The organism is Pseudomonas paraversuta (assembly GCF_904067025.1).
Lineage (GTDB): Bacteria > Pseudomonadota > Gammaproteobacteria > Pseudomonadales > Pseudomonadaceae > Aquipseudomonas > Aquipseudomonas paraversuta.
Genome location: NZ_CAJFDA010000001.1, coordinates 2,281,379 through 2,396,721 on the forward strand (window position 1 = coordinate 2,281,379; position 115,343 = coordinate 2,396,721).

Below are 115,343 nucleotides of genomic sequence, written 5' to 3' on the forward strand. Positions count from 1 at the left end.
GCTGGGCATGACCGAGGCCGCGCCATCCTGCACCTTTACCACCGGGCCGTTGTCCATGGCCGGTTACATAGGCCTGCCGGCGCCGGGTTGCGAGGTGCGTCTGGTGCCTGCGGACGGCAAACTGGAAGGGCGCTTCCGTGGCCCGCACATCATGCCCGGTTACTGGCGCTCACCGCAGCAGACCGCCGAGGTGTTCGATGATCAGGGCTATTACTGTTCCGGTGATGCACTCAAACTCGCCGACCCCCGCGATCCGCAATTGGGGCTGATGTTTGACGGGCGCATCGCCGAAGATTTCAAACTGTCCTCCGGGGTCTTTGTCAGTGTCGGGCCTCTGCGCAGTCGCGCTGTGCTCGAAGGTTCGCCCTATGTCCAGGACTTGGTAGTGACCGCGCCGGATCGTGAATGCCTGGGGGCGCTGGTATTCCCGAGAATGTATGAATGCCGACAGCTGTCGGGGCTTTCGGCCAGTGCCAGCGACACCGAGGTGCTGGCCAGCGCGCCAGTGCGCGAATGGTTCGCCGACTGGTTGCAGCGACTCAATCGCGAAGCCAGCGGCAATGCCAGTCGCCTTGAATGGATCGCATTGCTCGACGAACCGGCGTCCATCGACCGCGGTGAAATTACGGACAAAGGTTCGATCAATCAGCGAGCGGTGTTGCAGTGGCGTGCCGATCAGGTCGAGGCCCTGTATCGCGGGCTCGATCCGGCGATTCTACGCGCGGGGGCCAGGCTGTGAGCGCTGGCGGCCAGTACTCGGTTTTCACTGACGCTGCCATCATCGATGCGCTGCGCACACCCTGGGTCGACTTCAATGGTGCGCTGGCCGAGGTGTCGCCAATCGACCTGGGAATCAAGGTCGGGCGCGAAGTGTTGGCCCGCGCAGGGGTCGATCCGCAAGGGGTGGACAGCGTACTGGCGGGCTCCATGGCCCAGGCCAGTTTCGATGCTTACCTGCTGCCACGGCATATCGGCCTCTACAGCGGCGTGCCTCAATCGGTACCGGCATTGGGGGTGCAGCGCATCTGCGCCACCGGTTTCGAACTTCTGCACCAGGCTGCCAGGCAGTTGGATGACGGCGTGCAACTGGCGCTGTGCGTAGCGGCCGAATCCATGTCGCGCAATCCGATTGCGGCGTACACCCATCGTGGCGGTTTTCGCCTCGGTGCCAGCGTGCAGTTCAAGGATTTTCTCTGGGAAGCACTGTTTGATCCGGCCCCCGGGCTGGACATGATCGCCACGGCCGACAATCTGGCGCGGCGCTATGGCCTGAGCCGTGAAACTGTGGATGCTTATGCCTGCGACAGCCATCGGCGGGCGCTGGCGGCGCAGCAAACGGGCTGGCTGGCGCCGGAGATCGTGGCCGTAGGTCATCAGACTTTCGACCTGGACGGTTACCAGCCGCGCGGCATCACCCTGCCACGTGGGGTCGATACTGTGAGTGAAGACAGCCATCCACGGCCTGCTGAGCTGGCGGCCTTGGCCCGACTGCGTGCGGTGCACCAAGGCGGGGTGCAGACCGCCGGCAACAGCTGTGCGGTGGTCGATGGCGCGGCGGCGGCGCTGGTCGCCCGCACTTCGGCCTGCCGGGATACGCCATTGGCCCTGCTGCGGGCCAGCGCCGTGGTCGGGGTGGCGCCTGAGTTCATGGGTATAGGTCCGGCACCGGCGATCCGCCTGCTGTTGCAACGCAGCGGCCTGGAGCTGAATCAAATTGGCCGTTACGAAATCAACGAAGCCCAGGCTGCCCAAGTGCTGGCCGTGGCACAGGAATTGGAACTGGACCATTCGCGTCTCAACGTTCAGGGCGGTTCGCTGGCTCTGGGTCACCCGCTGGCTGCCAGTGGTTTGCGCCTGGTGCTGACCTTGGCCCGTCAGCTGCGCGAGCACAACCTGCGCTACGGGATTGCAGCGGCCTGTGTCGGCGGCGGGCAGGGCATGGCCTTGTTGATCGAGAACCCGGGCTGGTGCGCCTGAGGTTTTAGCGACCCGCCCGCAGCGGCGGGTGTGACTTGTTTTCTACCGGATGAGGTTTGCCATGTGGAGCTATCAGGCGCCCTTGCGCGATATGCAATTTGTTCTTGAACACTGGCTGCAGGCGCCCGAGGCCTGGCGTCGCAGCCCGGTGTTCGAGGCGCTGGATTTACCGCTGGCCGTACAGGTACTCAAAGAAGCCGGGCGCTTCAGCAGTGGCGTATTGGCGCCGTTGAACAGCCGTGGCGATCGCCAGGGTTGCCACTTGAGCGAAGGCCGGGTCACCACCCCGGACGGATTTTGCGACGCGTATCGGGCCTATGTTGACGGTGGTTGGCCGGCCTTGGCTTGCGCCGAAGCGCTGGGCGGGCAGGGTTTGCCGCAAGTGCTCGACGCGGCGCTGCAAGAGATGCTTTACGCCAGTAACCACGCTTGGGCCATGTACACCGGCATCGCCCACGGCGCCTATCTGTGTTTGAAAACCCACGGTGCCCCGTGGTTGCAGGAGCGCTATCTTCGCGCAATCATCAGCGGCGAAAGCTTGCCCACCATGTGCCTGACCGAGCCCCAGGCGGGGAGTGATGTCGGCCTGCTACGCTGTCGCGCAGAGCCTCGGGGCGACGGGAGTTACCGGCTTGATGGCAACAAGTTGTTTATCTCGGGCGGCGAGCATGACCTCACCAGCAACATCCTGCATCTGGTGCTGGCTCGCGTACCGGGAGCACCAGCCGGCAGCCACGGAATTTCGTTGTTCCTGGTGCCGAAGTTGCTGGATGGTGGCCAGGCCAACGGCGTGATCTGCGATGGCATCGAGCACAAGATGGGGATCAAGGGCAGCGCTACTTGTTCACTGGTGTTCGATGCCGCCCAGGGTTGGTTGATTGGTGAGGTCAATCGCGGGCTGAAGGCGATGTTCGTGATGATGAATTCGGCACGTCTGCATGTTGGCCTGCAAGGCCTGGGGCACTGCGAAGCGGCTTGGCAGAACGCCCGCAGCTATGGCGCCGAACGCCAGCAGATGCGCGCACCGTCAAGGCCGGCCGGGGTGGTGGCGCAGGCTGTCGACCCGATCAATTACCATCCGGCAATACGTCGCATCCTGCTTGAATTGCGCGCCACCAGCGAAGGCCTGCGCGCTATCGGTTATTGGGTCGCGCATCTGTTGGACCAGGCAGAACATGAGCCTGAGCCAAGGGCGCGGCAACAAGCCGGACAACTGGCGCAGTTGCTGACGCCGATCATCAAGGCGTTTTTCACCGAGCAGGGGTTTCGCCAGGCCAGCAACGCCTTGCAGGTGTTTGGCGGGTACGGCTACATCGCCGAATTTGCCATCGAACAAACCCTGCGCGACAGTCGCATCGCCATGATCTATGAAGGCAGTAACGAGATACAGGCCAACGACCTGCTCCTGCGTAAGGTGCTGGGGGATCAGGGTCAGGCTTTTGAGCTGTTGTTGGCGCAGTTGCGCGAAGAGTCCAGGCTTGGCGCCGATATACCGGAGTGCGCAGACTTTGCTGAACAGCTGGCGAGCCTGTGCAGCACCCTTGAAGTGCTGGTTGGCGAGGTGCGTGAGCTGTCACTCGAGGATGCAGAGTACCCGTATCGAGCTGCCGGGGACTTCCTCCAGCTTTGCGGCCTGATCCTGCTTGCGCTGGCCTGGGGCCGGGCGGCACGGGTCTCGCGACAACTTGCCGAAGATGACCCGCTCCGCGCCGCCAAGCTGGAAACCGCCGGGTTCTTTTTCAGCTACCTGTTGCCCCAGGCCGAGCAGCGTGTGGCCGCAGTGCGTGGGGCGCGGGCAGCGTTGGCGTTTATCTGAGGTTCAGTCAAAGTCGCGGATGACAAAGTCCTCGCCGGTGCGAGGACGGTGAAGGGGCCGCCTGGTCGGCCCCGGTCATTCACTGTTGGTTGGACACGCCGTAGAAGCTGCTGAGTCCGAAGGGGCTGATCAGGAAGTCCTTCACACTGGTGCGCATCGGCTGGTAGACCGTGGAGTGGGCGATCGGGGTGATAGGCACCTGTGATTTCAGGAGATGCTGTGCTTCTTTGTACAGCGCGGTGCGCTTTTCCACATCGGAGGTGGCCTCGGCGGCCTTCACCAGTTTTTCGTAGTCCTCATTGCACCACTTGGAGAAGTTGTTGCCGTTGACCGAGTTGCAGCTGTACAGGGTGCCCAGCCAGTTGTCCGGGTCACCGTTGTCGCCAGTAAAGCCGATCAGCATGACGTCGTGCTCGCCGGCGTGGGCGCGCTTGATGTACTCGCCCCATTCGTAGCTGACGATGTTGGCCTTGATGCCAATTCTGGCCCAGTCGGCCTGCAGCATTTCGGCCATCAGCTTGGCGTTGGGGTTGTAGGGGCGTTGCACCGGCATGGCCCAGAGGGTGATTTCTGTGCCTTCTTTCACACCTGCCGCCTGCAGCAGCTCCCTGGCTTTCTGCGGGTTGTGGGCGACGTCCTTGATGGTCTCGTCGTAGGACCACTGGGTCGGCGGCAGCCCGTTGACGGCCAGTTGGCCGGCACCCTGGTAAACAGCGTCGATGATGGCTTGCTTGTTTACCGCCATGTCCAGCGCCTGGCGTACTTCGAGTTTGTCGAACGGCTTGCGGGTGAAGTTGTAGGCGATATAGCCAAGGTTGAAGCCTGGTTGACTGGGCATCTGCAGGTTCTGGTCTTGCTGCAGCGGCTTGATATCGGCCGGGCGCGGGTAGGCAGTGATCTGGCATTCGTTCTTTTTCAGTTTTTGCATGCGCACCGAGGGGTCGGTGGTGATGGCGAAGATCAGATTGTCGATCTTCACGTCTTCAGGCTTCCAGTAATTCTGGTTGCCCTTGTAGCGAATCTGCGCGTCTTTCTGGTACTTGCTGAACACGAACGGGCCAGTGCCGATCGGCTTTTGGTTGATGTCCTTGGCCTTGCCTTGCTTGAGCAACTGGTCGGCGTATTCGGCCGACTGGATCGAGGCGAAACTCATGGCCATGTTCTGAATGAAGGCTGCGTTCACAGTACTGAGGGTGAACTTGACGGTATGGTCGTCGACTTTTTCGACCCCGGTGATGTTTTCGTTCATCCCCATGTCCGTGAAGTAGGGGAATTCGGTGGGGTAGGCCTTGCGGAACGGCATGTCCTTGTCGAGCATGCGGTTGAAGGTGAACAGCACGTCGTCGGCGTTGAAGTCGCGGGTCGGCTTGAAGTAGTCGGTGGTGTGGAACTTGACCCCGTCCCGCAGGTGGAAGGTGTAGGTCAGGCCATCGGGAGAAACGTCCCAGCGGGTTGCCAGGCCGGGGACGACCTTGGTGCCGCCACGCTCGAACTGCGCCAGCCGGTTGAAGACGGTTTCGGCTGAGGCGTCGAAGTCGGTCCCCGTGGTGTATTGGCCCGGGTCGAAGCCGGCCGGGCTGCCTTCGGAGCAGAACACCAGGTTGCTGGCGGCATGGGTCAAGCCGCAGCCGAGGATCAGGCCGGCGGCGATCATGGTCTTGAGCGTGGTCTTTTTGCGCATGCGAACCTCATTGTTGTTATTTTGAGGGCGGCAGATCAGGTAGCCCGTTTCTGGGGGATGCACCTGATCCTGCGGCTTTACGGGCTGTGAGCTGCCCGTCATTTTTGAACAGGCAGCCGAAGGCAGGTGTCCTGGCTCGGGCGGTAGCGCTGAAGGGGGGAGGGATACTCGCGCCGACAGCGGCCGAGAAAAAATTTAAGTCAATCTAAAATTAATTTCAACTTAAATTAAGTGTTACTTACTTTTTGTAAGTGTGCCCGATCAGGCTGCGGGGTGATCGTCGAGTAACCCGCCCATGGTGGTGACGACCAGAACTTCGGCAACATCGTCGCCCGCATTGGCAATGGAATGCGGCCTGGTGGAGTCGAAATGTATCGACCCGCCCGGGCCAAGCGGGTATTTGTGGCCATCTATGGCGTAGACGATTTGCCCGCAGAGCACATAGGTAAACTCTGCGCCTTCGTGGCAAATGAGCTCGGACTGGTAGCCCACTGCCATAGTCATCTTCATCGCGTTGATCAGGTTGCCGGGGAAGTTGCTGGACAGGCGCTCGTAGACCAGCGGCTGGCTACCGATGCTATAGCGTACGCGCTGGCCCTGGTGGGAGTCGGGCTGGGGCTGGGCGGGCTGGTCGAACAGGGTGTTGAGCGCAACGCCCAGGGATTTTGCGATTCGCGCCAGCGAGGAGATGGACACGCCAGTGAGGTTACGCTCCGCCTGGGACAAGAAGCTGGCTGTCAGGCCTGACTCAGTGGCCACTTGTTTCAGGGTCTTGTTGGCGGCGCGGCGGTAGCGGCGCAGCCGTTCACCGATCTGTTCTACGGTCATTGGCGTGGCTCGTATTTTGAAAGGCGCCAGTATAACGGGCGGGGCACTGGAAAAACGTTTTTCGCCTTACTGGAATTAAGCACCACTAAAAATATGGATTGACGGTTTTTTAAGTCAGGCTTAAATTTCGCCCACTGCAGCATAATTCGGGAGAACGAGATGACAGTGGGTGTAGGTGGCAAAACTCCGGAACAGGCGCTGGCCGGCCTGGCGCAGATGACCGAGGGCATGAAGCCTGTCGGCCTCGACGAATACCAGTCGCGCATTGCCAAGGCCCAGGGCCTGATGCGAGAGCAGGGTATCGCCGCCCTCTACCTGAACGCTGGCAGTAACCTGTACTACTTCACCGGGGTGAAGTGGAGCCCGAGCGAACGCATGGTCGGTGCCGTGCTGCCCGCCAACGGAGCGCTGGCCTATATCGCTCCGGCATTCGAGGAGGGCACCATTCGCGACTTCCGCGAGGTGGACGGGTTTATTCATGGCTGGCAGGAGCACGAGAGTCCCTACCGCCTGCTGCTCGATATGCTCGCTGCAATGGGGGTCGCCGCCGATGCAGTGGTGGGCCTGTGCCCGTCCCTGGCATTTTTCATGTTCGATGGCATCCGCCGCCTCGGATCGGACTTAAAGTTCGTCGACGCTTCTTGCGTGACGAACCTGTGTCGCTATCACAAGTCCGCTACCGAGCTGGCGCTGATGCAGCGTGCCAAAGACATGACCCTGGAAGTGCAAAAGGCTGCCGCCAGCATCCTGCGCGCAGGCATCAGTACCACCGAGGTTGCCGAGTTTATCCGTGAGGCGCACCGCAAGGTGGGCGCACCGGGTTCGACCTTCTGCATCGTGCTGTTCGGCGAGGCCAGTGCCTTTCCCCACGGCGTAAAGCACGCGCAGGTGCTCAAGGACGGCGACATGGTGCTGATCGACACGGGTTGCCTGCTCCACGGCTATCAGTCGGATATCACTCGCAGTTACGTGTTCGGCACCCCGAGCGACCGCCAGCGCGCCCTGTGGAACCTGGAAAAAACCGCCCAGCTGGCCGCCTTCGACGCTGCGCGCCTGGGTGAACCCTGCCAGGTGGTGGATGCCGCCGCGCGTCTCGCCCTGGAAGCCGCCGGTCTCGGCCCGGACTACCAGTTACCCGGCTTGCCGCACCGCACCGGACATGGCATCGGCCTGGACATTCACGAAGGGCCTTACCTGGTGCGTGGTGACCTGACGCCGCTGGCCGAGGGCATGTGCTTCTCCAATGAGCCAATGATTTGCATCCCGGGCGAGTTCGGCATTCGCCTGGAAGATCATTTCTACATGACAGCCACTGGCCCGCGCTGGTTTACCCGGCCGAGCCATTCTGTAGACGACCCGTTCGGGCTTCAGGCCTGAGGGCAGGCCTGGCACCGGGGGGGCTTTGGTTGGAAATGGGCGCTGTCATGAAGCGTGTCTGGCAAACCAGCCAGGCCCCCCTGAATCCCGACAACAAGGAGTAGCGGGCATGCAAAAGCAATTTACCCTTCGGGCTGCACAACCTGGAGATGGCCACGCTATTTTCCATGTCACCTGGCAGTCGATAGCCGAGCTGTCGAACGGACTCTATACCCCGGAGCAACTCAATGGCTGGATGGGCGAAAGAACCCCGGAATTTTATGAGCAACTGATAAAACAAGGGCGGATGGTCGTGGCCCTGCAACTGGGAAGGATCGTTGGCTTTGTCGATTCAGAGCCAGGAGAGGTGACGCGGCTATTCCTGCTTCGCGAGGCATCCAGCCAGGGGCTTGGTGAGCATTTGCTCAAGACAGGTATTGATAATGCACGTGGGCCTGGCATCCGCTTTATAAAGGTGGAGTCGACCTTGAATGCGCAAGGCTTCTACAAAAAGCATGGCTTTGTGACACAAAAGCACGGTGTTTTCAGTCACGGTGTGGGTGGGCAACCCATAGAAATCATTCACATGGAGCTTGAATTGCAGGGCAATCAGTAGCAATTAAAAGATCTGGCGACCTCCCCAGAAAGCAAGCATGTCTGGCCAGCGGAAGGTAGCGAGGAGGCCGGGCATGCGACATGCCCGGCTACAAACCTGAACGCAGCCCGGTCGCTTTTTTCCGGTTCAAGGCTGCAAGGAAGTGCGCCGGTTTCTCTCCGGCAATATCAATTCACCCCCTCAAGCAATCTTGATCACTACCTTGCCGAAAGCGCCCCTCGCCAAGTGTTCGTACGCCTGGCGTGCCTCTTCAAAGGGGTAGACCTTATCGATGACTGGCCGGATTTGGTTTTCGTTGAGGAAGGCGTTCATACGGTCGAAGGACGAGCGCGGGGCGACTGCGATGCCGCGTATGGTGGTCTGCCGGAAAATCAACGGCATCAGGCCAAGCTCGGTGGTCTGCCCTGTAAGGAAGCCGATTTGTGCGATCTTGCCTGCGGCCTTGGTCGCTGCGATGGACTGATTCAAGCCATTGCCGCCGGCAACGTCCAGGAGCAGATCGACCCCCTTGCCGTCGGTGAGCTTGAGCACTTGCTCATGCCATTGCGGGTGGGTCCTGTAGTTCACCCCGCTGACTGCACCCAGTTGCATGGCAGCCTGCAGATTGGCGTCATTGCTCGACGTGACAATCACTTTGGCACCCAGCGCAGCAGCCAGTTGAACGGCGAAGATCGACACGCCGCCAGTACCCTGCACGAGTACGGTTTCTCCGGGTTTGATCTGGCCGTAGTCCACCAGTGAATACCAGGCAGTAAGCGCGGCGATAGGCAGTGTCGAGGCTTCTTCGTCCGACATGTTATCGGGTGCGCGCACAGCGCTATCCTCGTGAATGATCATGTACTCGGCCAGCCCCCCAGGCAGGGGCGAGCCAAAGCAGTAATCGGGTTCGTCCGAAGCAGGGGCGCCATCAATCCAGCGTGAATACAAATGCGAGTTTACCCGGTCGCCAAGTTTGAATCGGCTGACACCTTCACCAACAGCGACTACGGTTCCTGCTGCATCGCTCACGGGAATCAGCGATTTGGGCACTTTATGTGGTTCGTAAATGCCGTCGACGATGGCTTTGTCGCGGAAGTTGAGGGAAACGGCGCCAACCTTGACCAGCAACTCTCCGGCCTTGGGTTCCGGCGTGGGGGTGTCACCAAGGACTAAATTGTCGAGACCAAAATCATTCAGAAGCCAGGCTTTCATTTTGTTTCTCCTTAAAGGGCACCAGTCAGATCTGGTGGAGTGCGGCCATTGTTACCCCTGAGTCAGTGGCAATAAATGCTTCAGCCAGGACAAGACTGTTGTCTCTAACGGCAACAATGGCCTAGGGTTGATACCTTAAGCAGCAACAAAATCTAAGCGAGGGTGTATGGAACTGCTGCAATCAATGCAAGTTTTTGTGCGTGTTGCCGAGCTTGGAAGCTTCACCAAAGCCGCTGATGCCACACAATTGGGACGCCCTCAGGTCACCCGGGCCATACAGGAGCTGGAAGCATCTCTTGGCGTGAGACTTTTTCAGCGCACAACCCGACAAGTGCGACTGACGACAGAGGGGGAGCAGTTTTACGAACGGGTCATGGATATTCTCGGGCGCCTCGCTCAGGCAACGTCGATGTTCGATGTTGCCGGGGCATCCCTTCGAGGAAAACTGCGGGTTGATATTCCATCGGCGCTTTCCCAGCCTGCATTCATCACAAGTCTGAGAGAGTTCAGCAACAGTCATCCGCAAATCGAAATGGCATTGGGGGTTACCGACCGTACCGTGGATTTGGTCGCCGAAGGGGTGGATTGCGCGCTCAGGATCGGAGAGTTGCCGGACTCCAGTCTGGTGGCCCGGCGTATCGGCATGGCAACCATGGTGACGTGCGCGGCGCCTGGATATATCCAGGAGTTCGGCGCGCCGGATACTCTGCAGGAGCTGGATTCTCACCGTTGCATCAGTTTTCTGTCCGGTCAGAACCAGCGACCGCTCCCCTGGCAGTTCTCCAATGGCGGCATCGACAGGGGCTACGTCAGCCACCGTGGCATCGTCGTCAATGAGTCCAGCACCTATGTGCAATGTGGTGTGGCCGGTTTTGGCATTCTTCAGGCGCCGGGGATCGCGCTGGAGCGGTATCTGGCTGATGGTTCTTTGGTGGAAGTACTCGAGAACTATCGGCCAAGACCGCGCCCGGTGTCCGTGTTGTACCCCAGCAGAACGTACCTTGCCCCGCAGGTGCATGCATTTGTCGACTGGGTGAGCCAGAGGTTTGCGCTGCTTTATCCTTTATGGCTTGAGCAAAAGACCAGCGGGGCTTAGGCGCGCAAAGGGCAGCTATTGGTCAGCAAAGCAGTCATGCAGCAGCGCCCTGGCTTTCAATGGTTAACGCAGGGCATAGACATAAGCACTCACTTGAGCACCATTATCCAGAGTCACGCTGGTCAGGACACGTTGATATTCGGCGCCTTCAAAATCGTCCAGTGCCGGCCAGTGGCGGGCGAAATTTTCAGAGCAGAAGAGATGGCCATGAATATCATCGCCATCCTCGGCAATAACCAGACCAGGGAATCCCAGGTCTGCTCCCCAGCCTGCCTGTACCAAGCGTCCCTTGAGCGAGGCGGACTCCCATACGCCGCCAATGTTTGACATCACGTGCTCATTCGGCCTTCCTGGCCCCAAGGTCCCATAGACGAATAGACGCTCCATATGTGTTCCCCGCTCAATCAAAAGGGCGGAATCCTGACTTATGGGCAGGGGACAAATCAATCAGAAACTCAGCGGCTCGAGAATATCTGCGCCAATCTGTCAAATCGTCTGGACACTGGTGATGTATAGGCGCTGGCAAACTTGTTTCAGACAGGCTGAAAGTGAAATGACAAAAGATACGCCACGTTACATTTTGATTACAGGCGCGGCTGGTAGCGGCACCACGACCCTGGCAGATGCTTTGGCAAAGGAACTGAATACGACCCACCTGGAAGCGGATGATTTTTTGTGGCTGCCCGGTAATCCGCCCTATCAGCAGTTGGCAGACAAGACGCAACGAGCAGAGCGCTTGTTACAACAAATGCACTGCCATGGCCGTGCAGTCGTTGCGGGATCAGTCATGGGTTGGGGTCAACCCCTTGAGAGCGAATTTGATCTTGTGGTGTTCCTTTATGTTCCAGTTGAACTCAGATTAGAGAGGCTGAAACGTCGCGAGGTAAAGCGCTTCGGTGAGGCGAAGCCGGAGTTTCTGGCCTGGGCAGCTCAGTATGATCAAGGAAGTGTTCCGGGGCGTAGCCTGGCCAGGCATCGGCAATGGCTGTCCGGGCTTGCCTGTACTGTGTTGAAGCTTGAGGGGGACATATCGGTTACAGATCGGCTACGACATATACGGGATGCAATCAACGGATTGAACCCTGCACCGTCAATCATATGAATCCAGCGCTACGACCCTCTGAGCCACCAGGATTGCCCGGGGTTTGCCAACAGGGTTGCAGTACCGCTCGGGCGGGCGACATTTGGAACTGGGCTTTTGCTCTTTCGATATCCGGTTAGTGAAGGCACAATGCGCATCCTTTTTTGGCTGGCCTTGCTGGAGTCGCCTCGAAATGATCAAAACGCCGTACTACCTGATCGATAAACAGAAACTGCTCAAGAACATGCAGAAGATCGCCTATGTGCGCGAGCAGTCCGGGGCCAAGGCCCTGCTGGCACTCAAGTGCTTTGCCACCTGGTCGGTGTTCGACTTGATGCAGCAATACATGGACGGCACCACATCGTCGTCGCTGTACGAGTTGAAGCTCGGTCGCCAGAAGTTCGAAGGCGAAGCCCACGCCTATAGCGTGGCCTGGGCCGATGATGAAATTGAAGAGATGCTCGCCAACTGCGACAAGATCATCTTCAACTCCATTGGTCAGCTGCAGCGTTTTGCCGAGCGCTCCGAAGGCAAGATCCGCGGCCTGCGGGTCAACCCGCAAGTCAGCAGCTCCGACTACCTGCTGGCCGATCCGGCGCGCCCGTTCAGCCGCCTGGGTGAATGGGACCCGGTGAAGATCGAAGGCGTCATCGATCAGATTTCCGGTTTCATGTTCCACAACAACTGCGAGAACGGTGACTTTGAGCTGTTCGACCAGATGCTGTGCACCATCGAAGAACGCTTCGGCGAGCTGCTGCACAAGGTCACGTGGGTCAGCCTCGGTGGCGGCATTCACTTTACCGGTGAAGGCTATGCCCTGGACGCGTTCTGCGCCCGCCTCAAAGCGTTCTCGCACAAGTATGGCGTGCAGGTTTACCTGGAGCCGGGCGAAGCCGCTATCACCAACAGCGCCTCGCTGGAAGTCACAGTGCTCGACACCCTTTACAACGGCAAGCACCTGGCCGTGGTAGACAGCTCCATCGAAGCCCACCTGCTGGACCTGCTGATCTATCGCCTCAACGCCAAGCTGGCGCCAAGCGACGGCGAACACACCTACATGGTGTGTGGAAAATCCTGCCTGGCCGGGGACATTTTTGGCGAATACCAATTTGATCGTCCGTTGACCATCGGCGATCGGCTGTCGTTCATCGACACCGCGGGCTACACCATGGTCAAGAAAAACTGGTTCAACGGCCTGAAAATGCCGTCCATCGTAGTGAAACAACTCGACGGTACAGTCGAAGTGGTTCGTGAATTTGGTTACGAAGACTACCTGTCCAGCCTTTCGTAAGCTGGCGGATAAAGGAGAGATAAAGCAATTGAAAAAGAACGTTCTTATCATTGGTGCAGGAGGTGTCGCCAAGGTGGTGGCCCACAAATGCGCGCAGCACAACGACGAACTCGGTCGGATTGCTATCGCGTCGCGCAACATCTCCAAATGCCAGGCCATCATCGATAGCGTCAAGGCCAAGGGCAGCCTCAAACTGCCTGCCGAAATCAAGGCTTTCACGCTAAACGCCCTGGACGTGGAAGCGACCAAGGCTCTTATTCTCGAAACCGAATCGCAGATCGTGATCAACGTCGGTTCCGCGTTTCTCAACATGTCGGTGCTGCGTGCCTGCATCGATACCGGCGTGGCTTACCTGGACACCGCCATCCATGAAGAGCCGGGCAAAGTCTGCGAGACGCCGCCCTGGTATGGCAACTACGAGTGGAACCATCTCGAGGAATGCAAAGAGAAAAACATCACCGCCATCCTCGGTGTAGGTTTCGATCCGGGCGTGGTCAACGCCTATGCAGCACTGGCCAAGCAACAGTATTTCGACCGCATTGATTCAATCGATATTCTTGATGTCAATGCCGGTTCACATGGCAAGTATTTCGCTACCAATTTCGACCCTGAAATCAACTTCCGTGAATTTACCGGACAGGTGTGGAGCTGGCAGAACAGCCAGTGGACAAGCAACACCATGTTCGAAGTCAAGCGCACCGACGACCTGCCGGTTGTCGGAGAGCAGAACCTGTACCTGACCGGCCATGACGAAGTTCATTCCCTGTCGAAGAATCTTGACGTGCCCAACGTAAGGTTCTGGATGAGCTTTGGCGAACACTACATCAACGTGTTCACCGTGCTGAAAAACCTCGGCCTGCTCTCCGAGCAGCCGGTCAAGACCGCCGAGGGCCTGGAAGTGGTGCCGTTGAAGCTGGTCAAGGCCGTACTGCCTGACCCGAGCTCGCTGGCTCCCGGATACACCGGCAAGACCTGCATCGGTGATCTGGTCAAGGGTACCAAGGATGGTCAGGCGCGCGAGGTGTTCATCTACAACGTCGCCGATCATGAAGACGCCTACGCAGAAACTGACAGCCAGGGCATCTCCTATACGGCTGGCGTGCCGCCCGTGGCCGCGGCGCTTCTGGTCGCCCGTGGCGAGTGGGACGTGCAGCGCATGGTCAACGTCGAAGAACTGCCGGCCGAGCCGTTCCTCAACGCGCTGGACGTGATGGGTCTGCCGACCCGGATCAAGGACGAGAATGGTGATCGTCCCTGGAATCGCAATGCCTGAGACACCTGAATAACAGGTGATCCTCACGCCCGCGTTCCACGATACGCAAAACGCCGCTTTTCAAGCGGCGTTTTGATTGGTGCAGTTTGCCGGATCCCGCTGGCACCCATGGGTGTGATGAGCGGCGGCACCCCCCCTCCGAGAAGTTGACCTTCTGTTCTGTAACTGGCTTCTGGCGCCCCGGCTCGAACAGGCTGGAGCCCTTTGTCAGCCGCCGCCTGCAGTGAGATGAAATTGATACCGAAGCAGGACAGACATGCCCGGCTTGGCGGGATACCGACCGGGCTCGAGCATGATCCAGTGCTGATCAGGATGGGGCGGGGGAATTTGCCGGGGGGTGTATGGATCAGCTTTCAGAGGTGGTGACGTCGTCCTGGGCGGACTCTGCAGCCAGCTTTAAACGGTCAGCTTTACAAATGTATTTGCTCTTGTTTTGCGGGGCCAGTTTGGCACTGGCCTTTTTTGCGTGGGCCTTGAGCAACTGCTTGATCTTTTTACGACGGTTCATGCTTTTCTACTCAGCTTGTACATTCCTCAATGATATCAGTTTAAAACACCGGGCCCGATGGCGGTGCCACGTTTAGTACCACCGGCTCGGCTCCTTGCAGGGGCTCAACCCGTCATTGGGTGGAACTCGATGCCCGGGTCAAACCGGGTCTGTAGTGAAAGCCCAGTCCTTAAATAATCGAGAGTCCTGTGAAACGCTCAGTAGAGAGAAGTGCATCAACCTCACCAATAAAGCCCTGCAGGATGTAGTGAACACGCAAAAAGGTCATTAGCGGCAGCGGCGGGGGGGTGATCCTGCCCCGCCTGTTTGCTGTCCAGGGTTGCGTGCCCCCTCAGTGCAGCGTGCGCCGATTTTCACCAATCCGGATCCTGTCCAGAGCCCGGTTCAGGGCATCCAGCGCATCGAGCAGGGCTTTGGCCTCGGCTTCTCTGCCATCCCCCCACAGACGCTCGGCCATTTTGTTGAGGGCCTGGATCGATTTTTCTATATCTGCCGCGGTGACTGTCTGTGCGGGCGGTTTGTCTGACATGGGTGGTTCCTGTTGGTGCTGACCGCTACGACTTTAACGCGCAATATCGGCTGTGCGGCGGTTTGCTTCGGCTCAATGATCGATCAGGCCGGGTTGGCGCAGTTATTTGCTGCGCAGACGCCTGAAAAGCTTCACCAGATACCAGGCGTGGCAAGAATCAGCACCAGAATGGCTGCGAGCGGCAATGCCTCAAGCCAGAGCGATGCCAGCAGCTTCGACTCCAGCAACCACCCTGCCGCGCTATAGGGATTGGTCTGGGCGTACGCCGAAAGCAGTGCAATCACTGATGTGATCAGTGCGAACCCAATGGCGGTACGAACCTGCTCTCTATTCATGTTGTTCGATTCTCTTGGCGGCGTTGACTAAAGCGCGCGATGCTATCAACAACAAGACCGAACCGGACAGAGGAATATTGCCATGCGCCATGTTGTCAAAATCGTCTCTTTCACACTTCTGACTCTGGCCAGCAGCCAGTTGCTGGCCGAGCAGGCCGATACCGCGCCCGGGTTCTGGACCACGCCGACCATTGTGGGTTACGGCAAGATCCACCCGCTGGCAGATGCTGCCTACCAGCCCGACAAGACCGCCACCTACAAGGTGGTTTTTGCCCTGACCAAGGGGCCTAAAACCCCCGCAGACGTCAACCCGGCACTGGACCACGTAGCCCGCACCGTCAATCTCTATGTGGCAGCGGGTGTGCCCCTGACGCAATTGAAATTTGTTGCCGTTGCCTCCGGTGACGCAACGGCGCTCGCGCTCGACGACGCGGCCTATCGCTCCCGATTCAATACGGCCAACCCCAACTTGCCCCTGATCGCAGCTCTGCGGCACGCCGGAGTAGATGTGGCTGTGTGTGGTCAGGCGGTGGCCGAACACCACTTTGCCTACAGCGAAGTCGACAAATCGGTCACCACTGCGCTCTCTGCGCTGACCACCATTACGACCCTGGAGCACCAGGGATACAGCCTGATGCCCATGTGATACCGGATCAGCCCCGCCGGGGGGAGCTTGCGCCGACAGTTTGATTGCAGCGTTGGCCAGGCATAAAAAAACCTCGCTTCCTGTGCACAGGAGGCGAGGTTTTTATGGCGCTGGCTTAAACCGCTGTCAGCGATTTCGGACGACGTACATCAGGTTGTTTCCAGGACTCGGCCGAGGCTTCGTCGATGGCTTGCTGAATCGCCTTTTTGCGGTGTTCTTCGGCGCGGCGGCTGAAGAACCACACTAGGAAGGTCACCAGCGACACCGCCAGCAGAATCAGGCTGGCCACGGCGTTGATCTCGGGTTTGACCCCCAGACGTACCGCCGAGAACACTTCCATCGGCAAGGTGGTGGAACCCGGCCCGGACACGAAACTGGCCAGTACCAGGTCATCCAGGGACAGGGCGAACGACATCATGGCGCCCGCCGCCAGTGACGGCGCGATCATCGGGATGGTGATCAAAAAGAACACTTTCCACGGCTTGGCGCCCAGGTCCATGGCCGCCTCTTCGATCGACAGGTCCAGCTCGCGCAAGCGCGACGACACCACCACGGCCACATAGGCCGAACAGAACGTGGTGTGGGCGATCCAGATGGTGACGATCCCGCGTTCCTGGGGCCAGCCGATCATTTGCGCCATGGCCACGAACAGCAGCAACAGCGACAGACCGGTGATTACCTCAGGCATCACCAGCGGTGCAGTTACCAGGCCGCCGAACAGCGTGCGGCCCTTGAAGTGGCTGATGCGGGTCAGCACGAATGCTGCCAGGGTCCCCAGCGCCACCGCTGCAATCGCCGTGTACAGAGCGATTTCCAGCGAGCGCATCACCGAGCCCATCAGTTGCGTGTTGTCCAGCAGGCCCGCGTACCACTTCAACGACCAGCCGCCCCACACCGTCACCAGCTTGGAAGCGTTGAACGAGTAGATCACCAGAATCAGCATCGGCAGGTAGATGAACAACAAGCCTGCGACCAGCATAAAGCTGGAAAAACGTAAGCGATTCATATCTTGCCCTCCAGTTCTTTAGCCTGGCTGCGGTTGAACAGGATGATTGGCACGATCAGGATCGCCAGCATTACCACGGCAAGCGCAGAGGCTACCGGCCAGTCACGGTTGTTGAAGAACTCTTGCCACAGCACTTTACCTATCATCAGGGTTTCCGGGCCGCCCAGCAGCTCCGGGATCACGAACTCGCCCACCACCGGGATAAACACCAGCATGCAGCCGGCGATGATGCCGTTCTTGGACAGCGGAACGGTGATTTTCCAGAAGCTGTTGAAGGTGCTCGAGCCCAGGTCGGACGCGGCTTCCAGCAGGCTGTGGTCGTGTTTCACCAGGTTGGCGTACAGCGGCAGGATCATGAACGGCAGGTACGAATAGACGATGCCGATATACACCGCGATGTTGGTGTTGAGGATCTGTAGCGGTTCGCTGATCCAGCCCATCGACATCAGGAAACCATTGAGCAGGCCGTTGTTGCTGAGAATGCCCATCCACGCGTAAACGCGGATCAGGATCGCAGTCCAGGTCGGCATCATGATCAGCAGCACCAGCACGGTCTGCATCTCTTTGCGCGCATTGGCAATGGCATAGGCCATCGGATAGCCGATCAGCAGGCACAACGCGGTGCTGAAGAAAGCCATCTTCAACGAGCCCAGGTAAGCGGCGATATACAGCTCGTCGTCACCCAGCATTGCGAAATTGCCCAGGTTCAGCAGCAGCTGAATCTTTTGGTCAACGTAGCTGTAGATCTCGGTGTACGGCGGAATCGCCACGTCGGCTTCGGCAAAGCTGATCTTCAGGACGATAAAGAACGGCAGCATGAAAAACAGGAACAGCCACAGGAATGGAATCCCGATGACCATTTGGCGGCCACCGGGGGTTATTCGTTGCAGACGGCGTTTGAATTTTCGAAGGTTCATGAGCGCAGTACCACGCCGCTGTCGTCTTCCCACCAGACGTAAACTTCGTCGTCCCAGGTCGGTCGTGCACCACGGCGCTCGGCGTTGGCCATGAACGACTGCACGATCTTGCCGCCGGGCAGTTCGACGTAGAACACCGAATGGCCACCCAGGTAGGCAATGTCATGCACCTTGCCCCGCGACCAGTTGTACTCGAAGACCGGCTTGACTGTGGTAACCAGCATTTTTTCCGGGCGAATAGCGTAGGTGGTCGACTTGTCTTCCAGTGACGTAGTGACCCCGTGGCCGACGTAGATATTACGCTCCAGTTCCGGGCAGTGAATGATCGCGAAACCTTCTTCGTCTTCGATCACATCGCCGTCAAAGGCGTTCACGTTACCGATGAACTCACACACCATGCGGCTGACCGGTGCTTCATAGATATCCACCGGGCTGCCGATCTGGGCGATCCAGCCCAGGTGCATGATTGCGATGCGCTGGGCCATGGTCATGGCCTCTTCCTGATCGTGGGTCACCATGACGCAGGTCACGCCGACGCGCTCGATGATCTCCACCAGCTCGAGCTGCATTTGCGAACGCAGTTTTTTGTCCAGTGCGCCCATCGGCTCATCGAGCAGCAGCAGCTTCGGACGCTTGGCCAGCGAACGGGCCAGGGCCACACGCTGACGCTGACCGCCGGACAATTGATGGGGCTTGCGCCTGGCGTACGGGGTCATGTGCACCAGCTTGAGCATTTCTTCAACCCGGGCGTCGATTTCGCTGGCAGGCAAACGGTCCTGCTTGAGGCCGAAGGCAATGTTCTGGGCCACGGTCATGTGCGGAAACAGGGCGTAGGACTGGAACATCATGTTGATCGGCCGCTCGTAGGGCGGCATGTCGGTGATGTCGACCCCGTCGAGATAAATCCGTCCTTCAGTCGGTCGCTCGAAGCCGGCCAGCATGCGCAGCAGGGTCGACTTGCCGGAACCGGAACCGCCGAGAAGGGCAAAGATTTCGCCCTGATGGATCTCCAGGGACACATCGTCCACGGCAATCGTCTCGTCGAATTTTTTCGTGACCCGATCGAATTTTACCAGCACCTTTTTCGGTGTCTGCTGGCCTTCAAGAACCTTCCTGTAAAGGCTGGAGGCGTTTGCCATGTGAAACTCCCAACAGATTTCAGTCGTCAGGCCAGAAGGGCCCGACATAAGAGTTGATTGCAAGACAGCTGTGGACGGGCTGTCGGTAGTACTTGTTGTTATTGCGGTTTGTTGTTGTGGTGAAGGACGGGCGTGCCAAGACACGCCCTCCTGATTCACGGGGGCAGTTCAGGGTTCAAACAGGTATCGGACTTGTCAGTCAGCGGCGCTCACGAAGCGCTGCACGTTGTCGGCATGCATCGCCAAACGCCTGGAAAATACTCAAGTAGACAGGGTTGTTCATGACCTGCCATTCCGGGTGCCATTGCACGCCGACGGCAAACGCCTCGCTGTGCTCGACAGAAATCGCCTCGATCAAGCCGTCCGGTGCAATGGCTTCGGCGCGCAGACCCGGGGCCAGGCGGTCGATGCCCTGGGCGTGGATCGAGTTGACCTCAAACACCGTGGGCAGATCCAGCGCCTGGAATACACCACCCGGTTGCACGTGAACGGCATGGGCCGGGGCGTACTGCACGGACAGATCCGGGTGATCCGCTTCGCGGTGGTCGAGGGCACCGGGGAGCTCATGCACCTTCTGATGCAGGCTGCCACCAAACGCCACGTTCATTTCCTGAAAGCCTCGGCAAATGCCGAGCACCGGAATTCCCGCCGCAATGGCTGCTTGCAATAGAGGGAGGGTGGTGGCATCGCGCGCCGGATCGTGCTCCGTGCCGGGTGCACTGGCGGGGCCTTTATAGTGGACTGGTTGTACGTTCGACGGTGAGCCGGTGAGCAGCAGGCCGTCCAGACGGGCCAGCAGTTCATCTGTTTCTGTCAGTTCGGCCAGGCTGGGAATGATCACCGGGAGCCCTTGCGCCGCGACACTTACCGCCCGCAGGTACTTGTCGCCGCTGACGTGGTAGGGGTGCAGGCCAATCTGTTTGACGCACGCTGTAACGCCGATCAATGGCTTGATTGCCATTTTTATCACCTCGAAGTTTGACACTTGAAGAGCTTTTTCGGAGCTTAGCCTTGTTGATTTTAATTAACAACTTCTATGTAAAAAATTCTAAACACGCAGCTTCGGATCGTCATAATTCGCCGCTATACCAAAGCTCCGCTGGCACAATATGAGCTAATTTTTGCCTGAAAAATAACGATGAAGGCCCGGGTGTTCGCTATTGACTTCACTTTGCCTTTCGGATTGACTGGGTTTCAGAAACGGCTGTGAACATAATAATTAACATAATAGGTGCCTCATGTCGGTCCCCCTGCGTGCCATTCAGCTCAATGAAGCGAACGCATTCCTTAAGAAATATCCTGAGGTTTTGTACGTCGACCTTCTCATTGCGGATATGAACGGCGTGGTGCGCGGCAAGCGCATCGAACGCACCAGTCTGCACAAGGTCTACGAAAAAGGCATAAACCTGCCGGCATCATTGTTTGCACTGGACATCAATGGTTCTACGGTGGAAAGCACCGGCCTGGGCCTGGACATCGGTGATTCGGACCGCATCTGCTACCCCATCCCCGATACGCTGTGCATCGAGCCCTGGCAGAAGCGCCCGACGGCCCAGCTGTTAATGACCATGCACGAACTTGAAGGCCAGCCGTTCTTCGCTGACCCGAGGGAAGTGTTGCGTCAGGTGGTCAGCAAGTTCGATGACATGGGCCTGACCATTTGCGCGGCCTTTGAACTCGAGTTCTACCTGATCGATCAGGACAACGTAAACGGTCGTCCGCAGTCCCCGCGTTCGCCGGTGTCCGGCAAGCGCCCGATGTCGACCCAGGTGTACCTGATTGATGACCTCGACGAATACGTCGACTGCCTGCAGGACATTCTGGAAGGTGCAAAAGAGCAGGGCATCCCGGCTGATGCGATCGTCAAGGAAAGCGCCCCGGCGCAGTTCGAAGTCAACCTGCATCACGTCAACGACCCGATCAAGGCGTGCGACTACGCGGTGTTGCTCAAGCGTCTGGTGAAGAACATTGCCTACGACCATGAGATGGACACCACCTTCATGGCCAAGCCGTACCCGGGCCAGGCGGGCAATGGTCTGCACGTGCACATTTCGATTCTCGACAAGCAGGGCAATAACATCTTTGCCAGCGAGGATCCCGAGCAGAACGCCGCACTGCGTCACGCGATCGGCGGTGTGCTCGAGACCCTGCCGGCGCAGATGGCCTTTCTCTGCCCGAACGTCAACTCGTACCGCCGTTTCGGTGCCCAGTTCTATGTGCCTAACTCACCGAGCTGGGGCATCGACAACCGCACCGTAGCGGTTCGCGTCCCCACAGGCTCTGCCGATTCGGTACGCATCGAACACCGGGTTGCCGGCGCCGATGCCAACCCGTACTTGCTGATGGCTTCGGTACTGGCCGGCATTCACCACGGTCTGACCAACGAAATCGAACCGGGCCCACCGGTGGAAGGCAACAGCTACGAGCAAAATGAACAGAGCTTACCGAACAACTTGCGCGATGCCCTGCGCGAGCTGGATGACAGCGAAGTCATGGCCAAATATATCGATCCCATGTACATCGACGTCTTCGTCGCCTGCAAGGAAAGCGAGCTGGCCGAGTTCGAGAACTCCATCTCGGACCTGGAGTACAACTGGTACTTGCACACCGTCTGATTGGCCAACGGCTGTCATTCACAGATAGAACAATTGCGCAGTTGGTGGGGGACGCAGAGCCTGCGTCCCCCACGAATGCGTGCCGCCGGCGTCCGGACCTGCTGGTACGCCGGCGGTGCCCATCGGAGAATTTCATGCAACAAACCCATGTAAACAGCTATTACGCCGCGACCCGAAACCACAGGGCCGAATTCCCGGTGCTCGAGGAATCGGTGGAGTGCGATGTCTGTGTGATCGGCGCCGGCTACACCGGCCTGTCCTCGGCCCTGTTCCTTGCCGAAGCGGGCTACAGCGTGACCGTACTTGAAGCGGCCCGGGTCGGTTTCGGTGCCAGCGGTCGCAACGGCGGTCAGTTGGTCAACTCCTATAGCCGGGACGTCGATGTCATCGAGGCCCGTTACGGCGATAAGACGGCCCGGGTGCTGGGCAGCATGATGTTCGAAGGCGCCGATATCATTCGTCAGCGCATCGACCAGTACGACATCCAGTGTGATTACCGTCCGGGCGGAATTTTTGCCGCGCTGAACAGCAAGCAGCTCAAAGCCCTGGCCGAGCAGAAAAGCAGCTGGGAGGGTTATGGCAACCAGAAACTGACAATGCTCGACGCAGCGGACATCAAGCGCGAAGTAGGCTGTGCCAACTACGTTGGTGGTCTGCTGGACATGCAGGGCGGGCACATCCATCCGCTGAATCTGGCGCTTGGTGAAGCCATGGCGTTCATTGGTCTGGGCGGTAAAATTTACGAACAGTCGGCTGCCGTGGACATCACTTACGGCGAGCCGATCACAGTGCGCACCGCCAAGGGCGTAGTGCGGGCCAAGTACCTGCTGATCGCCGGTAACGCCTATCTGCCGCAGAACCTCGACAATCGCGTGACCGCCAAGAGCATGCCTTGCGGGTCGCAAATTGCCGTGACCGAACCGCTGCCCGAAGAGGTTGCCCGCAGCCTGATCACCAACAACTACTGCGTTGAAGACTGCAACTACCTGCTGGATTACTACCGCCTGACAGCCGACAATCGTTTGCTGTATGGCGGCGGCGTGGTCTATGGCGCCCGCGAACCGGACGACATCGAAAAACTGATCAAGCCGAAAATCCTCAAGACCTTCCCGCAATTGAAGAACGTCAAAATCGACTATCGCTGGACCGGCAACTTCCTGCTGACCATGTCACGCATGCCGCAATTCGGTCGTATCGAGAAAAACGCCTACTACATGCAGGGTTACAGCGGCCACGGGGTGACCTGCTCGCACCTGGCCGGCAAATTGATCTCGGAAATGATCCGTGGCGATGCCGAGCGTTTCGACGCTTTTGCCTCCTTGCCGCACATGCCGATGATTGGCGGCCGTACCTTCCAGGCGCCGCTTACAGCCATGGGCGCGGCGTACTACGCGATGCGCGACCGTTTCGGTATCTGATAACACCTGGCAAGCGGGCTGATCCCGGGCAAGTCCGCTCCCGGAGGTCTTATATTTAGCGGTCATTTGGCGAACCTGCTGAGCAACACCCGCAAACGTGATTTAATAGCCGCCTTTCACGTTTGTGGTACAGGGGTACGGTGCGATCTACGCCATCCGTCGCCCCCCCATTACCCTTAAGTAGTTCACACATAAGGCTGTCATGGACACGGGCTCACGACTCAAACTAGTACGCGAAAGCTACAAAATGTCCCAGCGCGAGCTGGCCCGACGTAGCGGCGTCACCAATGCCACCATCTCCCTGATCGAGCAGAATCGCGTCAGTCCTTCAGTCAGCTCTCTGAAGAAACTGCTGGAAGGCATCCCCATGTCTTTGGCCGACTTCTTCACCTTCGACCAGCCGCCCCGTGCTCACCAGTACGTGTTCCGGGCCAATGAACAGCCGGATCTGGGCCGTGACGGCTTGCGCCTGTTGCTGATTGGCGCTTCGGTTCCGGGCCGGCAGATGCGTTTGTTGCGCGAGCAATATGCGCCGGGCGCAAGCTCGGGTGAAGAAGCGATTGTGCACGCCGAAGGGGAGGAGTGCGGGCTGGTCACGCGGGGAGTGGTTGAGCTCACCGTAGATGGAATGAGCAGCATCTTGAATGCCGGGGACGGCTATTACTTCCCGACCACGCTGCCCCATCGCTTCAGAAATATCGGGGCGGACGAGGCGGAAATCATCAGTGCCAACACCCCCGCCAACTTCTGATCTGAAAGCCCCCCGCAAATCCCCTGTGGGCACTGTGTTTTGTGGGAGCTGGCTTGCCAGCGATTGAACACAGATACCCAGTCGCCCTCATCGCTGGCAAGCCAGGCTCCCACAGATTTGCTATGTGCTGAAAAGTTGCCACCCCCCTGTGGGAGCTGGCTTGCCAGCGATTGAACACAGATACCCGGTCGCCCTCATCGCTGGCAAGCCAGGCTCCTACAGATTTGCTGTGTGTTGAAAAGCTGCCACTCCCCCTGTGGGAGCTGGCTTGCCAGCGATTGAACACAGACACCCGGTCGCCCGCATCGCTGGCAAGCCAGGCTCCTACAGATTTGCTGTGATCTGAAAAGTTGCCATTCCCCCTGTGGCAGCTGGTTTGCCAGCGATTAAACAGAGACACCCAGTCGCCCTCATCGCTGGCAAGCCAGGCTCCTACAGATTTGCTGTGTGCTGAAAAGTTGCCACTCCCCCTGTGGGAGCTGGCTTGCCAGCGATTGAACACAGACACCCGGCCCCCCGCATCGCTGGCAAGCCAGCTCCTACAGATTTGTTGTGATCTGAAAAGTTGCCGCTCCCGCTGTGGGAGCTGTGTGCTGAACAGTGGTGTGCACTGCCACTCCCCCTGTGGGAGCTGGCTTGCCAGCGATAGCCTTTGGCCGCCACCCCCGAGCCGCGGCACCGGCAAGCAAATGTCGGCAGCGGGTCGAACTGGGCAATGATTTATCCCATATAAAGGGACGCATCATCATATATTGAACTGTTGTCGCGACTGGTTTATCGTCTGGCCATAACCAAGGGATCAGGCGGCTGTCGGGTTCCTAAAATAAATACAACAAGAGGTTTTCCCCATGACAGGTCCTTCGCTGGACAGTTGTCTGCATGCCAGCACCATGAAGAAGCTCAACCTGAAGCTGATTCCCTTCCTGATGTTGTTGTACATGGTGGCTTACATTGATAAGTCGAACATTTCGGTGGCGGCGTTAACCATGAACGCCGACCTCGGGCTCAGCGTGCGCATGTACGGCATCGGCGTGGGTCTGTTCTTCCTCACCTACATTCTGTTCGAAGTGCCCAGCAGCATCATCCTGACCCGGGTCGGTGCTCGGCGCTGGATTGCGCGGATCATGATCACCTGGGGCATCATCGCCGCCGGCATGAGCCTGATCCAGAGCGCCAACCAGCTCTACGTGATGCGCCTGTTGCTGGGTGCAGCCGAAGCCGGTTTCACCCCCGGCATCATCTACTACCTGTCACAGTGGTATCCGCGCAGTGACCGCGCCCGGGCCATGTCATGGTTCTACATCGGCGCGGCGCTGGCGTCGGTGATCGGCTTGCCGCTGTCGGGTGCCTTCCTGCACCTGGACGGTCTGCTGGGCATCAACGGCTGGCGCTGGCTGTTCTTTCTCCAGGGCATTCCTGCAGTGGCGCTGGGCATCGTGGTCCTGCGCTACATGCCAGATTCTCCCGCCACTACCAACTGGCTGGACAGTGCGCAAAAAGCCTGGCTCAGCCGCACCATCGAGGCCGAACAGGCGACCACGGTCATCTCGCACAAGGATGCCTGGCATGTGGCGTTTCGCAGTCGCCAGGTGTGGTTGCTGAGTCTGTTCTGGTTGCTTCAGGCTTTCGGCACTATCGGGGTGACGCTGTTTTTGCCGCTGATCGTGCAGTCGGTATCAAAGCAAGGTTCGTTTGTGGTCAGCCTGCTGTCGGCGATGCCGTTTTTCCTGGCCTGTGTATTCATGTACGCCAACGGCCGCCATTCCGACCGCACCGGTGAGCGGGGCTGGCACCTGGGCGGGCCACTGTTGCTGGCCGGGGGCATGCTGGGGTTGGCGGTGTTTACCGGCAATCAGTGGCTGGCCTACGTGATGCTGGTGGTGGCGGTCGGCCTGAACTGGGCGGCGACCCCGGTGTTCTGGGCCACCACTACCGAGTACCTGTCCGGGCCAGCGGCCGCTGTTTCGATTGCCTTGATCAACTCCATTGCTAACATCGCCGGGCTTGGTCTGCCACCGGTCATGGGCTGGATCAAGGACACCACCCTCAGCTATGACTACGCCTTGTTGATGGTCGCCGTCGCCTTGCTGGCCGGTGGCGTGCTGGGGCTGTACCTGGGGGGGCAACGCAAGCGCCAGGTCGTACGTGATGCTATACGGGAGGGCCGCGAAAATGTTCACAGTGCTTAAAGTGGCGCGTCTGCCGGACATGCTCAGCGAACGTTTACATGCCCGATATGAGGTGCTGGAATGCAGCGAGAGCGGTGCCGGACTCGATGCACTGAAGGCGCGGGGAATCCGTGCCATGGTCGCCAATGGTGAGTCGCGGGTGGGGGCCGAACTGATCGGGCGCCTGCCTGATCTGCAAGTGATAGTGGTGTTCGGTGTCGGTTACGACGGTATCGATGTCGCGTTCGCCCGGGCCCGGGGCATTGTGGTGACCCACACCCCGGACGTGCTGACCGAGGACGTTGCCGATTTCGCCATTACCTTGATGCTCGGCACCGCCAGGCGCATTGCCAGGGCCGATCAGTTCGTGCGGTCCGGGCAATGGCAGCAAGGTCCGTTCGGCTTTACCCGCAAGGTCAGCGGCGCGCGTCTGGGCATCGTCGGGCTGGGGCGCATCGGTATGGCGATTGCCCGGCGCGCGGCGGCGTTTAACATGCGCATCAGCTACCACGGGCGGCGTCCGCTGGCGGTTGAGTATCCTTACTATTCATCGCTGACCGAGCTGGCTGCAGCTGTGGATTTTCTGGTGATTGCCGTGGGCGGCGGGGAATCGACCCGGCACCTGGTGGATGCCACGGTGCTCGCGGCGCTGGGCAGTGAAGGCATCCTCATCAACGTGGGGCGTGGCAGCGTGGTTGATGAGGCCGCGCTCGCCAGCGCACTGGCCGAGGGTCGTCTTTTGGGGGCCGGGCTGGATGTGTTCGAGGATGAACCACGGCCCCATCCCGGCTTGTTGGGGCTGGACAATGTGCTGTTGGCGCCGCATATGGCCAGTGCCACCTGGGATACCCGCAGGGCGATGTCCGACCTGACCCTGGCCAATCTGGCTGCGCATTTTTCCGGTGCTGACTACCCGTCACCCATCCCGCAGTGAATGGCCATTTTACTGCGCGGATCTGTTGCGCCCGGGGTTCCGGCCCCGGCCTCATGCAGGGAAATCCTTGAGGTCTCCGGCAACGCCAGGCCACCGAGCAATGCCAGCAGTGCAACGGCTATCAGGTAGAAGGCTGGCGACAGGTTGCTGCCGGTGGTGCTGATCAGCCATGTCGCCACCAGCGGTGCGGTACCGCCGAAGAGGGTGTAGGCCATGTTGTAGGTAATGGCCGAGGCGGTGTAGCGAGTGCGGGTCGGAAAGGTTTCCGAGAGCAGGGCGGCGGTTACTACCCCGCACAGCACCGCGCCTACCGCCAGCAGCATGACACCGACGATGGACGCTGCGAAGCCGCCGGAACTGGCCATCAGGAACGATGGATAGACCACGACCATCAGCAGTGCACAGGCCGTCATCACCGTAACCCTGCGCCCGACGCGGTCTGAATACAGTCCTGCCAGCGGGCAGATCGCGGCGGCAAACAGCAAGGCAATCAGCGAAACCAGCAACGCCGTTGCCCGACTCAGGCCCCCGGCTACTTGCAGGTAGGTCGCGAAGTAGGTGGTGAACATATAGAAGGACAACGCCGTCAGCGACACAAAGGCGCCCAGGCAGCAGATGGCCGCGCCATGGTTGCGCAGGGTTTCCTTGAGCGGGGAGTGGGCCACCGCATGTTCCTCGGCCACCGCCTGGAATGCCGGGGTTTCATCCAGCTTCAGACGCATGTAAAGCCCCACCAGACCCAGTGGTGCCGCAATCAGGAACGGCAGGCGCCAGCCCCAATCGGCCATGGCCTGTGCCGATAGCGACGCCTCGAGGGCATAGGCCACCACGGCCGCCGCAGCGAAGGCGCAGAAGGTCGATACCGGCAGGAAGCTGCCATACCAGGCCCTTTTATCATCAGGAGCGTGTTCCATGAGGTAGGCGCAGGCACCGGCGTATTCACCCCCGGCGCTAAAGCCCTGGGCGCAACGGATCAGGGTCAACAGGATCGGCGCCATCACGCCAATGGCGGCATAGACAGGCAGCACCCCGATCAGTGTGGTGGCACCCGCCATCAACAGAATGGTCATCGCCAGGGTTCTTTTGCGACCGATGCGGTCACCCAGCATGCCGAAGAAAATGCCGCCAAGGGGACGGAACGCAAAGGCTACGGCGAATACGGCGAAGGTCTTGAGCAGCGCGGCACTGGCATCACCGCTGGGGAAAAACTGCTGGGCGATGGTGGTGGCCAGAAAGCCATAAACCGCGAAGTCGAACCATTCGACGAAGTTCCCGATGGCCGCGGCGGCAATGACTTTTCTCAGGGTTTTGGGGCTGACCTGCCCGGTGATGGCACTCGTCATGCTGAACCTCGACATTTCATCAGAATGCTTTCGATTATCGAGGCAGTCAGTGAAAGGGTTCGCTTCAAAAGTGTCATCGGCGTAGTCAGCACCGACGTCCTGCCTCTCAGCCGCCTTTGGTGGAGACGATACTCGCCACCAGGCGGGGCTTGCAGTTCAGATAAGCCGACGATTGCAGCCAATGCTGATCGGGGTACCAGGCAAACATGAACTGACCGTCCTTGAGTTTGTCTACCACCTGGCGCGCCACTTGCGGGCGTACGGCAGGGCAGCCCTGACTGCGGCCGATGCGGCCCTGGGTCTGGCTCCACAACGGGTTCACATAGCTGGCAGGGTGAATCACGATGGCCCGCTCACGGGCACTGTCATTGATACCCGGCTCCAGGCCGTCCATGCGCAGCGAGTAACCGTTGGCACCCTGGTAGCTTTCCTGGGTGCGGAACAGGCCAAGGCTGGATTGATGGCTGCCTTCATTATTGGAGAATTGAGTGGCGAAGTTTTCCCCGGATTTTTGCCCGTGGGCCACCAGGTCACGCAGCACCAGGGTCTTCTTGCGCAAGTCGAAGATCCACAGGCGGCGGGCCGTGGAAGGTTGCGAATAGTCGATGACGGCAAGGTTTTGTGCGGGGCTGGCGCCACTGCTGACGGCGCATTGCATGGCACTGAGGGCACTTTTAAGTACCTGGGGATTGAGTTCCGGAGCGGCCTGGGCGAGGCTGTTGTAAAGCCCTTGTGATGAAGTATTGGCGGCGAACGCTGGGCTGCACAAGGCTCCCAGGGTCGCGGCGACCAGAAAAAGTCGTCGCAAAGAAATCAGCATAGATTAAGAGTTTCCACTGTTGAATTGGCTCCTGACACTCCATCGAGTTAATGGCGATCCTTTATTTACTGCTAGCCTTCAGGGTTGCCGTGACGGCTGTTACGGTGACCGCCAACGTGACGGCCATGGATTGGAGTAAAGCAGTTGATCAAAAAACAGGCATTTTACTTGAGCATTGCCTTGCTCGCGTCGCCATTGGTCGCATGGGCCGACATGCCCCCCGACCAGCCTGACAACCCCCTGCAGCAGACCCTGCTACAACTGCCTCAGGCCTGTCCGACCCTGGCGTCCGGCCTGACGCCTCAGACCCAGGCACTTTTACAGGCCTTTTATGAAGGCCAGAACTACCAGCCGGTATGGGCACAAGAGGGGCGTCTGGCCGCTCTGCAGGCCGCCTTGCCACAGCTGGCCGACGACGGGCTCGACCCGCTCAATTACCCCTTGCCCGAGGGCCAGGACCTGTGTGCCGACATCGACACCAGCCGTCAATATCTGCAAGCCCTGCACGATTTGCATTTTGGTCGCCTGACGCAAAGCCGCTTTGAACCGGTCTGGCACGCCAACGCTGTAGAGGTAGATCCCCAGGCCGAACTGCTGGCAATCGCCGGGCCCGGGGTGCAGAACGTGGCAGCTGCTTTTGCCCAGGCCCGTCCCGCCCTTGAGCAATATCAAGACTTGCGCCGGGTCTATGCCCGGGAGCGCCAGCAGCCGCTGCCCCAGTGGCAGCCGATCGCGGATGGCCCCTTGCTGCGCCCCGGCATGCAGGATGCGCGGGTACCGGCACTGGCCAGGCGTCTGGCCAGCGAGGGTTACCTGAGCGGCGAGCCGCAGATCGTCAACAACACCTACTCCAATGAGCTGGCCTCGGCGGTCAAGAGCTTCCAGCTCGATCACTCGCTACAGGCCGATGGCGTTGTCGGGCCGGGCACCGTGAAAGAGTTGAACGTCAGTCCGGCAACCCGCCGCGAGCAACTGCGGATCAATCTGGAGCGTTTTCGCTGGATGGCCCGGGACTTCGAACCCACCAGCCTGCTGGTCAATGTTCCGGCTGCACAGTTGACCGTCTTCCAGAACGGCCAGCCGGTATGGCAGACCCGCACCCAGGTCGGGCGGGCCGACCGGCAGACGCCGTTGCTCAAGTCCCGGGTGACGCGCCTGACCCTGAACCCGACCTGGACCATCCCGCCGACCATCTTCAAGGAAGACAAACTGCCGCAGATTCGCCGCGATCCGTCTTTCCTCAGCAAGCATGACCTGCAGGTACTCGACAGCAGCGGGCAGCCGCTGGCGGTACAGAGCATCGACTGGGACCGTCCGGGCAACATCCTGCTGCGTCAGGGTGCCGGGCCGCGCAACCCGCTGGGGCGTATCGTCATCCGTTTCCCCAACCCGTTTGCCGTGTACCTGCACGACACCCCCAGCCAGGCCCTGTTCAGTAAAGGCCCCCGTGCCTTCAGTTCAGGCTGCGTGCGGGTCGAGTCGGTGTTCCAGTTGCGCGACCTGCTGGTGACCCCGGCGGAGAAAGCCCGCACCGAGGAATTGCTGGCCTCCGGGCGCACCACCGAGTTCAGGCTGTCCAACCCGGTGCCTATCCTCATGACGTACTGGACCGCCCATGCCGACAAGAACGGCAAGGTGGTGTACTCACCGGACATTTATAATCGTGACCCGGCATTGATATCGGCCCTGGCCGCCAAGCGCTGATGTCCGTTTCAACCTTGAACTGACCTGCGAGACCTGCAATGACTCAATCCCGTTTTACCGACCTGGTGGGCATTGCCCATCCGATCATCCAGGCTCCGATGCTGGGGGCGGGGGCAGCAATGATGATTGGCGTGGCCAGGGCCGGAGGGCTGGGCTCCCTGGCCTGTGCCACCCTGACCCTGGAGGGGGTACGCGCCGAAGTGGCGGCCTTTCGTGAAGCCTGCGATCAACCGTTCAATCTGAACTTCTTCTGCCATCCGGCCCCGGAACCCGACGAGGCCCGGGCCCGGCAGTGGAAGTCGTTGTTCAAGGATTATTACCGCGAACTGGGAGTGGACTACGACGCGCCGACCCCGGTGTCGAGCCGTGCGCCTTTTGATGAGGCCGCCTGCGCCCTGGTTGAAGAGCTGCGTGCACCGGTGGTCAGCTTTCACTTCGGCCTGCCGGCTCCGCACCTGTTGGCCCGGGTCAAAGCCTGCGGGGCGAAGATTTTAAGTTCCGCCACCACCGTTGAAGAAGCGCAGTGGCTGGAGCGCAACGGCTGTGACGCGATCATTGCCATGGGCTACGAAGCCGGTGGCCACCGCGCGATGTTTTTGAGCAATGAGCTGGCGACCCAGATCGGTACCTTTGCCCTGGTGCCGCAAATTGTCGATGCGGTATCCGTGCCGGTGATTGCCGCAGGTGGCGTGGCCGATGCCCGGGGTATCGCCGCGGCTTTTGCCCTGGGTGCCAGTGCCGTGCAAATCGGCACGGCCTACCTGTTCTGCCAGCAGGCCAAACTTGCCGAGCCCCATTACCGCGCCTTGCGCGAAGCCGCCCCCGGCAACACCGCCCTGACCAACCTGTTCACCGGTCGACCGGCCCGCGGCATCCTCAATCGGGTGATGCGAGAGCTGGGGCCGATGAACCCCCAGGCCCCGGAGTTCCCGTTGGCGGGCGGCGTACTGCTACCGCTCAAGGCCAAAACCGAGCCTGCCGGTTCCGGGGATTTCATCAACCTGTGGGCGGGTCAGGCCTTCGCACTGAGTCCGGGACGCAGCGCCCAATTGTCGTCCGAGGAACTGACCCGCAAGTTGGTCGCTGACTACGCCGCGCGTTCCACATGCAAATAGCGGGTCTGCGCGGCGTGGGTGGAGGTGCGAATTAAAAGTATGATCGCACCGACCACCGGCAGGCTCACCAGTAGCAAGCCGTAGCGCAACGATTCAATGCCAAAACGTGGCAGCAGGGCATCGCTGAACAAACCGGCGAGCAAAGGCCCGACCCCGACCCCCAGCAGTGTCGAAATAATGGTTTGCAAGGCCATCGCCGTGCCCCGGCGATTGGCCGGCACCAGTTGCGTGACCAGGTTGTAGGACGGCGCCACCCACCACACCACAAAAAAACTGTACAGCGCGCACCACAGCATGGCGCTGGGGATCGGCACGCCTGCAACCTGGGTCCAGACCGTGTCGGGCCACAACAAATAGGCGAACAGTGCGCTGATCGCGGCCACGTGCCCGATCACCGGAATACCCACTTGCCAGTGCGGATTGCGCGGCGTCAGGTGGTCGCTCAACCAGCCGCTGAACAACGCCCCGATACCGGCAAAGCCGCCACAAATAAACCCGGCCAGGAGTCCGGCGTGCTGCAACGACAAGCCATGGGAGCGCACCAGAAAACTGGTGTTCCACATGCCGATGGCATAGGAGCTGAGGGTGGTCAGGCCCCCGGCCATGATCAGGCAGCGGTAAGCGGGCAGGGCCCAGAGTGCGCGGGCTTCGCGGCTCAGGCTTTGCAGGGGATGCGCGGCATGGGCGCTGGCCAGATCCCAACGGCCACGGGCCGGGTCCTTGACCACGAAGGCCAGCACCAGGGAAAACAGCAGCGCCGGCATGCCAATTACGATAAACGCCATGCGCCAGCCATACTGCTCGACCACCCAGGCGCCGAGGCTCAAGCCGATCACCGCCGAGAAGGTCGGTGCAGCGGTGAAGCAACTGATGGCAAACGAACGGCGCTGGGGCGGGTACAAATCGGCAATGATCGACATCGACGCCGAGGTGGTGGGCGACTCGCTCACCGCAACCGCCATGCGCGCCAGGGCCAGCATCCAGAAACTCACGGCCAGGCCGCAGACCATGGTCGCCACGGCCCACAGCAGGCACGCCATGGCCAGCAGGCGGGTGCGCGACATGCGATCGGCCAGACGCCCGGCAGGCAAGCCGAGCAGGGCGTAGACCCCGGCAAATGCCAGCCCGGAAATCAGCCCCATGGCCGTGTCACTGACGCCGAACTCGAGCTTGATCGGTTCAATCATGACCGCCAGGATCTGCCGGCCGACAAAGTTGTCGGCAAACACCGCAGCCAGCAACAACAGCAAAGCATGGCTGCGCCAGCCGACGTTAGGGTTGGACATAATCGGTTTTCCTGTCAGATAAAAACGCCAAAGGCGCTGACCCGCATTGCGTCAGCGCCTTTGCCAAACCCCTGCCTCAGCCCCGGCGGCGAGCCAGGGTCATGGCGGTATCTTCGATCATGTCTTCCTGGCCGCCGACCATGCCGCGTCGGCCCATCTCCACCAGAATTTCCCGTGCCGGTACGCCGTACTTCTTCTCGGCGCGCTTGGCGAACAGCAGGAACGAGCCATACACACCGGCATAGCCCATGGTCAGGGCGTCGCGATCGCTGCGGATCGGGAAGTCCATGATCGGCACGACCAGGTCTTCAGCCACGTCCTGGATGCCAAACACGCTGACTCCGGTTTCAATGCCCATGCGGTCACAGACCGCCACCAGGATTTCCATCGGCGTATTGCCCGCGCCGGCGCCCAGACCTGCGGCGGCCGCATCGATCCGGGTAGCCCCGGCTTCGATTGCAGCGATGGAGTTGGAGACCCCCATCGACAGGTTGTGATGGCCGTGAAAACCGATCTCGGTGTCCGGGTGCAGCGCGGCCCGCATGGCCGCTACCCGGGCCTTGATGTCATGGGGCAGCATGTAGCCTGCGGAGTCGGTGAGGTAGATGCAGTTGGCCCCGAAGCTCTCCATCAGCTTGCCTTGCTTGACCAGCCCTTCGGGGCTGTTCATGTGCGCCATCATCAGAAAGCCCACGGTGTCCATGCCCAGCTTGCGGGCATAGGAAATGTGCTGTTCGGAGACGTCTGCCTCGGTGCAATGGGTGGCGACCCGGATCGTGTTGACCCCTAGCTCGTAGGCCATTTGCAGGTGATCCACGGTTCCGATACCCGGCAACAGCAAGGCTGAAACCTTGGCCTGCTTCATCATCGGGATTACCGCTGACAGGTATTGCTCGTCGGTATGCGCCGGAAAACCGTAGTTCACCGAACTGCCGCCCAGGCCATCGCCGTGGGTCACCTCGATCAAAGGCACACCGGCAGCATCCAGGCCGCAGGCGATGTCTTTCATTTGTTGCAGGGAGATCTGGTGACGCTTGGGGTGCATGCCGTCGCGCAGGCACATGTCATGCACGGTGATTTTTTTGCCGCGAAGATCCATGGATAGCTCCTTAAGCGAGGGCAGGTTGAGGGGCGGTGGCCTTGAGTTGCAGCTCGCCGTTGAGCATTTGCTCGGCAAACATCTCGGCCGTACGCGCCGCCGCAGCGGTCATGATGTCGAGGTTGCCGGCGTACTTGGGCAGGTAGTCACCGAGGCCTTCGACCTCCATGAAGATCGAGACCCGATTGCCGTCAAATACCGGGCCGTTCACCAGTTTGTAGCCCGGTACGTACTTCTGTACCTGCTGGATCATGTCGGTAATTGCCAGGGTAATCGCCGTCTTGTCCGGCGCGGTTTCGGTCAGGCAATGCACGGTGTCGCGCATGATCAGCGGTGGCTCGGCAGGGTTGACGATAATGATCGCCTTGCCTTTTTTCGCGCCGCCGACCTGCTCGATGGCACTGGCGGTGGTGCGGGTGAATTCGTCGATGTTCTTGCGCGTGCCCGGGCCGACCGATTTGGACGCCGCCGTGGCCACGATCTCGGCATACGCCACGGGCTGCACGCTGGATACTGCAGCCACCAGCGGAATCGTCGCCTGGCCACCGCAAGTGACCATGTTGACGTTCATCACGCCGCGTTTGAGATTGGCTTGCAGATTGACCGGTGGCACGCAATACGGGCCGATGGCCGCAGGCGTCAGGTCGATCATCAGCACCCCCAGTTCATTGAGCTTGCGGCTGTTTTCGGCATGCACGTAAGCGGAAGTGGCATCGAAGGCAATCTGGATATTGTCCGCCAGGACGTGGGGCAACAGGCCGTCGACGCCGTCACTGGTGGTCTTGAGACCTAACTCGCGGGCGCGGGTCAGGCCTTCGGAGGTGGCATCGATACCGACCATCCACACAGGCTCCAGCACCTCGCTGCGCAGCAGTTTGTACAGCAGGTCGGTGCCAATGTTGCCCGGCCCGATCAGGGCACACTTGATTTTATTGCTCATGGTAAGCCTCTCGAACTGGGTTTAAGACACAAAGCGCAGGCGTGCAGAACCCAGGCCGCTGAGGGTCAGGCTGACCTCGTCGCCGGGCAGCACCGGTACCAGCGGCGCCAGGGCCCCGGACAGAATGATTTCGCCTTTGCGAAACGGAATATCGAATTTGCCCAGGGTGTTGGCCAGCCAGGCCACTGCCGCGCAGGGGTGACCCTGCACCGCCGAACCGAAGCCGTTGCCGGCCGGCTGGCCGTTTTTCAGCAGGTGCAGTTCGACCTTGGCCAGGTCCAGATCACGGGGATCGATTCGCTGCTCGCCCAGGGCAAACACGCCACATGAGGCGTTGTCGGCCACGGTGTCCTGAATGCGGATTTTCCAGTCGGCGATGCGCGAATCGACAATCTCGAAACACGGCACCACCCATTGGCTGGCCGCCATCACGTCCTCGGCGGTAATGCCGGGCCCGTGCAGATCCTCGCCGAGAATAAAGGCGATTTCACCTTCGGCCCGGGGCTGCACCAGCAGATTGGCGCTGAAGCTGACATCGCTGTTATCGGCGACCTGCATACGGTTGGTCAAAAAGCCGAAGTCGGGCTGATGCACATCGAGCATGTCCTGCACGGCACGGCTGGTGACCCCGATCTTCTTGCCGATCACCTGTTCACCGAGGGCTTCGCGTCGTTGCAGGAAGCGCAATGAAATCTGATAGGCCGTTTCCAGCGTCAGGTCCGGGTAACGCTGGGTCAGCGGCTGCAGGCTGCGGCGTTCGAGCAGCGCGTGAAACAGTTCATCGCCCAGGGCTTCAATCAACTTCGGGTCCATAAACACTCTCTCTAAAATCCGGAATATATGAGTCGCTGTGGGAGCTGGCTTGCCAGCGATGGATTGCGCGCGCTCTGACTGCAAAACCCAATCGTGTGCAGCGCTGGCAAGCCAGCTCCCACAGGTTCATGGGTACAGCGTCAGCCCGGCCAGACGCTGGACTCGGCACCGCCGTCCACTTCCAGAATCTTGCCGGTCACCCAGCGCGACGCCGGGGTGGCCAGGTACAGTGCGGCGGCACCAATATCTTCCACCTCGCCCAGACTTTGCAGCGGCGTGGCCTTGATCATGACGTCGCGCATGGCCACCGGCAGGACGCGGTTCAGGGCGTCGGTCAGGATCGGTCCGGGGGCAATCCCGTTGACCCGCACCAGCGGCGCGAAATCCTGGGCCAGCAGACGGGTCATGTGGCTCAGAGCGGCTTTGGCCGTGCCGTAGGCGCTGAACTGGGTTTGCGCGTAGCGCGCCGCCCCCGAGGTGATATTGATAATGTTGCCCGCGCCTGCAGCGCGCATATGGGGCACGCAGAGCTGGCACAGGTGATAAGCCGAGGACACGTTAAAGCGCATGATTTCTTCAAAACGCTCGACGCTCAGGGTCAGCGGATCGTTCGGACCGGCGCCGCCAGCGTTATTCACCAGGTGGGTGATGCTGCCCATGTGTTCACGCGCCTGGGTCACCAGGGCGCTGCGCTGCTCGCTGTCATTCACGTCACAGCTCAGGGCCAGGGCCCGGCGTCCTAAAAGGCGGACCTCTTGGGCAACCGCTTCAACGTCGCCCAGGGTGCGTGCCGCCAGCACCACATCGGCGCCGGCTTCGGCGTAGGCCAGGGCAATGGCCCGGCCAATGCCGCGGCCGCCGCCGGTAATCACCGCCACACTGCCGGTCAGGTCAAATCGCGAAATAATGCTCATACATAATCCTTTATTAACGGGGAGCCCACAGGTCAGGCAGTCCCGGGTCGCTGACACTGATCAGTCGCTTGAGCAGCACCTTGAGCGCCTGGGCATCGCCGGGGCCTAGTTTGGCCGAGACGTTCTCCTCAACCGCCTTGGCCAGGGCCAGCTGTTGCAAAGAGGCTTCACGGCCGGTGGCGGTCAGGACGTAGCGCGGTTCATGGTTGCTGCCCTCCAGTGCCACCAGATTCTGTTTTTCCAGGAAGCGCATGCTGGCCAGCGTGACCACGTGCCCGGTGTAGCTGACGAAGGTGTTGATCTCGTTCAGGGTCAGGTTGTCGCGAATGCACAGCACGGAGAGGATGAAAAACGCATGTTCGTCCAGTTGCTGGTTGCTCAACAGGCGATGCAGGGCGTCCAGCAGCTGGTAGTGGGCGCGCCCCAGCAGATACCCCAGCAAATCCTCGGTGTAGCTGCATTCCGGAGGTGGCGGGGTGGTTGCCAGGCGCAGCTCGCTACGGGGCTTGCGGGTTGCCAGTGCGTACTGGCCGCTCTGGAACGCCAGCGGCGCGCGGTCGCTGTGATCAAAGGCGAGCACCTCACCGACAAAAATCACATGGTCGCCGCCTTCATATTGAAAGGCTGTACGGCACTGAAAGCGAGCAGTGCAATCCTGTAGCAGCGGGGCTTCGCTGATACCGCTGTCGAGTTCGATTTCGGCGAACTTGTTTTCGCCCTGCATGGCAAAGCGCCCGGACAGAGGTTCCTGTTCGGTCGACAGCACGTGCACGTTCCAGTGTTTGCCCGAGCTGAATACCGGCAGGCTGCGGGCGGACTTGGCCAGGCTCCACAGCACCAGCGGCGGATTGAGCGACACCGAGTTGAAGCTGTTGGCGGTGATCCCGATAGGTGACCCGTCTTCAGCCTGGGTGGTGATGATGGTCACCCCGGTGGTGAAGGTACCGAGTGCGGTACGGAATGCCTGGGGATCGAAACTGCTTTGCATTGCCATGACGAACCTCATGGATTGAATTTTCGTGCTTGCAGTATTCCCCTCGCAGTGGGGCCCTACATCGTCTTAATGGACTAACGAATACAGCCGATTATCGTCCGATCGGACGAGGCGTGGAGGGTCGTAATTGTCTAGCGTCGGCGCATTAAAACGATGCCAAGAGGACTGATCCATGACATGCAGCAGTACGGCCCCAGAACAGCTGTCCAGCCTGTTGGCAGCGCAAAAAAAAGCCTTTATCGAGGCCGGTCCGGTCAGCGTTGAACAGCGTAAGCAACGGATCCAGCGGGTGATAGAGCTGCTGGTGCGTTATCAGCAGCCGTTGGTTGAAGCCATGGATGCGGATTTTGGTGGCCGGCCCCAGGGTTTTTCGTTGATGAATGATGTGCTGGGTTCACTGGCATCGCTCAAATATGCCCGCGACCATGTTGCGCACTGGGTGCAGGACGAGCCGCGCGAGGTATTCGCCCCCTATGACCAGTTGGGCGCCAAGGCCTGGGTGATGCATCAGCCCAAGGGCTCGATCGGGATCATGGGCACCTGGAACGCGCCGCTGTTCACCTTGCTCAGTCCGCTGGCCTGCGTGCTGGCCGCGGGTAACCGGGCCATTCTCAAACCCTCGGAAGTGGTACCGCGCACAGCCGAGGTGCTGGCCCGGGCCTTCGGTGAATTGTTCGATACGCTGGAAGTCGCGGTGGTGCTCGGTGATGCAGACCTGGCCCAGGCGTTTACTTCGCAGCCGTTTGACCATCTGGTATTTACCGGCAGCACTGCCGTGGCGCGCTCGGTGATGCGCAATGCGGCCGAAAATCTGGTGCCGCTGACCCTTGAACTCGGGGGCAAATCGCCGGTGATCATTTCCCGCAGCGCCGATCTGGCCAAGGCTGCATTCAGCATTGCCGTGGCCAAAGCCAACAACGGCGGGCAGATTTGTATCAATCCGGACGTGGTGTACGTGCCCCGAGAGCAATTGGGAGACTTTATCGGCGCCCTTGGTGCGGCTTACAACGAGCTGTTGCCGACCGTGGCCGACAATCCGGATGTGGTGGCCGTGGTCAACGCCCGGCACTTGCAGCGCATAGAAAGCTACGTGCAGGACGCCCGACAGCGGGGCGCCCGGGTGGAGAGCTTCCCGCGGGAGCTGGAGGCTGATCCCCAGGCGCGGCGTCGCCCCCTGCAAGTGGTGATCGATCCGCCCCGTGACAGCCTGATCATGCAGGAAGAAATCTTTGGGCCGGCGCTGGTGGTGCTGCCCTACGATGAGATCGACTGGGCGCTGGCGGACATCAATTCACGGGATCGGCCATTGGCCCTGTATTACTTTGGCCAGAGCGAAGAAGAGCGGCGTCATGTACTGCAGCGCACTATCTCGGGCGGCGTGACCATCAACGACGTGATGATGCACGCGGCCATGCACGACGCGCCGTTTGGTGGCATTGGTGCCTCCGGCATGGGGCATTACCACGGCCGTGAAGGCTTCCTCGAGTTCAGCCACATGCGCACCGTATTCAAGGCTGCGGCCCATGATCCGCGCCGCGAGTGGGGCATGTTGCCGCCCTATGGCGAACACTTCCAGGCGACCATGCAGTCGATGGTCACCCCTGACTGATTCCACCCAGAAATAAATCAACCCTGCAGGAGCGTGCTTGCTCGCGATGCCGGCAACCCGGCGGTTCAGACCGGTCGGGGTGTCGCAATCGCGGGCAATCCAGTGTCGAGCGGTTGCTCCTGCCCATAACAACAAGATGTGATCCGGAGAGATATTTTGCCAATCCCTGCTGCTACCCCAGAAGACACCCAGACCCCGGCCGGCTGGCAACGCCGCCACGTACTCAAGGCCGGTGTCCTGGCCGCAGGCGCCGGTCTGCTCGGCCGCTATGCCGGTGCGGCGGGTTCGAGCGCCGTATCATCCAACGAATATCTGGCGATGGACGCCACCGACATGGCCCGGGCCGTGCAAAAGGGTGAACTCACTCCCGAGCACCTGCTGGCTGCGGCCATGGCCCGTTGTGATGCGGTCAATCCCAAGGTCAATGCGGTCAACATGCGTCACGACGAGTACGCCCGGGCGCTGCTCCAGACCCGTCGCGCCGCAGGGGCACCTGCCACCGGCGCGCTGGCTGGCGTGCCCATCCTGATCAAGGACCTCAACACCTACCTTGAAGGTACCCGCACCACCAATGGTTGCCGTCTGTTCAAGGATGCACCGCCGGCGCCACAAACCAGCACCCTGATTGCCCGCTATCAGGCGGCTGGCGCTGTACCCTTCGGCAAAACCGCGTGCCCGGAGTTTGGTCTTACCACCACCACCGAATCCCTGCTCTGGGGGCAAACCCGCAACCCGTGGAACCTGGGCAGAAGTGCAGGGGGCTCCTCCGGTGGTGCGGCTTCGGCAGTGGCGGCCGGCATTGTGCCGGTGGCCCATGCCACTGACGGCGGCGGCTCGATCCGTATTCCGGCCTCCTATTGCGGTGTGGTTGGCCTCAAGCCCACCCGTTACCGTACCCCCAGCGGCCCGGGCAAATATGAAGGCTGGTTCGGTGCCAGCGTCGGCAACGTGGTATCGCGCAATATCCGCGATATGGCATTGTTTCTGGATGTCGGTCAGGGTCATGAGCCAGGCAGCCCGTACTGGGCAAAGCCGCTGGTACGCCCGTATATCGAAGAGCTGCGCACCGCCCCCGGGCGTTTGCGCATCGGCCTGGTACGGGATTCACTGACCGGTTCGCCACTGGACCCTGCAGTTGCAAAGGTGCTGGACGATACGGCCAGACGCCTGAGCGCGATGGGGCACAACGTTGAAGAGTTGCGTTTGAATATCGACCCGCGCCAGTTGTTCGGAGCCCACGGATCGGTGATCGGCGACGCCTTGCTGACCCTGGTTCACGACCGCGAACAGGCGATGGGCCGGCCGGCCACTGCCGATGACTTTGAACGCATCACCCAGGTGGTGCTGGACAATGGCAAGAAAGTCACGGGCGAGGGCCTGTACCGGGCCCGGCAGTCGTTTGAAAGCATTGGTGGCTACATGGAGCAGCAGTTCGACACCTACGACGTGATCCTGTCGCCGGTCACCGCCAACGTCACCCCGGAACTGGGCCTGCTCAGCCTCAACCAGCCCTGGGAAAGCTACGCCCACAACGCCATGGGCAGCGCGGCGTTTACCGTACTGGCCAACGTCAGCGGGCAGCCGGCGATCTCGTTGCCGGTGGGCATGAGCGACAACGGCTTGCCGATCGGCATGATGTTTACCGGGCCATTGGGCGGCGAAGACGTGCTGTTGCGTCTGAGCGCACAAATCGAGCAGGACCGGCCGTGGGCGAAATTGCCCACTGTTTGATAACCCATTGCAGTGTCTGTAGTCGCTGACAAGCAGCGCGAGGCTGCGATCGGTAACCCCGGCTGGCAGGGTCCGCCATCGCTGCGCAATCGATCGCAGCCTCGCGCAGTTCTTCAACCCCTGCGGGGGTTGGTGGCGTAACGCCTAGTCCGCTTTGACGATGATCAGCAGCGCGCCAGGCCGGATTATTCGTCATACAGCGCCCGCGCATTCGCGCAGCGAGAGACTGACGGAGAACAGACGGATGGATCAGATACGAGAGAAAAGTCCGATAGAGCTTGAGCTGCTGGAACGCGCGCGCAATCTGATACCTGCGCTAAAAAGCCGTTCAGCCCAGGCGGACAAGGATTGCAAACTGCCCGACGATACCGTTCGCGACATGCAGGAGGCCGGCTTGTTTCGTGCCCTGCAGCCGAAGATGTGGGGCGGTCATGAAGTGGATCTGCGCACCTTCTTTGAAATTCAGATGATCCTGGCCGAGGGCTGCATGTCCACTGCCTGGGTCTTTGGTGTGGTCGGTGTTCACCCGTGGCAACTGGCGCGTTACCCGGTAGAAGCACAACGCGATGTCTGGGGCGAAGACAGCTCCACGCTGGTGGCTTCGACCTATATGCCTGTGGCCAAAGTGACTCCGGTCAAGGGCGGATACCGGGTCAGCGGGCGCTGGGGTTTCTCCAGTGGCAGCCAGCATGCGCAATGGTGCCTGCTGGGCGGCATCGTGCCGCAAGATGAAACCGGCCCGACCGAACACGGCACCTTCCTGATCCCTGCTTCTGACTATCGGATCGAACAGAACTGGGACGTACTGGGCCTGCGCGGCAGCGGCAGTCACGACATCATCGTTGAAGATGCCTTTGTCCCTGCACACCGGGTGCAACGCACCAACAACTACAGCATCGAAGCCACCCCGGGACGGCTGGTCAACACCAACCCGATGTACTCCATCCCGTTTGCCCAGGTATTTGCCCGCGCGGTATCCACCTCGGCGCTGGGTGCATTGCAAGGGGCGATCAACGAGTTCCGGACCAACGCCGCTGCGCATATCGGCAAGCATGGCGCCAAAACCGCCGAAGACCCGGCAGCCCAGGCGGCAGTCGCCGAGGCCACCATCACCGTTGATTCGCTCAAGCTGGTGCTGATGCGCAATTACGCACACCTCATGGCGCTGGCTGCTGCAGGCGAGTATCCGGACGTTGAAACCCGCCTGTTGTATCGCTACCAGTCATCCCATGTGACCAATGTCTGCGCCGACCGGGTCAGCGACCTGCTGCGTTGCATGGCAGCCTCGGGTTTGTACAACACCAACCCGGTGGCCCGTTATTTCCGCGACCTGCATCAGGCGCGCGGGCATATCGCCAACAACGAGGCGGCCTATCGCCGCAGCTATGGCGTGGTGCAATTGGGTTTACCCAACTCGGACCCTTTTGTTTGATCGAGTAATGACTTTCTGACCTCAGCGGATGGCATAACAATAATGACGGCTCAAGTTCAGTCTCAGTCCAGCTATGACGTAATCGTGGTCGGCTCCGGTGCGGGGGCGATGACCTCGGCCCTGTTTGCTGCCGATCAGGGCCTTTCAGTTCTGATTGTCGAGAAGAGCGACAAATACGGCGGTACTTCGGCAATTTCCGGCGGCGGTATCTGGATTCCGAACAACCATTACTTCGCTGCCATCGGCGGGCGGGACAGCGCTGAGCTGTCAATGCAATACCTCAAGGCCGCTACCGGCGAACACGGCGATCCGGTGCGCCTGCAGGCGTATCTGGATAACGCTGCGCCGATGATCAAAAAGCTCACCGCCAATAGCCGGGTGCGCTATGCCGTGGCCGACAAATATCCGGATTATTACCCGCAACTGCCCGGCGCCTTGCCGGGCGGGCGGACCCTTGACCCCGAGCTGTTCGACACCAGTTTGCTCGAAGAAGAACTGCCCAACCTGCGCAAGCCTTCGCCCTCGACTCTGCTGATGGGGCGTATTGCCTGGACTGCCCGCGATGCACACAAGGCCATGGCCCGCAGCTTCGGTTGGCAATGGCTGATCTTCAGGCTGATGGCCCGCTACAAGATGGACTTCAAGTGGCGGCGCAAGAGCAAGTACGACCGTCGTGCGGCACTGGGCAGTTCCCTGGTGGCGTCCCTGCGCCGCTCGCTGATGGATCGCAATGTGCCGTTGTGGCTCAACACCGATTTCCAGGACGTGCTGCTGGACGGTGATCGCGTTTGCGGGATCAAGGTCGCCACGGGGGGCAAGATTCTCGAACTCAAGGCCCGGCGCGGAGTGATCTTTGGCTCGGGTGGTTTCGAGCAGAATCAGACCCTGCGGGAAAAATTCCTGCCGCAACCCACCAAGGCCGGCTGGAGTGCCACGCCACCGGGCAACAACACCGGTGCCGCACTGGAAGCGGGGCTCAATATCGGCGCGGCCACGGCGTTGATGGACTGGGCGTGGTGGGCGCCGACCATTGCCGTGCCCGGTGAAGAAAAACCCCGCGGCGTGTTTGCCGAGCGTGCGTTTCCGGGGGCCATTGTGGTCAACAGCCTGGGCCATCGCTTTGTGAACGAAGCTGCGCCGTATCTTGAATTCGTTGATGCCATGTACAAGGACAACCAGAAAACCGGCGGCCGCACGGTGCCGTCATGGGTGATCTTTGATGGCCATTTCCGTTTCCATTACGCCATGGGCCCGCTGATGCCGGCCCAGGTGATGCCAGACAGCCGTCTGCGCAAAGAATGGCTCAATACCCTGTACTGGAAGGCCGACAGCCTTGAGCAACTGGCCTTGCAGATTGGCGTTGATGGTGCCGGCTTGACCAGCACCGTAAACAAGGTCAATGAATACGCAAAAACCGGTGTCGACCTTGACTTCGAACGCGGCGCCAATGTGTTTGACCGTTACTACGGTGACAGCAATATCAAGCCCAATCCGTGCCTGGCGCCGCTGCGCAAAGGTCCGTATTACGCCATGCGCCTGGATGCCGGAGACATTGGCACCAAGGGCGGATTGCTGACCAACCGCTACGCCCAGGTGGTACGTGAAGACGGCCAGCCCATCAGCGGCCTGTATGCCATTGGTAACTGCTCCGCTTCGGTCATGGGTACCAGCTACCCCGGTGCCGGCGGCACCCTTGGCCCGGCCATGACCTTTGGCTATATCGCCGCCAACCATATTGCCAGCAGCAACGTACCGGTGGCGGCGGGCGCCATCGCCGAGGCGCTGTCATGAGCCGGCCCCGTTCCGGCAGCAATACCAAAATCCTGGCCCCGTTACAGGCCGACCGCCTGGATGGCCGGGGCTGGGACTACAGCTGCGATGTCCTGGTTATCGGTTGGGGCGCCGCCGGTGCCTGTGCTGCGCTGGAAGCGCGCAGCCAGGGGGCTGAAGTGATTATTGCCGACCGTTTTACCGGCGGCGGTGCCAGCGCCAAAAGCGGCGGGGTGGTGTATGCCGGTGGCGGTACCCGCCAACAGCAGGACGCCGGGTTCAGCGATACCCCGCAAGCGATGTTTGACTACCTCAAGCACGAAACCCGGGGCGTGATCAGCGACGACACCCTGCGCAAGTTTTGCGATGACAGTGCCGACAACCTGCGCTGGCTCGAAAGCCATGGCGCACGCTATGCCCACAGCCTGCCACCGGGTGGCAAAACCTCATATCCGGCCGATGGCTATTTTCTGTATTACTCCGGCAACGAACTGGTGCCGTCCCATAGTGGCGAGCACCCCGCGGCACCCCGCGGGCATCGCACCGTTGGCAAGGGGCAATGCGGTGCCGTGCTCTATGGCCATTTGCAAGCCGCCTGCCTGCGCGCCGGGGTACAACCCTTGTTGCAATCGGCGGCGCGCCGCCTGGTGGTGGATGACAACGGGCGCGTGCTGGGTGCCGAGCTTTGGCGTTTGCCCGAGGGCACCCGCGAAGCCCGTGTACATGCGCGTCTGGCAGCCCGCGCCGAGCGCTGGCAAAACTTTGCCCCCGGTTATTGCGATCGCCTGCGGCAAAAGATCAGCCGCCTTGAACGTGACCATGGGCAACCTGTGCTGGTCCGGGCTCGGCGCGGAGTGATTCTGAGCACCGGCGGTTTTATCTTCAATCGCGATTTGATCCGTGAACATGCCCCCAAATTCCGCCGTAATTTCAAGGTCGGTGCCACCGGTTGCGATGGTAGCGGCCTGCGCCTCGGACAGTCAGTGGGGGGCAAAAGCGAACGCCTGAGCCGGGTATCGGCCTGGCGCTTTATCAACCCGCCGTTTTGCTGGCCCAAGGGGATTGTGGTCAACGCCCAGGGGCAGCGTTTCTGCAATGAGGAAGTTTATGGCGCCACCCTGGGCCAGCCGTTGTGCGAAGAGCAGGGCGGTCAGGCATGGCTGGTGCTGGATGCGCGCTTGCGCAAGCAGGCGATCCGCCAGGCCCTGTTCGGTGGTTACTGGTGGTTTCAGAGCCTGCCGGCACTGGCCCTGATGCTGCTGCGGGTGCGCAAGGGCGATAACCCTGACCGGCTGGCCCAGGTCTGCGGCATGCAGTCCGGTGAATTGAGCAGCTCGCTGCGGGGGTATAACGCCGCTGCCCGGGGCGAAGTGGCGGACCCCTTCGGCAAGTCTGAAGGCAGTCGCCAGGTGCTGGATAAAGGACCCTTCTACGCCTGCAATATCAGCGTCGACAACCCGGTATTTCCGCTGGGGGCCTTGACCCTGGGCGGGCTTAAAGTCGATGAAAACACGGGCGCGGTGCTGGATGACAACAGCCAGCCGATTACCGGGTTGTACAGCGCCGGGCGTACCGCAATAGGCGTGGCCTCACACCTGTATATCAGTGGCCTGTCCCTTGCCGACTGCGTGTTTTCGGGACGCCGGGCAGGGCGGGCCAGCACCGCTGGCAGTGATCTCGAACGCGATGAACCGGTGGCGGGCCAGCGGGCGTCCACCGGCACTTCTATCCAACAAGGACTGCAGCATGAGCACACGAGTTGAAGGCAAGGTTGCCCTGATCACTGGCGGCGCCAGTGGCGTGGGCAGGGCCAGCGCGCTGCTCCTGGCCCGCGAAGGCGCGCGCGTGGTGATCAGTGATATCGATGTGGCGTCAGGCCTGGCCCTGGCTGAAGAAATCGGCCCCCAGGCGCTGTTCATCGAGCACGATGCGGCCTGTGAAGCGCAGTGGACGCGGGTCATCGAAACCATTGGCCAGCGCCATGGCCAGCTGGACATCCTGTTCAACAATGCCGGAATCCTGCTCAAGGGCGACATTGAAAACACCAGCCTGAGCGACTGGCAGCGGGTGCAGCGGATCAACTCCGACAGCGTATTTCTGGGGTGTCGTGCCGCCATTGGCCTGATGAAACAGGGGGTCGGCGGTTCGATCATCAATATGTCCTCCATCGCCGGTGTGGCCGGGCGTGATGACTACGCCGCCTATAGCGCCTCCAAAGGTGCCGTAGCAGCGCTGTCGCGCACCGTGGCGGTGATGTGCCGGCGTCGCAAATATCGCATCCGCTGCAACTCCCTGCACCCGGACGGCATTCTCACCCCCATGACCACGGCCACCCTGCCGGCGGGCCTGGACCCCTGGAGCCTGACCATCGATGCCGACCCCATGGGACGCATGTGCCTGCCTGAAGATGTCGCTGCCAGTGTGCTGTTTCTTGCCAGCGACGAGTCACGTGCAATCAACGGTATCGAACTGCGGATCGACAGTGGCCAGTTTGTAATGAGTATTTGATATGAATTCACCTGCCTATATTTCTCTGCGCGTGGCACAAATCGTCACTGAAACCGCGGACTCCAGATCGCTGGTGTTTGAGGTGCCCCAGGACTTGCGCGAGCAGTTTGCCTATAAGAGCGGCCAGTTTCTGACCCTGCGGGTGCCGTTTGAAGGCGGCTGGTTGCCGCGTTGCTATTCGTTGTCGAGCACGCCGCTGGTGGATGAACCGCTGCGGGTCACGATCAAGCAGGTGCGTGACGGTCGCGCTTCCAACTGGTTATGCCAGCAGTTGCGCGAAGGCGACCAACTGCAGGTGCTGGTTCCGGCCGGGGTCTTTGTGCCGCGCCATTTCGATGATGATTTCCTGTTGTTTGGCGGCGGTAGCGGGGTAACCCCGGTGCTGTCGATTTTGCGTTCGGCGTTGATCGCCGGCAGCGGTCGGGTCCTGCTGATCTATGCCAACCGCGACGAGGCCTCGGTGATTTTTGCCGACGAACTCAAGGCCCTGGCCAGCGCCTACCCGCAGCGCCTGCAGGTGATCCACTGGCTGGACTCGGTACAAGGGATTCCTTCGGTTGCGCAACTGGCGCAAATGGCCAGGCCGTTTGTGCATGCCCAGGCCTTTATCTGTGGTCCGGGGCCGTTCATGGATGCCGCTGTCAGTGCTTTGCATGACATTGGTATGGAACATGGGCGCATCCACGTCGAACGTTTTGTTTCGTTGCCGCAAGAGGGCAGCATCGCAGCCCCGGCCCCGGTCAACACTGATGTAATCGGCAGCCAGCTCTCGGTGCGCCTGGATGGCGAGGAGTTCGAAGTGCCCTGCGCCGAAGGCGAAACGGTGCTCAATGCCATGCTGCGCGCCGGGTTGAAACCCCCCAGTTCCTGTCTGGTGGGGTCCTGCGCCACCTGCATGTGCACCGTGGAGCGGGGCAGTGTCGAGATGCTGCGCAACGATGCCCTTGACCAACAGGAACTCAATGACGGCTGGGTCCTGGCATGCCAGTCCGTGCCCAACAGCGAACACCTGCGGGTGTGCTTCCCCGAATAATCAGCCGGACGAGTGATCGATGACTTTCAGCCCTACGACTATTCCCGAGTTACTGCTTGGCGCCGCGCAGCAACACGCAGGACGTACCGCCATTGAAGAAAACGGCGTGTGCACCGACTACCGCGATTTGCCGCGCCTGGCCCTGGCCGTGACCCGCAGCCTGATGGCCCGGGGCATCGGCAAGGGTGACCGGGTGGCCATCTGGGCCCCCAATGGCCGGGACTGGATCATTGCGGCACTGGGCATTCATTGCGCAGGGGCGGTAATGGTGCCGGTCAACACCCGGATGAAAGGCAACGAGGCAGCGGATATTCTGCAGCGCAGTTCCAGCCGGCTGTTATTCGTCCAGCCGAAGTTTTTAGGCACCGACTACCTGGCCTTGCTCGCCCCGCATCGCCCGGACAGCCTTGAGGGGCTGGTGCTGCTGGGAGATGCCCCGGCCTGGAATGAATTTCTGGCATCGGGGGCCGGCGTCAGCGAAACCGACGCCAGGCAGCGGGCCGCCGGGGTCAGTGCCGATGATTTGAGCGACCTGCTGTTTACCTCGGGCACCACCGGTAAACCCAAAGGGGTAATGAGTGCCCACGGGCAGAACATCCGGGCATTCAGCGAATACGTGAAGGTGATTGGTTTGCGGGCCGGTGACCGTTATTTGGTGATCAATCCGTTTTTCCATGCTTTCGGCTACAAGGCGGGCTGGTTGACGTGCCTGCTGGCCGGGGCAACCATTTTGCCGCACCCGGTGTTTGACGCCGAAGCCGTCTTCCAGCGCATTGCGGCCGAGAATATCAACGTACTGCCGGGGCCGCCGACCCTGTATCTGTCGATGCTGGCGCACCCCAAACTGGCGCAAACCGACCTCTCGAGCTTGCGCATTGCCGTCACAGGGGCGGCGACCATTGCCCCGAGCCTGATCGAACGGATGCGTCGCGAACTGGGCTTTGCGGTGGTCACCACGGCCTACGGCCTCACCGAGTGCGGCGGCCTGGCCACCATTTGCAACCCGGATGACCCGGCGCAGACCATTGCCAGCACCAGCGGGCGGGCCATTGCCGGCACCGAAGTGAGCATCCGTGATCCGCAAAACCGGGCCCTGGCAGCGGGGGATACCGGAGAAATCTGCCTGCGAGGTTTTCACGTGATGCAGGGTTACTTTGAAGATCCCCGGGCCACTGCCGAAACCATCGACAGTGAAGGCTGGTTGCACACCGGCGACATTGGCCAGCTGGATACTGCGGGCAACTTGCGCATCACCGATCGCCTCAAGGACATGTTTATCGTCGGGGGTTTCAACTGCTACCCGGCGGAAATTGAAGCGGGCCTGATCGAACACCCGGCCATCGCCCAGGTGGCGGTGATTGGCGTGCCGGACGAGCGCATGGGCGAAGTGGGCTGTGCCTGTGTGGTGCTGCGCCATGAACAGCGGCTGGACGAAGCGGGTTTGATTCTGTGGGCCCGGGAACACATGGCCAACTACAAAGTGCCGCGCATGGTGAGGTTCTACGAGGCGTTGCCGGTCAATGCATCGAACAAGGTGGCGAAGAATAAGCTGCGGTCCCTGATTGTTTAGGAACCGCATTTCGATTGCCCGTTACGCTGTTGCGTGCAACTGCCGGGCCGGTTGGCAGGCAGGTGTTTGGGGCTAACCACCACAGCACCTGCGCTCTGCTCCCAAGCGCCTGTCCCCCCGCTTGAAACCGCAGGGTCAATAATCAGCTTTGGCAGAAATACATGTCCGGGTCATGGCAGCAGAACCTTCGATCGGTTTTTATTAACCGAACAGGTACTCCCAGGCTCGGTCGTAATACCCTTTTTGCGTTTGAGTACTTCGAACCACCTCGTCATAAATCTGAGGTTGTTCGAAATACAGTCGCTCACTGCCACGGTGCCTGTAAACGGCCCTGCAATGTATGCAGTGAATATATTTAATGGCTGGCCGGTAAATTGATATCGCTTCAAAAACCTCTTGCATATAGGTTCTTGTGATGACACCGATCACATCATGATGAGCAGTGGGTAATGCCAGCTCTGATTCGAATGCGTTGCTCAGTGTGTAGTTAAACGTGGTGTTGTCTGCGTGGATGAATTCTTTAGGATTAATGTTTTTAGGTTCGCGTGCGGGGTTGTAAGTACTGTTATTCAATAGCAGGCGCCACCCCACGTCGGTGTTTGTATCTTCAGAGTGGTAGGCGTAATAAACCAGTTTTCTTCCTTTAGGCACAATCACCGGTGTCGCATAGGCCTTCTGAGAGCGTCTGATGCCTCCGTGAGCGAAGAGAATGGCATGCTCCGCCGCAGGGTTGATCGACTTGATGAAAACAAATTTATGCCTGTAAATGATGCCGCCCATCCCCGTCTCCCTGGGTAATATATCGGTCATTGTTTAGTTGTGGTGAGTGGCAGGTGGCCGTTCATTGGATGCCATGGGCAAATTTCAATAGGGTTATTGGCAAGTCTATAAATGAACGGTTGCTGTTCAATGTAGCAAGTCTGCAGCCTGGTAAGTTAGCGAGTAAGGAAATGTGCTTATATAGGATTACTCTCAAAGTTTGTGTGGGTGCAGCGTTCTGAACTCTGCTGTCGTTGAGGAACTGATCCGGCTCTCATTTCTTTCTGTAGCGGCATCACTTACAGCCCTTGCTCATTGTTACCCTCAAGTCAGAGATTCTATTTTGCGACTCCTTTCAGCGAACCAAGGAGTAGCGAACATGCCTGATTTATCTGAGCACACCCCCGATATCCAGTCCGCCGCCAGCCTGCTCAACAGCGGCGATGTATATTCCGGTGCCTACAACTTTATGAGCAGCATCAGTGCCGGGGTCGATGCGCGCACCGGTGCGTTCTCGGCCTCGATCAGCCTGCCCACCGGCGCCGCCAACGATTTGCGCGGACCCATCAGCCAGTTGCGCCTGAGCCATAGCCCGCTGATGGCCGAAGATCAGGGCTTTGGTCTGGGCTGGATGCTCGGTACCACCTCGTGGGACGGCGCCAGCCAACAACTGCAACTCAATTCCGGCGAGCGCTTTCGCGGTGAGATTGTCGGCCAGAGCATGCGCTTCCCGGATGTGCGCTTGCCGGTAGTCGCAGTGACCGTTCAGCGTCAGGAAATGTGGGTCCGGCATAACGATGGCAGCTGTGAACGCCTGATCCCGTTACCTGGATATCCAAGCCAGTGGGTGGTCAGCACCCTGGTGGGTGCCGACGGCAGCGCCCTGAATTTTGACTGGCGTTCAGTTGGCAACGCGGCGTACCTGCAAAAAGTCAGTGATGCCCAAGGCCGCACTGTGCTGGCTCTGGCCTACGAGGGCGTGACAACCCATCTGACCTTACAGCCGGATACCCCCGCACAGGTGGTGATGTCTTTTCACCGGGTCTCCGGGCAGTTGCGCCGGGTGACGGTGGACGGCCTGCCCGATAATGGCTGGCAGTTTGAATACACCCGCAGTGATTCAGGTCTGTTGCTGCTGAGCAAATGCACCCAGCCCACCGGCAGCACCGAGGAAGTGACCTACAGCGAAGCCAACGGCCTCAACCTGCCTGCAGGGGCGCCGTTTGCGCGGATGCCGGTGGTCAGTCAGACCCGCAAAGACCCGGGGGACGGCCAGCCGGTGCAGCTGGTTCGCTATGACTATGGGCTGTATGGCAGCAACAATTACTTCGGCTGGCCGGCAGTACGTCAGTGGCGTAATCGCGAAGACAATCTCTATCACCTGACCGGGGGCGGCGATTTTCTCTACGGCTCCACCGAAACCCTGATGGATGCCCGGGGTACTGTTTTGCAAACAGTGTCACGCACCTTTAACCGCTTCCACCTGCTGACCCGTGAACGCACGCAACGGGGCCAGACCCTGCAGGAAACCGAAAACACCTATTACGACGAGCCCTGGCTGCCCATTGCCCGGCAACTGCCTTACTTCCAGTTCCCGCACAAGGTCATTACCCGCAAGGCGCAGATGGATGGCCAACGGGTGCTGCGAGAACTAGTTACCGAAGAACAAACCCGCTACGACGACCTCGGCAACCCGGTGTGGCATCGCAATGCCCTGGGCGGGATTGAAGAGTCGGAGTACTACCCGGTAACCGGTGAGAGCGACAACTGCCCGGCCGACCCATTGGGCCGCATCACCCGTCTGAAAAGTCGTACGATCAGCCCGCCACCCGGCACCGAAGGCCCGGTCAAGCAGACCCGATATCGCTATCAATCCCTGCCCGTGCGTGGGGATGCTCCCGGGTTTGCATTGCCGACATTTGTCCAGAGCAGTGAAGAGCGGTTGCTGCTGGTTGAGGGCAATCAGTCCACCGAACTGGGCCGCTCGACGCAAAATTTCATTAACGATCCGACCTCGCCCCATCACGCTCGCATGCTCAGCGAAACCCAGACGGTAGAGGGTAAAAGCACTACCCGGGTTTACAGCTACAGCCTGACCCAAGCCCCAAACGCCCGCTCTCTTCAACGTGCCGTGTTGCAGGAAAATGTGACAGTTACCGGGCACGATGGGCACTCAACTGTTGCCCAATCCTCACAAGATCTGTACTCGGGGCTAATGGTCACCGAACAGACCGACGAGCAGCTGCGCATGGCCTTTGCCCACGATGCCCTGGGCCGTGTGACTCAGGAAGTCGCGGCTCCGGATTCGGCGTTCGAGGCTGAGGTCAACTGGGCCTATTCGTTGTCAGCCAGCGAGCGCTGCCAGACCCGAATCGGCGCTTCCGGACGTAAGGAAACTGTCTGGCTCGATGGCATGGGCCGGGAAATCCGCCGGGAGAAACAGACCGACAGCGGTACGACCTATACCGCCTGGACTGCCGAATATGACGTGCTGGGCCGGGTGTTCCGTGAAACCAATTATGACCCGGGTAACGAAGACGTCCCGGCCCTGAGTCTGACCACTGAACGCACCTTTGATGACTGGGGCAATGTGCTGACTGAAACCGGCGCGGACGGTATCACCCAACACACCCTGGCCGACCCGGTAGCCCTGACCGGAACCCGCTGGCAGACCGATGCCAATGGCGTTGCCGGGGCCAAAACCGTGACCACCCATAGCCTCGATGGACGCCCCCTTAAAGAACAACTCTATTGCGCCGATGGCGTACTTCAGCACGAACTGAGCTGGACCTATGACGGCTTGGGCCGCTGTATCAGCCAGTTCGATGCCATGGGCCTGGAGACCCGACAGGAGTGGGATGTACGGGACCGACTGCTGTCCACCACCTTGCCTGACGGCAGTGTCATCAAGCGCACCTATGCCCAAGGCCATGACAGTGATTTACCGGCCACGGTCTCGATCACTCATCCGTCTTTGGGCACTAATGAAGTCCTGCTGGGTGAGCGTAAATATGACGGTCTGGGCCGATTGGTGTGGGAAAAGGTCGGGCAGAGTGTCTCCAAATGGGAATATGCCGAAGGCGAAATTCACGCCCATACCCAGGTTCTGCCCGACGGTACCCGGGTGCAGAGTGAACACCAACCGGAACTGGGCGGCGCGTTGCTGTCGCTGCAAGCGCCCGGGATCAGCGTGTTCAACACCTACGATCCCAAAAATGGCCGTTTGCTGGAGTCCCAAGGCAATCTGGGTCTGCAAAAAGATCACTGGTCTCCCTCAGGGCAACTGACCAAAGCCGACTACGCCTGGCAAGGCGATCAGCCACGCTCGCAACAGCAAAGCACCACCCCGTCGGGCAAAGTGACGCGGCTGACCGATGCCGACGGTGCCGAACAGCGCTGCCAGTACGATGAATTCGGGCGTTTGAGCGTGCAGCAAGGTCCCGATGTGAGCATCAGCATTACTTACGATGCAGCGTCGCGGATTCACCAGCAGCGAACCCAATCAAACGATGGCTCGTGGGACATGACCGTAACCCTTGGCTATGACAGCCTGGGCCGCCCGGCCCGTCGTGAAACGGCTACCCGCACGCCCACCCAGCTTTCCCTTGAAGTTCAGACCCAGCAATGGCGTAAAGACGGCAAACTGACCCAGCGTGAACTGACCCGCGACGGTGTTCTGGTGCGTAGTGAAAGCTTCGACTACGACCTGCGCGGACGGGTGATTGCCCATCGCCTTGCAGGCCCGTCGTTGCCCGAAGATGCCCACGGCAAAACCTACCGCGAGCAGCACTTTCAATACGACGCCCTCGACAATGTACGACGCCTGGAAACGGTGTTTGCCGACGCCAGCGCCAACAATGTCAGCGTATTCGGCTACAACCCCGCCGATCTCACCCAGCTGCTCAGCGTCAGCCACAGCCGCGCCGATTACCCGGCACCGGTAACCCTGGAGTACGACGCGCTGGGCAATCTCAAACGCGACGAGCGCGGCAATCCACTGCACTACGACGCCCTGGGCCGACTGATCGGGGTTACTCTGCCTACAGGCCAGCGTCGTTGGTACTACGGCCCGGCGGGCAACATCATCAAGACCGAAGACTCTACCGGCCCGCGTTGGCGTTACCACACCGGAGGTCAGCTCAGTTGCGAGATGGGTGAAACCACCCAGACCCGCTGGGTGCGGGCCGGTCACGTCCCTGTGGCTGAAAGCCGTCTTGCATCGGCGGTGCGCGAAGTGATGCTCTTGGGCACCGACGCCCAGGGTTCGATAACCACTGAGGCCAATGACGGGATTAACACCCCGGTCTACGGCGCCTACGGCCAGAGCCAACCCGGCACCAGCCGACTGGGCTACGCCGGTGCCTTGCGCGAACAGGACAGCGGCTGGTACTTCCTCGGTGATTACCGCATCTATAACCCGGTGCTGATGCGCTTCCACAGCCGTGACAGCCTCAGCCCCTTCGGCGAAGGCGGGCTCAATGGCTATGCCTACTGCGCCGGCGACCCGGTCAACCGCATCGATCCATCGGGTCATTCGTGGCTGGACTGGCTGTTACCGGCGGCCGGGATCGCCCTGGCCGTGATCGGCACCGTGGCCTCCCTGGGTGCCTTGGCGGCGCCTACAGCGGCACTGACCGCCAGCTATGTAACGGCGGTCACCACCGCGACCCTGAGCGTGGTGTCGCTGGCAGCGGACGTGGCCTCGATAGCCTTGCTGGCCAGCGGCAATGAAAACGCCGGGCGGATTCTGGGCTGGGTGGGCATGGCAACCGGGCTTGCTTCGGCGGCTCCGTCAATGGCCGGGGCTGCGGCCAAGGGAGTGAAGAGTGCAGGCAAGTTCGTAGGCAGCTGGCAGCACAAACTGCAACATGCCGGGGGATTGTCGGGGGGCGGACAAGCATTTTCGGGGGCGGCTCAAAACGCGGGTTCATCTGTGCCGCGACTCGATCAGTTGGCCCGTCACGCTTTACCTGCGGATGAGCTGCAATTTATACGGCAAAACGTCCCCTTGCCCAGCAACCTCATCGATAGGCGCCTGATCGAAATGCCGAACCGGGTAATGCAAAATATTATCGGTTACTTGCCTGGCTCGGATCTGATCTCGTTGTCACAGACATCCAGTGACATGCGCCAACTGGTGCGAGCCAATACCCGACCACTCAATTTGCCTCCGTTACGTGCGACCCCCCAGGAAGCAAATATTTTCCATGTTCGTGATCTACACAGAACATGGCATGGCTATACCCAAGGCGTTCTACCGGAACAACTGACGCAAGCGGGCCATTCCCCTTGGAGAGAAACGGGACGTGGCCTATTAACGCCCCCTGGTCAATTGACCTCGCGTCTGGAAACAGAAGTTCATTTGATGCATAGAAGATTTCTCAGCCAAAAAAACGCGGCGGCAGAGCTAAGAGAGTGGGAGTTGAGCCTGCGATCAATCCGACTGGATTAAAACCTCTGGCAACGGCGTATTTTTGAAACACCCCGCACTGGCACTGTCAGTGCGGGTCTATTAATCAGGACAGTTTTTTGGGAAAACCGGCAATACAGCACTCTTTGCAGGGTTGCACCCAATGGTTTTCAAGCGCTCTTCCCAGCACTGCTTTTTGTAAAGACACTATTTACAGCCCTAGCTCATTGTTGGCCTCAAGGCAGTGACCCTATTTTGCGATCTCTTACCAGCACGCCAAGGAGTCGCAACTATCATGGAACCCACTGACCACACCCCCGATATCCAGTCCGCCGCCAGCCTGCTTAGCAGCGGCGATGTATATTCCGGTGCCTACAACTTTATGAGCAGCATCAGTGCCGGCGTCGATCCGCGCACCGGTGCGTTCTCTGCCTCGATAACCCTGCCCACCGGCGCCGCCAACGATTTGCGCGGGCCCATAAGCCAGTTGCGCCTGAGCCATAGTCCGCTGATGGCCGAAGATCAGGGCTTCGGTCTGGGCTGGATGCTTGGTACCACCTCCTGGGACGGCGCCAGCCAGCAACTGCAACTCAATTCCGGCGAGCGCTTACGCGGTGAAATTGTCGGCCAGAGCATGCGCTTTCCCGATGTGCGTTTGCCGGTAATCGCCGTGACCGTTCAGCGTCAGGAAATGTGGGTCCGGCATAACGATGGCAGCTGTGAACGCCTGATCCCGCTGGCCGGACACTCCAGCCTGTGGGTGGTCAGCACGCTGGTGGGGGCCGATGGCAGCGCCCTGAATTTTGACTGGCGTTCAGTCGGCAACGCGGCTTACCTGCAAAAGGTCAGCGATGCCCGTGGCCGCACTGTGCTGGCACTGGCCTACGAGGGCGTGACAACCCGTCTGACGTTGCAGCCGGATACCCCCGCACAGGTGGTGATGTCTTTTCACCGGGTATCCGGGCAGTTGCGCCGGGTAACGGTGGACGGCCTGCCCGACAGTGGCTGGCAGTTTGAATACACCCGCAGTGATTCAGGTCTGTTGCTGCTGAGCAAATGCACCCAGCCCACCGGCAGTAGCGAAGAGGTGACCTATAGTGAGGCAAAGGGTCTGGCGTTGCCGCCGGGGGCGCCGTTTGCGCGGATGCCGGTGGTCAGTCAGACCCGCAAGGATCCGGGAGATGGCCAGCCGGTGCAGCTGGTTCGCTATGACTACGACCTGTATGGCAGCAATAACTATTTTGGCTGGCCGGCGGTACGTCAGTGGCGTAATCGCGAAGACAACCTCTACCACCTGACCGGTGCCGGGGATTTCCTCTATGGCTCTACCGAAACCCTGATGGATGCCCGGGGGACTGTTTTACAAACAGTGTCCCGCAGCTTTAACCGCTTTCACCTGCTGACCCGTGAACGCACCTTGCAGGGCAAGACCCTGCAGGAAACCGAGACCACCTATTACGACGAGCCCTGGCTGCCCATTGCCCGGCAACTGCCTTACTTCCAGTTCCCGCACAAGGTCATTACCCGCAAGGCGCAGCTGGATGGCCAACGGGTGCTGCGAGAACTTGTTACCGAAGAAGAAACCCGCTACGACGAGCTGGGCAACCCGGTGTGGCACCGCAATGCATTGGGGGCCGTTGAAGAGTCCGAGTACTACCCGGTGAGCGGCGAGACCGACAACTGCCCGGCCGACCCACTGGGCCGCATTGCTCGTCTGAAAAGTCGCACCCTGAGTCCGCCACCCGGCACTGAAGGGTCGGTCAAACAGACCCGCTACCGTTATCAGGCGCTACCGGTGCGTCAGGATGCTCCGGGGTTTGCATTGCCGACTTTTGTCCAGAGCAGTGAAGAGCGGTTGCTGCTGGTTGAAGGCGAGAAACGCACTGAATTGGGCCGTTCCAGCCAGACCTTTATCAATGCTCCGGCCTCGCCCCATCACGCTCGCATGCTTAGCGAAACCAGAACCGTAGAGGGTAAAGGCACCACCCGGGCCTACAGCTATACCCTGACCCAAGCGCCAGACACCCGCTCTCTTCAACGTGCCGTGTTGCAGGAAAATGTGACAGTTACCGGGCACGATGGGCACTCAACTGTTGCCCAATCCTCACAAGATCTGTACTCGGGGCTAATGGTCACCGAACAGACCGACGAGCAGCTGCGCATGGCCTTTGCCCACGATGCCCTGGGGCGTGTGACTCAGGAAGTCGCGGCTCCGGATTCGGCGTTCGAGGCTGAGGTCAATTGGGCCTATTCCTTGTCAGCGAACCAGCGCTGCCAGACCCGAGTCGGCGCTTCCGGACGTAAGGAAACTGTCTGGCTCGATGGCATGGCCCGGGAAATCCGCCGGGAAAAACAGACCGACAGTGGTACGACCTATACCGCCTGGACCGCCGAATATGACGTGCTGGGCCGGGTGTTCCGTGAAACGGCTTACGATCCCGGCAATGAAGACACTCCGGCCCTGAGCCTGACCACCGAACGCACCTTTGATGACTGGGGCAATGTGCTGACTGAAACCGGCGCAGACGGTGTCACCCAACACACCCTTGCCGACCCGGTAGCCCTGACCGGAACTCGCTGGCAGACCGACGCCAAGGGTGTGCCCGGGGCCAGAACCGTGACCACCCATACTCTGGATGGACGCCCCCTTAAAGAACAACTCTATTGCGCCGATGGCGTACTTCAGCACGAACTGAGCTGGACCTATGACGGCTTGGGCCGCTGTATCAGCCAGTTCGATGCCATGGGCCTGGAGACCCGACAGGAGTGGGATGTACGGGACCGACTGCTGTCCACCACCTTGCCTGACGGCAGTGTCATCAAGCGCACCTATGCCCAAGGCCATGACAGTGATTTACCGGCCACGGTCTCGATCACTCATCCGTCTTTGGGCACTAATGAAGTCCTGCTGGGTGAGCGTAAATATGACGGTCTGGGCCGATTGGTGTGGGAAAAGGTCGGGCAGAGTGTCTCCAAATGGGAATATGCCGAAGGCGAAATTCACGCCCATACCCAGGTTCTGCCCGACGGTACCCGGGTGCAGAGTGAACACCAACCGGAACTGGGCGGCGCGTTGCTGTCGCTGCAAGCGCCCGGGATCAGCGTGTTCAACACCTACGATCCCAAAAATGGCCGTTTGCTGGAGTCCCAAGGCAATCTGGGTCTGCAAAAAGATCACTGGTCTCCCTCAGGGCAACTGACCAAAGCCGACTACGCCTGGCAAGGCGATCAGCCACGCTCGCAACAGCAAAGCACCACCCCGTCGGGCAAAGTGACGCGGCTGACCGATGCCGACGGTGCCGAACAGCGCTGCCAGTACGATGAATTCGGGCGTTTGAGCGTGCAGCAAGGTCCCGATGTGAGCATCAGCATTACTTACGATGCAGCGTCGCGGATTCACCAGCAGCGAACCCAATCAAACGATGGCTCGTGGGACATGACCGTAACCCTTGGCTATGACAGCCTGGGCCGCCCGGCCCGTCGTGAAACGGCTACCCGCACGCCCACCCAGCTTTCCCTTGAAGTTCAGACCCAGCAATGGCGTAAAGACGGCAAACTGACCCAGCGTGAACTGACCCGCGACGGTGTTCTGGTGCGTAGTGAAAGCTTCGACTACGACCTGCGCGGACGGGTGATTGCCCATCGCCTTGCAGGCCCGTCGTTGCCCGAAGATGCCCACGGCAAAACCTACCGCGAGCAGCACTTTCAATACGACGCCCTCGACAATGTACGACGCCTGGAAACGGTGTTTGCCGACGCCAGCGCCAACAATGTCAGCGTATTCGGCTACAACCCCGCCGATCTCACCCAGCTGCTCAGCGTCAGCCACAGCCGCGCCGATTACCCGGCACCGGTAACCCTGGAGTACGACGCGCTGGGCAATCTCAAACGCGACGAGCGCGGCAATCCACTGCACTACGACGCCCTGGGCCGACTGATCGGGGTTACTCTGCCTACAGGCCAGCGTCGTTGGTACTACGGCCCGGCGGGCAACATCATCAAGACCGAAGACTCTACCGGCCCGCGCTGGCGTTACCACACCGGCGGTCAACTCAGTTGCGAGATGGGTGAAAACACCCAGACCCGCTGGGTGCGGGCCGGTGACGTTCCGGTGGCTGAAAGCCGTCTTGCATCGGCGGTGCGCGAAGTGATGCTCTTGGGCACCGACGCCCAGGGTTCGATAACCACTGAGGCCAATGACGGGATTAACACCCCGGTCTACGGCGCCTACGGCCAGAGCCAACCCGGCACCAGCCGACTGGGCTACGCCGGCGAATTGCGCGAACAGGACAGCGGCTGGTACTTCCTCGGTGATTACCGCATCTATAACCCCGCACTGATGTGCTTCCACAGCCGTGACAGCCTCAGCCCCTTCGGCGAAGGCGGGCTCAATGGCTATGCCTACTGCGCCGGGGATCCGGTCAACCGCATCGACCCGTCGGGTCATTCGTGGCTGGACTGGCTGTTGCCGGCGGCCGGTCTCGCGCTGGCACTGGTCGGCACCGTGGCCTCCCTGGGTGCGTTGGCGGCGCCTACAGCGGCGCTGACCGCCAGCTATGTAACGGCAGTCACCACCGCGACCTTGAGTGTGGTGTCGCTGGCAGCGGATGTGGCCTCGATAGCCTTGCTGGCCAGTGGCAATGAGAATGCCGGGCGGATTCTGGGCTGGGTGGGCATGGCAACCGGGCTGGCCTCGGCGGCTCCATCGATGGCCGGGGCTGCGGCCAAGGGAGTCAAAAAGGCCGGCAAGTTCGTGGGCAGCTGGCAGTACAAACTGAAACATGCAGGGGGCAGGGGCCAGGGGTTTCCACCCGGCAGATTCCAGCCCTTGAGCCTGCGAACTCTGGCTTTCCAGGCCGTGGATCAGGGCGAGGCATGGCGCGCAATTCGCCATATGGACATTGCCGGATCAGCAGACCCATTGAGCCGTGCGGCTCCTGTTTCGGCCTATCACCACAGTATCAGCAGCATGGAGGCATTCAACGAAGTGCGAGCCTATTATCAAGGCGCACATCCAAGGCCAACATTACCCTTGCCACTCAATACTGTACCCGGTCACACCGTTACCAGCGGCGGTGTCAATTTCCCTGTGTTCGCCAACAATCCATCTTATGTCCGTGAGGTCAGGGTGATCGCAACCCATGGCCGGGCCAGAAACCTGCCGGTGGATTTGCACCTCAACGGGATCGATCCTGAGAGCTTGAGAACCTTCACCCCGGAATTCAGAAGGCATGCAGCAGGTATCAGTTTTCAAACTATGCAGAATCCGGTCAACAGAGCGTTTTTTGATTATGTGGTTCCTGTTGCTGCAGACGAAGTCGCCTGGACCATAGGCGGAGCATTCAGGACAAATTACTTTAATAATTTCATGAATGTACGACGTTAGGGCCGCTCTGGAATAAAGCGGCTGGTGCGTGCCGGGCTAACCTGCCGCAGTTCATGAGACTGCGGCGGGTTTCCTGCAGCGACCTGGCTGATTGCGTGGATCATCGCCAGCATTGTCTTCGAAGCGAGCGCGCGCCCTTACTTGCCTTCAAACACCGCCGCACGTTTTTCAATAAACGCCTGCATGCCTTCCTTCTGGTCCCGCGAAGCAAACAGCAACGCATTGGCTTTACGCTCCAGGGCCAGGCCGGTCTCCAGCGGGGCATCGACCCCGGCCAGAATCACTTCCTTGATTTGCTCGGCAGCCAGTGGCGGCATCGCAGCGATCAACGTCGCCATCTTCAGTGCCTGGGCCTGCACCTGGTCATCATCCACGAGGTCGCTGACCAGCCCGGAGATCCAGGCTTCCTCGGCGGTGATCGGCTGCCCGGTCAATGCCATGCGCATGGCTTTGGCCTTGCCCACGGCGCGCACCAGACGCTGGGTGCCACCGATTCCCGGCATGATCCCGATGCGGATTTCCGGCTGGCAAAATTTCGCGCTGCGCCCGGCCACAATAATGTCGGCCAGCATCGCCAGTTCACAGCCGCCGCCGTAGGCGTAACCGCACACCGCCGCGATCACCGGCTTGGGGCAGTGCTGGATGGGGGCCCAGACCCGCTCGGTATGGCGCTGGTAAATATCGATCGGGCCGACACCGGCCATGCTGTTGATATCGCCGCCCGCAGCAAACACCTTGTCGCCGCCAGTCAGCAGGATGCAGCGCACTTCGGGGTTTTCGGCCAGCTCTGTGAAATAGCGTGACAGCAAGGCTTGCAGCTCAAGGCTCAGGGCGTTGGTGGCCTGGGGGCGATTAAGCCGCAGCAAAGCGACGCCCGGGGCCGGGAATTCAAGCAGTACCGGCGCGGCAGATGGGTCTGACATGGGGTTCCTCATTAACAGGGGCTGTCACCACAGCGTGCGCTGGATTGTTGCGTTCGCAAGAGGGCGCTTCATCGTCCGTTCAGACGACGAGCAGCCCCCGGATTGCCCCTAGAGTGGCTCCATCAGTAGAAAAAGGAGCTCGTCATGGGCCAACTCTCAGGGCTGGACTACAGCGGCAAAGTGGTGCTGGTCACCGGCGGTACCAAAGGCATCGGTGCAGGCATTGCCCGCAGCTTTCTGGAGGCCGGGGCGCAGGTGATCGTGTGCGGCAGGACTGCACCTGAGGCGTTGCCGCAGGCAGGTTCTGCGCAAGCGCTGTTCATGGCTTGCGACGTGCGTGATGTGGATTCGCTTAAAGCCATGTTTGCGGGGATTGCTGCCGACTTCGGTCGCCTCGATGTGGTCATCAACAACGCCGGTGGCAGTCCGTCCGCCGATGCCGGCAGCGCTTCGCCACGTTTTCACGAAGGCATTATCCGCCTCAACCTGATCGCCCCGCTGAATGTCGCGCAACAGGCCAATGCCTTGATGCAGCAACAGGATGGCGGCGGTTGCATTGTGTTTATCGGCAGTATCAGCGCCTTGCGCGCTTCCCCGGGGACCGCGGCCTATGGCGCGGCCAAGGCCGGGATACTGGCACTGGTGCAATCGCTGGCGGTGGAGTGGGCGCCCAAAGTGCGCGTGGTGGCGGTCAGCCCGGGGCTGGTACGCACCGAGCAGGCGCATCTGCATTACGGCGATGAACACGGCATTGCCGCAGTCAGCGCCGGGATCCCGGCAGGGCGCATGGCGCTGCCCGAGGACATCGGTAACGCCTGTCTGTTTATCGCCTCGCCCATGGCGGGGTATGCCAGCGGCTGCAATCTGCTGCTGCACGGCGGCGGCGAACGTCCGGCATTTTTGGGTGCGGCGCAAAGCGCTGCTCACTGATCGACCTTCAGCGGCGGCCAGTGGGTTGCCGCTCTCAATTTGCAGGAGACGAACTTGGCTGATTCTCAATTGCTAACCGACGTGCGCGCCCTGGTGGGGCGTGAATATGGTCGCGTCTACGCCTGGGACGAAGTCAACGCCCCGATGATCCGCCAGTGGTGCGAGATCATGGGCGTGGACAACCCGCTTTATACCGACCCGCTGTTTGCCGCCAACAGCGTGCAGGACGGGCTGGTGGCGCCGCCTGCAATGCTGCAGGTGTGGTGCATGGAAGGCTTTCACCTGAACAACTATGCACCGGGCTCGACCACCGAAAACCCCTACGAAGTGCTCAAGCTGATTGAGTCGTATGGCTATGGCTCGGTGGTGGCGGTCAACTCCGAACTGACGTTCAAGCGCAACGTCCGTCCGGGGGAAAAGCTCTATTACACCACCCGGCTGGACTCGGTGGGCGACGAAAAAACCACCGGTCTTGGTACCGGATTTTTTGTCACCCTGGTGATGAGCTACTTCGTTGAGCACAAAAGCGGTGACGAGGAAGTCGGCGAGTTGCTGTTCCGGGTATTCAAATTCCGTCCGGCCAACCCCAAGGCGGCTGAAGCGGCCCCGGCAAAAGTTGAAACCGCCCCTGTGGTCAAGCGCCCCAAGCCGGGCATGAGCGATGACACGCGGTTTTTCTGGGAAGGCTGCGATGCGGGCAAGTTGTTGATCCAGCGCTGTACCCAGTGCCAGACCCTGCGCCATCCACCGGCGCCGGTATGCATCGAGTGCCATTCGTTCGACTGGGACAGCGTGCAGGCCAGCGGCCGCGCCAGCCTGTATTCGTTCGTGATCATGCATTACCCCGAAGTCGCGCCGTTCGACCATCCCAACCCGATCGGCCTGATCGAGCTGGAAGAGGGCGTACGCCTGGTGGCCGGACTGGTGGGGGTCAAGCGCGAAGAACTGAGCATCGGCATGCCCTTGCAGCTTGAGTTCAAGACCTTCGACGGCGAACTGACGTTGCCGTTGTTCCGGGCACTTTCTTTACCGGCAGCCGAGTAAGGAGCGAGCATGGATTTCGAATTCACCGAAGATCAACACGCTATCGCCGAAATGGCCGGTAGCGTATTTGCCGACTACTGCACCGATGACCGCTTGCGTCAGTTCGACACCAGCGAACATGCCTTTATGGAGCCGCTGTGGCAACTGTGCACAGAGACCGGGCTGCAGGCTTTGGCCATCCCTGAAAGCCATGGCGGCAGCGGGCTGGGCATGACCGAGTTGCTGACGGTGCTCGAGGCCCAGGGCAGGGCTCTGGGGCAGGTGCCGTTGTGGCGCCATCAACTGGCCGCAGCAACCCTGGCCGCTTGGGCTGATCCGGTCTTGCAGGCATGGGCCACGGATGCGGCTGCCGGTCGCGTCTTGTTGACCCTAGACCTTGGGGGCTTGAGCGGTGCCCGGGGCCTGCAATTACAGGCCACTGCGCAGGGCCAGGGCTGGAGCCTTGACGGTCGGGTGGCCGGCCTGGCTCTGGCCGGACAGTCACAGGCGGCGTTGCTGCTGGTGAGCGTCGAGGGTCAGCCGCGGCTGGCATTTGTCGAGCTGGGCGCTGCGGCGATCAGCCATGTGCCGGGCCGTATGACCCATGGCGAAGCGGTGGCTGACTTGTCCATCGACGGGCTGTTTATCACTTCGCAACAGTTGCTGCCGGCCTGCGCCCTGGACTGGCTGGAACCACGCAGCATCGCGGCACTGGCGGCATTGCAGCTGGGGGTCAGCGCCGAGCAGATCCGTCGCACCGTGGAGTATGTCAGCGAGCGACGTCAGTTCGAACGCAGCATCGGCAGTTTTCAGGCAGTGCAAATGAGCATGGCCAACGCGCACATCGCCCTTGAGGCGTTGCGCAGCAATCTGTGGCAGTTGTGCTATCGCCTGGATGCCGGCTTGCCCGCGCCGTCCGAGGCCCTGGCCACCGCCTGGCATGCCTGCGAAGCAGGTCATCTGATCGGGCACAACGCCCAGCACGTACACGGCGGCATTGGCGTCGATCTGACGTACCCGATGCATCGCTTTCTCTACTGGAGCCGCGCTTTGGGCTGTGCCCTGGGTGGATCGGCAGCATGCCTGGAACGCCTCGGCGACTGGCTGAGCCATAACGACAAGCTGGGATGGAAATATGACCTTGCAGAACACCAAGCGCTTTGACGATGTGCGCCCCGGCGAAACCTTGCCGGCCCTGGCGATCCCGATCACCGTGGGTCTGGTTACCGGCGGCGCCATTGCTACCCGTGACTACTTCCCGGGTCACCATGATTTGAACGCTGCCCAGGCCCTGGGCTCGCCGCACATTTTTATGAACATCCTTACCACCAACGGTCTGGTGCAGCGTTATGTCGAAGAGTGGGCGGGCCCCGAGGCGCGTTTTGCCTCGCTGAAGATCAAGCTCGGCGCGCCGAATTACCCCGGCGACAGCATGACCTTCAATGGCGCAGTCACCGGACTGGATGCTGCCACCCGCACGGTGGAAATAACCCTTGGCGGCAAAAATTCGATGGGCAACCACGTGACCGGTACGGTCACGCTGGTTCTGCCCTGATAGCGGGAGACAGCACACATGACGCAATCGTCACTTTCCGGTAGCGCCGCCATTGTTGGCCTGGGTGCGACCGAATTTTCGAAAAATTCAGGGCGCACCGAGCTGCGCCTGGCACTTGAAGCGACCCTGGCCGCCCTTGAAGACGCCGGAATCGACCCGTCCGAAGTTGAAGGTTTCAGCTCGTACTCGGTGGATAAAGTCCCGGAATACGAAATCGCCCGCTTGCTGGGCTGCAAGGACGTCAAGTTCTTCTCCCAGGTGCCCCATGGCGGGGGGGCCGCCTGTGCCCCGATCATGCACGCGGCCATGGCCGTGGCCACCGGTGTGGCCAAGGTTGTGGTGGTGTACCGCGCCATGAACGAGCGTTCGTGGTATCGCTTCGGCAGCGGCAGCTACGGTTTCGCCTCGACGCCGATTTTCGAAAACGTCAACTACGGCTGGTACATGCCCCACGGCCTGCACACCCCGGCGTCATGGGTGGGCATGTTTGCCCAGCGCTACATGCACACCTATGGCGCCACCTCCGAAGACTTCGGTCGGGTTGCGGTGGCGGTACGTGATTTTGCCGCGACCAACCCCGCCGCATTCTTTTACGGCAAGCCGATCACCCTTGAAGAACACCAGGCTTCACGCTGGATTTGCGAGCCGCTGCATTTGCTCGACTGCTGCCAGGAATCCGACGGTGCCGTGGCCATGGTGATCACCTCGGCCGAGCGGGCCAAAGACCTGCGCCAGAAGCCGGTGACGATCAAGGCCGGTTCGCAGGGGATTACCTCGGGCCAGCAAATCATGACCTCGTTCTACCGCGACGACATTACCGGCCTGCCGGAAATGGGCGTGGTTGCCAAAGAGTTGTATCGCCAGTCGGGTCTAGGGCCCGAGGCGCTGCAAACGGCGATCATTTACGATCATTTCACGCCGTTTGTACTGCCCCAGCTCGAAGAGTTCGGCCTGTGCGAACGCGGCGAAGCCAAGGAATTCATCCGCGCCGGGCACCATGCCCGCGGCGGCAAGTTTCCGATCAATACCCACGGCGGACAATTGGGCGAGGCCTACATCCACGGCATGAACGGCGTGGCTGAAGCCGTGCGCCAGGTGCGTGGCACTGCGGTCAACCAGGTCGACAGCGTGGAGAACGTGCTGGTGACCGCCGGTACCGGCGTACCCACCAGCGGCCTGATTCTTGGTACGGCCTAAGGAGCTCACATGTTCGTCGACCTCACACCCGAACAACACGCCCTGCGCCTCAAGGTGCGGGACTATTTCCAGAACCTGATGACCCCGCAGCTGCGTGAACAATTGCGCGGCAAAGAGGGCGGCGAGCTATACCGCGACACCATCCGCCAGATGGGCCGTGACGGCTGGCTGGCGGTGGGCTGGCCCAAGGAGCACGGCGGCCAGGGTTATGGTCCTACCGAGCAATTCATCTTCTTTGAAGAAGCCAATATTGCCGGTGCGCCGCTGCCCTTCGTGACCATCAGCACCGTGGGGCCGGCGCTGATGGCCCACGGTACCGAGCTGCAAAAAGCCAAATTCTTGCCGGGCATCGCCGCGGGCGAAATCATTTTTGCCATCGGCTATTCCGAGCCGGATGCCGGCAGCGACCTGGCGGTGCTGAAAACCACCGCCCGGCTGCAAAGCGACGAGTTTGTGGTCAATGGCACCAAGCTCTGGACCTCGGGCGCCGAGTCGGCCGATTACATCTGGCTGGCGGCCCGTACCGACCCTGAGCGCCCACGGCACAAGGGCGTATCGATCCTGATTCTGGACACAGCGGCTGAAGGTTTTACGACCACTGTGATCCCGACCACCAGCAACCCGACCGCCGCCACTTACTACGACAACGTGCAGGTGCCCCGGGACATGCTGGTGGGCGAGTTGCACGGTGGCTGGAAGTTGATCACGGCGCAGCTCAACCATGAGCGGCTGGGGCTGGGGGCATGGTCCGACAAGGTGGCAGGGCTGTTTCGCAAGGTCTTCATGTGGGCCCGTGAGGCCGACGAGCAAGGTGTTCGTGCCACCGACAAAGCGTGGGTGCGGGCCGGTCTGGCGCAATGTTATGCGCGGCTTGAAGCCATGCGCCTGATCAACCTGCGGATTGCCGCTGACCTGGAGCGTGAGCGCATGGACGTTGCGCTGGCGTCGACCACCAAGGTTTACGGCTCGGAGTCGGCGATCGAGATTCTGCGGCTGCTGAGCAACATCGTCGGGGCCAACGGACTGATTCAAGGCGGCTCGGCGGCGTCGTTGTTGCAAGGCGAGCTGGAGTACGAAGTACGTGCCTCGGTGACCCTGACCTTTGGTGGCGGCACCAACGAGATCCAGCGCGAGTTGATTGCCCAGTTCGGCCTGGGCATGCCGCGTACCCAACGCTGACACCCATCACCTAACCGCAGGAGCGAGCTGTGCTCGACAAATAGCTCGTTCCTGCAGGTGTTGTGTCAGCAGGTGACCATTTACAGGTGAAACCCATGAACGCCATTGATCAGTTCAGAGAGCAAACCCGCAGCTGGCTTGAGGCCAACTGTCCGCCCTCGCAGCGTAAAGCCATTCCTGAAGGCGAGCTGGTGTGGGGTGCGAACGAGGTCGAGTTTCCCGATGCCGACGCCCGGCTGTGGTTCGAACGCATGCGCGACAAGGGCTGGTTCTGTCCGGACTGGCCACAGGCGTATGGCGGCGCCGGGCTGAGCGAGGAATACAACGCGGTGCTGGAAAGCGAGCTGCGCCGTCTTAAATGCCGGCCGCCGCAAATCAATCTGGGCATCTGGATGCTCGGCCCGGTATTGCTGGAATTCGGCACTGAAGAACAAAAGAAAAACCTCCTGACCCCGATGACCCGTGGCGAAGTGCGCTGGTGTCAGGGTTTTTCCGAGCCCAATGCCGGCTCGGATCTGGCGAGCCTGAAAACCTCGGCCCGGGATGCCGGTGATCACTTCGTGGTGGATGGCAGCAAGATCTGGACCTCCTATGGCGACAAGTCGGACTGGATGTACGCCCTGGTGCGCACTGATCCTGCGGCCAGCAAGCACACGGGGATCAGCCTGATTGTTCTGGACATGAAGAGCCCCGGGGTCAGCGTTGCGCCCATTGATTTGATCAGTGGCAAATCGGCGTTCTGCCAGGTGTTTTTCGACTCCGTCAAAGTGCCTAAAAGCCAGCTCATCGGTCCGTTGCACGGTGGCTGGAACCTGGCCAAGCGCCTGTTGCAACACGAACGCAAAGCCATGTCCAAATTCGGCGAGTTCAGCCTGCCGACGCATTTCCACTTGCTGCCACTGGTCAACGAGTACTTGCCCGAGCCATCCGGCCAGGGCGAGTTGGCCCTTGCAGCCCGCGCCGTGGCCTGCGCCATGAACGAGCAAAGCTACAACCTGACAGTCCAGCGCATGGGTCAGGAAGCCCGTGCCGGGAAGGACGTCAGCGGGCTGATGTCGATTATGAAGCTGGTGCACACCGAACAGGAACGCGACAAGTTCGAGGTATTGCTGGACGTGATGGGGTATCACGCTCTGGGCTGGGACAAGGGCGCTTTCAGCCCCCAGGAACAGGCCATCACCCGCGGCTGGTTAAACAGCTTTGCCCTGACGATTTCCGGCGGTGCGTCGGAAATCCAGCTCAATGTTATCGCCAAGCGGGTCCTTGGCCTGCCTGACGTGAAGTAAGGAACTCAGCATGAACCTGGTTTATAGCGAAGATCACCGGTTGTTGGCCGACAGCGCCCGAGAGTTCCTGGCCGCGCGCAGCCCCGTATCGCGCCAGCGCGCACTGCGCGATGAGGGCGGTGTCAACGGTTTTGACCCGCAACTGTGGCAGGACGCTGTGGCGCTGGGCTGGAGCGCGATTCCGTTCCCGGAAAATCTCGGCGGCCTGGATTTCGGCTGCATGGGCCTGGGGCCGATATTTGAGTCCATTGGCAGCAACCTCAGTGCCTCGCCGCTGCTTTCAAGCGTGGTGCTCAGCGGCTCGTTGCTGCACCTGCAGGGTAACGCCGGGCAACAGGATCGCTGGTTATCGGCGTCTATCAGCGGTGAGCGCCGCCTGGCCCTGGCCCTGGACGAAGGCTCACGCCACAACCCGGCGAACGTGGCGTTGCAGGCGGTGCCGAATGCAAACGGCTACAGCTTGAGCGGCAACAAATATTTTGTCATCGACGGCGTGGGTGCGGATGCCTACCTGGTGGTCGCAAAGGGCGCAGGAGCGGGCCTTAGTCTGTTTCTGGTGGCCGCTGATGCCCCGGGCCTGAGCGTCCAGGCGCTGCCGCTGATCGACTCGCGCAATCATGCGCGACTGCAGCTGGACCAGGTCCAGGTCGGGCATGACGCGCTGCTGGGTGAGCCCGGATCCGCAGGCCCGGCGCTCGAGATTGCCCTGGACCGCGGCCGCGTGTGCCTGGCTGGCGAAATGCTGGGCATGGCCGAGAAGCTCTTCGCCATGACCCTCGACTACCTGAAAACCCGGGTTCAGTTTGACGTCAAGATCGGCTCCTTTCAGTCACTGCAGCATCGCTCTGCCGAGCTGTACGTGCAGATACAACTGGCGCGCAGTGCGGTGATGGCCGGGCTTGCGGCGCTGGACGACAGCCGTCTGAGCGCCGCCGAGCGCCAGCGCTTTGCCAGTCTGGCGAAGTGGAAAGCGGGGCAGATGGCCCTCAATGTCGCCAATGAAGCGGTGCAAATGCACGGCGGGATTGGCGTAACCGATGAGCTGGACGTGGGGCTGTTTCTGAAACGCATACGGGTAGCCCAGGCGAGTCTGGGGGATGCCGATTACCACTGCGAGCGCTACGCAGATCTGATGCCCGCGCACGCCTAGGCCGATTGCCAGTCAGGAGAATAATAAGATGAAGCTTGAACAGTGGCAGAGCGCCTGGCAGCAATTGACTGGTGCCGGCTCACCTTTTGAAGTGGTCACCCAGCCGGGGAGCGGATCGAAGCATTTTCGGCATACCGCTGCCCACGTCTGGGCTGCAATCGACAGTGGCCGGGTGCATGGCGAGCGCGAGTTTCTGGTGTGGGAACAACAGCGTCTGACCTTCAGCCAGTTTTTCGATCAGGTGGACCGGCTGGCCGGCCAGCTGGTGCATCGTTTCGGCGTGCGTCAGGGCGACCGGGTGGCGATTGCCATGCGCAATCAGCCCGCGTGGCTGGTGGCGTTTGCGGCCATTCAGCGTTGCGGCGGGGTGTGCGTCCCCCTCAACAGCTGGGGCCTGCGCGACGAGCTGTTTCATGGTCTGCAGGACAGCGGTGCACGGCTGTTGCTGTGTGACGAGCCGCGCCTGCACTTGCTCGATGGCGACTTGCGCGAACAGGGGCTGGCGACGATTGTGGTCGGTCTGTCCGCCGGCCAGTTGCTGGCTGAACACTGCCAGCGTCTGGAAGATCTGCTGGCGGCCCCGGTGCTGACTGCACCGGCCCTGAAAGTGACGGCCGATGACCCGGCCATGATCCTCTATACCTCAGGCACCACCAGCTTGGCCAAGGGCGTGCTGTCGACCCATGGCGCGGTGTGCCAGGCCCTGGTGGCACTGGAGTTTCAGGGGGCGTTCTGTGCCCTGAGCTCGCCGGAGCGTATCAGCGTGGTGATCAACTGCGGCTATGCCCCAACCACCTTGATGGCAGTGCCGTTGTTCCATGTCAGCGGCCTGCATGCGCAATTCCTGCTGGCCTTGCGCAGCGGTCGCCGCTTGTTGCTGATGTACAAGTGGGACGTGGAAAAGGCTCTGGACCTGATCCGTGATGAACACTGCACCCAGTTCAACGGCGCGCCGGTGATGATGCAGCAACTGCTGACCTCGCCACGTTTCGGCACGGCCGACACCAAGAGCCTGTTCGGCCTGGGGCTGGGGGGCGCGGCGCCGTCCAGCAGTCTGTTGGCGCATCTGACCCAGCGCAAACCGGAAGCGGTGGGTGGCAGTGGTTACGGCCTGACCGAAAGCAACGGGATTTGCGCGGCCATCGGCGGTGATCAGTTTGTTTACAAACCGGCTGCTGCCGGCTGGCCATTGCCGATCGTCGATGTGCGTATCGGTGACAGTCCGGACCGGCCACTGCCCAATGGCGTCAGCGGGCTGATCTGGATCCGTTCACCGACCTTGATGAGCGGTTACTGGAACCTGCCCCAGGCCAGTGCCCAGACCTTGCGCGATGGCTGGCTCGACACCGGTGACATCGGCCTGCTGGATGACGAAGGATTTCTCTATATCACCGACCGGGCCAAGGACTTGATCAACCGTGGCGGGGAGAAAATATCCGCAGCCGAAGTGGAGTCCTGCGCCTGTGAAATGCCTGGCGTGATCGAAGCCGCCGCCTTTTCGGTGCCGGACGATGTGCTGGGGGAAGTGGTGTTTCTGGTGGTGCGCGGTGACCCGTCCGACACCCCGGACAGCGAGGCGGTGCGCAGCTTTATCGCCCAGCGTCTGGCGAGTTTCAAAGTGCCGGCGCAGATCCATGTCCAGCACACCCCTTTTGCCCGCAATGCGTCGGGCAAGATGCTCAAAGGTTTGCTTAAAGAGTTGTTGGTAACGCCCTGAGTAGTCTTTGTGGACGATGTAGTCGCCGGCAAATGGCGAAGAATGGACGCATACCCCTTAGCAAGCTTTTACGCGTAGGAGGCAATACATGAAAATAACAAGAACAGGCGTAATGCTCGCAGCCGCCATGTCCGTCAACGTACTGGCCATCGGTCCGGCTTTTGCCCAGGTGTCTGGCGCAGAGGCAGCCAAACTGGGCAAGGAGCTGACCTGTGTCGGTGCTGAGCAGGCCGGTAATGCGGCGGGCACCATCCCGCCGTACACCGGCAAATACCTGGGCGAAGTACCGGGTTGGAACCACGTTAAATTCTCCGGTGACCAGCCAGTGGATCCCTATGCCGCTGAAAAGCCGATTGTGGTGATCACCGCGCAAAACATGGCCCAGTACGAAGACAAACTCACCGAAGGCCAGAAAGCGCTGTTCAAGCGTTATCCGACCACTTACAAGATGAACATCTACCCGGGCCACCGTGATTTCCGTTACCCGGACTACGTGTGCCGGCGCGCCATGAGCAACGCCCTGAACGCCAAGCTGGTAAACGATGGCATGGGCATTGAAGGTTTGGGCCAGGTCCCGTTCCCTATCCCTAAAAGCGGTATGGAAGTGTTGTGGAACCACCAGTTGCCGGCCCGTGCCTGGACCGAAGAAAAAACCAGTGATCTGGCCTCGGTTCTGCCCAATGGCAGCATTGGCTGGGGGCGTGCCTATGCCCGGGGCCTGTCGCAGGCCAACTCACCGATTGTTGAACCCAAAACCGAAGACAAAATTCAGGCCATGGGCAACAACACCACCCTTAAACCGGCGCGTGACAACGGTGTGATCAGCATCTCCCACGAACCCTACGACTTTCAGACCAACCCGCGTCAGGCCTGGAGCTACAGCCCCTCGACCCGCCGCGTGCGCTTGCTGCCCGGCTATGGCTATGACCAGCCGATGATCGGCACCAACGGCACCATGACAGTGGATGAAGACCGCCTGTTCAACGGCTCGCCGGAGCGCTACACCTGGAAGCTGCTGGGCAAGCGTGAAATCTACAGCCCGGCCAACGCCTACAAGCCGAACGCGGGGACGGTGAAATACGCCGACATGCTGACCCCCAACCATCCCAACCCGGACCTGATGCGTTATGAACTGCGTCGTGTGTGGGTGGTGGAAGCCGATCTGAAAGAAGGCTATCGCCACCTGTACGGCAAGCGCGTGCTGTTCATCGACGAAGACACCTGGAACGCGGTGATGGCGGACAACTACGATGCCCGTGGGCAATTGTGGAAGCACGCGATGGTCAACTACTACTACCACCCTGACATGAGTGGCTGGCAGGCGGGTTCCCAGTTCTTCATGGACTTGAACTCGGGGCAATACACCGGCTACGGCATGACCAACGAAGCCAAGAAAGGCCCGATTCTCAATGAAGGCAAATTCACTCCCGACCAATACACCGCCGATGCTGCGCGGGCGATGGGGCGTTAAGCAAGTGGTCATAAGCTAGCAGCTGCAAGTAACAGCAAAAGCCCTGTCGGTTAACGACGGGGCTTTTTGTTTTTACCGCTGTAACGGGTTGCCGGGTTGTCTTTATCGCTGGCAAGCCAGCTCCCACAATGGGATGTGATCAGGGTTGCAGAACCTGTAGGAGCGAGCTTGCTCGCGAGCTTTTTATCGGGCTCATATTGAACACCGGGTGGTCGCGGCCGGTTTGAGAAGCTCGCGAGCAAGCTCGCTCCTACAGATGAAATTATCTGTCTGTCGGGTTGCCTTTATCGCTGGCAAGCCAGCTCCCACAATTGGATGAAATATGTGATTGGTGTTGCAGAACCTGTGGGAGCTGGCTTGCCAGCGATGGTCATGGCGCAGTTTTATATTCTAGCCCTGGGTCCAGACCGCCAGTTCATAGCCATCCGGGTCGGTGAAATGCAGGCGGCTGCCGCCCGGGAAGGGGAATTCGGGGCGGGAGATGCTGCCTCCGGCCTGGAGGATGGCCTGTCGGGCAAGGGCCAGGTCGTCGGCGTACAGAATGATCAGCGGGCCACCCGGGCGCACCGGCTCGCCAGTGGTGAAGCCGCCGCTCAAACGGCCGTCGCTGAATTCGGTGTAGGCAGGGCCATAGTCGGTGAACGTCCAGCCAAACACGGCGCCATAGAAGGCTTTGCTGCGCGCTATGTCGTGGACGTTGAATTCGATGTTGTCGATTCGATAATGGCGGGGGTCGGTAGTCATGGTTATCTCCTTGAAACTCAGCACTATAGCTGCACTCAGGAAGTAACACAGGTCAACGCCGGGGGCGGGATGCCGCCCCCGGCGGGTTCAGGCCTCGCGTCCGGCTTTATGGCCGGCGCTGATTGCCCCTTCGATGTAGCCAATGCTCTGACAGTCACCAATGCTGCTGGCCGATAACCCTGCGCGGGTCAGTTCATCCAGCAAACGGGTGTCGGGTTGTGCGCCAATGGCCAGTACCACGGAGTCTGCTTCGCTCTGTCCTGAACTGCCATCTGCCAGTTGATAGCGCACGCGATTGCCTTCAATGGCTATCACACTGGCACCGGTGATCAGCTGTCCGCCATGCACGCGTATTTCATGCAGCACCCGCCAGCGGCGCACGATGGCCAGTTCGCGGCCAAGATGGCTACCGCTTTCCAGTACGGTCACCTGGCGCCCGCGGGCGATCAGGAACTCCGCCAGTTCCAGGCCAACCAGGCCGCCACCGATGATGGTCACGCGCTTGCCCAAGGGCATCCATACCCGTGACAGTTTTTGCATGGCCTCGCTGCTGTCGGTGACCCCCGCCAGGTTGCCGGCTTTCATCAGGGTGCGCTGGGTGAAGGACAATTTACGCTTGGCAATTTCCTCCGCCCGGTCGCCGGTCATCAGGCGCCGCAGTTCATCACCGCTCCAGACATGGTCCTGATCTGCACCGGGGATGTCGGGGGCCGCACGCTCGGCACCGACGGCCACCAGCACCTGGTCTGCGCCCAGGTCGCGGAGCAGGGCAGGGCTGGCCTCAGTATTGAGGCGCAGATCAATCGAAGATTGCTGCACCTGAACCTTGAGGTTGTCCAGCAAGCGGGCGTTTTCGGCATAGGCCAGCCCGGCAAAGAACAGGGTTCCGCCGAGGCGGTCGCTGCGTTCGATCAGGGTCACCCGATGCCCGCGCAGGGCAGCTATTCTTGCGGCCTCCATGCCGGCAGGCCCGGCACCGATGACCGCAATATGTCTGGGGCTGGCGGTGGGGCTGATGACGTATTCGAATTCGTGGCCGGTCATGGGGTTGACCGCACACTTGACCCGCTCGTTGACGAAGATCTGGCTCACGCACACGTAGCAGTAGATGCACGGGCGGATGCTGCTTTCCTGATCGTTGAGCAATTTGTTCGGCAGTTCGGGATCGGCCAGCAGCTTGCGGGCCATGGCGATAAAGTCGCAATCACCACGCTTCAGGGCGGCTTCACCGGCCTGGGGTTCGATACGGCCTACGGCGATTACCGGCACCTGCACGCTGCGCTTGATCGCCGCAGTCCATTCCATGAAGCCGCCGGCTTGATGCACCAGCGGTGCTTCGGTAAACACCACGCCGCTGGTGATCCGCGCACTGGCCGACACACTGACCGCATCAACGCCTGCCGCTTCGGCCATGCGTGCCACCGCCTTGGCGTCGTCCAGGCTGATGCCGCCGGGGGTATGCAGTTCTTCGGCGTCCAGACGCAGCCATACGGCAAATTGCGAGCCGACTTTGGCCCGCACGGCAGCGATGATCTGCAGCAGCAGCCGGGCGCGGTTTTCCAGCGAACCGCCGTACTCATCCTCACGCTGGTTGTAATAGCCGGACAGAAAACCGGCAATGATATAGCCGTGGGCGGCGTGCAGTTCGACACCGTCGAAACCGGCGCGCTGGGCACGCTCGGCGGCGCAGGCAAACCAGTCGATCATTTGCCCGATGTCGGCACTGTCCATCACGCGGATGGGCGAGCCTTCGGCGCGGCGCTTCATGGAACTGACGAAGTTGGCCAGTTCCTCAGGGGTCAGGGCCGCCATCATGTCGCTTTGCAGTACCGGGGGCACTGACGGTACCCACAGTTGCCGTCCTTCAGCCATATCCCGTACCGAGGTCTTGCCCGCGTGTTGCAGCTGCATGGCAATTTTTGCACCGTGGCGGTGAACGCGATCGGCGAGCTGGCTCAGGCCCGGGATAAAGTCATCGCTGGACACGCCGACCTGGAACGGCTCGGCGGTGCCCGCCGGGAACGCCACTGAACAGACCCCCATGATCAGCAGCCCGGCGCCGCCACGGGCGCGGGCTTCGTAATAGGCTTGAATCCGTTCGCCACAGTGGCCATCGGCTTCGGCAAAGTTGGAGCCCATGGGCGCCATGATGATGCGGTTGCGCAGCTCGATTGAGCCAATGCGACCGGGTGCCAGCAACTGAGAGAATTTTGTCATTGTTGTTTTTCAGTCCGAGCAGGATAAGAAGGGCTGAGGGCGACCCACAGGCCGCCGTCAATGTTGCCTGTTCAGTTTTTGAGGAAGTCCAGGCACGCCTTGTTGAACAGCTCCCGGTGTTCAACCTGGACCCAGTGGCCGCAGCGGTTGAGCATGATAAAACGCGCATCCGGTGCATGCTTGAGCACTTTGAGGGCGCCGCTGGCCGGGTTGAAGTTGTCGTCGGTGCCCCAGAAACCGAGGATCGGTACTTGCAGCTCTTCAAGGCGCTCGGTCATGTTCGGCACCATCATGGTGGTGAACAGATTGCGCGGTTGGTGCACGGCCACCGCCACTCGCTCGGCCAGCAGGCTGTCTTCGAGCTGGGAGCTGTCGAACAGTTGCAGGCTCATGATCCGGCGCATCTGCTCGATGCCCAGGGGCCCGGCGTTGTACAGCTCGACCATGCGCTGAATGCCAACCATCTTGAAGTAGGTTTCGCGATCTTCAACGCCGCCGGGGGCCATCAGAATCAGCTTCTCCACACGCTCGGGCTCGGCCAGTGCCAGCCCCAGGGCAATGGCGCCGCCCAGGGAGTTGCCCAGCAGGGTGGCGCGCTTGACCCCCACCGCCTTGAGAAACCCGGACATGGCGTTAACGAAGAAGTCCAGGTTGTACTGCGCGTCTTCGGGTTTGTCGGAGCGGCCGAAGCCCGGCAGATCCACCACCAGATTGCGAAAGCCGGCGGCGACGAACTGCGGGTAGTTGCCTTTGAAGTTGCTGTAGCCGCTGGCACCCGGGCCGCTGCCGTGCAGCCACAGGACTACCGGGCCGCTGCCCTCATCGAGAAAGTGCAGGCGCAGGCCGCAGTCCAGTGTCACGAAATGGCCGACGGGCAGCGGAAGGTCTTGTTCAGTCATCACTCAATCTCCGGAATATCAGGCACTGACCGCTTCAGCCAGGGGCGCTGGGGCAGGGGTGTTGTTCAAATGGTTGCGATAGCGCGGCAAGGCCATGGCCAAAAATACCGAGGCCAGCACCAGCAGCGAGATACAGGACGCCAGTGCGTAGCGCAGGCCTTCGTTACCCAGGGTGTGGGCAAAGCCGTCGCTGAGCATGCCGATCAGCAGCGGGCCGACACCCACCCCGAGCAGGGTCATGGCCATCACGAAAATCGCCGTGGCCTGGGCCAGGCGTGTGGCCGGGAACAGGTGCGAGATGGCGCCCAGGCAGGGTGTTGCCCACCAGGTGCCGAAGAAGCTGAACACGCAATAGAACAGGAATGCGCTGGGTACCGGGGTGCTGCCGACATGGAATGCCGTGCCGGTTGGCCAGAGAAAATAGGCCAGGCCAAAGGGGATACTGATCAGGGTGCCGAGCAGCGGTACTCCTATTTGCCAGCCTTTGTCACGACGCGCCAGGCGGTCGCACAGGATGCCGCAGGTCAGGGTGCCCAAGGTAGCCCCGACACCGCCGGCGACGCCCGCCAGCAACCCGGCGTCCTGCAGGCTTAGGCCGTGGGAGCGGATCAGAAAGCTGGGGCTCCAGGTGCCGATGGCGTAGCCGGCAATGGCCGCGGAACCGCCGGTGAGCACGATCCAGAGGAAGGACGGGGTCTGGAACAGTTCGCGTACCGTCACCGCCCAGTGGGCTTGCGCCACTTGATTGGGGCTGACCAGCATTGCAGGTTTCGGTGCCCGTACGGTGAGCAGTAATAGCAGACCGAGAAAAATCCCCGGCGCACCGATCACCACGAATGCAAAACGCCAGCCGTAATGCTGGGCGATCCAGCCGCCCAGGCCGAGGCCGAAAATCGCCCCCAGGCTTGAGCCCAGCATCAGCACCGAGAGTGCGGTGGAGCGGCGTTCCGGCGGGTACAGATCCGAGACCATGGCCATCGACGGGGCAGTGCCGCCGGCTTCGCCGATGGCCACGCCGATCCGGGCCACCACCAGCATCGCAAAGCTGGCCGCGAAACCGCAGAAAATGGTCATCACGCTCCAGGCAATACAACTGAATGCGATGACTTTCTTGCGTCCGATACGGTCAGACAATCGCCCCAAAGGAAAGCCGAACAGGGTGTAGAAAACCGCAAAGGTCACGCCTGAAAGCAGGCCGATACCGGTATCGGAAATACCGAATTCAGCCTTTACCGGCTCGATCAGAATTGCCATCAGCAACCGATCGATATAGTTGAAAACATAGATGGCAGCCAGTACGCCTAACGCGTAGTGAGTTCGCCAGGTGGGACGTAAAGTTATCGACACGACGGGTTCTCCCGGTTTTGTTCTAGTGAGCGATTTATTCCACGAACCCTGCGCCATGGACATCGTCCATTCAGACCAGCTGTGGCTCAGGGGGCCTGATCACTGAAGCGGTATTTGTTGCAGTCCATTGCTGCCATCCCGGACAAGCTTGCTGCCTGCGGTTCGGTGCTTAGTCCCATCGGACGATGTTCAGCTTTTTCCTCCAGTCAATGATTGTCCCCATGCACCGCCCACGGCTTACGGGCGGCCGACATCTGGCAGGTGGGAGAAACACCATGAAGTTGCTGAATAAAGTTGCGTTTGTGACCGGTGCAGGGCAAGGCATGGGCCGGGCGATTGTGCGCCATTTCGCCGAGCAGGGCGCAGTGGTAGTGGCGGCCGATATCAACCTCGATGCGGCCAACCAGACCATTGAAGGGCTGGGCGACAAGGCGCTGGCCGTGATCTGCAACGTCGCCGACAGTGACTCGGTGGCGACCGCCATGGCCGCTGTACAGGCGCGCTTCGGCAGCCTCGACATTCTGGTCAACAACGCCGGCATCGGCTCCATTGATGCATTCGCCGAGACACCGGACGAGAACTGGCAGCGGGTGATCGGGGTGAATCTCACCGGCACTTTTTTCTGCAGCCGTGAAGCCGTGAAGTTGATGCTCAAGGCCGCCACCCCGGGTGTGGTGATCAATATTTCCAGCACCTCGGCCCTGACCGGCGAAGGTCCAAGCCACTACTGCGCGGCCAAGGCCGGCGTAATGGGGCTGACCCGCAGCATGGCCCGTGAGCTGGCCGCCAACGGCATTCGCGTCAACACCATTGTTCCGGGCCCGACCAACACTCCGATGATGGCCGACATCCCGGATGACTGGATGCAAAGCATGCTCAAGGCCATCCCTCTGGGACGCATGGGTGAAACCGAAGAAATCGCCCGCGTCGCTGCCTTTCTGGCCAGCGAAGACGCCGGCTTCATCACCGGGCAAAACCTCGCGGTCAACGGCGGCATGGCGTTTATCTGACCCCGGGGCACCGACAGGAGAGAGCAGAGCATGGGTACTCGTTTACAAGGCAAGGTTGCATTTATCACCGGCGCAGGCTCGGGCATTGGCGCGGCTACCGCCCTGCGGTTTGCCCAGGAGGGTGCGTTGGTGGTGCTCTGCGGTCGCCGCATCGAGCCGCTGGAAGCCGTAGCGGCACAGATTCGCGATGCCGGTGGCCGTGCTGAATGTGCGGTGGCCGATGTCAGCAATGAAGCCGCCTATGTCGGTGCCATCGGCGCTGCCGCTGAGCGCAATGGCCGCCTCGACATTCTGGTGAATAACGCCATGGCCTACAGCTGGGGCGCAATTGACAGCACTAGCACCGCCGACTGGCATTCCAACTTTTCAACCACGGTCGACGGCACGTTCTGGGGCACCCGCACGGCAATGGGCCTGATGCGGGTCCAGGGCAGCGGTTCGATCATCAATATTGCCTCGATCTGCGGGCTGTTCGGCACGCCGTGGATGGCCGGATATTCCGCTGCCAAGGCGGCGGTGATCAACTTCAGCCGCGCGGCCGCCAGTGAAGGTGCCAGCCACAACATCCGCTGCAACGTGGTGATCCCCGGCATCGTCGAGACCCCGGCCACCGCCGGCATGCTGACCGACGACAAGACCCGGCTCAATACCGAAAAACTGATCCCGCTCAAGCGCGTCGGCCAGCCCCTGGAAGTGGCCAACGCCATTCTGTTTCTGGCCAGCGACGAAGCCTCGTACATCACCGGTGCCAGCTTGCCGGTAGATGGCGGGCGCAGCAGCGAGTTGTACACGGTACTGGAATAAGGACTTTTTATGGAACAGAACGCCTTGCTTGCCCGGCTTGACCGCCTGGAATCGATTGAAGAAATCCGTCAGCTGGCCGGTAAATATTCGTTGTCGCTGGACATGCGCGACCTCGATGCCCACGTCAATCTGTTTGCCGAAGACATCCGCGTCGGTCGCGAAAAAACCGGACGCGCGCACCTTAAAGCCTGGGTCGATGACACCCTGCGCGACCAGTTCCATGGCACCTCGCACCACCTGGGTCAGCACCTGATCGAGTTCACCGATCCGGACCATGCGGTGGGCGTGGTGTATTCCAAGAACGAGCACGAGACCGGTCCCGAGTGGGTGACCATGCAAATGCTCTATTGGGATGACTACGAGCGCATGCAGGGGCGCTGGTATTTCCGTCGTCGCTTGCCGTGCTACTGGTACGCCAGCGACCTCAACAAGCCGCCGATCGGCACGCAAAAAATGCGTTGGCCGGGGCGCGAACCCTATGCCGGGACCTTCCACGACCTGTTCCCGTCCTGGACCGAATTCTGGGCCAGACGCCCGGACAAGGATCAGTTGCCGCAAGTGGCCAGCGCCGCTCCGGTGGAACACTTTCTTGCCACCCTGCGCCGTGGGGCTGGCGCACCGAAAATACGCGTGCGCTAAGGAGCCCGTTATGAGCATTTTGTTTGAACCCGTACGCCTGGGTGACCTTGAACTGGCCAACCGGATCGTCATGGCGCCCATGACCCGCAGCCGTGCCGATCAGCACGGGGTGCCTACCGCGGAAATGGTCGAGTACTACCGTCAACGGGCCTCGGCGGGTCTGATTGTGGCCGAAGGCACTTCACCTTCGGCCAATGGTCTGGGCTATTGCCGGACCCCGGCCATCTACAACGCCGAACAGATTCGCGCCTGGAAGGCCGTGACCGATGCGGTGCACGCCGAAGGCGGCCTGATCGTGCTGCAGTTGATGCACGTAGGCCGTGCTTCCTGCGCCCAGAACAAACCCGCAGGCGCTGCAACCGTTGCTCCTTCGGCGTTGCGCGCGCGCACCCAGTTGTTTACCGATCAGGCCGGGCTGGTGGACAGCGACGAGCCACAGGCTTTGTCGCTGCAAGACATTGCCGGGGTGATCGATGAGTATCGCCAGGCGGCCCTGAATGCCCGTGAAGCGGGTTTTGACGGGGTTGAGTTGCACTGCACCAGCGGTTACCTGCCCATGCAGTTCATGGCTTCGGGCAGCAACCTGCGTGAAGACCGCTATGGCGGCAGTGTCGAAAACCGCGTGCGTTTCCCTGCTGAAGTACTGACCGCCATGGCTGCGGCCATCGGTGCCGGGCGTGTGGCGTTGCGCCTGTGCCCGGGCAACCCGTTCAATGACATCAGCGACGAAGATCCGCTGGCCACCGCCGAAGCCCTGTGCCGGGCCGCCGAGCCGTTGGGTCTGGCCTACGTGCATATCATGCGCTCGCCCCTGGCCGAGCTGGATGCCTTCGCCCTGGCGCAGCGCCATTGCAGCAGCGGACTTATTTTGAACGACGGTTTTGACGGCGCATCGGCCGAGGTTGCCTTGCAGGCCGGTCAGGGCGAGGCAGTGTCGTTCGCCCGGCATTTTATTGCCAACCCGGATCTGGTGGAGCGCCTGCGCCGGGGCTTGCCTCTGGCCCGCTTCGATCGCAAAACCCTGTATTCGCCAGGTCCTGAAGGCTACAGCGATTACCCGCAGAGCGAGACGGTGACGCCATGAACGATATGTCGCGTTTCAGCACGCCCGTGGCACCCCGGCAACAGCCAGTGCCCCGCGAGCAGACTCAGGAGCTGCTGGACCTGCGTTCGGCAGCCAGCGCGCAGATCAAGCCGGCGGACCTGTACACCCTGGCCGATCGTCTTGAGGCGCAGGCCCGCAGCTTTCCCCAACGACCATTTTTGATCTACGGCACTGATGTATATAGCTATGCCCAGGTCGACGCCCAGGCCAATCGCATGGCCCGGGTGTTTTACGACAAGGGTCTGCGCCCCGGTGATGTGTGCGCGATTGCCATGGAAAACCGCCCGCAGTTCTTTTTCTGCTGGTTTGGCCTGGTCAAGCTTGGCGCCGTGGTGGCGTTTATCAATACCCAGGTTAATGGCAAGCCGCTGGTGCACGCACTGCAGACCACTGAGGCCAAGGCCGTGGTGGTCGGTGAGGAATGCCTGGACAACCTGTTGTCCACCGAAGGCTTGCCGGATGTGCCGTGGTGGTTGATTGAAGATCCGGAAAACCCCCACGACCGCGTGTTGCCGGCCTGTGTCGACCAGAGCTTTAGCGAGCAGATTGCCCGCGCTGCGGACACAGCTTTTGCCCGTGAAGTGCGCGCTGCCATTACGGCTGAAAGCACCACTTTGCTGATTTTCACCTCGGGCACCACCGGTTTGCCCAAGGCTGCGCGCTACAGCCATATGCGCTGGATGTCTTCGGGTGATGTGATGGAAGTCACCATGGGGGCCACTGCCCAGGACGTGTTTTATTGCTGCCTGCCGCTGTACCACGGTGCTGCGGCGACTTCGGTGACCTCTACCGCATTGCGTGTCGGTGCCAGCATTGTGGTGCGGCGCAAGTTCAGTGTGCGTGAGTTCTGGCAGGACGTACGCCGCAATAACATCACGGTGTTCCAGTACATCGGTGAAATTTGCCGCTACTTGCTCAACCAGCCCGTAGTGGCCGGGGAGCGGGAGCACAGTTTGCGTTACATGCTCGGCGCCGGCCTGACGTCCGAGTCGTGGCAGCGCTGGCTTGACCGCTTCGGCCCGATCCAGGTGTTCGAAGGCTGGGGCGCCACTGAGGCCAACGCGAATCTGATCAACGTCGACAACTATGTGGGCTCGTGCGGCCGGGTACCGGACTGGAGCCGGACCAATCTGCGGCTGGTGCGCTACGACGTTGAAAGTGACACCCATCCACGGGACGAACAGGGTTTCTATCAGCTCTGTCAGCCGGGTGAAGTGGGTGAAGCGATGGGTTTCATCGTCAATCATCCGCAGATCGGCGGGGGGCGTTTCGAGGGCTATACCAGCGCCGCTGCCAGCGAAAGCAAGATCCGCCGCAACGTGTTCCAGGCCGGAGATGCGTACTGGAGTTCCGGCGATCTGTTGCGCTATGACGACGACGGTTATTTCTATTTCGTCGACCGTATCGGCGATACCTTTCGCTGGAAAAGCGAAAACGTTTCCACCCTGGAAGTCGCCGATACCCTCAGTGACTTGCCGGGACTGGAACTGATCAATGTGTATGGCGTGCAAGTGCCGGAACACGAAGGCCGGGCGGGCATGGCGGCGATCCTGATGCAGGCCGGCCACACCTTTGATCCCCAGGTGTTCTATGACCTGACCGAAGCGCGCTTGCCACGTTATGCGGCGCCGATGTTTGTGCGGGTCTCGGCGACGGCTGACATGACCAGCACCTTCAAGTTGCGCAAGGTCGATTTGCAGCGTCAGGGCTACGCCCCGGGCCTGTTTGCCGATCCGCTGTTCGTGCGTGACGAAAGCACCCGTACCTATCAGCCGTACTCGCTGCAAGTACTGGCCCGGGCCGGGCTGGCACCTTTTGTGGGCAGCAGTCATGAGTGAAATCGACGCCCGGGGCCATGAATGGCGTGACGGCCTGCGCTACCCGTGGCCTCAGGCGCCGGCCAGCGGGCAGGTGCAAGAGGTGGCCGAGGGTGTGTTGTGGCTGCGCATGCCGCTGCCCTTTGGCCTGGACCATATCAACCTGTACCTGCTGCGCCATGGCGACGGCTGGGTGGCGGTGGATACGGGCCTCAACAGTGATCAGTGTCGTGAGGTATGGGAGCAGGTATTTGTCGACGTGTTCCAGGGCCTGGCGCTCAAAGCGGTGATCTGTACCCATTTTCACAGCGATCACACCGGTGTGGTGGGGTGGCTGGCCGAGCGTTTTCGGTGTCCGGTGCTGATGACCCATGGTGAGTTTGAAGCTCTGCACCATGGCCCGCCGATGGCGAAGACACCTGATTGGGCTTTTGTCGATTTTTATCAGAAAGCCGGTTTCAGTCCCGAGCGCACGGCAGCCTTGTTGCCGCTGATCCAGGGTGAGCATTTTCGGCCGCAGTTGGTGGCCGGGTTTATCCGGTTGCAGCATGGCAGCGAGCTGACGATTGGCGGCAGGCGCTGGCTGGTGGTGATGGGCAATGGTCATTCACCGGAGCATGCATGTCTGTATGCCGCTGATGACGGCTTGCTGATTTCTGGCGATCAAGTGTTGCCGCGCATCACTTCAACCATCGCCGTCTACGTCACGGAGCCCGAGGCCAATCCATTGCGCGACTGGCTGGCATCCATCGAGCGGCTACGGGGCATTCCCGACAGCGTGTTGGTGCTGCCGGCCCATGAACGGCCGTTCTGCAATTTGCATCTGCGCCTGGACCAGTTGCGTGACCACCATCTGAACCATTTGCAGCAACTGCACCAGGCCTGTGCGCAACCGCTCACGGCGCTGGAGATGATGGCGGTGTTGTTTAAAAAACTGTCAGGTCGTTTTGACGAGCTGATGGCGGTTGGGGAAACGTTGGCTCACGCCAATTACCTCATGGCCGAGGGGGCGCTCGTTCGTGAGGTTCAGGGAGGGCTGCATCGCTATTCGCAGGCCGGGACAGGAGTCGTGAAGTTCGACCCGCTTCAGTTGTCATGAGCAGGGTATATGCGCTGCAGAACGCAATGACGCTTGAACCCATCGAGGCGGCCAGAGGGTCGCTAATCAGGAGAGGCAGAGTGATCAATAAAAACAACAATAAATGTCTTGGGCACAACTTTCAGGTCACGGGCCTGGCAGTCGCCGTTGCGCTGGTAACCAGCCCGGTGTGGGCGGGGGACACTATTGAGTTTGATGACGGCACCACCATCGATTGGTCGGTGACCACCAGTTACGGCATCGGTATGCGCCTGGGTGACCCCAGTAACAGGTTGATGGGCATCAACGTCGATGATCCGAACCGCAACTTCGATCAGCACAGTCTCACCACCAACCGCGTGGGTGCCCTGGGCGAAATGATTTTGCGCAAGGACAACTACGGCGCTGTGGTCCGTGCCAGTACCTTCTATGACGATGTATACCACCGCTCAAACGACAACAACTCGCCGTCGACGGTCAACAAGACCGGGAGCAACGATGAGTTCACCAGCGACACCAAGTATTACAGCGGTGGCCGCACCCGCTTGCTCGACGCCTATGTGTTTGGCGGCTGGCGCTTTGACAATGACACCATGCTCGACGTCAAGGCCGGTCGGCATATCGAGTCCTGGGGCGAAAGCCTTTACTACCCGGGCGTGAACGGGGTACAGAACCCGTCCGATGCGGTCAAGGCTGCGCAGCCCGGGGTTGAGGTCAAGGAAGTGCTGTTGCCGGTGGGCCAGTTCTCGGCGTCTTACCGGATCAACCCGGAAATTACCCTGGGCGGCTACGTGCAGTACGAGTGGAAGGGTACCGAGCTGCCGCCAGTGGGCAGCTATCTGTCGACCTCTGACGTGATCGGCCCTGGACGCGAATTCATTCTCGGGGCCAACGGCTCGCGGATCAATTACATGGGCACCGACGAACCCCGTGACAGCGGCCAGTGGGGTGCGCAAATCCGCTACCGCCCGACTACCGACCTGGAACTGTCGCTGTTCCATGTGGTGTACCACGATAAAAACCCGGCCACAGCGCTGGTTGGCTATCAACCCCTGGCCCTGGGCAATGGGCAGTATGCCTACACCACCAACGGCTACAAGGTTGAGTATTTCGAAGATATCAAGCTGACCGGTATCAGTGCCGCCACCAAGTTGGGTGAATACCAGCTGGGGGCTGAATGGTCTTACCGCGACGGAGCCCCGGTGATGGTCAATACCGGTCTGGGTCCGGTGCCGACCCGCGGCAAAGGCCAGCAGTTGCAGCTCTCGGCCATGCGAATCCTGGGTGACAGGCCATGGGCCAGCCAGACCACGCTGACCGGTGAGATCGTCACCGTACGCGTGGATGATGTGGACGATGTGTCAGGTGCGCCGAATCTGTTGGGCCTGCCTGTTGCTCCTCCGTATGCAGGGGCGATTCAGCCGTCCAATGATTACACCTACAAAACCTCCTCGGCCTGGAGAACCCGTTCTTCAAGCGCTTATACCGTGGGTGCATCGTTCAGTTACCCGGGTGTGTTTCAGGGCTGGGACCTTGAGGTGCCGTTTACCTTCTCCAACGTGTTCAGCGGTGCTGCACCGATGTCCGGGACCATCGCCGGGGTGGCCGGTGACCGCCGTCTGAGTGCGGGCACTACGTTCAAGTACCTGAGCAACCTGGAAATGTCGTTCAAGTACATCGCGTACCTGGGCTCGCCGGACCCGATCTACCGTCCGCTGGCAGACCGTGACTACGCCACGTTCTCGATGAAGTACACGTTCTAATCAAGGTATGCCCCTGTGGGAGCGGGCTAGCCCGCGATTGGATCGCTGCAGCATGTATGGCAGGGCGCAGGGTCTGCATCGCTGGCAAGCCGGCTCCCCCAACGGGGCAAATGTGAACCGATAAAAGAGAGGAACCTATGGGTCTTAAAGGTCACGCGGCCATTGTCGGCAGCGCTCAGTACAAACCGGAAAAATACGCAACTGCGCCGCGCATGTTCCATCTGGAGCAGGTTGCAGATCTGGCCGCGCAAGCTTTGCGCGATGCCGGTTTGCAAGCCTCGGACCTGGACGGGCTGGTAATCAACGGCCCGCAGTTTCATGAAGCTTCGGTGTTCGTGCCTGCCATGGCCGCCGAATACCTGGGCTTGCGCCTGAACTTTGCCGAAGTGGTCGACCTTGGCGGCTGTACCTCGGTGGGCATGGTCTGGCGCGCGGCGGCAGCCATCGAGCTGGGTCTGTGCCAGGCGGTGCTCTGCGTATTGCCTGCACGCATGGCGCCGCTGGGGCCGGACGAAGACCCGAGCTGGATGGCCCGTGCCATGCGCTTCGGTGGCCACAGCACCGCCTTCGGGGCACCCGAAGCCGAATTCGATTTGCCCTACGGCCACATGGGCCAGAACACCGGCTACGCCATGATTGCCCAGCGTTACGCTGCGCAATATGGCTATGACCCGCGGGCACTGGCAAAAATCGCTGTGGATCAGCGCACTAACGCGCAGTACAACCCCCAAGCGATGTTTTACGGCCAGCCGTTGACCATCGAGCAAGTGCTGGCGAGCAAGAAAGTTGCCGATCCGTTGCATGTACTGGAGATCGTGATGCCGGTGGCCGGCGGTGCAGCGCTGATTATTGCTTCGAAGGAAGTGGCTGCCCGTGCCCGCAAGCGGCCGTCGTATATCACCGGTTTCGGTGAGCATCTGGCGTTCAAGTCGCCGTCCTATGCCGCCGACATGGTGCAAACCCCGATTGGTCCTGCTTCGCGCCGGGCCTTCGACATGGCCGGGCTCAAGCCCGGGGATGTGGATGCTGCACAAATCTACGATTGCTACACCATTACTGCCTTGCTGACCCTGGAAGACGCAGGCTTCTGCGCCAAGGGTGAAGGCATGAGTTTTGTCCGTGAACACGACCTGACCTGGCGTGGCGATTTCCCGATGAACACCCATGGCGGCCAGCTCAGCTTTGGCCAGGCCGGTTCCGCCGGCGGCATGTCGCAGGTGATCGAGGCAGTAACCCAGATCGCCGGCGAGGCGGGCGAGCGTCAGCTTGCGCAGTGCGACACGGTGTATGTCTCAGGCACCGGTGGGGTGATGAGTGAGCAGGGCGCATTGATACTTCAGGGAGCATGAATCCGATGTCGAACAACAAACCAATGCCGGTCCCGACCGAGATTTCTGCACCGTTCTGGGAAGGCCTGAAGGCCGAGCGCCTGCTGATCCAGCAGTGCAATCAATGCAGTCACTGGGTGTTTTACCCGCGTCGGCATTGCCCTGGCTGCCTGGCCCACGAGCTTGCCTGGCGTGAAGTCAGCGGCGGGGCGAGCTTGTACAGCTTCACTGTGACCCGGATTGCCACCATGCCGGATTTTGCCGATGAAATGCCGCAGATGCTGGCGGTGATCGAGCTGGATCAAGGGGTACGGATCAACAGCAATCTGGTGGGCCTGGACGAGTCCGAGGTCAAGGTCGGGATGCGCCTGCAGCCGGTGTTTGCCGAGGTGGACGCAAAGGGTACGCGGCTGTTGCGTTTTACCGGGATGGACAAGGACCCGCAGGCTTTGAAGAGCTTGCCGGCAGCAGTGGAGCAGCCGGCGGTTGCTGCGCCCCGGGTACGTCAGATTGCACTGGATGACGAGGCCGCGTTGCAGTCGCTGGTCAGCGACACGTTCAGCCCCTGGAGCAACCGGATTGTGGTTGATCAGGGCCTGATCGACGCTTTTGCGGCGTTGTCGGGGGATGACTACTGGATTCACACCGATCCGGAACGGGCCCGTAAACAAAGCCCCTTTGGCGGCACCATTGCCCATGGTGCGCTGGTGCAGATCCTGCAGTCGCGCATGCAGTTGAACCTGGATTACGAGATCACCGGTTTCAGCAATATGGTCAATTACGGTTCGGACCGTTTGCGCTTTCCGGCGCCGGTACCGGCCGGTTCGACCATCCATTCGCGGGCCCGGGTAAAGCGCGTGGAACGGGTTAAAAGCGGTACCCAGCTGACCCTGGAGCTCAACATCCACGTGCTGGGCAGCGAGCGGCCTTCAGTGATCAATGAGCTGGTGATTCTCTATATGTAATCCTCGCGTGACCTGTGACCTGTGACCTGTGACCTGTCATCTGTAGGAGCGAGCTTGCCTCGCGAGCTGTTAGCGGTAGAAAAGCTCGCGAGGCAAGCTCGCTCCTACAGAAGCTCGCTCCTGCAGTTATGAGGTATGAAGCGTTGAGGTTATTCAGTGTCCTCAAGGGCTTTAGTCTCAACGGACGATGAGCCCGGCAACCTTCCTTCCCATACTGCCCCAAGCCAATAAATACAGGCATTGAGGAGCAGGCACATGATCGACATTCGTGGTTTGAGCTACTTCGTTGCAGAGTCCGCCGACCCGGTGCAGTGGCAGCGTTATGCCGAAGATGTACTCGGGATGATGGTCACTGCGGCACCCGCCGGGGGGTTGTATGTGAAGATGGACCAACGCCCGTTCCGGATGTTGATCGTGCCTGGCGGTGAGTCACGCTATCTGGCATCGGGCTGGGAGCTGGCCAGTGAGAAGGCGTTCAATGCCGCCATCGAAACCCTGGATCAGGCCGATGTCAGCTGGCGCCCGGGTACTCCCGAGCAATGCGATCAGCGCGGTGTACAGGCGTTGCTGCACGTCACCGATCCTTCGGGCAACCGCCATGAACTGAGCTGGGGCCATCGCTCCGATTGCCAGCCCTTTGTTTCGCCGCAAGGTGTTCCGGGGTTCATCACCGGTGAGATGGGCCTGGGGCACACCGTTCTGCCCGCTCCCAACTTCGATGCCACCCTGGCCTTTGCCAAGGATGTACTGGGCTTCGAGTTGTCGGACATATTCAATTTCCGGCCCGACCCGTCGGCCGCACCGATCCGCATTCACTTCCTGCATTGCAAAAACAGCCGTCACCACAGTCTGGCCCTGGCCGAGTACCCGGTGCCGTCCGGCTGCGTGCATGTGATGGTCGAGGTCGAAACGATGACCGAAGTGGGCCGCGCCCATGACCGGCGCCTGGCGCATAACGTGCCGTTGTCGGCCACTTTGGGCCAGCACCTGAACGACCAGATGACCTCTTTCTATATGAAAACCCCTTCGGGCTTTGACCTGGAGTATGGCTATGGCGGCTTGCTGGTGGATTGGCAAGACCACAGCGCTTTTGAATTCACCCGGGTCAGCCTGTGGGGCCACGATTTTTCAGTCGGCCAGCAGTAACAGACCGGTAAAGGAGTAACCCATGAACAAGCAAATGACAGCGGCAGACGTGGTCGGCCAATTGCGTGACGGCATGACCATAGGTTTTGGCGGCTGGGGGCCACGGCGCAAGCCGATGGCGATCGTGCGCGAGATCCTGCGCTCGGAGGTCAAGGACCTGACCGTGGTGGCGTATGGCGGCCCTGAAGTCGGCATGCTTTGCGCGGCCGGCAAGGTCAAGAAACTGGTGTTCGGTTTTGCCACCCTCGATGCGATCCCGCTGGAAGCCTACTTTCGCAAGGCGCGGGAGGCCGGTGAGCTGGAATTGATGGAGCTGGATGAGGGCATGTTGCAATGGGGCCTGCGCGCCGCCGGTATGCGGTTGCCGTTTTTGCCGACCCGCTGCGGTCTGGCAACCGATGTCAGCCGTCTGAACCCGGACATCAAGCAGGTGCAGTCGCCCTATGACGACGGTGAAGTGTTGCTGGCGATGCCTGCGCTGAACCTGGATATGGCCTTTTTGCATGTCAACGTCGCTGACCGCCTGGGTAACACCCTGATCACCGGTCCCGATCCGTATTTTGATCATCTGTTCGCCCGTGCGGCCAAGCAGTGCTTTGTGTCCTGCGAACGGATCGAAGAGCGCCTGAGCCTGGATGCCGCCCAGGCCCGCTTCAATACCTTTGAGCGCTATCTGGTCAGTGGCGTGGTGCACGCCCCCTTTGGTGCGCACCCGACCTCGTGCCCGTCCGATTACGGCTGGGACATGAGCCATCTCAAGCGTTATAGCGCCAGTGCCGGCGAAGCCGACGGCTGGCAAGGCTATGTAGCAGAGTTTGTGACACCGGGCGAATCAGCCTACCAGGCCAGCAATGGCGGTGCCGACCGGCTGGGCGCTTTGCCGCTGCCAGTGTTTTGAGGAGTATGGACATGACTGCGACTTGCGAATTTACCCTGGCCGAACTGTTGATCGTGGCTGCTTGCGAAGCCTGGCGCGATAACGGCGAAGTGATTGCTTCCGGCCTGGGGGTGATCCCGCGCCTGGGCGCGAGCCTGGCCAAATTGAGCCACAGCCCGGAACTGTTGATGACCGACAGCGAGGCCTTTCTGGTGGAAGAGCCGATTCCTTTGGGGCCGCGCGGAGACTATGAGCCGCGTTACTCGGGTTACCTGTCGTTTGAACGGGTGTTTGAGTGCGTGTGGGGCGGCCGTCGTCACGCGATGATCGGCCCGACCCAGATCGACCGCTGGGGCCAGACCAATCTGTCGTGCATTGGCGACTATCACAAGCCCAAGGTGGCAATGCTGGGGGTGCGCGGTTTGCCGGGCAACAGCATCAACCATATCAACTCGTTCTTTGTGCCGAGCCATAACACCCGGGCATTTGTGTCCGGTGAAGTGGACATGGTTTCAGGTGTCGGGTTCAAGCCAGAGCGTTGGGAAGAAGGCATGCGCCGCGACCTGATGGATATCCGCCTGATCGTCACCGATCTGTGTGTGATGGACTTCGGCGGCCCGGACCGCGCGGTTCAGGTGCGCTCGCTGCACCCGGGTGTGAGCTTTGAACAGGTGCAGGACAATACCGGCTTCCCGCTGCTCAAGGCAGCCGATATCAAGCAGACCGTGGCGCCTACTGCGCAGCAAATGGAGCTGATCCGTCGTCTGGACCCGCATGACTATCGCGCAGCCGCGCTGAAGGGCAATCCACCCGGCATTCGCCAGGCCTGAAGGCAAGGAATCCAGATGAACAGCGACAGCGAATTTGTGCAGCGGGCTGATACCGCTGTGTATGAAACCGAAGAACCGGTGCTGTACGGGGTGGCGGACGGGATTGCCACCCTGACCCTGAATCGGCCGACAGTGAACAACGCGCAAAACTCGCAGATGACCTATGCCCTGGACGATGCGTTTCGCCGGGCGGTGAATGATGACCTGGTGAAAGTCATAGTGTTGCGCGCTAACGGCAAGCATTTCTCGGCCGGGCATGACATTGGCACCCCCGGGCGCGACATCAACAAGTCGTTTGAGCGTGCGCACCTGTGGTGGGATCACACCAACAAGCCTGGCGGCGAATATCTGTATGCCCGGGAGCAGGAGGTGTATCTGGGCATGTGCCGGCGCTGGCGCGAGCTGCCCAAGCCGACCATCGCGATGGTGCAGGGCGCGTGCATTGCCGGCGGGCTGATGCTGGCCTGGGTGTGTGACTTGATCGTGGCCAGTGATGATGCGTTTTTCCAGGACCCGGTGGTGCGCATGGGCATTCCGGGGGTGGAGTACTTTGCCCACCCTTACGAATTGAACCCGCGCATTGCCAAGGAATTTCTGTTCACCGGCGACCGTATGAGTGCCGAACGCGCCTATCAGATGGGCATGGTCAATCGCCTGTTCAGTCGCGAAGAACTGGAGGGCGGTACTTATGCGCTGGCAGCGGCCATTGCCAAACAGCCGCGCATGGGGCTGGCGCTGACCAAGCAGGCGATCAATCACGTTGAAGATTTGCAGGGTAAGCGCACAGCCATGGACGCGGTGTTTGCCTGGCATCACTTCGCCCATAGTCATAACGAACTGCTGTCGGGCGACAAGCTCGGTGGTTATGACGCCAAGGCCATGATTCAGGCAAACAAGACGGCTGCGGGAGAGCGTGGATGAGTGGCTATCTGCAAACGGCGCTGACCGATGCATTGGGCTGTCGTTACCCCATAGTGCAGACCGCGATGGGCTGGGTGGCGGATGCCAATCTGGTGATTGCCAGCACTAGGGCCGGGGCGTTCGGATTTCTTGCCGGGGCAACCATCGCCGCGGACCAGCTTGAAGCTGAAATCCAGCGGGTGATCGAGGCCACCGGCGGCAGTAATTTCGGCCTCAACTTTCATATGTTCCAGGAGAACGCTGGGCAGTGCGTGGACCTGGCGATCGAGTACCGCTTGCGTGCCGTCAGTTATGGTCGCGGGCCGGATCGCCAGACCATCGAGCGCTTCAAGCGGGCCGGGGTGCTGTGTATACCCACGGTGGGCGCACTCAAGCATGCGCTCAAGGCGGTGGAGCTGGGTGCTGACATGGTCACGGTACAGGGTGGTGAAGGCGGCGGGCATACCGGCGGGGTGCCGAGCACCATTTTGCTGCCCCAGGTGCTGGATGCGGTACAGGTCCCGGTGATTGCCGCCGGTGGCTATTCCACCGGTCGCGGTCTGGCCGGAGCATTGGCCAGCGGGGCGGCCGGGATTGCCATGGGCACGCGGTTTTTGATGACCCGGGAATCGCCCACCCCTTTGGCGACCCTGGAACGCTATGTGAAAGTCAAAGATCCGCAGCAGATTCGCGTGACCCTGGCGGTGGACGGGATGCGCCACCGGATGATCGAAAATGCCTTTATCAATCGTCTGGAAAAGGCCGGTGCCTTTGGCCGCTTGCGCATTGCCCTGGGCAGTGCCTGGCAGTGGAAGCAACAGACCGGCATGAGCCTGGGGCATATGTTCAGTGTGTTCGCCCAGTCGGTGAAGGAAGACCCGGGTGCCTTGTCGCAAACCGTAATGGCGGCCAACCAGCCGGTGCTGCTGCAGCGCTCCATGGTGGACGGCATTCCGGATGAAGGGATTTTGCCCAGCGGGCAAGTTGCAGCAGCGATCAGCGAGCTGAAAAGTTGCGAGGAGCTGATTCAGGAGATGGTGCTCGAGGCAGAGCGGTGTTTGGGCCGATTGCATAGAACTGTGTAGGAGCGAGCTTGTCTCGCGAGCTGTTGGCGGTTGAAAGAGCTCGCGAGCAAGCTCGCTCCTACAGGTATGGGGGGGTCAGAGGATTATCCAGCGCTGTTGTTCGGCGGCTTCGCGAATGGCCGCAGCCAGACGTTCTACCTGCCAGGCTTCTTCGAAGTCGGGGCCCGGCGCAGGGTTGCCGGCGCAGGCCTGGATCAGCCCGTGTACCTCCAGGGTTTTCAGTTCGTTGTACCCCAGCTGATGCCCGCCCGCAGGGCTGAACGCGGCGTAGCCGGGTAGTTCCGGGCCCGCCAGCAGGCGTTCGAAGCCGGCCTGGCCGGCTTTGCACAGGTGCAGTTCATTCAGCCGCTCCTGATCGAATTTAAGGGTGCCGCCGGTACCGCTGATCTCGAAGCTGAGGTGGTTTTTATAACCGTGCTTGAGCCAGCTGCTGCTCAGGGTGCCCCGGGCGCCATTGCTGAAACGCACCAGGGCGTGGGTCTGGTCGTCGATCAGGATGTCGCGCAGTTCGCTGCTGTTGCGGCTGGCCGGGCGTTGCGGGTGAACGGTCTGGCTGTCGGCGCACACGGCTTGGACATCCCCCACCAGATAGCGCGCCATGGCCAGCAGATGGCTGCCCAGATCGGCCAAGGCACCGCCGGCATGCCCGGGTTCGCAGCGCCATGACCAGGGCAGCGCCGGATCGGCCATGAAGTCCTCGCTGAACTCGCCCTGGAAACTGATGATGCGTCCCAGGTCACCACGCTCAATCATCTGTTTGGCCAACACCAGCATCGGGTTGTGTTGATAGTTGTAACCCACCCGCGTGACCACGCCGGCGACCCTGGCAGCGAGATGCATTTGCTCGGCCTGTTGCAGGCTGACGGCCAGGGGTTTTTCGCAATACACCGCTTTACCCGCTGCGATGGCGGCCATGGCCATGGGGAAGTGCAAGTGGTTGGGGGTGGTAATGGCGACCACATCCACTGCCGGGTCGCTGATCAGCTGTTGCCAGTCGCCATGGGCGCGGGCAAAGCCCCAGGCGTTTGCACAGTGCTGCGCGCGCTCGACGTCGGCATCAGCCAGTGCTGCAAGGTGCAAGTGCACCGGCAGTTCAAACGCAGAACTGACATTACGAAACGCCAGCGCATGGGCTCGGCCCATGAATCCGGTGCCGATCAAACCAATACCAAGTGCACGCATAGCCTGGATCCTTTGAATTGTTATTTTCAGGGAGGGCTATTAATGGAATAAATATTCCGAAATATCAACTATTGGAATTAACTTATTGGTCTGTGAGCCAGGTTCTGTAGGAGCGAGCTTTTTAAAACCGCCAACAGCTCGCGAGACGAGCTCGCTCCTACAGGGGGGGCTGGGCTTTGGTCTGGGTTATGAGAGGTATCCACCGTCGACGTTTAACGAAACGCCAGTGGTGTAGGTCGAGGCGTCGCTGGCCAAATACAGCACTGCACCGGCCATTTCTTCGGGCCGGGCCACGCGTTTCAACGGGATCTGTTGCAGTGCGGTCTTGAGGATGGCGTCGTTGCTGACCAGCGCCGATGCAAATTTGGTGTCGGTCAGGCCCGGGAGCAGGGCGTTGCAGCGTATCCCGTACTCGGCACACTCCTTGGCAAATACCTTGGTCATGTTGATCACCGCGGCCTTGGTCATCGAGTAGACCCCCTGGAACACGCCGGGCGATACGCCGTTGATCGAAGCCACGTTGATGATGCTGCCGCCGCCGTGGTCGCGCATCAGTTTGCCGGCTTCTACCGACATGAAGAAGTAACCGCGAATGTTCACGTCCACGGTTTTCTGGAACGCACTCAGGTCCGTGTCCAGGACGTTGCAGAACTGCGGGTTGGTCGCCGCGTTGTTGACCAGGATATCGATGTGGCCAAATTCTTCGCGAATGTGGGCAAAAGTCCGGGTGATCTGCTCCATTTCGCCGATATGACAGGCGATGGCAGTGGCCTTGCCGCCTTCGGCGATGATCCCGTCAACCACCGGCTGGCAGCCTTCAAGCCTGCGGCTGGACACAATTACATGGGCGCCCTGTTGGGCCAGCAGCCTGGCGATGGCTTCACCAATGCCGCGACTGGCACCGGAAACAAAGGCAATTTTTCCATCAAGGTTGAACAGTTGAGTCCTGGACATGTTGATTCCCTGGTTGTCGCGGGTTTAGAGGCTGGATGTGCGAATGAGCTTGAGGCTCATCTGCTCGAGCAGCGCATTCATCTGCACAAAGGATGCGAAGCGCTTGTCCTGCGTCTGGCCGTGGTAATAGCGGTAATAGATCTGCTGGACAATACCCGCCAGACGGAACAGTCCGTAGGCGTAGTAAAAATCGTAATTGTCTATCTGAATGCCCGAACGCTCGGCGTAGTAATCGACGAATTGGCGGCGGGTCAACATGCCCGGAGCGTTGCTGGGCTGGCGCCGCATCAGTTGTACCGGTGCCGGGTCATTGGCTTCAATCCAGTAGGCCAGGGTGTTGCCCAGATCCATCAGGGGGTCACCGAGGGTGGTCAGTTCCCAGTCCAGGACGCCGATGATTTGCATCGGGTTGGAGGGGGCGAGGATCACATTGTCGAAGCGGTAGTCGTTATGCACGATGGCCGGGGTCGGGTGGTCAGCCGGCATTTTGTTCTGCAGCCACTGTTTTACTGCTTCCCAGCGCGGGGCATCCGGGGTCAGGGCCTTTTCGTAACGTTCACTCCAGCCGCTGATCTGGCGTTGCACATAGCCTTGGGGCTTGCCCAGGTCGCCCAGCCCGCAGGCGTTGTAGTCGACCTGATGCAGTTGCACCAGCTTGTCGATAAAGCTGTGGCACAGGGTTTGTGTGGCGGCAGCAGTCAGCCCCAGTTCTTCGGGTATGTCCGAGCGCAGGATGATGCCCTTGACCCGCTCCATCACGTAGAACTCCGAGCCGATCAGGCTTTGGTCGGTGCAGTGGGCATAGGCTTTGGGGCAGTAAGCAAAGGCGTCCTTGAGCTGATTGAGAATGCGGAACTCGCGGCCCATGTCGTGGGCTGATTTGGCTTTGTGGCCAAAGGGCGGGCGGCGCAGTACCAGCTCCCGGTCGGGGTATTCAATCAAATAGGTGAGGTTGGACGCGCCGCCCGGGAACTGGCTGACCACGGGGTGCCCCGCAAGCCCGGGGACATGAGCCTTGAGGTAAGGATCGATGCGGCTGATGTCGAGTTCTTCACCCGCGCGGATGCGGGTCGACGAGTCGGTAAGCGCCATGTTTATCTCTTCTGCTTATATTTGTGGCTGGGCAACATTCGCTAATCTAATGGGCGCCTGGGCCCGGGACAAGGCGGGGATGGCCTTAATAGGTGCGGGTGTTAGTGAGCGATCAGCGTGATGGATAAGCGTTGAGTGAAGCACAGGCGAAAAAAAACCGAAGCGCGTGGTCTTCGGTTTTTCGGTGTTGCGTGTGGCTTACGAAGGGAACAGTTCGCTCAGCTTCATGGCCAGCATCATGTCGCCTTCAGCGCGCAGTTTGCCGCCCATGAACGCCTGCATGCCATCGGTTTCGCCGCTGACGATGCCTTCCAGGGTTTCGCCGTCCATGACCAGCGTTACCTGTGCGTCCGGGTTCTCGCCTTCCTGGAGTTCGCAAGTGCTGTCTTTAATGATCAGCGAGAAGTTTTTGGTGTCATCAATGCGAAAACCGAATACCAGGTCCAGGCCGGCAGCAGCGGCTGGGTTGAATTTGGCTTTCATTGCTTGAACGGCATCAGCTACAGAAGTCATGGTTCGATCCTTTTAGGTTGGGTTACTGCGACCCTCAGGTCGCGGTTGCCGACGCTCAACGATAGGTGATGAGTGACGGCGTCTTCAACAGTTGCAGATGCACCTGGCTGTTGAAGGAAGCCAGAATGACCTCGCGGCCATGGAACTTGAGCTGGCTGAGCGAGGTGTTAGCAATTTGCCAGGTCAGCTTGAAGGCGTCGCTGGCCGGAATCTGGGTCAGTATGTGCAGCAAGGCAGTGATGGTGCCGCCGGAGGTGAACACGGCGATGCTCTGGTCGTTGCGGGCCAGGTCGAGAATCCGGTTCAGGCCTGCCTGAACCCGTTCAACGAAGCCCAGCCAGGTTTCCAGCCCGGGAGTGTCGTAGGTACCGCTGAGCCAGCGCGCGATGATCAGTTCAAAGATACGCTGGAACTCTGCCGGGTTGTGGGCGGCATTGTTCATGGCTGTTATGGCGTCAGGTTCGTCTGGCAACAGGCCAGGAAGCAAGGCACCGAGCACGGCGAAAGCATCAAATTCGTTGAAGGCAGAGTCAATGTCATGGGCGGGAACGGGCAACCCGGCAGCCGTGAACTGTGCCAGTGCATGGCGAGCGGTGTCTTGCTGGCGCAGCAGGTCGCCGGAGATGCAGCGATCAAAGCGCAGATCCAGATCAACCAGATGCTGGCCCACGATCTCTGCCTGGCGCACACCCAGGGACGACAGCATGTCGTAGTCGTCGGCGCCAAACGAGGCCTGGCCATGTCTTATCAAGTAGATGCTGCCCACTTTCGCGTCATCCCGCTCGGTTGAAAGTCTGGCGAGGTTAGGAGGAAGGCAGGAACCTGTCAATGAAAAAACATACGCTCGTTTGAATCGCCTGTATGGGCCTGCCGACAAGGCTGTATCGCGGCTGGCAGGGCGAGGGTCACGCCGGTATGCTGGGGGCATTACGCGGCCCTGACCCGAGGGTCGCATGCTAATTAAGGAGAGTCTGTGGAATTTTTTGCCGATTACGCCAGTTTTCTGGCCAAGACCGTGACCCTGGTGATTGCCATTGTGGTAGTGCTGGTGGTGATTGCGGCATTGCGCGGCAAAGGTCGCCGCCGCTCTGCAGGGCAGTTGCAGGTCAACAAGATGAACGAGTTTTATAAAGGACTGCGGGACACGCTGGAGCAGTCGTTGTTGCCCAAGGATCAGCTCAAGTCGCTGCGTAAACAGCAGGCTAAAACCGACAAGAAGTTGAAAAAGCAGCCTGAAGAAAAACCTCGGGTGTTCGTGCTGGATTTCGACGGCGATATCAAGGCATCGGCCACTGAAAGCCTGCGTCATGAAATCACTGCTCTGCTGGCCCTGGCTACCCCTGCCGATGAGGTGGTACTGCGTCTGGAAAGTGGTGGTGGCATGGTTCACAGCTACGGCCTAGCGTCGTCGCAACTGGCGCGTATTCGTCAGGCGGGGATTCCGCTGACCATCTGTATCGACAAGGTCGCGGCAAGCGGCGGCTATATGATGGCGTGTATCGGTCAGAAAATTATCAGCGCGCCCTTTGCGATTTTGGGTTCGATCGGGGTTGTGGCGCAGTTGCCCAACGTCAATCGCCTGCTGAAAAAGCACGACATCGATTACGAAGTGCTGACCGCCGGCGAGTACAAACGCACCCTGACCGTGTTTGGCGAAAACACTGAAAAGGGCCGGGAGAAGTTCCAGCAGGATCTGGACATCACCCATCAGCTGTTCAAGAACTTTGTCGCCAAGTACCGCCCGCAGCTGGCGATCGATGAAGTGGCCACCGGTGAAGTCTGGCTGGGGGTTGCTGCAGTCGACAAGCTGCTGGTGGATGAACTTAAAACCAGCGACGAATATTTGTCGGAGCGTGCCAGGGACGCTCATCTTTACCACTTGCACTATGCACAGCGTAAAAGCTTGCAGGAGCGCGTTGGCCTGGCGGCCAGCAGTTCGGCAGAGCGGGTGGTTGACTCTCTGTGGAGCCGTTTGACGCAGCAGCGTTTCTGGTAAAGCTGCTGTCTTTGGGCACTCTTTGAGCCACGCAAGGGCTCAGGAGTGGCCCGTGTCACAGGCATGCCATGTGACACGGGTTCCTCAGATGATTAACGACGTCGGAACAGCGGCATCGGTTCATCTGTAGAAGACTGATAGGTGACTGAAAAATCTTTCAGGCCCTGCAGTGCTTCATAGGGGTCTTTGTCGGCACGGATGGCAAATGCATCGAAGCCACAGCGGTGCAGGTAAAACAGCTGGTCGCGCAGAACATCGCCAATCGCGCGCAATTCGCCTTTGTAACCATAACGGTCACGCAGCAAGCGGGCGTTGGAATAGCTGCGACCATCGGTGAAAGCGGGGAAGTTCAGGGCAATGACCTGGAAATTCGCCGCGTCATCGCCCAGTTCCTCGGCTTCCTCATCGCTGTCCAGCCACACACCCAGGCCGCCATCACGGGCCTTGAGTGCCGGGCCATGTTCGCGCCACAGCGCCAGCGGCACGATCAGGTCGTCGCAGTTGGAGATGTCATCAAAGCTGACGTCCTTTGGCAGCAAGTGCCAGGTTTCGTCGATCACTTCGTTGTTTTTAATTATTCGCTGCATAGACGCGCTCCTTGAAAGGGTCGATGCCGATACGTTGGTAGGTGTCGATGAAGCGCTCATCTTCGGTACGTCTTTCAACGTACACATCGATCAGCTTTTCGATCACGTCCGGCATGGCGTCCTGGGCGAACGAGGGGCCGAGAATCTTGCCCAGGCTGGCATCGCGGCTGGCGCTGCCACCCAGGGAGACCTGGTAGAACTCGGCGCCTTTTTTGTCGACGCCCAGAATCCCGATGTGACCGACGTGGTGGTGACCACAGGCGTTCATGCAACCGGAGATGTTGAGGTCAAGCTCGCCGATGTCGAACAGGTAATCCAGGTTGTCAAAGCGACGCTGGATCGATTCGGCAATCGGGATCGACTTGGCGTTGGCCAGGGAGCAGAAGTCGCCGCCCGGGCAGCAGATCATGTCGGTCAGCAAGCCAATGTTAGGGGTGGCGAAGCCTTGTTCACGCAGCTCGCCCCACATGGCGAACAACTGGTTTTCTTCGACGTCGGCCAGGATGATGTTCTGTTCGTGGGAAGTACGCAGTTGACCGAAGCTGTAGCGATCAGCCATGTCGGCGATGCCATCCCACTGCTTGTCCGTCACGTCGCCCGGCGCTACGCCAGTAGGCTTGAGCGACAGGGTAACGGCGACATAGCCCGGCTTCTTGTGGGCCAGGGTGTTGCGGGTACGCCAGCGGGCGAAACCCGGGTGCTGCTGGTCGAGTTCAGCCAGTTCGGCGCTGAAGTCGGGCAGTACTTTGTAGTCAGGGTCGACGAAGTGCCTGGCGATGCGCTGGACTTCAGCCTCGGTCAGGGTATTGGAACCTCCGCGCAGGTGAACCATCTCGGCTTCAACGCGTTCGGCGAACACTTCCGGGGTCAGGGCTTTGACCAGGATCTTGATCCGGGCCTTGTACTTGTTGTCACGACGGCCGTAGCGGTTGTAAACCCGCAGGATGGCTTCGAGGTAGCTCAGCAAGTCTTGCCACGGCAGGAATTCATTGATGAAGGCGCCGATCACCGGAGTACGGCCCAGACCGCCGCCCACCAGCACGCGGAAGCCCAGTTCACCGGCGTCGTTGAACACCGGCTCGAGGCCGATATCGTGGACTTCAATGGCGGCACGGTCAGAGGCCGAACCATTGATGGCGATTTTGAATTTGCGCGGCAGGTAAGCGAATTCCGGGTGGAACGTGGTCCATTGACGAACGATCTCGCACCAAGGGCGCGAATCGATCAGTTCATCGGCAGCCACACCGGCAAACTGGTCGGTGGTGACGTTGCGCAGGCAGTTGCCGCTGGTTTGAATGGCGTGCATTTGCACTGTCGCCAGTTCTTGCAGAATGTCCGGCACGTCTTCCAGTGCCGGCCAGTTGAATTGCACGTTCTGGCGGGTACTGATGTGGGCATAGCCCTTGTCATAGTCGCGGGCAATCTTGGCCATCATTCGCGCTTGACGCGAAGTCAGCTGGCCATAGGGCACGGCGACCCGCAACATCGGGGCAAAACGCTGGACATAAAGGCCATTTTGCAGGCGCAGGGGGCGGAACTCTTCTTCGCTCAGCTCACCTGCCAGATAGCGTCGGGTCTGATCCCGGAACTGCTTGACGCGGTCCTCGATGATCCGCTGATCGTACTCGTCATATACGTACATATAGGTCCTGTTCTCAGGCTGCTAACAGCTTATCTGCGCGCACGGCCGCGCACTCCCCAAGGAGCAAGGCACGATACCAGCTTGTAGTTATGCGCAAAAGTGATGTTTAAGCATATGCAAAGAACCAAAACGACTATAAGAGTCTGATTCTCAATGCCTTACTTGTGGGAAGGGCATTACTGAACTTAACTGAGCCCAAGTCTTCAAGCATTCACCCATAAAACCGAAAAAAGGCGATGCGATGAGTACTCCAGTCAAAGTGCGTAAAAGCGACAGCAAGGTCGATGCATGGGCCATTTTCTTTCTTGTCATCCTGGTGGTCTCAACGGCCGTCTTCTGGGTGAGTCACCAGTAATCAAACCCCGGCCAGATACAGCACCAGCTTGACGATGCCGAACAGGGTGAGCGCAAAACACAGGGTAAACAGCAGGCCCAGGATCAGAAACTGAGCGGGTTTGCCGTGGGTGAAATCGCGAGAGCGGTTTTTTGCGCTTTGCACGCCAAAGGCTGCAGCCAATACGCTGTGCAACACTTGCCATAAGGTAGGCGGCTTGTTGTTGGCTGGATCGTCCATATATCCCCCACTATTGAGTTGCTGTGAACACAGCATAGTTCAAGGGATGCATACCACTTGACTGCAGGAGCGAGCTTTAACGGCTCGCTCCTGTAGAGGCAGAGGTTGTTTAGTTGTCGTAGCCCAGGTTCGGCGCCAGCCAGCGCTCCGTCACGCTCAGGTCCTGACCTTTACGCGCCGTGTAGCTTTCAATCTGGTCCTTGTCGACCTTGCCCACGGCAAAGTACTGCGCCTGCGGGTGAGCAAAGTACCAGCCGCTGACCGCCGCCGCCGGGAACATGGCGTAGTGCTCGGTCAGGAATACACCGCTCTGGCCTGCGCGCATCTCTTGTGCTTCAGGGTCCAGCAGGGCGAACAGGGTGCCTTTTTCTGTGTGATCAGGGCAGGCCGGATAGCCCGGGGCAGGGCGGATACCGCTGTACTGCTCCTTGATCAGTTCGTCATTGGCCAGTTGTTCGTCCTTGGCATACCCCCAGTATTTGGTCCGTACCTGCTGGTGCAGCCATTCGGCGCAGGCTTCGGCCAGACGGTCAGCCAGGGCCTTGACCATGATCGAGTTGTAATCGTCGCCCGCATCCTGATAGGCCTTGGCCACTTCTTCGGCACCAATACCGGCGGTGGTGATGAAGCCCCCCACGTAATCGGTGACGCCGCTGTCTTTGGGCGCGACAAAGTCGGCCAGCGAGAAGTTCGGCTTGCCGTCGGTCTTGATGATTTGCTGGCGCAGGTGATGCAGTTTTGCCAATGGCTGGCCATCGTCGCCGTAGAGCTCCAGATCATCATCGTTGACCTGGTTGGCCGGCCAGAAACCAAACACCGCACGGGCGCTGATCAGCTTTTCATCGATCAGCTTGGCCAGCATTTCCTGAGCGTCGGCATACAGCGCGGTGGCCGCTTCGCCGACCACTTCGTCGGTCAGGATGCGCGGGAACTTGCCCGCCAGATCCCAGGAAATAAAGAACGGCGTCCAGTCGATGTATTCGGCCAGCACTTTGAGGTCGATGTTGTCCAGCACCTTGGCCCCGGTAAACGTCGGCTTGACCGGCTGGTAGTCGCTCCAGTCGAACTGTGGCTTCTTGGCAATTGCAGCGGGGTAGCTCAGGCGCTCGGTACGGGCGCTGCGGTTCGCGGTGCGTTCACGCACTTCAATGTATTCGAGGCGGGTTTTCTCAACGAAACCGGGCTTCAGTTCCTTGGACAGCAACTGTGTCGCGACACCTACGGCGCGGGAGGCGTCGGTGACGTAAATCACCGCATCATTCTGATACTTGGGCTCGATCTTGACCGCCGTGTGAGCCTTGGAGGTGGTCGCGCCGCCAATCATCAGCGGCAGATGGAAGTCCTGGCGCTGCATCTCACGGGCCACGTGGACCATTTCATCCAGCGACGGTGTAATCAGGCCCGACAGGCCGATGATGTCGCATTTCTGCTCCTTGGCCACCTGCAGGATTTTCTCTGCCGGCACCATCACCCCGAGGTCAACGATGTCGTAGCCATTACAGCCCAGGACCACGCCGACGATATTCTTGCCGATGTCGTGCACGTCGCCTTTAACCGTGGCCATCAGGATCTTGCCCTTGGCTTCCGGTTTGTCGCCCTTTTCCAGTTCAATAAAGGGAATCAGGTGCGCCACCGCCTGTTTCATCACGCGGGCGGATTTCACCACCTGGGGCAGGAACATTTTGCCGGCGCCAAACAGATCGCCAACGATATTCATGCCGGACATCAGCGGCCCTTCGATGACTTCGATCGGACGCTTGAACGACTGGCGCGACTCCTCGGTGTCTTCGACGATATGGGTGGTGATGCCCTTGACCAGCGCGTGCTCAAGACGCTTGTTGACTTCCCAGCCACGCCACTCTTCGGTTTCGGCCTCTTTGACGCTGCCGTCGCCCTTGTACTTGTCGGCAATGGCCAGCAGGTTGTCGGTGCCGTCCGGGGTGCGGTTGAGCACCACGTCTTCCACGGCGTCGCGCAATTCAGCCGGGATCTGGTCGTAGATCTCCAGCTGTCCGGCGTTGACGATACCCATGGTCAGGCCGTTGCGGATCGCATACAGCAAAAACACCGAGTGGATGGCTTCACGCACCGGGTTATTGCCGCGGAACGAGAAGGACACGTTGGACACACCGCCGGAAGTCAATGCATACGGCAGCTCGTCGCGGATGTAGGCACAGGCGTTGATAAAGTCCACAGCGTAGTTGTTGTGTTCTTCGATACCGGTGGCCACGGCAAAGATGTTCGGGTCGAAAATGATGTCTTGTGGCGGGAAGCCGACTTCATTGACCAGGATGTCGTAGGAGCGTTTGCAGATTTCTTTTTTGCGCGCTTCGGTGTCGGCCTGGCCGGCTTCGTCAAACGCCATCACCACCACGGCGGCGCCGTAGCGTTTGCACAGTTTGGCGTGATGGATGAACTGCTCCACGCCTTCTTTCATGCTGATGGAGTTGACGATGCCCTTGCCCTGAATGCACTTGAGGCCCGCTTCGATGACTTCCCACTTGGAGGAGTCGATCATGATCGGCACCCGGGAGATGTCCGGTTCACCGGCAATCAGGTTGAGGAAGGTCACCATCGCCTTCTTCGAGTCCAGCATGCCCTCGTCCATGTTGATGTCGATGATTTGCGCACCGGCTTCAACCTGCTGCAGCGCCACTTCCAGGGCTTCGGTGTAGTTGTCTTCACGGATCAGTCGGGCGAAGCGCGCAGAGCCGGTGATGTTGGTACGTTCGCCGACGTTGACGAACAGCGAGCTGCGATCGATGGTGAAGGGCTCAAGACCCGAAAGGCGGCAGGCTTTGGGAATGTCCGGGATCTGGCGCGGGGCGTAACCGGCCACGGCTTTGGCGATGGCTTCGATATGGCCCGGGGTGGTACCGCAGCAGCCACCGACAATGTTCAGGAAGCCGCTCTGGGCAAACTCTTCAATGACCTTGGCGGTTTCGGCCGGCAGTTCGTCGTATTCACCGAACTCGTTGGGCAGGCCTGCGTTGGGGTGAGCGGAAACATAGGTGTCGGCCTTGTTCGACAGCTCTTCGAGATACGGGCGCAGCTCACGGGCACCCAGGGCGCAGTTCAAACCGACCGAAATCGGCTTGGCATGGCTGATGGAGTTCCAGAATGCCTCGGTGGTCTGGCCGGACAGGGTACGCCCGGAAGCATCGGTGATGGTGCCGGAAATCATGATCGGCAGTTCGACACCCAGCTCTTCAAACACGCCCTGCACGGCAAAGATCGCGGCTTTGGCGTTGAGGGTGTCGAAAATGGTCTCGATCAGGATCAGGTCGGCACCGCCTTCGATCAGGCCTTTGGTGGCCTCGGTGTAGTTTTCCACCAGTTCATCGAAGGTCACGTTGCGATAGCCGGGGTTGTTCACGTCTGGCGACAGGGAGCAGGTACGGCTGGTAGGGCCGAGCACGCCCGCGACAAAACGTGGTTTGTCCGGGGTTTCCAGGGTTTTGGCGTCGGCGACTTTGCGCGCCAGGCGTGCGCCTTCTACGTTCAGCTCGTAGGCCAGGGCCTGCATGCCGTAGTCGGCCTGGGATACCTGGGTGGCGTTGAAGGTGTTGGTTTCGAGAATATCGGCACCGGCATCCAGATACGCCTTCTCAATGGCCCCGATCACATCGGGGCGGCTGAGGATCAAAAGGTCGTTGTTGCCTTTGACATCACTCGGCCAGTCGGCGAAGCGTGTGCCACGATAGTCGTGTTCCTCTAGGCGGTAGCTTTGGATCATAGTGCCCATGCCGCCATCGAGAATCAGAATGCGCTCTTTGAGGGCTTGCTGAAGTGCTTGGAGACGAGCGCTGCGGTCAGACATAGGACTACCTGTAAGAGCCATGCAAAAGATGCGAAATCATAACAAACCTGCGTGGGATTTGAGCGTTCGCTAATTTACATGAATTTGATTCATGTTGGTGCGGGTGTTCCATGGGTAGAATTGCGACATCTATTGATATCAGGACAATGGCACATGTTTTTTCGCCTACTCGCCGGCGCCGTGGCGCTGGTGGTGTGCAGTACAGCGCTGGGACAAACCCCGCTGGTAAGTCCGGCTATTTCCTATACCCGGGACATACAGCCGATCCTCACTGAGAAATGCGTTGCCTGTCACGCCTGCAACGATGCCGCCTGCCAGCTGAACCTTGGCAGCGCCGAAGGCTCGACCCGCGGAGCAAGCAAAGTCCCGGTGTACCAGGGCGACAGAACCACCGCCGTAGCCCCGACCCGGATCTTCTACGATGCCAGTGGCCCTATTGAATGGCGCAACAAGGGTTTTTACTCGGTTCTCGATGCCCAGGGCGCGCAAGCAGCATTAATGGCGCGGATGCTGGAACTGGGCCACAGCGCTCCGCTGACCCCCAATGCCAAGTTGCCTGAAGAGATTGTGCTGGGCCTGAACCGTCAAAACGCCTGCCCGGCCCCGGGGGAGTTCAATGCCTATGCGCAAAAGCACCCCAGGGAAGGGATGCCGTTGGCCGTGACCGGGCTTACCGATCAGCAATATCAAACCGTGCAAACCTGGCTAGCCCAGGGTGCGCCGGTGGATCAAAACGCAATCCGGCCGAGCGTCGAGGAAGCGCAACAGATCGCCGAATGGGAAGAGTTGCTCAATCGCCCGGGTTCAACTGAAGCCCTGGTCGCGCGCTGGTTGTATGAGCATTTGTTTTTGGCCCACGCCTATTTCGATAACGGTGTGCCGGGGCATTACTTTCAATGGGTGCGCTCGCGTACGCCCAGCGGCGTGCCGGTTGACCTGATTGCCACACGCCGGCCGAATGACGATCCGGGCACCGAGTTTTTCTATCGCTTGATGCCGGTCCAGGGCGTGATCGTGCACAAGACCCACATCACCTACCTGATGGGCGCGCACAAGCTGGCACGGGTCAAGCAGCTGTTCTACAGCGGTGACTGGCACGCCACCTCATTGCCGGGTTACGGGCCGCGCGGCCGGGCCAATCCGTTTGAAACCTTCGAGGCCATTCCGGCAGTTGCGCGTTACCAGTTCATGCTCGATAACTCGGAATATTTCGTGCGCACCTTTATCCGCGGCCCGGTGTGCCGTGGGCAAATTGCCACGGACGTGATTCGCGACAACTTCTGGACCGTGTTCCAGGAGCCTGCCCACGATCGCTATGTCACCGATGCCGCTTATCGGGGCAAGGCCACGCCGTTGCTGGCGATGCCGGGGCAAATCGATGATGTGGGCAGTGTGATCTCGCTGTGGCACAACTATCGCGACAAGCGCAACGACTATGAGAAGTTGCGCCAACAAGCCTATGCCGAAATGACGCCGCCCAGCTGGTCGACCCTGTGGGCGGGCAACGACAACGCGTTGCTGACCATTTTCCGGCACTTTGACAGCGCCAGCGTGAGCAAGGGCCTGATCGGTGACGTGCCGCAAACCCTGTGGTTGTTCGACTACCCGTTGCTGGAGCGCACCTACTACCAGCTGGCAGTCAACTTCGATGTGTTCGGCAACGTCTCCCATCAGGCGCAGACGCGTTTGTACTTCGACCTTATCCGCAATGGTGCCGAGGTCAACTTCCTGCGTCTGATGCCGGCCGATTCCCGGGCGGGCATCTTGAGTGACTGGTACCAGAACAGCGGCAAGCTGAAGATGTGGCTCGACTATCAAAAAATCGATGCCGACACCCCGACGGGCATCAAGCTGGACCCGGTCGACCCCAAGCGCGATTTCGCGCTCAAATTGATCGAGCGCACAGGCACCCTCAATGCGCGGCCAGACCCGATCAACCGCTGCACCGGGGCGTACTGCTCACGGCCCGGCATCGCCCGGGAGTTCCAGTACGCAGAGCAATCCCTGAGCAGTTTGACCTCACGTCCTGCAGCGGGGCTGGCGGTGATCAACCAGTTGCCCGAAGCCACCATGCTGCGTATCGAGGGCGCCGACGGCAAGCGCGAAATGTACAGCATGCTGCGCAACCGCGCGCACACCAACGTGGCGTTCATGCTCGGTGAGGAATACCGGCTGCAACCGGGCCTGGATACCCTGACCATTTACCCCGGGGTACTCAGCAGCTATCCGAACTTTATGTTCAACATCCCGGCGGATGAGGTGCCAGCCTTTGTCAAGGCGATGGAGCAATGCAAGGATCAGTCGACCTTCGACACCATTGTCGAGCGCTGGGGGATACGTCGCAGCAATCCGCAGTTCTGGCATTACTTCCACGATATTGGCCAGTACATCAATGAAACCGACCCGGTAGAGGCGGGCGTGCTGGATATGAACCGTTACGAGAACCTGTAGTCGTACCGATTATTTTGAACTGGACGGGGCTGCTTTCCTGACAAAAATACTAGGACTTTGTCAGGCGCGCCGATTGGCGTAAACTGCCCCACATGTCTGCGAGGAGATTCCATGAGCGCCATAACGATTACCGACGCCGCCCACGATTACCTGGCTGATCTGCTATCCAAGCAGAACACCCCGGGTATCGGCATCCGCGTCTTCATCACCCAGCCCGGCACCCAGTACGCTGAAACCTGCATTGCCTACTGCAAGCCCAATGAAGTGAAACCCGAAGATACCGCACTGGGCCTGAAAACCTTCACGGCCTGGATTGACTCGGTCAGCGAACCGTTTCTTGACGATGCCGTGGTGGACTACGCCACCGATCGCATGGGCGGTCAGCTGACCATCAAGGCGCCAAACGCCAAGGTGCCAACAGTTAACGCCGATAGCCCGATCAACGAGCGTATCAACTACTACCTGCAGACCGAGATCAATCCCGGTCTGGCCAGCCACGGCGGTCAGGTCAGCTTGATTGAAGTGGTTGAAGACGGTATTGCGGTCCTCAAGTTCGGTGGCGGTTGCCAGGGCTGCGGCCAGGCAGACGTCACCCTGCGTGAAGGCATCGAGCGCACGCTGCTGGAGCGAGTGCCCGAGCTCAAAGGCGTACGTGATGTGACCGACCACTCGCAGAAAGAAAACGCCTACTACTGAGTCATCGGTAACAGGGTGTACGCTGCGTAGCTGATGAAAAAACGGTGCCCCGTGAGCACCGTTTTTTTATGTCCGGAATCTGTGGCAGCCAGGTACTTATGGACGATACAGATGCGCATGCCCGGCACGGTACAGCGATGAATCGGAAAAACTGTCACTGGCCAGTACCCGGCCCACCAGAATCAGTGCCGTACGCTTGAAGCCCTTGGCCCGGACCTTGTCCAGAATGTCATCCAGGGTGCCTTGCACCCAGTCCTGGTCCGGCCAGCTGGCCCGGTGAATGACTGCAACAGGGCAGTCACTGCCGTAATGGGGGCGTAGCTCCTCGATGATTCGCTCAAGGTTCTTGACCCCCAAATGAATCGCCATGGTCGCCTTGTGTTGCGCCAGGCTCTCCAGCTCTTCGCCTGCAGGCATCCGGGTCTTGTCCGCGTAACGGGTCAGGATCACGGTTTGTGAGATGTCCGGCAGGGTCAGTTCTGCGCCTAAAATGGCAGCGCAGGCGGCTGTGGCGGTCACCCCCGGAATGATTTCAAATGCAATGCCCAGCTCGCGCAAACAGCGGATTTGCTCGCCAATGGCGCCATACAGGCTCGGATCACCCGAGTGCACGCGGGCCACATCCTGGCCTTTGGCATCGGCGGTTTTGATCAGGCTGATAATTTGCTCAAGGTGCAGCTCTGCACTATTGATCACTTGCTCAGCCTGATGGCCTTCAAGGACTGCCTCCGGCACCAGCGAACCGGCGTAAATAATCACCGGGCAGCTGCGGATCAAGCGCTGGCCCTTGACGGTAATCAACTCTGGATCGCCGGGCCCGGCACCGATGAAATAAACAGTCATGGCAGTCTCTTGAAAGGGTCTGGATAGAGCTGTTCGTGAACAACGCTCATAGTGAAGCAGGGGATTATCGCGGGTTTTACCCGGCACAGGCCAATGCAAAGGTGGCCACAGACGAGTTCTGGCGTGTAATCAGCAGTCTGGCCGGCGCGCCACCCAGCTGTTCGGCCAGGGCCAGTGCAGCACTTTCGGCCACGCCAAAGCAGCCGGTAAGGGCAAACGCCCGGGCTGACCGCTGACTCAATTGGGGCGCAAACGGGGCCAGTTGCTGCGCGCTTAGAACCTCATACGCAAGATTCAACTGCGCCGCCAACCGGATGAGCCCCGCCTCATCACGCTTGAGATCAATACTGGCCAGGGCGTGAACCGCCTGCAGAGCGATTCCCGCCTGGCTCAGGGATTGTTCAATCAGGGCCAGCAGGTCATCGACACTGCAACCCTGACGGCAGCCCAGGCCAATCACCAGGATTGGCGCGGTGCCGGCAGCAATCATGCCGAGTACTGAGCTTCAGGCTTGCGGCGGAACAACCAGGCGCTGATCACGCCCAATGCCAGCCAGAAGGCGAAGTTGGTCAGTTGCGAAGCGATCTTGAACTGCGCTTCCAGCTCTTGCGGAGCCAGGCTGGAATGCACCAGGGGCTGGGGCGCACCAAAAATATGTGGTACCAGCACAATCGCAACCCCCAGCACTTTCAGGGCCCAGTGCTTGCCAAACACTAACAGCGCGATGGCCACTGCAGTGGATGCGGCAGTGGTGACCCACCAGAGCTGGCGTTGCAGCAAATCGGCGGCGGCAGTGCCCGGCAACTCGGGGGGCAGGCCAAGGGTTGGCGCCAGGCAGAACACCGCATAGCCGGCCAGCCCCCACAGCAGGCCCTGGGAGGTGCGGGTCGGTGCGCGCAGGGTATACAGGCCCGCCAGCATCAGGGCAAAACCGACCGCCACCACAAGATTACCGCCGGTGGTCGACAGCACCCGCTGCCAACCGTCTTCAGGCTCCCAGGCTTCGTCGTCGTGGCTATGGCCGGCCATGCTGCCTGCGTCGTGCTCGTGCACTTCACTGGCGGCGGGTTTTTCGTAGGTTTCCGCCTGCAGAATCAGCGGGGCGACCCAAAAGCTTTGCAGCAGGGTGAGCAGCAAAGCGCCCAGCAAGCCGGTGAAGCCTGCGGTCTGAGCTATACGCTTAATCATGGCAGGCAACCTCAATGGCACGGAAAGGCTGAGCTATGACGGGTGTCATGGGCTGCATTGTGTACGGCTGCAATATGCGAGAAACCGGCGAAGTAGACGAGCAAAGCCCCCAGCACCGCAGCGCCGACGGCAGCAACGATACGTTGGCTTCGTGTGGCGCTGGTGGCAGCGGAGTGAGTACGGCTGGTGCTGATGGACATGGCGCTTCCCTCTGGTCAGACAGCGGGCACAAGAGCGCAAGAAAACCCCGCGAACGAAGCTCGCAGGGTTTAACAGCGCCCGCCCACCGCGGGTTTGTTATTGGTAATGACCAGGCCGGTCTCCGGGCTTGCGAGGGGCTCACGTGGTGTGGGCCTGCAAACATCTCCTTCCCATGCAGGGTGCACAGTGGTTGTGATGTTTCTCTCGCTTACCGTTGCGGGGGCAGCACCGGACTGGTCGGACAATTAACGCCTGACGCACCGGTTTCCCGTTTCACCCTGTGAAGGGCACCTGATACAAGATGTGTAGGAGAGCACAGCTACGCGGGAGCCGTCAAATCAGCTGCCCATGCAATGGATTGCCTGCAGAGTCAACTTCAGACGGCGAGGATGCTTTTGACCTTGTTGCGCAGTTGGTCGATGGAAAAGGGTTTGCCGATCACAAACATGCCGGCTGGTACATCGATGTTCTCGGCATAGCCGCTGGCAAACAGCACGGGTAACTGTGGTCGCAGCTCGCGGGCTTTATTGGCAAGGGTCTTGCCATCCATCCCCGGCATCCCCACATCGCTCATCAGCAAATCGATCCTGTTGCCCCGGTCTTCGAGCAGTTCCATGGCGCTCTCGCCATCCTCGGCTTCGAGCACGTTGAATTTCAACTCTTCCAGTACGTCAACGATCAACATACGAACAATGGCGTCGTCTTCGACCACCAGAATGGTAGAGGGTGTTGCAGACATAATGGTTATCCCGAATGAAATTGAGCGCGGGTGGGGGCAAACCTGAATTTGCTTGCTCTATCAGTAAGCTGGAACCCCAACCTAGTTCCGCCGTTGTACAAAAAAAATGCCTGTACAAGTTTTGTTAGGATAGCTGTTGCAAGCAGCTAAATCCTTTTTCACTGTAGGAATTGGCTACCACTTCATAAGAAAAATAGAATTTTTACTCGAGAATCCGTCAAACTCTCAATTTTGACCACCGTACACGGGACTGAAATATGAATGCACCAGCTTCGGTAGATGAGCAGAGCTTTCGCAAGCTCCTGAGCCGCAACGTCGGTTTGCCCTTGGGTGTGGGTGTGCTCAGCGCCGTGTTGTTTGTAGCCATGATCAGCTACCTGCTGTCGGTCATTCAGTGGGTCGAGCACACCGACCGGGTGATTAACAACGCCAACGAGGCGGTGAAGCTGTCAGTGGATCTTGAAACCGGCATGCGCGGCTTCCTGATTACCGGTGATGAGCATTTTCTTGACCCCTATGAAGTGGCAAAGCCTCAAATCATGGCCCAACTCAACGGGCTGAAAGAGCTGGTCGGCGACAACCCGCAGCAAATTGATCGCCTCAAGCGTCTCGAAGCCCTGCAATCCGACTGGAGTAACTATGCCCAGTCGATGATCGATATGCGCCGCCAGAGCGGCGACTACAGGGCGGCAGTGCAGGCCGGACGTGGCAAGCGCCTGAGCGATGAAATCCGCAAGGAATTCGAAGACTTCGTTGCCATGGAGCAGCAACTGCGAGTTGCCCGCAATGAAGATGTGAGTAAAACCACCCTCGTCAGTATTGGCCTTTATCTGGTGTTTGTACTCGGCTTGAGTGGTTTTCTGGCCTACAGAGGTCGTCGTGATTTACTCGATCTTTCAAAGAGTTACAGCGACAACCTCGAGCTACAAATTAAGACTGCGCAGCGCCTGGAACAGCAGGCCTGGTTGCGTAACGGTCAAACCGAACTGGCGGAGCAGGTATTGGGCCGGCTGACCCTGAATATGCTGGGGCGCAACATTCTGCAATTTTGCGCCCAGTATCTCGGCACAGTGGTTGCCGCCGTGTATGTACGCGAAGACCACGGCGGCCTCAAACGGGTGGCCAGTTATGGTTTTTCCCGAGAGGAAGAAGCCCGGGATCAGTTGATACACAATGACGAAGGCCTGGTCGGGCAGGCGGCCCGGCAAGACCAGCTGATACGCCTGGACGATGTGCCCGAGGACTACTTCCTGAAAGTCAGCTCAGGTCTTGGGCAAGGCACCCCGCGCAGCGTGCTGGTGGTGCCTACCAGCGACGATGACCGGGTCAATGGCGTCATTGAACTGGGCTTCCTGCGGCCACTGACGGAGCGTGATGTCGAACTGTTTGAGTTGATTGCCGACAATATCGGCATGTCGATTGAAGCCGCCCGTTACCGTCAGCGCCTGCAGGAAGTGCTGGCCGAAACCCAGCAGCTCAACGAAGAGCTGCAAGTGCAGCAGGAAGAGCTGAAGACCGCGAACGAAGAGCTCGAAGAGCAATCGCAGATTCTCAAGGAATCCCAGACGCATCTTGAAACCCAGCAGGCGGAGCTTGAGCAAACCAACGAACAGCTGGCGGAACAGGCACTGGCCCTGGCCGGTCAGCGAGACGCGATGGATCTCAAGAATACCGAACTGAATCAGGCCCAGGTGCAGCTTGAAGAGCGCGCTCTGGAGCTGCAGCGCTCCAGCAAGTACAAGTCCGAGTTCCTCGCCAACATGTCCCATGAACTGCGGACCCCGCTCAACAGCTCGTTGATTCTGGCCAAGCTGCTCGCGGAAAACCCCCAGGAGAACCTGAGCGCCGAACAGGTCAAGTTCGCCGAGTCTATCTACTCGGCGGGCAATGACTTGCTCAACCTGATCAACGACATTCTGGATATCTCCAAAGTTGAAGCCGGCAAGCTCGAAGTGCGTCCCGAAAACACCAGTGTCAGCCGTGTAGTCGAGGGTTTGCGCGGTATGTTCGAGCCGCTGGCGGGGGACAAGTCCCTGCAGTTCCGGGTTGAGGTACAGCCCGGCACGCCGGCCATGATCTACACCGACAGCCAGCGTCTGGAGCAAGTGCTCAAAAACCTGTTGTCCAACGCGATCAAGTTCACCGCCAAGGGTCAGGTCAGCCTGACCGTGTCGGCTCTGCCGGATGCCGCCATAGCGTTCAGCGTCGCGGATTCCGGGATAGGGATCGCCGCCGAAGAGCTGGAAAGCATTTTCGAAGCCTTCCGCCAGGCCGATGGCACCACCAACCGCAGTTATGGCGGGACGGGGCTGGGCCTGTCGATTTCCCGGGATCTGGCGACATTGCTCGGTGGCTCCATCAGTGTCAGTAGCGTGCCGGGGCAGGGCAGCGTATTTACCCTGGTCATGCCCGAACAGTTTGTGGAAAACGCCGAGCCACCAGCCCGGGTGCCTGTCAGCGCTGTGGTGCCAG

The 115,343-nt window shown here is 60.3% G+C and carries 94 protein-coding genes and 1 riboswitch (2 of these 95 running past the window's edge); of the genes, 55 read left to right on the forward strand and 39 right to left on the reverse strand.

Features of this window, described 5'->3' with window-relative positions:
• The 3 genes from JQ848_RS10590 to JQ848_RS10600 form a co-directional block, all read left to right on the forward strand.
• A protein-coding gene (locus tag JQ848_RS10590) for a feruloyl-CoA synthase (protein ID WP_161720173.1) crosses the window boundary here: on the forward strand, positions 1 to 739 show its 3' portion. Its footprint begins 1,145 nt before the window's first position; 739 of the gene's 1,884 nt are visible here — the last part of the coding sequence; its start codon lies beyond the left edge, outside the window; the stop codon is at positions 737 to 739.
• Positions 736 to 1,977: a thiolase family protein gene (locus JQ848_RS10595; RefSeq protein ID WP_003444688.1), complete on the forward strand. Its 1,242-nt coding sequence runs from the start codon at positions 736 to 738 to the stop codon at positions 1,975 to 1,977. Before JQ848_RS10590 ends, JQ848_RS10595 begins: the two co-directional genes overlap by 4 nt.
• 61 nt (positions 1,978 to 2,038) lie before the next feature.
• Positions 2,039 to 3,793: an acyl-CoA dehydrogenase gene (locus JQ848_RS10600; protein ID WP_202210649.1), complete on the forward strand. Its 1,755-nt coding sequence runs from the start codon at positions 2,039 to 2,041 to the stop codon at positions 3,791 to 3,793.
• Between the two features lie 79 nt (positions 3,794 to 3,872).
• On the opposite strand, the gene JQ848_RS10605 is transcribed toward JQ848_RS10600, so the two are convergent.
• Both JQ848_RS10605 and JQ848_RS10610 read right to left on the reverse strand, forming a co-directional pair.
• A complete protein-coding gene (locus tag JQ848_RS10605; protein ID WP_003444683.1) occupies positions 3,873 to 5,474 on the reverse strand; it encodes an ABC transporter substrate-binding protein in 1,602 nt (533 codons plus the stop codon).
• 261 nt (positions 5,475 to 5,735) lie between these two features.
• Positions 5,736 to 6,302, reverse strand: coding sequence for a helix-turn-helix domain-containing protein (locus JQ848_RS10610; protein ID WP_003444682.1), 567 nt, complete (start codon positions 6,300 to 6,302; stop codon positions 5,736 to 5,738).
• Positions 6,303 to 6,461: 159 nt separating this feature from the next.
• Between JQ848_RS10610 and JQ848_RS10615 the strand changes: the two genes are divergently transcribed.
• Both JQ848_RS10615 and JQ848_RS10620 read left to right on the forward strand, forming a co-directional pair.
• The gene (locus JQ848_RS10615) at positions 6,462 to 7,679 is read left to right on the forward strand and encodes a M24 family metallopeptidase (protein ID WP_127196895.1); all 1,218 of its coding nucleotides are present in this window, start codon (positions 6,462 to 6,464) and stop codon (positions 7,677 to 7,679) included.
• 109 nt (positions 7,680 to 7,788) lie between these two features.
• Positions 7,789 to 8,274 carry a GNAT family N-acetyltransferase gene (locus JQ848_RS10620; protein WP_127196894.1) on the forward strand — a complete coding sequence of 162 codons (486 nt, stop codon included), beginning with the start codon at positions 7,789 to 7,791 and terminating at the stop codon, positions 8,272 to 8,274.
• A gap of 180 nt (positions 8,275 to 8,454) precedes the next feature.
• Here the strand turns inward: JQ848_RS10620 and JQ848_RS10625 are convergent, their stop codons facing one another.
• Entirely contained in the window at positions 8,455 to 9,465 is a 1,011-nt protein-coding gene (locus JQ848_RS10625) for a zinc-dependent alcohol dehydrogenase family protein (RefSeq protein WP_202210650.1), read from the reverse strand.
• Between the two features lie 166 nt (positions 9,466 to 9,631).
• Here JQ848_RS10625 and JQ848_RS10630 point away from each other — a divergent pair, with 166 nt between their 5' ends.
• On the forward strand, positions 9,632 to 10,561 hold the full coding sequence (locus tag JQ848_RS10630; RefSeq protein ID WP_202210651.1) for a LysR family transcriptional regulator: 930 nt from the start codon (positions 9,632 to 9,634) through the stop codon (positions 10,559 to 10,561).
• 63 nt (positions 10,562 to 10,624) lie between these two features.
• On the opposite strand, the gene JQ848_RS10635 is transcribed toward JQ848_RS10630, so the two are convergent.
• Positions 10,625 to 10,948, reverse strand: coding sequence for a gamma-glutamylcyclotransferase family protein (locus tag JQ848_RS10635; RefSeq protein WP_029613027.1), 324 nt, complete (start codon positions 10,946 to 10,948; stop codon positions 10,625 to 10,627).
• A gap of 166 nt (positions 10,949 to 11,114) precedes the next feature.
• Between JQ848_RS10635 and JQ848_RS10640 the strand changes: the two genes are divergently transcribed.
• The 3 genes from JQ848_RS10640 to JQ848_RS10650 all read left to right on the forward strand — a co-directional run bounded on the left by JQ848_RS10640 (position 11,115) and on the right by JQ848_RS10650 (position 14,206).
• Positions 11,115 to 11,663: an AAA family ATPase gene (locus JQ848_RS10640; RefSeq protein WP_029613025.1), complete on the forward strand. Its 549-nt coding sequence runs from the start codon at positions 11,115 to 11,117 to the stop codon at positions 11,661 to 11,663.
• A gap of 172 nt (positions 11,664 to 11,835) precedes the next feature.
• Positions 11,836 to 12,933 (forward strand): carboxynorspermidine decarboxylase, encoded by a 1,098-nt coding sequence (locus JQ848_RS10645; RefSeq protein ID WP_003444661.1) that lies wholly within the window; start codon positions 11,836 to 11,838, stop codon positions 12,931 to 12,933.
• Between the two features lie 28 nt (positions 12,934 to 12,961).
• Positions 12,962 to 14,206 (forward strand): saccharopine dehydrogenase family protein, encoded by a 1,245-nt coding sequence (locus tag JQ848_RS10650; protein ID WP_003444659.1) that lies wholly within the window; start codon positions 12,962 to 12,964, stop codon positions 14,204 to 14,206.
• A 346-nt stretch (positions 14,207 to 14,552) separates the two neighbouring features.
• On the opposite strand, the gene JQ848_RS10655 is transcribed toward JQ848_RS10650, so the two are convergent.
• The 3 genes from JQ848_RS10655 to JQ848_RS10665 all read right to left on the reverse strand — a co-directional run bounded on the left by JQ848_RS10655 (position 14,553) and on the right by JQ848_RS10665 (position 15,578).
• The gene (locus tag JQ848_RS10655) at positions 14,553 to 14,714 is read right to left on the reverse strand and encodes a DUF2986 domain-containing protein (RefSeq protein ID WP_003444657.1); all 162 of its coding nucleotides are present in this window, start codon (positions 14,712 to 14,714) and stop codon (positions 14,553 to 14,555) included.
• 331 nt (positions 14,715 to 15,045) lie between these two features.
• The gene (locus JQ848_RS10660) at positions 15,046 to 15,243 is read right to left on the reverse strand and encodes a hypothetical protein (protein ID WP_003444652.1); all 198 of its coding nucleotides are present in this window, start codon (positions 15,241 to 15,243) and stop codon (positions 15,046 to 15,048) included.
• A 131-nt stretch (positions 15,244 to 15,374) separates the two neighbouring features.
• On the reverse strand, positions 15,375 to 15,578 hold the full coding sequence (locus tag JQ848_RS10665; protein WP_202210652.1) for a hypothetical protein: 204 nt from the start codon (positions 15,576 to 15,578) through the stop codon (positions 15,375 to 15,377).
• Positions 15,579 to 15,660: 82 nt separating this feature from the next.
• Between JQ848_RS10665 and JQ848_RS10670 the strand changes: the two genes are divergently transcribed.
• Positions 15,661 to 16,224, forward strand: coding sequence for a DsrE family protein (locus JQ848_RS10670; RefSeq protein ID WP_127196890.1), 564 nt, complete (start codon positions 15,661 to 15,663; stop codon positions 16,222 to 16,224).
• A 115-nt stretch (positions 16,225 to 16,339) separates the two neighbouring features.
• Here the strand turns inward: JQ848_RS10670 and JQ848_RS10675 are convergent, their stop codons facing one another.
• From JQ848_RS10675 to JQ848_RS10690, 4 genes are all read right to left on the reverse strand, one after another.
• Positions 16,340 to 17,230 (reverse strand): ABC transporter permease subunit, encoded by an 891-nt coding sequence (locus JQ848_RS10675; RefSeq protein WP_202210653.1) that lies wholly within the window; start codon positions 17,228 to 17,230, stop codon positions 16,340 to 16,342.
• The gene (locus JQ848_RS10680) at positions 17,227 to 18,147 is read right to left on the reverse strand and encodes an ABC transporter permease subunit (protein ID WP_202210654.1); all 921 of its coding nucleotides are present in this window, start codon (positions 18,145 to 18,147) and stop codon (positions 17,227 to 17,229) included. The genes JQ848_RS10675 and JQ848_RS10680 overlap by 4 nt, the downstream gene beginning before the upstream one ends.
• Positions 18,144 to 19,286 (reverse strand): ABC transporter ATP-binding protein, encoded by a 1,143-nt coding sequence (locus JQ848_RS10685; protein WP_003447793.1) that lies wholly within the window; start codon positions 19,284 to 19,286, stop codon positions 18,144 to 18,146. Before JQ848_RS10685 ends, JQ848_RS10680 begins: the two co-directional genes overlap by 4 nt.
• A gap of 199 nt (positions 19,287 to 19,485) precedes the next feature.
• Complete coding sequence (locus JQ848_RS10690) at positions 19,486 to 20,247, reverse strand: gamma-glutamyl-gamma-aminobutyrate hydrolase family protein (RefSeq protein WP_202210655.1); 762 nt, start codon at positions 20,245 to 20,247, stop codon at positions 19,486 to 19,488.
• A gap of 277 nt (positions 20,248 to 20,524) precedes the next feature.
• On the opposite strand from JQ848_RS10690, the gene JQ848_RS10695 reads away from it, so the two are divergent.
• The 5 genes from JQ848_RS10695 to JQ848_RS10715 all read left to right on the forward strand — a co-directional run bounded on the left by JQ848_RS10695 (position 20,525) and on the right by JQ848_RS10715 (position 27,172).
• Positions 20,525 to 21,901, forward strand: coding sequence for a glutamine synthetase family protein (locus JQ848_RS10695; protein WP_003447791.1), 1,377 nt, complete (start codon positions 20,525 to 20,527; stop codon positions 21,899 to 21,901).
• A gap of 134 nt (positions 21,902 to 22,035) precedes the next feature.
• Entirely contained in the window at positions 22,036 to 23,319 is a 1,284-nt protein-coding gene (locus JQ848_RS10700; protein WP_202210656.1) for an NAD(P)/FAD-dependent oxidoreductase, read from the forward strand.
• Positions 23,320 to 23,521: 202 nt separating this feature from the next.
• Positions 23,522 to 24,070, forward strand: a complete 549-nt coding sequence (locus JQ848_RS10705; RefSeq protein ID WP_003447789.1) for a cupin domain-containing protein — start codon at positions 23,522 to 23,524, stop codon at positions 24,068 to 24,070.
• Positions 24,071 to 24,918: 848 nt separating this feature from the next.
• Positions 24,919 to 26,259 (forward strand): MFS transporter, encoded by a 1,341-nt coding sequence (locus tag JQ848_RS10710; RefSeq protein WP_010657414.1) that lies wholly within the window; start codon positions 24,919 to 24,921, stop codon positions 26,257 to 26,259.
• Positions 26,243 to 27,172 carry a 2-hydroxyacid dehydrogenase gene (locus JQ848_RS10715; protein ID WP_202210657.1) on the forward strand — a complete coding sequence of 310 codons (930 nt, stop codon included), beginning with the start codon at positions 26,243 to 26,245 and terminating at the stop codon, positions 27,170 to 27,172. Before JQ848_RS10710 ends, JQ848_RS10715 begins: the two co-directional genes overlap by 17 nt.
• On the opposite strand, the gene JQ848_RS10720 is transcribed toward JQ848_RS10715, so the two are convergent.
• On the reverse strand, positions 27,148 to 28,515 hold the full coding sequence (locus JQ848_RS10720; RefSeq protein ID WP_202210658.1) for an MFS transporter: 1,368 nt from the start codon (positions 28,513 to 28,515) through the stop codon (positions 27,148 to 27,150). The two genes, JQ848_RS10715 and JQ848_RS10720, sit on opposite strands and share 25 nt — an antisense overlap.
• Positions 28,516 to 28,621: 106 nt before the next feature.
• Positions 28,622 to 29,335, reverse strand: a complete 714-nt coding sequence (locus JQ848_RS10725; RefSeq protein ID WP_202210659.1) for a murein L,D-transpeptidase catalytic domain family protein — start codon at positions 29,333 to 29,335, stop codon at positions 28,622 to 28,624.
• A gap of 144 nt (positions 29,336 to 29,479) precedes the next feature.
• Between JQ848_RS10725 and JQ848_RS10730 the strand changes: the two genes are divergently transcribed.
• Together JQ848_RS10730 and JQ848_RS10735 are read left to right on the forward strand one after the other, a co-directional pair.
• Positions 29,480 to 31,039: a L,D-transpeptidase family protein gene (locus JQ848_RS10730; RefSeq protein ID WP_202210660.1), complete on the forward strand. Its 1,560-nt coding sequence runs from the start codon at positions 29,480 to 29,482 to the stop codon at positions 31,037 to 31,039.
• A 38-nt stretch (positions 31,040 to 31,077) separates the two neighbouring features.
• A complete protein-coding gene (locus JQ848_RS10735) occupies positions 31,078 to 32,154 on the forward strand; it encodes an NAD(P)H-dependent flavin oxidoreductase (protein WP_202210661.1) in 1,077 nt (358 codons plus the stop codon).
• Here the strand turns inward: JQ848_RS10735 and JQ848_RS10740 are convergent.
• From JQ848_RS10740 to JQ848_RS10765, 6 genes are all read right to left on the reverse strand, one after another.
• Positions 32,127 to 33,440 (reverse strand): spinster family MFS transporter, encoded by a 1,314-nt coding sequence (locus JQ848_RS10740; RefSeq protein WP_010657409.1) that lies wholly within the window; start codon positions 33,438 to 33,440, stop codon positions 32,127 to 32,129. The genes JQ848_RS10735 and JQ848_RS10740 overlap by 28 nt on opposite strands.
• 76 nt (positions 33,441 to 33,516) lie before the next feature.
• Positions 33,517 to 34,539, reverse strand: a complete 1,023-nt coding sequence (dmpG, locus tag JQ848_RS10745; RefSeq protein WP_003447759.1) for a 4-hydroxy-2-oxovalerate aldolase — start codon at positions 34,537 to 34,539, stop codon at positions 33,517 to 33,519.
• 10 nt (positions 34,540 to 34,549) lie between these two features.
• A complete protein-coding gene (locus tag JQ848_RS10750) occupies positions 34,550 to 35,479 on the reverse strand; it encodes an acetaldehyde dehydrogenase (acetylating) (protein ID WP_003447757.1) in 930 nt (309 codons plus the stop codon).
• 21 nt (positions 35,480 to 35,500) lie between these two features.
• Complete coding sequence (locus tag JQ848_RS10755) at positions 35,501 to 36,292, reverse strand: fumarylacetoacetate hydrolase family protein (protein WP_003447755.1); 792 nt, start codon at positions 36,290 to 36,292, stop codon at positions 35,501 to 35,503.
• Between the two features lie 140 nt (positions 36,293 to 36,432).
• On the reverse strand, positions 36,433 to 37,206 hold the full coding sequence (locus tag JQ848_RS10760) for a glucose 1-dehydrogenase (protein ID WP_003447753.1): 774 nt from the start codon (positions 37,204 to 37,206) through the stop codon (positions 36,433 to 36,435).
• Between the two features lie 13 nt (positions 37,207 to 37,219).
• Positions 37,220 to 38,200, reverse strand: a complete 981-nt coding sequence (locus JQ848_RS10765) for a flavin reductase family protein (protein WP_003447751.1) — start codon at positions 38,198 to 38,200, stop codon at positions 37,220 to 37,222.
• A gap of 172 nt (positions 38,201 to 38,372) precedes the next feature.
• On the opposite strand from JQ848_RS10765, the gene JQ848_RS10770 reads away from it, so the two are divergent.
• The 8 genes from JQ848_RS10770 (at position 38,373) to JQ848_RS10805 (ending at position 49,853) form a co-directional block, all read left to right on the forward strand.
• Positions 38,373 to 39,809: a coniferyl aldehyde dehydrogenase gene (locus JQ848_RS10770; protein WP_202210662.1), complete on the forward strand. Its 1,437-nt coding sequence runs from the start codon at positions 38,373 to 38,375 to the stop codon at positions 39,807 to 39,809.
• 156 nt (positions 39,810 to 39,965) lie between these two features.
• Entirely contained in the window at positions 39,966 to 41,540 is a 1,575-nt protein-coding gene (locus JQ848_RS10775) for an amidase (RefSeq protein ID WP_003447748.1), read from the forward strand.
• A gap of 244 nt (positions 41,541 to 41,784) precedes the next feature.
• Complete coding sequence (locus tag JQ848_RS10780; protein ID WP_003447746.1) at positions 41,785 to 42,972, forward strand: acyl-CoA dehydrogenase family protein; 1,188 nt, start codon at positions 41,785 to 41,787, stop codon at positions 42,970 to 42,972.
• A 42-nt stretch (positions 42,973 to 43,014) separates the two neighbouring features.
• Positions 43,015 to 44,763, forward strand: coding sequence for an FAD-binding protein (locus tag JQ848_RS10785; RefSeq protein WP_003447744.1), 1,749 nt, complete (start codon positions 43,015 to 43,017; stop codon positions 44,761 to 44,763).
• On the forward strand, positions 44,760 to 46,505 hold the full coding sequence (locus JQ848_RS10790; protein WP_202210663.1) for an FAD-binding protein: 1,746 nt from the start codon (positions 44,760 to 44,762) through the stop codon (positions 46,503 to 46,505). Before JQ848_RS10785 ends, JQ848_RS10790 begins: the two co-directional genes overlap by 4 nt.
• Positions 46,489 to 47,250 carry an SDR family oxidoreductase gene (locus JQ848_RS10795; RefSeq protein WP_010657405.1) on the forward strand — a complete coding sequence of 254 codons (762 nt, stop codon included), beginning with the start codon at positions 46,489 to 46,491 and terminating at the stop codon, positions 47,248 to 47,250. The genes JQ848_RS10790 and JQ848_RS10795 overlap by 17 nt, the downstream gene beginning before the upstream one ends.
• 1 nt (position 47,251) lies before the next feature.
• A complete protein-coding gene (locus JQ848_RS10800) occupies positions 47,252 to 48,283 on the forward strand; it encodes a ferredoxin--NADP reductase (RefSeq protein WP_010657404.1) in 1,032 nt (343 codons plus the stop codon).
• Positions 48,284 to 48,302: 19 nt separating this feature from the next.
• Positions 48,303 to 49,853 (forward strand): FadD3 family acyl-CoA ligase, encoded by a 1,551-nt coding sequence (locus tag JQ848_RS10805; RefSeq protein WP_202210664.1) that lies wholly within the window; start codon positions 48,303 to 48,305, stop codon positions 49,851 to 49,853.
• A 201-nt stretch (positions 49,854 to 50,054) separates the two neighbouring features.
• Here the strand turns inward: JQ848_RS10805 and JQ848_RS10810 are convergent, their stop codons facing one another.
• Positions 50,055 to 50,633 carry a putative adhesin gene (locus tag JQ848_RS10810; protein ID WP_127195625.1) on the reverse strand — a complete coding sequence of 193 codons (579 nt, stop codon included), beginning with the start codon at positions 50,631 to 50,633 and terminating at the stop codon, positions 50,055 to 50,057.
• Positions 50,634 to 50,991: 358 nt separating this feature from the next.
• Here JQ848_RS10810 and JQ848_RS10815 point away from each other — a divergent pair, with 358 nt between their 5' ends.
• Entirely contained in the window at positions 50,992 to 56,064 is a 5,073-nt protein-coding gene (locus JQ848_RS10815; protein ID WP_202210665.1) for an RHS repeat-associated core domain-containing protein, read from the forward strand.
• A 253-nt stretch (positions 56,065 to 56,317) separates the two neighbouring features.
• Positions 56,318 to 61,408, forward strand: coding sequence for an RHS repeat domain-containing protein (locus JQ848_RS10820; RefSeq protein WP_202210666.1), 5,091 nt, complete (start codon positions 56,318 to 56,320; stop codon positions 61,406 to 61,408).
• 137 nt (positions 61,409 to 61,545) lie between these two features.
• Here the strand turns inward: JQ848_RS10820 and JQ848_RS10825 are convergent, their stop codons facing one another.
• Positions 61,546 to 62,331 carry an enoyl-CoA hydratase gene (locus JQ848_RS10825; protein ID WP_003445069.1) on the reverse strand — a complete coding sequence of 262 codons (786 nt, stop codon included), beginning with the start codon at positions 62,329 to 62,331 and terminating at the stop codon, positions 61,546 to 61,548.
• Between the two features lie 144 nt (positions 62,332 to 62,475).
• Here JQ848_RS10825 and JQ848_RS10830 point away from each other — a divergent pair, with 144 nt between their 5' ends.
• The 10 genes from JQ848_RS10830 to JQ848_RS10875 all read left to right on the forward strand — a co-directional run bounded on the left by JQ848_RS10830 (position 62,476) and on the right by JQ848_RS10875 (position 73,839).
• The gene (locus JQ848_RS10830; protein WP_010656632.1) at positions 62,476 to 63,261 is read left to right on the forward strand and encodes an SDR family oxidoreductase; all 786 of its coding nucleotides are present in this window, start codon (positions 62,476 to 62,478) and stop codon (positions 63,259 to 63,261) included.
• A 54-nt stretch (positions 63,262 to 63,315) separates the two neighbouring features.
• A complete protein-coding gene (locus tag JQ848_RS10835) occupies positions 63,316 to 64,305 on the forward strand; it encodes a bifunctional MaoC family dehydratase N-terminal/OB-fold nucleic acid binding domain-containing protein (protein ID WP_003445073.1) in 990 nt (329 codons plus the stop codon).
• A 9-nt stretch (positions 64,306 to 64,314) separates the two neighbouring features.
• A complete protein-coding gene (locus JQ848_RS10840) occupies positions 64,315 to 65,448 on the forward strand; it encodes an acyl-CoA dehydrogenase family protein (RefSeq protein ID WP_160627472.1) in 1,134 nt (377 codons plus the stop codon).
• The gene (locus tag JQ848_RS10845; protein WP_003445078.1) at positions 65,420 to 65,839 is read left to right on the forward strand and encodes a MaoC family dehydratase; all 420 of its coding nucleotides are present in this window, start codon (positions 65,420 to 65,422) and stop codon (positions 65,837 to 65,839) included. Before JQ848_RS10840 ends, JQ848_RS10845 begins: the two co-directional genes overlap by 29 nt.
• A gap of 18 nt (positions 65,840 to 65,857) precedes the next feature.
• A complete protein-coding gene (locus JQ848_RS10850) occupies positions 65,858 to 67,036 on the forward strand; it encodes a lipid-transfer protein (RefSeq protein WP_202210667.1) in 1,179 nt (392 codons plus the stop codon).
• A 9-nt stretch (positions 67,037 to 67,045) separates the two neighbouring features.
• Positions 67,046 to 68,215 (forward strand): acyl-CoA dehydrogenase family protein, encoded by a 1,170-nt coding sequence (locus JQ848_RS10855; RefSeq protein ID WP_202210668.1) that lies wholly within the window; start codon positions 67,046 to 67,048, stop codon positions 68,213 to 68,215.
• 95 nt (positions 68,216 to 68,310) lie between these two features.
• Positions 68,311 to 69,501 carry an acyl-CoA dehydrogenase family protein gene (locus JQ848_RS10860; RefSeq protein ID WP_202210669.1) on the forward strand — a complete coding sequence of 397 codons (1,191 nt, stop codon included), beginning with the start codon at positions 68,311 to 68,313 and terminating at the stop codon, positions 69,499 to 69,501.
• A 10-nt stretch (positions 69,502 to 69,511) separates the two neighbouring features.
• Positions 69,512 to 70,651 carry an acyl-CoA dehydrogenase family protein gene (locus JQ848_RS10865; RefSeq protein WP_003445094.1) on the forward strand — a complete coding sequence of 380 codons (1,140 nt, stop codon included), beginning with the start codon at positions 69,512 to 69,514 and terminating at the stop codon, positions 70,649 to 70,651.
• A gap of 28 nt (positions 70,652 to 70,679) precedes the next feature.
• Positions 70,680 to 72,368, forward strand: coding sequence for a class I adenylate-forming enzyme family protein (locus JQ848_RS10870; protein WP_202210670.1), 1,689 nt, complete (start codon positions 70,680 to 70,682; stop codon positions 72,366 to 72,368).
• A gap of 88 nt (positions 72,369 to 72,456) precedes the next feature.
• The gene (locus JQ848_RS10875; RefSeq protein WP_369826385.1) at positions 72,457 to 73,839 is read left to right on the forward strand and encodes a DUF1329 domain-containing protein; all 1,383 of its coding nucleotides are present in this window, start codon (positions 72,457 to 72,459) and stop codon (positions 73,837 to 73,839) included.
• Between the two features lie 390 nt (positions 73,840 to 74,229).
• Here the strand turns inward: JQ848_RS10875 and JQ848_RS10880 are convergent, their stop codons facing one another.
• The 4 genes from JQ848_RS10880 to JQ848_RS10895 form a co-directional block, all read right to left on the reverse strand.
• On the reverse strand, positions 74,230 to 74,583 hold the full coding sequence (locus tag JQ848_RS10880; protein ID WP_003445097.1) for a VOC family protein: 354 nt from the start codon (positions 74,581 to 74,583) through the stop codon (positions 74,230 to 74,232).
• Positions 74,584 to 74,670: 87 nt separating this feature from the next.
• Positions 74,671 to 76,800: an oxidoreductase gene (locus tag JQ848_RS10885; RefSeq protein WP_202210671.1), complete on the reverse strand. Its 2,130-nt coding sequence runs from the start codon at positions 76,798 to 76,800 to the stop codon at positions 74,671 to 74,673.
• Positions 76,801 to 76,871: 71 nt separating this feature from the next.
• Positions 76,872 to 77,699: an alpha/beta fold hydrolase gene (locus JQ848_RS10890; RefSeq protein ID WP_003445107.1), complete on the reverse strand. Its 828-nt coding sequence runs from the start codon at positions 77,697 to 77,699 to the stop codon at positions 76,872 to 76,874.
• Between the two features lie 18 nt (positions 77,700 to 77,717).
• Complete coding sequence (locus JQ848_RS10895) at positions 77,718 to 79,046, reverse strand: spinster family MFS transporter (protein WP_003445109.1); 1,329 nt, start codon at positions 79,044 to 79,046, stop codon at positions 77,718 to 77,720.
• Between the two features lie 275 nt (positions 79,047 to 79,321).
• On the opposite strand from JQ848_RS10895, the gene JQ848_RS10900 reads away from it, so the two are divergent.
• The 14 genes from JQ848_RS10900 (at position 79,322) to JQ848_RS10965 (ending at position 94,393) form a co-directional block, all read left to right on the forward strand.
• Entirely contained in the window at positions 79,322 to 80,056 is a 735-nt protein-coding gene (locus JQ848_RS10900) for an SDR family NAD(P)-dependent oxidoreductase (protein WP_003445112.1), read from the forward strand.
• 30 nt (positions 80,057 to 80,086) lie between these two features.
• Complete coding sequence (locus JQ848_RS10905; RefSeq protein ID WP_003445115.1) at positions 80,087 to 80,860, forward strand: SDR family NAD(P)-dependent oxidoreductase; 774 nt, start codon at positions 80,087 to 80,089, stop codon at positions 80,858 to 80,860.
• Between the two features lie 9 nt (positions 80,861 to 80,869).
• Positions 80,870 to 81,499, forward strand: a complete 630-nt coding sequence (locus tag JQ848_RS10910) for a nuclear transport factor 2 family protein (RefSeq protein WP_003445116.1) — start codon at positions 80,870 to 80,872, stop codon at positions 81,497 to 81,499.
• 10 nt (positions 81,500 to 81,509) lie between these two features.
• On the forward strand, positions 81,510 to 82,583 hold the full coding sequence (locus tag JQ848_RS10915) for an alkene reductase (protein WP_003445118.1): 1,074 nt from the start codon (positions 81,510 to 81,512) through the stop codon (positions 82,581 to 82,583).
• Complete coding sequence (locus JQ848_RS10920; protein WP_202210672.1) at positions 82,580 to 84,442, forward strand: long-chain-acyl-CoA synthetase; 1,863 nt, start codon at positions 82,580 to 82,582, stop codon at positions 84,440 to 84,442. Before JQ848_RS10915 ends, JQ848_RS10920 begins: the two co-directional genes overlap by 4 nt.
• Positions 84,435 to 85,520, forward strand: coding sequence for an MBL fold metallo-hydrolase (locus JQ848_RS10925; RefSeq protein WP_202210673.1), 1,086 nt, complete (start codon positions 84,435 to 84,437; stop codon positions 85,518 to 85,520). The genes JQ848_RS10920 and JQ848_RS10925 overlap by 8 nt, the downstream gene beginning before the upstream one ends.
• An 80-nt stretch (positions 85,521 to 85,600) precedes the next feature.
• Entirely contained in the window at positions 85,601 to 87,262 is a 1,662-nt protein-coding gene (locus JQ848_RS10930) for a DUF1302 domain-containing protein (RefSeq protein WP_010656625.1), read from the forward strand.
• Between the two features lie 137 nt (positions 87,263 to 87,399).
• Positions 87,400 to 88,611, forward strand: coding sequence for a thiolase family protein (locus tag JQ848_RS10935; RefSeq protein WP_010656624.1), 1,212 nt, complete (start codon positions 87,400 to 87,402; stop codon positions 88,609 to 88,611).
• A gap of 5 nt (positions 88,612 to 88,616) precedes the next feature.
• Complete coding sequence (locus JQ848_RS10940; RefSeq protein ID WP_202210674.1) at positions 88,617 to 89,555, forward strand: bifunctional OB-fold nucleic acid binding domain-containing protein/MaoC family dehydratase; 939 nt, start codon at positions 88,617 to 88,619, stop codon at positions 89,553 to 89,555.
• A 255-nt stretch (positions 89,556 to 89,810) separates the two neighbouring features.
• The gene (locus tag JQ848_RS10945; RefSeq protein ID WP_202210675.1) at positions 89,811 to 90,701 is read left to right on the forward strand and encodes a VOC family protein; all 891 of its coding nucleotides are present in this window, start codon (positions 89,811 to 89,813) and stop codon (positions 90,699 to 90,701) included.
• A gap of 22 nt (positions 90,702 to 90,723) precedes the next feature.
• A complete protein-coding gene (locus JQ848_RS10950) occupies positions 90,724 to 91,599 on the forward strand; it encodes a CoA transferase subunit A (protein WP_003445131.1) in 876 nt (291 codons plus the stop codon).
• Between the two features lie 11 nt (positions 91,600 to 91,610).
• The gene (locus tag JQ848_RS10955; protein WP_202210676.1) at positions 91,611 to 92,408 is read left to right on the forward strand and encodes a CoA-transferase subunit beta; all 798 of its coding nucleotides are present in this window, start codon (positions 91,611 to 91,613) and stop codon (positions 92,406 to 92,408) included.
• Positions 92,409 to 92,423: 15 nt separating this feature from the next.
• Positions 92,424 to 93,329, forward strand: coding sequence for an enoyl-CoA hydratase (locus JQ848_RS10960; protein WP_127195615.1), 906 nt, complete (start codon positions 92,424 to 92,426; stop codon positions 93,327 to 93,329).
• On the forward strand, positions 93,326 to 94,393 hold the full coding sequence (locus JQ848_RS10965) for an NAD(P)H-dependent flavin oxidoreductase (RefSeq protein WP_202210677.1): 1,068 nt from the start codon (positions 93,326 to 93,328) through the stop codon (positions 94,391 to 94,393). The genes JQ848_RS10960 and JQ848_RS10965 overlap by 4 nt, the downstream gene beginning before the upstream one ends.
• 75 nt (positions 94,394 to 94,468) lie before the next feature.
• On the opposite strand, the gene JQ848_RS10970 is transcribed toward JQ848_RS10965, so the two are convergent.
• From JQ848_RS10970 to JQ848_RS10990, 5 genes are all read right to left on the reverse strand, one after another.
• Positions 94,469 to 95,575 carry a Gfo/Idh/MocA family protein gene (locus tag JQ848_RS10970; RefSeq protein WP_202210678.1) on the reverse strand — a complete coding sequence of 369 codons (1,107 nt, stop codon included), beginning with the start codon at positions 95,573 to 95,575 and terminating at the stop codon, positions 94,469 to 94,471.
• Between the two features lie 186 nt (positions 95,576 to 95,761).
• Positions 95,762 to 96,529: an SDR family oxidoreductase gene (locus tag JQ848_RS10975; protein ID WP_202210679.1), complete on the reverse strand. Its 768-nt coding sequence runs from the start codon at positions 96,527 to 96,529 to the stop codon at positions 95,762 to 95,764.
• A gap of 24 nt (positions 96,530 to 96,553) precedes the next feature.
• On the reverse strand, positions 96,554 to 97,621 hold the full coding sequence (locus JQ848_RS10980; protein ID WP_202210680.1) for a phosphotransferase family protein: 1,068 nt from the start codon (positions 97,619 to 97,621) through the stop codon (positions 96,554 to 96,556).
• Positions 97,622 to 97,819: 198 nt separating this feature from the next.
• A complete protein-coding gene (locus JQ848_RS10985; protein ID WP_003445138.1) occupies positions 97,820 to 98,134 on the reverse strand; it encodes an SCP2 sterol-binding domain-containing protein in 315 nt (104 codons plus the stop codon).
• A gap of 55 nt (positions 98,135 to 98,189) precedes the next feature.
• The gene (locus JQ848_RS10990) at positions 98,190 to 98,900 is read right to left on the reverse strand and encodes a histidine phosphatase family protein (protein ID WP_127195612.1); all 711 of its coding nucleotides are present in this window, start codon (positions 98,898 to 98,900) and stop codon (positions 98,190 to 98,192) included.
• Positions 98,901 to 99,107: 207 nt separating this feature from the next.
• On the opposite strand from JQ848_RS10990, the gene sohB reads away from it, so the two are divergent.
• Positions 99,108 to 100,130, forward strand: coding sequence for a protease SohB (gene sohB / locus JQ848_RS10995; protein WP_003445142.1), 1,023 nt, complete (start codon positions 99,108 to 99,110; stop codon positions 100,128 to 100,130).
• Positions 100,131 to 100,222: 92 nt separating this feature from the next.
• Here sohB and JQ848_RS11000 read toward each other — a convergent pair whose 3' ends face one another.
• The 4 genes from JQ848_RS11000 to metH all read right to left on the reverse strand — a co-directional run bounded on the left by JQ848_RS11000 (position 100,223) and on the right by metH (position 106,753).
• Positions 100,223 to 100,717 carry a DUF934 domain-containing protein gene (locus JQ848_RS11000; RefSeq protein WP_003445144.1) on the reverse strand — a complete coding sequence of 165 codons (495 nt, stop codon included), beginning with the start codon at positions 100,715 to 100,717 and terminating at the stop codon, positions 100,223 to 100,225.
• Positions 100,701 to 102,359, reverse strand: a complete 1,659-nt coding sequence (locus JQ848_RS11005) for a nitrite/sulfite reductase (RefSeq protein ID WP_003445145.1) — start codon at positions 102,357 to 102,359, stop codon at positions 100,701 to 100,703. The genes JQ848_RS11000 and JQ848_RS11005 overlap by 17 nt, the downstream gene beginning before the upstream one ends.
• Positions 102,360 to 102,714: 355 nt before the next feature.
• Positions 102,715 to 102,933, reverse strand: a complete 219-nt coding sequence (locus JQ848_RS11010; RefSeq protein WP_003445148.1) for a DUF2970 domain-containing protein — start codon at positions 102,931 to 102,933, stop codon at positions 102,715 to 102,717.
• Between the two features lie 109 nt (positions 102,934 to 103,042).
• Positions 103,043 to 106,753, reverse strand: coding sequence for a methionine synthase (metH, locus tag JQ848_RS11015; RefSeq protein WP_060781776.1), 3,711 nt, complete (start codon positions 106,751 to 106,753; stop codon positions 103,043 to 103,045).
• Positions 106,754 to 106,906: 153 nt separating this feature from the next.
• Here metH and JQ848_RS11020 point away from each other — a divergent pair, with 153 nt between their 5' ends.
• Both JQ848_RS11020 and nfuA read left to right on the forward strand, forming a co-directional pair.
• On the forward strand, positions 106,907 to 109,204 hold the full coding sequence (locus JQ848_RS11020) for a fatty acid cis/trans isomerase (RefSeq protein WP_202210681.1): 2,298 nt from the start codon (positions 106,907 to 106,909) through the stop codon (positions 109,202 to 109,204).
• A gap of 111 nt (positions 109,205 to 109,315) precedes the next feature.
• Positions 109,316 to 109,900, forward strand: coding sequence for a Fe-S biogenesis protein NfuA (gene nfuA, locus JQ848_RS11025; RefSeq protein WP_003445154.1), 585 nt, complete (start codon positions 109,316 to 109,318; stop codon positions 109,898 to 109,900).
• 96 nt (positions 109,901 to 109,996) lie between these two features.
• On the opposite strand, the gene cobM is transcribed toward nfuA, so the two are convergent.
• The 5 genes from cobM to JQ848_RS11050 all read right to left on the reverse strand — a co-directional run bounded on the left by cobM (position 109,997) and on the right by JQ848_RS11050 (position 112,871).
• Positions 109,997 to 110,743, reverse strand: coding sequence for a precorrin-4 C(11)-methyltransferase (cobM, locus tag JQ848_RS11030; RefSeq protein WP_003445156.1), 747 nt, complete (start codon positions 110,741 to 110,743; stop codon positions 109,997 to 109,999).
• Between the two features lie 76 nt (positions 110,744 to 110,819).
• Complete coding sequence (locus JQ848_RS11035) at positions 110,820 to 111,233, reverse strand: cobalamin biosynthesis protein (RefSeq protein ID WP_127195610.1); 414 nt, start codon at positions 111,231 to 111,233, stop codon at positions 110,820 to 110,822.
• A complete protein-coding gene (locus JQ848_RS11040; protein ID WP_003445160.1) occupies positions 111,230 to 111,931 on the reverse strand; it encodes a CbtA family protein in 702 nt (233 codons plus the stop codon). Before JQ848_RS11040 ends, JQ848_RS11035 begins: the two co-directional genes overlap by 4 nt.
• Before the next feature lie 11 nt (positions 111,932 to 111,942).
• Positions 111,943 to 112,131 carry a CbtB domain-containing protein gene (locus JQ848_RS11045; protein WP_003445163.1) on the reverse strand — a complete coding sequence of 63 codons (189 nt, stop codon included), beginning with the start codon at positions 112,129 to 112,131 and terminating at the stop codon, positions 111,943 to 111,945.
• Between the two features lie 96 nt (positions 112,132 to 112,227).
• Positions 112,228 to 112,442: riboswitch (cobalamin riboswitch) on the reverse strand.
• Positions 112,443 to 112,508: 66 nt separating this feature from the next.
• Positions 112,509 to 112,871 carry a response regulator gene (locus JQ848_RS11050; RefSeq protein WP_003445165.1) on the reverse strand — a complete coding sequence of 121 codons (363 nt, stop codon included), beginning with the start codon at positions 112,869 to 112,871 and terminating at the stop codon, positions 112,509 to 112,511.
• Between the two features lie 257 nt (positions 112,872 to 113,128).
• Here JQ848_RS11050 and JQ848_RS11055 point away from each other — a divergent pair, with 257 nt between their 5' ends.
• Positions 113,129 to 115,343, forward strand: the 5' portion of a protein-coding gene (locus tag JQ848_RS11055) for a response regulator (protein ID WP_160627498.1). The gene runs 1,283 nt beyond the window's last position; only the first 2,215 of its 3,498 coding nucleotides appear in the window; the start codon lies at positions 113,129 to 113,131; its stop codon lies beyond the right edge, outside the window.

Excerpts from the sequence above, each read along its gene's own strand:
- JQ848_RS10980 (WP_202210680.1), bottom strand. The coding sequence starts at position 97,621 with ATGGCGCTTACCGACTCGTCGACCCGCATCCGCGCGGGTGAAGAACTC.
- JQ848_RS10830 (WP_010656632.1), top strand. The coding sequence starts at position 62,476 with ATGGGCCAACTCTCAGGGCTGGACTACAGCGGCAAAGTGGTGCTGGTC.
- JQ848_RS10660 (WP_003444652.1), bottom strand. The coding sequence starts at position 15,243 with ATGTCAGACAAACCGCCCGCACAGACAGTCACCGCGGCAGATATAGAA.
- JQ848_RS10770 (WP_202210662.1), top strand. The coding sequence starts at position 38,373 with ATGACATGCAGCAGTACGGCCCCAGAACAGCTGTCCAGCCTGTTGGCA.
- JQ848_RS10790 (WP_202210663.1), top strand. The coding sequence starts at position 44,760 with ATGAGCCGGCCCCGTTCCGGCAGCAATACCAAAATCCTGGCCCCGTTA.
- JQ848_RS10765 (WP_003447751.1), bottom strand. The coding sequence starts at position 38,200 with ATGGCAATGCAAAGCAGTTTCGATCCCCAGGCATTCCGTACCGCACTC.
- JQ848_RS10610 (WP_003444682.1), bottom strand. The coding sequence starts at position 6,302 with ATGACCGTAGAACAGATCGGTGAACGGCTGCGCCGCTACCGCCGCGCC.
- JQ848_RS10815 (WP_202210665.1), top strand. The coding sequence starts at position 50,992 with ATGCCTGATTTATCTGAGCACACCCCCGATATCCAGTCCGCCGCCAGC.
- JQ848_RS10670 (WP_127196890.1), top strand. The coding sequence starts at position 15,661 with ATGCGCCATGTTGTCAAAATCGTCTCTTTCACACTTCTGACTCTGGCC.
- JQ848_RS10695 (WP_003447791.1), top strand. The coding sequence starts at position 20,525 with ATGTCGGTCCCCCTGCGTGCCATTCAGCTCAATGAAGCGAACGCATTC.
- JQ848_RS11000 (WP_003445144.1), bottom strand. The coding sequence starts at position 100,717 with ATGCAGCGAATAATTAAAAACAACGAAGTGATCGACGAAACCTGGCAC.
- JQ848_RS10700 (WP_202210656.1), top strand. The coding sequence starts at position 22,036 with ATGCAACAAACCCATGTAAACAGCTATTACGCCGCGACCCGAAACCAC.
- JQ848_RS10925 (WP_202210673.1), top strand. The coding sequence starts at position 84,435 with ATGAGTGAAATCGACGCCCGGGGCCATGAATGGCGTGACGGCCTGCGC.
- JQ848_RS10935 (WP_010656624.1), top strand. The coding sequence starts at position 87,400 with ATGGGTCTTAAAGGTCACGCGGCCATTGTCGGCAGCGCTCAGTACAAA.
- JQ848_RS10735 (WP_202210661.1), top strand. The coding sequence starts at position 31,078 with ATGACTCAATCCCGTTTTACCGACCTGGTGGGCATTGCCCATCCGATC.
- JQ848_RS10675 (WP_202210653.1), bottom strand. The coding sequence starts at position 17,230 with ATGAATCGCTTACGTTTTTCCAGCTTTATGCTGGTCGCAGGCTTGTTG.
- JQ848_RS10970 (WP_202210678.1), bottom strand. The coding sequence starts at position 95,575 with ATGCGTGCACTTGGTATTGGTTTGATCGGCACCGGATTCATGGGCCGA.
- metH (WP_060781776.1), bottom strand. The coding sequence starts at position 106,753 with ATGTCTGACCGCAGCGCTCGTCTCCAAGCACTTCAGCAAGCCCTCAAA.
- JQ848_RS10960 (WP_127195615.1), top strand. The coding sequence starts at position 92,424 with ATGAACAGCGACAGCGAATTTGTGCAGCGGGCTGATACCGCTGTGTAT.
- JQ848_RS10900 (WP_003445112.1), top strand. The coding sequence starts at position 79,322 with ATGAAGTTGCTGAATAAAGTTGCGTTTGTGACCGGTGCAGGGCAAGGC.
- JQ848_RS10965 (WP_202210677.1), top strand. The coding sequence starts at position 93,326 with ATGAGTGGCTATCTGCAAACGGCGCTGACCGATGCATTGGGCTGTCGT.
- JQ848_RS10875 (WP_369826385.1), top strand. The coding sequence starts at position 72,457 with ATGAAAATAACAAGAACAGGCGTAATGCTCGCAGCCGCCATGTCCGTC.
- JQ848_RS10945 (WP_202210675.1), top strand. The coding sequence starts at position 89,811 with ATGATCGACATTCGTGGTTTGAGCTACTTCGTTGCAGAGTCCGCCGAC.
- JQ848_RS10645 (WP_003444661.1), top strand. The coding sequence starts at position 11,836 with ATGATCAAAACGCCGTACTACCTGATCGATAAACAGAAACTGCTCAAG.
- JQ848_RS10940 (WP_202210674.1), top strand. The coding sequence starts at position 88,617 with ATGTCGAACAACAAACCAATGCCGGTCCCGACCGAGATTTCTGCACCG.
- JQ848_RS10755 (WP_003447755.1), bottom strand. The coding sequence starts at position 36,292 with ATGGACCCGAAGTTGATTGAAGCCCTGGGCGATGAACTGTTTCACGCG.
- JQ848_RS11050 (WP_003445165.1), bottom strand. The coding sequence starts at position 112,871 with ATGTCTGCAACACCCTCTACCATTCTGGTGGTCGAAGACGACGCCATT.
- JQ848_RS10685 (WP_003447793.1), bottom strand. The coding sequence starts at position 19,286 with ATGGCAAACGCCTCCAGCCTTTACAGGAAGGTTCTTGAAGGCCAGCAG.
- JQ848_RS10795 (WP_010657405.1), top strand. The coding sequence starts at position 46,489 with ATGAGCACACGAGTTGAAGGCAAGGTTGCCCTGATCACTGGCGGCGCC.
- JQ848_RS10885 (WP_202210671.1), bottom strand. The coding sequence starts at position 76,800 with ATGACAAAATTCTCTCAGTTGCTGGCACCCGGTCGCATTGGCTCAATC.
- JQ848_RS10615 (WP_127196895.1), top strand. The coding sequence starts at position 6,462 with ATGACAGTGGGTGTAGGTGGCAAAACTCCGGAACAGGCGCTGGCCGGC.
- JQ848_RS10785 (WP_003447744.1), top strand. The coding sequence starts at position 43,015 with ATGACGGCTCAAGTTCAGTCTCAGTCCAGCTATGACGTAATCGTGGTC.
- JQ848_RS11005 (WP_003445145.1), bottom strand. The coding sequence starts at position 102,359 with ATGTACGTATATGACGAGTACGATCAGCGGATCATCGAGGACCGCGTC.
- JQ848_RS10850 (WP_202210667.1), top strand. The coding sequence starts at position 65,858 with ATGACGCAATCGTCACTTTCCGGTAGCGCCGCCATTGTTGGCCTGGGT.
- JQ848_RS11040 (WP_003445160.1), bottom strand. The coding sequence starts at position 111,931 with ATGATTAAGCGTATAGCTCAGACCGCAGGCTTCACCGGCTTGCTGGGC.
- JQ848_RS10665 (WP_202210652.1), bottom strand. The coding sequence starts at position 15,578 with ATGAATAGAGAGCAGGTTCGTACCGCCATTGGGTTCGCACTGATCACA.
- JQ848_RS10955 (WP_202210676.1), top strand. The coding sequence starts at position 91,611 with ATGACTGCGACTTGCGAATTTACCCTGGCCGAACTGTTGATCGTGGCT.
- JQ848_RS10710 (WP_010657414.1), top strand. The coding sequence starts at position 24,919 with ATGACAGGTCCTTCGCTGGACAGTTGTCTGCATGCCAGCACCATGAAG.
- JQ848_RS10620 (WP_127196894.1), top strand. The coding sequence starts at position 7,789 with ATGCAAAAGCAATTTACCCTTCGGGCTGCACAACCTGGAGATGGCCAC.
- JQ848_RS10860 (WP_202210669.1), top strand. The coding sequence starts at position 68,311 with ATGAACGCCATTGATCAGTTCAGAGAGCAAACCCGCAGCTGGCTTGAG.
- JQ848_RS10705 (WP_003447789.1), top strand. The coding sequence starts at position 23,522 with ATGGACACGGGCTCACGACTCAAACTAGTACGCGAAAGCTACAAAATG.
- JQ848_RS10600 (WP_202210649.1), top strand. The coding sequence starts at position 2,039 with ATGTGGAGCTATCAGGCGCCCTTGCGCGATATGCAATTTGTTCTTGAA.
- dmpG (WP_003447759.1), bottom strand. The coding sequence starts at position 34,539 with ATGGATCTTCGCGGCAAAAAAATCACCGTGCATGACATGTGCCTGCGC.
- JQ848_RS10810 (WP_127195625.1), bottom strand. The coding sequence starts at position 50,633 with ATGGGCGGCATCATTTACAGGCATAAATTTGTTTTCATCAAGTCGATC.
- JQ848_RS10740 (WP_010657409.1), bottom strand. The coding sequence starts at position 33,440 with ATGTCCAACCCTAACGTCGGCTGGCGCAGCCATGCTTTGCTGTTGTTG.
- JQ848_RS10725 (WP_202210659.1), bottom strand. The coding sequence starts at position 29,335 with ATGCTGATTTCTTTGCGACGACTTTTTCTGGTCGCCGCGACCCTGGGA.
- JQ848_RS10855 (WP_202210668.1), top strand. The coding sequence starts at position 67,046 with ATGTTCGTCGACCTCACACCCGAACAACACGCCCTGCGCCTCAAGGTG.
- JQ848_RS10640 (WP_029613025.1), top strand. The coding sequence starts at position 11,115 with ATGACAAAAGATACGCCACGTTACATTTTGATTACAGGCGCGGCTGGT.
- JQ848_RS10690 (WP_202210655.1), bottom strand. The coding sequence starts at position 20,247 with ATGGCAATCAAGCCATTGATCGGCGTTACAGCGTGCGTCAAACAGATT.
- JQ848_RS10750 (WP_003447757.1), bottom strand. The coding sequence starts at position 35,479 with ATGAGCAATAAAATCAAGTGTGCCCTGATCGGGCCGGGCAACATTGGC.
- JQ848_RS10630 (WP_202210651.1), top strand. The coding sequence starts at position 9,632 with ATGGAACTGCTGCAATCAATGCAAGTTTTTGTGCGTGTTGCCGAGCTT.
- JQ848_RS10625 (WP_202210650.1), bottom strand. The coding sequence starts at position 9,465 with ATGAAAGCCTGGCTTCTGAATGATTTTGGTCTCGACAATTTAGTCCTT.
- JQ848_RS10720 (WP_202210658.1), bottom strand. The coding sequence starts at position 28,515 with ATGACGAGTGCCATCACCGGGCAGGTCAGCCCCAAAACCCTGAGAAAA.
- JQ848_RS11010 (WP_003445148.1), bottom strand. The coding sequence starts at position 102,933 with ATGGACGATCCAGCCAACAACAAGCCGCCTACCTTATGGCAAGTGTTG.
- JQ848_RS10715 (WP_202210657.1), top strand. The coding sequence starts at position 26,243 with ATGTTCACAGTGCTTAAAGTGGCGCGTCTGCCGGACATGCTCAGCGAA.
- JQ848_RS10905 (WP_003445115.1), top strand. The coding sequence starts at position 80,087 with ATGGGTACTCGTTTACAAGGCAAGGTTGCATTTATCACCGGCGCAGGC.
- JQ848_RS10845 (WP_003445078.1), top strand. The coding sequence starts at position 65,420 with ATGACCTTGCAGAACACCAAGCGCTTTGACGATGTGCGCCCCGGCGAA.
- JQ848_RS10870 (WP_202210670.1), top strand. The coding sequence starts at position 70,680 with ATGAAGCTTGAACAGTGGCAGAGCGCCTGGCAGCAATTGACTGGTGCC.
- JQ848_RS10915 (WP_003445118.1), top strand. The coding sequence starts at position 81,510 with ATGAGCATTTTGTTTGAACCCGTACGCCTGGGTGACCTTGAACTGGCC.
- JQ848_RS11035 (WP_127195610.1), bottom strand. The coding sequence starts at position 111,233 with ATGATTGCTGCCGGCACCGCGCCAATCCTGGTGATTGGCCTGGGCTGC.
- JQ848_RS10805 (WP_202210664.1), top strand. The coding sequence starts at position 48,303 with ATGACTTTCAGCCCTACGACTATTCCCGAGTTACTGCTTGGCGCCGCG.
- JQ848_RS10825 (WP_003445069.1), bottom strand. The coding sequence starts at position 62,331 with ATGTCAGACCCATCTGCCGCGCCGGTACTGCTTGAATTCCCGGCCCCG.
- JQ848_RS10975 (WP_202210679.1), bottom strand. The coding sequence starts at position 96,529 with ATGTCCAGGACTCAACTGTTCAACCTTGATGGAAAAATTGCCTTTGTT.
- JQ848_RS10950 (WP_003445131.1), top strand. The coding sequence starts at position 90,724 with ATGAACAAGCAAATGACAGCGGCAGACGTGGTCGGCCAATTGCGTGAC.
- JQ848_RS10880 (WP_003445097.1), bottom strand. The coding sequence starts at position 74,583 with ATGACTACCGACCCCCGCCATTATCGAATCGACAACATCGAATTCAAC.
- JQ848_RS10605 (WP_003444683.1), bottom strand. The coding sequence starts at position 5,474 with ATGCGCAAAAAGACCACGCTCAAGACCATGATCGCCGCCGGCCTGATC.
- JQ848_RS10890 (WP_003445107.1), bottom strand. The coding sequence starts at position 77,699 with ATGACTGAACAAGACCTTCCGCTGCCCGTCGGCCATTTCGTGACACTG.
- JQ848_RS10840 (WP_160627472.1), top strand. The coding sequence starts at position 64,315 with ATGGATTTCGAATTCACCGAAGATCAACACGCTATCGCCGAAATGGCC.
- JQ848_RS10910 (WP_003445116.1), top strand. The coding sequence starts at position 80,870 with ATGGAACAGAACGCCTTGCTTGCCCGGCTTGACCGCCTGGAATCGATT.
- JQ848_RS10985 (WP_003445138.1), bottom strand. The coding sequence starts at position 98,134 with ATGACTTCTGTAGCTGATGCCGTTCAAGCAATGAAAGCCAAATTCAAC.
- JQ848_RS10760 (WP_003447753.1), bottom strand. The coding sequence starts at position 37,206 with ATGAGCATTATTTCGCGATTTGACCTGACCGGCAGTGTGGCGGTGATT.
- JQ848_RS10865 (WP_003445094.1), top strand. The coding sequence starts at position 69,512 with ATGAACCTGGTTTATAGCGAAGATCACCGGTTGTTGGCCGACAGCGCC.
- JQ848_RS10655 (WP_003444657.1), bottom strand. The coding sequence starts at position 14,714 with ATGAACCGTCGTAAAAAGATCAAGCAGTTGCTCAAGGCCCACGCAAAA.
- JQ848_RS10820 (WP_202210666.1), top strand. The coding sequence starts at position 56,318 with ATGGAACCCACTGACCACACCCCCGATATCCAGTCCGCCGCCAGCCTG.
- JQ848_RS10800 (WP_010657404.1), top strand. The coding sequence starts at position 47,252 with ATGAATTCACCTGCCTATATTTCTCTGCGCGTGGCACAAATCGTCACT.
- JQ848_RS11045 (WP_003445163.1), bottom strand. The coding sequence starts at position 112,131 with ATGTCCATCAGCACCAGCCGTACTCACTCCGCTGCCACCAGCGCCACA.
- nfuA (WP_003445154.1), top strand. The coding sequence starts at position 109,316 with ATGAGCGCCATAACGATTACCGACGCCGCCCACGATTACCTGGCTGAT.
- JQ848_RS10680 (WP_202210654.1), bottom strand. The coding sequence starts at position 18,147 with ATGAACCTTCGAAAATTCAAACGCCGTCTGCAACGAATAACCCCCGGT.
- JQ848_RS10920 (WP_202210672.1), top strand. The coding sequence starts at position 82,580 with ATGAACGATATGTCGCGTTTCAGCACGCCCGTGGCACCCCGGCAACAG.
- JQ848_RS10635 (WP_029613027.1), bottom strand. The coding sequence starts at position 10,948 with ATGGAGCGTCTATTCGTCTATGGGACCTTGGGGCCAGGAAGGCCGAAT.
- JQ848_RS10780 (WP_003447746.1), top strand. The coding sequence starts at position 41,785 with ATGGATCAGATACGAGAGAAAAGTCCGATAGAGCTTGAGCTGCTGGAA.
- cobM (WP_003445156.1), bottom strand. The coding sequence starts at position 110,743 with ATGACTGTTTATTTCATCGGTGCCGGGCCCGGCGATCCAGAGTTGATT.
- JQ848_RS11020 (WP_202210681.1), top strand. The coding sequence starts at position 106,907 with ATGTTTTTTCGCCTACTCGCCGGCGCCGTGGCGCTGGTGGTGTGCAGT.